The sequence below is a fragment of the Arthrobacter sp. K41 genome, from assembly GCF_059089645.1.
The window spans coordinates 1-111,271 of record NZ_JBNHEW010000008.1 but is presented as its reverse complement, the minus strand read 5'-3'; the positions used below and the strand labels follow the sequence as shown (position 1 = coordinate 111,271).

The window sequence follows — 111,271 nt, the reverse complement described above, 5'->3', positions numbered from 1 at the left end:
TGGCGGCGTCCTCAGCCCGCTGACCGCCATGACCGGCCTTTGGTACTTCCCGGCCGCTGCCGTCCCGCTGCCGTCCCGCCGCCGGATGCCTGCGCACTCAAGGTGCCAGCCGGTCGCCTTTCCGGTGGACCCGGAACCAGCGGTAACCGTACCGTCCCAGCTCAACCGTGAAGCCGCCGTCGGGCTCCAGAGGCACGTTGTCGCCGTCGAACAGGTCCAGCAGGATGGCATCCTGGAATGCCTGCTCCGGCCCGTCTTCCGGCCCGGCCTTGGCAGTGACTTTTACCGGTTCCTCGCCGAGGTTATGCAGGAGGACCAGGGTGCCGCCGTCGGAGCTGCAGGTGTGTGCGAAAACCGCGGGCTCCGGCTGGTCGATGATGGCGAATTTGCCCCAGCCCAGCTCAGGGGATTCGCGGTAGCGCAGGATCAGGGTGGCCATGAAGTTGAACAGGGAGCCGGGGTCGCGCTTTGCGTCGGCGGCGTTAACCCGTTCCGGGCCGTACTCCCCGCGGGCCAGCGGTGCCACCAGGTCTGATGCTTTGGCCGTGGAGAAACCGCCGTTGTCCGCGTCGCTCCACTGCATGGGGGTGCGCACCGCGGCGCGGCTCTTTTGCTGGAGGTCCTCGCCCATGCCGATCTCCTCGCCGTAGAACAGCACCGGGGTGCCGGGGAGGGAAAACATCAGTGAGTACACCATCCGAAGGCGCTCCGGGTCACCGCCCAGCATCGGGGGGAGGCGCCGGCGCAGCCCGCGGCCGTAGATCTGCATGTCCTCCTCCGGGCCGAAGGCGGCGAAAACCTCACCGCGTTCGCCGTCGCTGAGCTTGTCCAGGGTGAGTTCGTCATGGTTGCGCACGAACATGGCCCACTGGTTGTCGGGATGGAGCGCCGGGCGGCTGGTGAGCGTTTCTGCCAGTGGCCGGGCATCCTGCCGGGCCAGGGACAGGTAGAGGTGCTGCATGGTCATAAAGTCGAACTGCATATTCAGTTCGTTACCTTCCGGGCCGCCGAAGTACTCCAGCTGCTCTTTGTACGGCAGGTTCACCTCGCCCAGCAGCACCGCGCTCCCGTTCCGGCGGCTGACGAAACTCCGCAGCGCGGTGAGGTAGCCGTGGGGATCCAGGTTGGCCGCCTCCTCCTTGGGCTGGCCGCGGGTTTCCAGGAAGAACGGCACGGCGTCCAGCCGGAAGCCGTCCAGCCCAAGTTCGAGCCACAGGCCCATGGCCTTCGCGATCTGATTCCGCACCGCGGGGTTGGTGACATTCAGGTCCGGCTGGTGCTTGGCGAACATGTGCAGGTACCACTCCCCGGTGGCGTCATCCTGGGTCCACAGCGAGGTTTCCTCTCCAGGGAACACCACCTCGGCGGACGTGTCCGGGGGAGTGTCGCTGCGCCACACGTAGAAGTTCCGGTACGGGTTGTCGGTGGACTGCCGGGCCTGAACGAACCAGGGGTGCTGGTCCGAGGTGTGGTTGACCACGAAGTCCGCGATGACCCGCATGCCCCGGTCCTTGGCCGCGCGGATGAACTCCACCAGGTCCCCCATGGTGCCCAGCCGGGGGTCGACGCCGAAGAAATCGGTGACGTCGTAGCCGTCGTCCCGGTCCGGGGAGGGGTAGAACGGCATCAGCCAGATGCAGGTGACGCCCAGCGCAGCGAGGTAGTCCACGCGCTGGGTGAGGCCGGCGAAATCACCGGTGCCGTCGCCGTCATCGTCGAAGAACGTCTCCACGTCCAGGCAATAGACCACTGCGTTCTTCCACCAGAGGTCTGAGGTTTCGGCGATCCTCACGCCGGAGCGCCCGACGCCGGTTCGGCAGCGGAGGCGACCAGCTGGGGTTCGGCGGGGGTACCGGCAGTGATGCTGCCGGGAGTGCGGAGCTGCGGCAGGACCTCCCCGGCAAAGGCATCGATGAACCGTTCCTGTTCCTGTCCCACGAAGTGCAGGTAGAGCTCGTCGAACCCCAGGTCCGCGTAACCGGCCAACAGGTCCACGTGCCGGTCCAGGCTGGCTGAGATGTTGACCGTCTTGCGGACCTGTTCCTCTGTCACGTGTTCGCCCACGAGGTCGAAGTGTCCGGCCGTGGGCAGGTCCCAGGGGATGGGAGGATCGTAGGTGTTGGTGCGCCACTGATCGAGGGCAATGGCCGTTGCCTCGTCCTCGTTCGCGGCCCAGGACAGGTGGACCTGCAGGACAGCCTTGCCCTGTCCGCCGTTGTCCCGGTAGGCGGCGAGCACTTCCCGAAGCTTGTCAGCAGGCTGGTTCACGGTGACCAGCCCATCGGCCCAGCTGGCAGCCCGCCGGGCGGTGTCCGCGCTGACAGCGGGAGCAATGAGCGGCGGCGTATTTTCGGGAACATCCCAGATCCGCGCCTGCTCCACGGTAACCAGGCCGCGGTGGGTGACCTCCTCGCCGCGGTGCAGCCGCCGAATCACCTCAACACACTCCTCCAGCCGGCGCTGGCGGATGTCCTTTGCCGGCCATCCGTCACCGGTAATGTGTTCGTTCATGTTCTCGCCGCTGCCTGGTGCAAGCCAAAAGCGGTCCGGGAACATGCTGGCGAGGGTGGCCGAAGCATGCGCGGTGATGGCCGGGTGGTACCGCTGTCCGGGCGCCGTCACCACCCCAAAGCGGAGCTGTGTGGTGGCCAGCGCCGCACCCAGCCATGACCAGGCGAACCCCGAGTGTCCCTGCCGGGCGGACCACGGCTCAATGTGGTCCGAGCACATGGCGGCGTCAAAGCCCGCCCGTTCGGCGTGCTGGACGTCCTTAAGCAGCTGGCCGGGACTGATCTGTTCGTGGGAGGCATGGAAGCCGACAGTAACCATCCGTTAACCTCTACCGTCACGGACGGTGCTGTGTCGAGGATTTTCTTGGCGGCGCCGCCGGGGACCGGGGGCGTGCCAGGTGCACGTTACTTGTCGGATAAGTTTGTAACTTGTAGTACTGCGCTCCCCGAAACTCCTGCGCAGGCGGCGGAACTGGAAGGAAGTACCACTCGTGGGCGGTGTGCTGATCGGGTTGGCGGTGATCGGCGTCGTCATCGCGGTGGGATACATCGCCGCACGGTGCGGGCTGGGCGGTGAGCCGACCGTTTCGGCGCTGACCAAAACCGCGTTCTTCATCACCAACCCCGTGCTGCTGTTCACAGTGGTACTGGAATCCGATGTCACCACCATCTTTTCCGCGTACGTTCCGCTGGCGCTGGTCACTGCCCTCTTCACCGCACTGCTGTACATCCTGGCCAGCCGGCTGTGGTTCCGCCGCCCGCTCGCGGAAACGGCCATCGGCGCCATGGCCAGCTCTTACGTCAACGCCAACAACATCGGCATCCCCATCACCCTGTACGCCTTGGGCGACGCAACGCCGGTGGCCCCGGTCCTGCTGGTCCAACTGCTCCTGCTGGCACCGCTGGTCCTCACCCTCCTGGACCTGTCGGCGGCGGGCCGGTTTTCCCCGAAGCTGATGCTCACGCAACCCTTCCGGAATCCCATGATCATCGCGACCCTCCTGGGTGTGGTCCTGGCAGCGTTCGACGTCGAACTGCCCGAACCCGTGATGGCGCCATTGACACTCCTGGGCGGTGCCGCCGTTCCGGTGGTGCTGCTGGCTTTCGGCATGTCCCTGCACGGCAGCCGGATGCTGGGCAGCGGCGGGCACACGGCGGAGATCCTTACTGCCACCGCGCTGAAGTCCGCGGTGATGCCCGCAGTAGCCTTCGTCGTCGGGCGCTTCCTGTTCAATCTGGACCAGCACATGCTCCTGGGTGTGGTGCTGATGGCGGCCCTGCCGCCGGCCCAAAATGTCTTCCTGTTCGCCAGCAAGTACGGGAGGGGAGTTGCGGTGGCCCGGGAAAGCATCCTCATTTCGACGGCCGCGGCCGCCCCGGTGCTGGTCCTGATCGTGTGGTTGCTCGCGGGATAAGCAACCCCTGCAACCCGGGCTCCGTGACCCCTGCAACCCGCCTGGGGTTCCACGAGCGGCTGTCTCCGGGCAAGAATGGGCACATGGAACTTCCCGTGATGCCGCCCGTCCCGCCCATGCTCGCCAAGGCCGTCAGCGGCGTCCCGGAAGGGGACCTCAGCTATGAGCCAAAGTGGGACGGCTTCCGGTCCATCATCTTCCGTGACGGCGACGAGGTGGAGATCGGCAGCCGCAATGAAAAGCCCATGACCCGCTACTTTCCCGAACTCGCGGAGGCGCTGAAGGAGAACCTCCCTGAGCGCTGCGTGGTGGATGGCGAGATCATCCTGATTGGCTCCTCCGGTGACCGCCTCGATTTCGATGCTCTCCAGCAGCGCATCCACCCGGCGGCCAGCCGGGTGAAGCTGCTCGCTGCGCAGACGCCCGCCTCGTTCGTTGCCTTTGATCTGCTGTCCCTGGGTGATGACGATTACACGGGCAAACCTTTCACCGAGCGGCGGGCGGCGCTTGAAAAGGCGCTGGCGGCCAGCAGGGCCCCGGTGCATCTCACCGCCGCCACCACGGACAAGGCCACGGCGGAACAGTGGTTCGAACAGTTCGAGGGCGCGGGCCTGGACGGCATTGTTGCCAAGCGCCTGGACGGGCGGTATGAGCCGGACAAGCGGGTGATGTTCAAAATTAAGCACGAGCGCACCGCCGACTGCGTGGTTGCAGGGTACCGGCTGCACAAGAGCGGACCGGACGCCATCGGCTCGCTGCTGCTCGGCCTGTACAAGGACGACGGCGCCCTGGCCAGCGTGGGCGTGATCGGCGCCCTCCCCATGAAGCGCCGGCAGGAGCTGTACGAACAGCTCCAGCCGCTGGTCACCGGCTTCGACGGCCACCCCTGGGCCTGGGGAAAGCAGGAGGAAGGGGAGCGGACCCCGCGGAACGCCGAAGGGAGCCGCTGGAGCGCCGGGAAGGACCTCTCCTTTGTGCCGCTGCGCCCGGAACTGGTGGTGGAGGTCCGGTACGACCACATGGAGGGGGACCGTTTCCGGCACACCGCCCAGTTCAACCGCTGGCGGCCGGACCGGGACCCGGATTCGTGCACCTACGCGCAGCTGGAGGAGCCTGTCAGCTTTGACCTGGCGTCTGTGTTGGAGACCGGCCGGCCTTAGTTGGGCTTCGCACCGTCCAGGACACTCCACAGCCCGTCCGCGCGGCAGGGGATCGAGGCCTCCACCAGCGCCTGGCTGTGCTGGTGCTGCGGCGCGGCGAAGAAGTCCTTGGTTTCCGCCACCTCAACCACCCGGCCCTCAAGCAGAACAGCTACGCGGTCGCACATGTACCGCACCACGTCCATATCGTGCGAGATGACGATCAGGGACAGGTTGCGCTCACGCTGGAGCCGCAGCAGCAGGTTGAGGATGGTGCGCTGTGTGAGGGCGTCAAGTGCCGAGGTGGCTTCATCACAGATCAGGACCTGCGGCTCCAGCAGCAGGGCCCTTGCGATGGTGGCACGCTGCAGTTGGCCGCCTGAGCACTGGCCGGGGCGCTTGTCCAGCAAGGCCGCATCCAGCTCCACCTCAGCCATCACGGCGGTTATCCGCTGGTCCTGCTGTTCCGGCGACAAGCCGTGGCGTGTGTGCAGCGGGGCCTGGAGGCTGGTGCGGAGCGTCATCCGCGGGTCAAACGCGCCGTGCGGTTCCTGGAACACCAGCTGCACGGCCGTGGCCTCGTGAGGTCCGGCAGCATCGAGCTGCCGGGTGATGGTTCCCGTGCTGGCGGTCTCGAGGCCCACAATGGCCTTGGCCAGGGTGCTCTTGCCGGAGCCTGACTGGCCCAGCACGCCCAGGATTTCCCCGCGCCGAAGGGTCAGTGACACGTCCTGCAGCGCCGCGTGGCCCAGCTTCCGCCGCGACCCGAAGTGCTTGCCCACGCCGCTGAGCACCAGGACTTCACGTTCCCTGGACGGCGGACGACGGCGGGACTCCGGCGCAAGGCGTGCGGCGGCCAGCAGCTCACGGGTATAGGCGGTTTCGGGCCGGGTGAGGAGGGCGCCGGCGGGGCCGGCTTCCACAATGCTGCCCGAGTTCATCACGAGCACGCGGTCGGCAAATGCGGCAACGGAGGCGATGTTGTGGGTGATGTAGAGGATGCCCAAACCGCGTTCCCGGCGTTCCCTGTCCAGCAGCTGCAGGATCTGGCGCTCCAGCACCTTGTCCAGCGCCGACGTCGGCTCATCCGCCAGCAGCATGCCGGGCTGCCCGGCCAGCGCCAGTGCGGTCATGGCCCGCTGTGCCATGCCTCCGGAGAGCTGGTGCGGATAGGCCCGAATGCCCTTGCCGGGATCGGCAAAGCCCACCTCCTCGAGCAGTTCCAGCGCCTTGCTGCGCGCCTTCGCTCCCCGCAGCTTGGCATGCAGGCGCAGCGGTTCCTTGAGGTGCTGCTCAATGGTCCGGTTCGGGTTGAACATGCGCTTGGGCTGCTGGAACAGCATCCCCAACCGTCCGCCGCGCACCGAGTTGAGTTCCTGTTCGGACGCACGGGTCAGGTCCAGGTCGCCGAGCCTGATGGAACCATCGGCAATGCCAAGGCTGGGTGGCAGCAGCTGGAGGCAGGACATCGCGGTCAGCGTCTTTCCGGATCCGGAACTGCCCACGAGCGCCACGAACTCACCGGGATGAACGGACAGCGAGACACCGGACAGCAGGAGCTTGCCGGACGTCCCGCCGTCGGACTCCTTGTGGCCCACCGCCAGGTTCTCCAGGACCAGGCGGGTGTTCATGAAGCTGCCTTTTCCAAAGTTTGCGGCATCAGCAGCGGCGCCGCGGCCATGTGGGCGGCCCGCTGGCCGAGCAGTGTCACGCACAGGGCCACAGTGAAGATGACCAGGCCGGGGGCGAGGATACCCAGCGGTGCACGGTCCGCGAATGGCTGTGCCGCAGCCAGCATGGAACCCCAGTCCGACTGCGGCGGCTGCACGCCCAGGCCCAGGTAGGACAGCGCCCCCACGCTGATGAGCAGGTGCCCGAACCGCAGCGTCGCCTGCCCGAGGATCGGCGCCGCAAGGTGGGGCAGGACGTGCCGGAAGATAATAAACCGCGGCGTGCAGCCCACCACGCGCGCGGCGTCCACGAAACCCCGGGCCGAGACGTCGTACGCCAGGGTGCGGGCAAGCCGGGCGAAGGGAGTCCACCCGGTGACCACAAGCGCGAGCAGCAGCGGCCCGAAGCCTGTGCCAAGCGCCGCCACGATGAACAGCGCCACCACCATTTCCGGCAGGGCGAGCAGGACGTCGTTGGTGCGGGTCAGGAACTCATCCACCCAGCCGCGCCGCCTGGCGCTGATGATGCCGATGGCCACACCCAGCAGGCACGTCAGCAGCGTAGCCAGAGCCGCCACGGACATGGAGAAGCGGCCACCCTCCAGGATCCGGCTGAGGGTGTCACGGCCCAGGTTGTCCGTCCCCAGCCAGTGCCCGGGAGAGGGCGGCGCCAGGCGTTCGGCCAGGTTCTGTTCCGCCGGCGGGTAGGGCGAGATCCACGGTGCCAGGAGCACCGCCAGCACGATCAGGGCCAGCACGGCCGCGGCCAGGGTGGTCACGTTCAGCCATTTACGCAAGGGAGGCCCCCACGGTGCGGCTGAGGAAGCGGTGCACGAAGTCCGCCAGTGTGGTCACGCCAACGGCAAGGGCCACCACTACCACCACGCCGCCCTGGGCAAGCGGGATGTCGCTGTTGACCACGGCGTCAAAGAGCAGCCTGCCCATGCCGGGCACGGCGAAAATGACCTCCACGATGACCGATCCGCCCAACAGGCCCGCGAACCATACGGCGAACAGGGTGGACAGCGGTACCAGTCCGTTCGGCACCACGTGGCGGAGGATGGCCTGGCCCTGGCTCAGGCCGCGTGCCCGGGCTGCTGGCACGTGCTCGGCGGCAGCGGCGTCAATGATGCCGGCCCGGACAGCCGAAGTGAAAAAACTGATGGGCCGCAGGGCCAGGGTCAGGGCGGGCAGGACAGCGGACGAAAGATCGTTCCAGCCCGCCGTGGGCAGCACGGCCAACTTCAGGGCGAAGACCAGCACCAGCACGGGCGCCACCCAGTACTCCGGCATGGCGATCAGGGCCTGGGTGACCGCGGTAATGGCCTTGTCCGCGGCGCTTCCCGGCCGCAGCCCGGCAATGATTCCCAGCGGCAGCGATACCGCCACGGCCAGGACCAGCGCCATGGTGACCAGGCTGAGCGTGACCGAAAGCGCCGGAAGCACCTGCTCCGCCACAGGGGTGCGGCTGACAAAAGACAGCCCCATATCCCCGCTGAAGAAGTCCCCCAGCCAACGGAAGTACTGGACGGCCAGGGGATCGTTCAGGCCGAGGCTCTCGCTGAGGCCCTGCACCGCTGACTCGTCCACGGCGTCCCCCGCCACCCTGGAGCGGATGATCTTCCGCACGGGGTCACCGGGGGTGAAGTACGGGATCAGGAAGACCGCGAAAGAGGACACCACAACGGCGGCCACCAGCGTGGCCGTCCGTTTAGTGATGAACTGCAGCATTCGCGGGGGATTCGGGGAGTTGGACTAGGACGCGGCCTTGGCCGTTTTCGCCGTCAGGACGTAGCGGGACAGCGGGTCCTGGACGTAGGAGAGGACGTTGGTGCGGATCGCGTCGGTTGCCTGTTCGTTCACGAGCCAGGCGTTGACGGCTTTGTCCTGGAGAATCCGGCCTGCCTCCGCGTACAGCTTGTAGCGCTCGTTCGTGTCAATGGTGGTGGCGGCTTCGGCGATGATCCGGTCGTACTCGGGATCGCAGAAGTGGCTCAGGTTGTAGGTGCCCTTGCAGGTGTAGTCCGCGGTGAGGAAGCCGATGGGATCGGCGATGTCGATCAGCCGGTTCCGCTGGCTGAGCAGCATGTCGTAGTTGCCGGCCAGGACATCCGGCTCCGCCGAGGCGTATTCCTTGGACGTAATGGTCACCGGGATGCCGATGTTCTTCAGGTTTTCCTGCACGACGGCGGCAACGTCCGCGAACTCCGCGCGCTCCACGATGGCGATGATCTCCAACGGGCGGTCCGCGGTGTAGCCGGCGCCGGCCAGCAGGCTGCGGGCTTCCTCAACGTTCTGCTGCTGCTTGTCCTGTTTCTCGCCGGCCCAGGGTTCGGACGGGGCAAAGGGTCCGGTGGCCGGGAGGGCGGCACCTTCGTAGACGCTGGCAGCCAGGGCATCAAGGTCCAGCGCGTCGCGGATCGCCTTGCGGACGTCAACCTTGTCCAGCGGTGCACGGCCGTTGTTCATGTAGAGCGTGGCAGTGCGGGGGGAATCGGCACCCAGCACGGAGACGCCGTCGTCTGCCTTCAGCGCCGCCAGGCTGGCGACGGGGATGGACAGCGAGATGTCTGCCTCGCCGGTCTGCACCTGGGCGGCGCGGGTGGCGCCGTTGGTGATGAAGCGGATTTCTGCGCCGGCGAGCTGTACGTCGCCGCCCCAGTAGTTCTCGTTGCGGTCCAGGGTCAGGGACTGCTTGGCTTTCTCGGACACGGGGGTGAAGGGGCCGGTGCAGTGGCCGAACGGGTCCAGGCCTTCAGGCTTGTAGGCAGCCGGCGCGAGGATTCCTGTGTTGACGCTGGCCAGCCGGTACGGCACAAGCGGGTTCTCCGCGGGCGTGCTGACGCGGACGATCTGCGCATCCACCGCCGTGACACTGCTGATCATGGTGCGGTTGAAGGCGCGGGCGGGGACCTTTGCATCGAGCACGTGGTTGAGTGCCGACACCACCGACTCGGCGGTGAGATCGGTGCCGTCCTGGAACTTGACGCCCTGGCGGATGCTGAAGTCCCAGTCCAGGGGCGAGCTCTGCTTCCACTCCGTTGCCAGCGAGGGGAGGACCTTGCCCTCGGCCTGGTTGAAGGTGGTCAGCGTCTCCAGGCAGCCTGACAGGGACAGGATGTAGGCGGCGTCGGATTCGACGGCCCAGTTCGCTACCGGCGCGCGGAAGTTGTCGACGACGATCCGCTGGCTGGTGTCCGCCGCTGCCGAGGGCTGTGGGGCCTGAGTCTGGGTGCCGCTGAACCCGCAGCCGGTGAGGGCGAGGGCAGCCGCCGCGGCCATCAGGACGCGGGGACGGAGGTAGGAACGCACAGAAAACCGCCTTGAAAGGTTGCCGTGGGGAAGGCAGAAATAAAAAAGGGGACGACTTAGGGTAGCCTTCCCTTCCGGTAAAGCGTGAATTCATGAAGCGGCTGCTCAGTGCCGGACGCGATTGGTGGAGCTGCCCCCGCCCTCCCCGGGATCCACTGGGGCTGCGCTGGGGCCAGGCCGCCGGGTAACTGTTTGCCATCCAAGCCCGCGGACCTACTCCCGCGACAGCGCGTGCGGGCCATAGACTCTAGCCAACTACGTGCAGCAGCGCCGCTCCGCGAAGCCGACTGGATCCAGAACCAGGGAGTACAGCAGGGCAGGGCGGCGCTCCCGTACTCGTGCAGCGAGGGGAGTCGGCGGGTGAAACTGGGCATACCGCGGGAACGCCGTGAAGGTGAACGGCGGGTGGCCGCCACACCGGAAACGGTGAAGCAACTGACCGCGTTGGGCGTGGAGGTACTCCTTGAGGCAGGCGCGGGTGCAGCTGCCGGTCATCCCGACGCCGACTACGACCATGCTGGAGCACGCATCGTCCCGGCACTCGACGGAACCCAGTTGGATGTCCTCACACACGTACGCCCGCTCGATCCGCAAACGGCGGGGTCCCTGAAAAGGGGCGCCGTGACAGTGGGGCTGGCATCGCCGTCGTCCGAACTGCCTACCGTCGAGGCACTCGCACAAGCCGGCGTCACGTCCTTCGCCCTTGAACTGGTGCCCCGCATCTCCAGGGCCCAGTCCATGGACGCCCTCAGCTCGCAGGCACTGGTGGCCGGCTACCGCTGCGTTCTGGAGGCGGCCATCAGGCTGCCCCGGTTCTTTCCGCTGTACATGACCGCCGCCGGCACCGTCCCACCCGCCCGCGTGCTGGTTTTGGGGGCGGGCGTCGCCGGACTTCAGGCCATCGGCACCGCGAAACGGCTCGGCGCCCGGGTCTTCGCCAACGACATCCGGCCAGCCTCCGCAGACGAGGTTGCCTCCATGGGCGGCACGTTCATCCGGCTGGACCTTGAGACAGCTGAGGCGGCAGGAGGATACGCGCGCCAGCTCAGTTCCGACGCCGGCACCCGCCAACGGCAGCTGCTCGCCCCGCATGTGGCGCAGGCTGACGTTTTGATTACCACCGCGGCCGTCCCCGGAAGGCGGGCCCCGCTTCTGGTCACCACCGAGATGGTGCAGGGAATGCGGCCGGGGTCGGTCGTCGTCGACCTCGCTGCCGAGTCCGGCGGCAACGTGGAGGCGGTGGTGCCGGGCCAGGACATTCCCGTCCCGACGGCCGACGGTTCCGGCCATGTGACCCTGGTGGGCCTGAAGGACGCGCCCTCCGCAATGGCGTCCGACGCCTCACGCCTGTATGCGAAAAACGTGGCCAACCTGCTGGCCCTCATCATCCGGGACGGCTCCCTGGCCCCCGATTTCGACGACGAAGTGCTCGCCGGAGCCTGCCTCACCCACGACGGCGCGGTGCGGCACCAGCCCACGGCGGAATTGCTCGCTGCCAGGGCCGGCACACGGCGGGAAGAGGTGCTCTGATGGACGGGATGAGCCTGCTGACCATCACGGTCCTGGCGGTATTTGTGGGCTTCGAGGTGGTATCGAAGGTCTCCAGCACCTTGCACACGCCGCTGATGTCCGGCGCCAACGCCATCCACGGAATCATCCTCGTGGGCGCCATCATTGTGGCCGGGCAGGCAACGGACCCCTGGATGCTCGCGGTGGCGCTCCTCGCCGTCGTCCTGGCCACCGCGAACCTGGTGGGCGGATTTGTGGTGACCGACCGCATGCTGCACATGTTCCACGCGAGGAAAGAGGTGGGGCGCAAGGACTCCGGCGCCGCGGCAATCAGGAAGGACGGCAGATGACCCTCCTCGACCCGGTCTCGACCTCGCTCCTGTACCTGGCCGCCGCCGTCTTCTTCATCCTGGCCCTGCGCGGCCTCAGTTCCCCGAGGACCGCCCGCCGGGGCAACCTGATCGGAGCGCTGGGAGCCCTGATCGCCGTCGTCACCGTGTTCCTGTCCTCGCGGCTGGAGAACATCCCGTGGATCCTCGCCGCAATTGCCGTTGGCTCGGCCGTAGCCGCCCCGGTGGCGCGCCGGGTCAAAATGACCCAAATGCCTCAGCTGGTGGCGCTCTTCAACGGCGTGGGCGGCGGCGCCGCGGCGTTGGTGGCACTCCTGGAACTCAGACATGCGGACAACCCCTGGGTCCGCCTGGCCATCGTGTTCACTCTCCTGGTGGGGGCCGTTTCCTTCGCCGGATCCGGAGTTACCTTCGCAAAGCTGCAGGAGTTGATGACCACCCGGCCCGTGGTGTTCCGGGGCCTTCCGGTAGTGATGGCTGCCGTGCTGCTCGCAGCAGTGGCAGCCGGCGTGGGCGTCATCTTTACCGGCTCCGCTGCGCTCGCGGTGCTGCTCCTGGTCCTGGGACTCGCCGCGGGGATCCTCCTGGTGCTGCCTGTGGGCGGCGCCGACGTCCCGATCGTCATCTCGCTGCTGAACGCCTTCACCGGCCTGGCCGTGGCCGCCTCCGGCGTGGTCCTCGGCAACGTGCTGCTTGTGGTGGCAGGCACCCTGGTGGGAGCGTCCGGCACAATCCTTACCCGGGCCATGGCAGCGGCAATGGGCCGCAGCGTCGCCGGCATCCTCTTCGGCGCCTTCAAGGGGCGTTCGACGGCGGGATCCACCGCCGTGAGTGAGCGTCCGGTGCGCTCCTCCAGCCCCGAGGACGTGGCCGTGCTGCTGGGCTACGCGCAGCGGGTGATCATCGTGCCCGGTTACGGCCTGGCAGTGGCGCAGGGCCAGCACACCGCTGCCGAGCTGGCACAGGCGCTGGAAGCCCGCGGCATCGATGTCGACTTTGCCATCCACCCGGTTGCCGGCCGGATGCCGGGGCATATGAACGTCCTTCTGGCGGAAGCCAACGTGCCCTACGAATCGCTCAAGGAAATGGGTGAAATCAACCCGCAGTTCAAAACCGCGGACGTGGCACTGGTGGTGGGCGCCAACGACGTGGTTAATCCTGCTGCCAAGACGTCCTCCGGGTCACCGATCTACGGCATGCCCATCCTGGAGGTGGCGGACGCACGTCAGGTGGTGTTCCTGAAACGGTCCATGCGGCCGGGTTTTGCCGGGATCGAAAACGACCTGCTTTACGAGCCCCAGACATCCCTGCTCTTCGGCGACGCCAAGGACTCCCTGGCCCAGGTTCTCGGAGCAGTAAAAACGCTTTAGCCGCCTTACTGCTGACCCGCCCTCGGCGGGCAGGCTACTCTTCTTTCAGGAGCAACCTTTCCATTCGCCACCAGAGGACGCCATGACTGCCACCCCCACTGCCCCCCAGCGCGCAGCCATCATCATCAATCCCGCCAAGACGGTGGATATCGACGTGCGTGAACTGGCAGCCAAGCACAGCGCCGAGAACGGCTGGGGCGAAACACTGTGGTTCGAGACCACCAAGGAGGACCCCGGCGTCGGCCAGGCCAAGGAAGCCCTCGCGCAGGGGGCAGACATCGTTATCGCCGGCGGCGGCGACGGCACAGTCCGCTGCGTGGCCGAAGTCCTCTCCGGGGGCAACATTCCCATGGGCCTGCTTCCCCTGGGTACGGGCAACCTCCTGGCCCGCAACCTTGGCATGGATGTAACTGACTACGACGGCGCCATGGCCGGCGCGTTCGCCGGGACTGAGCGTAAGATCGATGTGGTCCGCGCCCGCCGCAGCGATCCCGAGAAGGAGCAGCTCTTCCTGGTGATGGCGGGCGTTGGCTACGACGCCACCATCATGGCTGACACCGACGAGGAGCTTAAGCACAAAGTGGGCTGGTTGGCCTACGTGGACGCCGGCATCCGCAACCTGCCGGGCAAACCGGTCAAAGCAACCATCGTGATTGATGGAAAGACCGCTGTCCGCCGCGGCGTCCGCAGCGTGATGGTGGGCAACTGCGGCAAGGTCCAGGGCGGCCTGGAGATTTTCCCCGAGGCCAAGATGGATGATGGCCTGTTGGACGTTGCGGTGCTCGCCCCCCACCATGGCCGGCTGGGCTGGCTCTCCGTTCTCGTGGGAATGATCGGCAAGGGCCGGGGCAAAGACACCGCCGTGGAGTATTACCAGGGCAAGACCGTGGAAATCACCCTTGAACACAAGGACGATTACCAGCTCGACGGCGACCACGAGGGCGAGGGCAAGCACGTCCTGATGACCATGGACCCGGGCGCCCTGACTATCCGGATGTAACTCCCCAACTGACTCGCATTTATTGTCGTTTTGGAGCTTCAAAACGACAATAAATGCGAGTCAGTTGAGTGCGGTGCTCTGTTCCAGGCACGGCCTGGCCTACCTTGCCGAGGCCTGCACCGGCTGGCGGGCACTGTTTCCCAGCACGCCGCGTCCTGGACATACGACGGCGGGTGAGTGCCGCTGCGGCGGCAGGCCGCCGTCGGGCGGGTAAGGAAAGCAGTGGCAAAAGGCGCCTTAGGGCACCAGCAGCCGCCGGATGGCCGCGGCGATGGCGGCCGGGTCAGGCTGTTCGTCCCGCCTGACGGTCAGCAGGTGGAGCAGCACGCCGTCACCGTAGTCGGCCACATCCCGCGCCCGTGCGCGCGCATCCGGCACTCCCAGGGCGGCAAGGGCCTGCTCGAGGCCCCCCACCAGCCTGAAGTGCCCCGGGGTCACCGCCTCGGGCCTGTCCAGGGAGACGGCCAACCGGACGCGGGTCAGGCCCGCTTGCTGTCCGGCAAGCGCCAGCACCAGGGCGGCCAGCTGATCGGCCAGCTCCTCAATGTTCTGCGGGGGACCGGCTGGCCCCTGGTCCTGCAGGAGTGCGGCGTCCCGTTGTTCCAGGCGGTCCAGCACTGCTTCGACGAGGGCGCTGCGGTTCCGGTAATAGTTGGACGTCGTTCCTTCGGGGAGCTGCGCCGCGCCGTCGACAGCCCGGTGGGTCAGGCCCTTCATGCCTTTGTCCGCCACGACGGCCAGGGCAGCGTCCATCAGTTCGGTGCGGCGGTCGGGCATGGGGCCAGTGTATTGCCCCTTTCCTGCCACTACAAAAGTAGTAAAATTGACGCATGGAAAAGATCTCGATCATGGGCGGAGGAATTGCCGGGCTTGCACTGGCCGCCTGCCTGGATCAAACCAAGTTCCAGGTGAGCGTCTACGAGAAGCGGCCGGAACTGCCCACTGTTGGCACCGCCCTGGGAATGTGGCCAGACGCCCAACGCGCCCTGGCGCGGATCGGGGTGCTGGAGGAGGCGCGGGCCGCCAGTCCGGTGATCGGCAGCGGATCTGTACGCAATGCCGCAGGTGAACCCTGGATTACCGTGAACGGCGGGGAGATGTTTGCGATCGCCCGGCTAGACCTGGTGCGGCTGCTTGATGCTGCCGTGCCCGGAACTGTCCGAAGGATTACCGCCAATGTCAAGGGGCCCCCGGGTGAAGGCGGCCTGGTTGTAGGCGCTGACGGCGTGCACAGCATGGTCCGCCGCGAGGTTTGGGGCGCAGGCACCGCTGCGAGGCTCACCCCGTACCTTGCGCTGCGCGGGACTCTTCCCTTCCCGGTTGCTCCGGATGAGGTGGGCGAGTACTGGGGCCGCGGAGACCTTTTCGGGATGGCGGCCGCGCGCGCCGGCATGTTCTGGTACGCCAGTTACCGGTCCGGACTTGGTCCCTACGGCATCGAGGTGGAACCGGTTTTGGCGGGGGCACGTGAACGCTACGCCGGTCACGCGCCGGCCATCAGGCGGGTGCTGGGCGCGGCCACTCCGGAAGCCTGTCTGGTGCAGCGGATTTGGACTGCTCCGCGTCTTCCGTCCTTCGCCCGTGGCCGGACCGTGCTCATCGGCGACGCCGCCCATGCCATGCTGCCCACCCTCGGCCGTGGTGCCTGCGAATCGCTGGTGGACGCCGTGACACTGGCCAACCTCCTCAATACGCTCCACGAGGACCAGGCGCTTCGAGCCTACGACCGGCAGCGGCGGCTGAGGACACGTGGCCTGAGTGTGGCCTCCGCCGCGCTCGGGCGCGTTGCGCTTGCCGAAGGGGCCCAGCCCCTGCGTGACCGCCTGCTCAACCTGGCCCGGCTGCGGCAGGCCGGCACCGCCGTCGCCAGTCGTTCCGGCAGCTGATCAGACCTACGCCTGCAGCAGAAGGGTGACCGCCCCGGCCCCCGCACTGCTAGGCCATGGCGGTGTGGGCCGCACTGCGGGCATCAATGCTTTTGGCGTAGCAGTAGGAGTGCGCCACCCCCACGTAGGCGCCGAAATTGGGCACGGGCTCAAAGCCGGAATTTTCGTAGAAGTTCCGTCCGTCGGGCTGGGCGGATCCCGCCTCCGCCTTGATGCGCGTGATCCCCTGTTTGTGCGCTTCGGCTTCCAGGGCGGCGAGGATGGAGCTGGCCACTCCTGATCCCCGGGTATAGGGGAGAACGTACAGGCGTTTGATTTCGGCTGTCCTGTCATCCAGGAGCCGCAAGCCGCCGCACCCTACTGGCTGGCCGGACCCTTTGTCATACGCCACGAGGAACACGGCGCAATCAGCGTCCGACGGCGGAGTGCCGGGTTCGTGGTCAGGGGAACCAAAGCGGGCGTCAAGTTCAGCCTGCTGTGCCCGGCGCAGATCAGCGCCCACGGGATGGGCCCAGGCAACCTGCCGGATGTTCAGGCGCGGGTTGGTTTGCATGTCTGCCTCGTTTCGCCGAAGGGATATGCGAAACAAGACTAGAAGTGTGCAGTTACGCTGATGTTTCTTCTGCGTAAGCGCCGGGATAACCCCGCGCATGCATTCTGCTTGGTTGCCTAGATACATGCTGGTCTAGAATGTTTCCATGCGTTCAATGGGAAATGAGGGCTCTGGCTATTGGTACGGGCCGGACGGCCAGTTGGATTACAGTGCCGCCGTGTTGAAGTCCCTGCGGGATTACCGGGCTGCTGAAACCAACGTCCGGCGGACTACCCGCGATTCCATGGGAATGGGTGAAACAGACATCCTCGCCCTGCGGTACCTCCTGCGCATGCAGGCCTCCGGCAAGGCCACGGCCCCCAAGGACTTGAGCCAGTTCCTCCGTATCACCAGCGCTTCCACCACTTCGTTGATCGACCGCCTGGTGGCAAGCGGACATGTGCGGCGTGAAGCCCACCCAACCGACCGCCGCTCGGTGGTGGTGGTCCCAACAGCGGAATCGGACAAGGAGGTCCGGGTCACCCTGGGGGCTATGCACCGGCGGATGATGGCCGTTGCGGAAGGGCTAAGTGCTGACGAGGCGCAGGTTGTGATCGGATTCCTGCAACGCATGACCGACGCCTTGGCGGACCTCGGTGAAGAAAGTGAACAAAGTAGTTAGCTGGACTAGCTAGCTTGGCTAGTAATATGTATGCTTACGATCAGTCCTGAAAATCCCCTGGCTGGAGTCGTGAGTGTGTTGGTAATTTTCACTGGGCTAGGTGCCCTGGTCGCCCCGGCCAAGATGGCTGTGCAGCACGAAGAGTATGAGGAAGGCGGCTGGGACGGCGCCGCCGTTCATTGCGGCTCCGCGATGGACCTTGTGACGCCGGCTGTAGGTCCTGCCGACGTCGGCTACTCCTTCGAGCCGGACGCTGCCGGCCCCGTTCAGCTTCCTCCGGTGTGGCGGTGCGGCTGCGGGTTTCAGCTCGACGCCTGGTTCTACTCGCCGTACGCTTCGCAGGGCCAGGTTGCGGGTCCGGGAGCAGTGCACAGCCCGGTTCTCTCGGCGTGACGTGCGTCGCTGCAGCGCGGCAGCAGAACGCTGCCCCCATGCTTTCCGTGGAAACCGTGAGTGGGCGCTACGAGCTCAAAGAGCGTTTGGGACGGGGTTCACTAGCGGAGGTGTACCGCGCCGTCGACCGTGACAATGGCCCGGATGTGGCGGTCAAGGTTGCTGTTGGCACCTCGGAAAAGCACTTCGAGCGGATCCGCAATGAAGCCCAGTTTCTGGCAGCACTGGACCACCCCTCCATCATCAGGTTCATCGCCAAGTCCGTCATGCCCGGTACCACGCCCCTCGCGGGCCGTCCTTTCCTGGTTGAAGAGCTGGCCCTCGGTGCGAGCCTTGCCGAGGCATCCCGCGCCGGCTTGCCGGACGCCGTCAACGTAGCCGCCTGGGCACGCGGCCTCTTCGGAGCGTTGGCCCACCTGCATGAGCAGGGGCTCGTCCACCGGGACATCAAACCCGCGAACCTCATGCTCAGCGGTCTGCGGAGAAGTCCGGTCCGCATCATCGACTTCGGCATAGTGGCCGCTGCCGGAGCGGCTCCCGAGCCAGGCATCTCCTCGGGAACAGTTCACTACATGAGCCCGGAGCAGGCTGCAGGCGGACCTGCGCGTACCTCCTGGGACGTTTACGCCATGGGCCTTGTCCTGCTGGAACTCCTCACGGGCACCAAAGCCTTTCCCGGAACGGCCATTGAATCCCTGGTAGCCAGGACCCTTAGGAGCCCGGAAATACCCGACTCGCTCGGGCCCGTATGGTGCTCCTTCCTTCGCGCGCTTACCGCAATGGACGGTGACGCACGGCCGACGGCGGCTGATGCGGCCGTTATGGCGGCGGGGCTTATCCCCCCGGCCGCCGCCGGCCAGTCCAACGGCACGTGCCGAAGTATGGCGGTGTTCCCGGCACGCCGGATCAGGCAGCTGGTTTAGGGCTCCGCCAGGTTCCGTCCCATGGGGTCCTCCGCAGTGGGATCGGCAAGGGCAAGTCCGCCCACCGGGCTGCCGTCCCAGTGGATCAACCGCCAACCGCTGTCCGGGTCACCATTCAGCGCCACAATTCCGGTGTTGGCCAGCACATGCTTGGCCGCGAACTCGTGGTCCGCGTCCTGAGCCCTGCGGCCGGCCCAGGTGCGGATCGCGGCGCCGTGGCTGACGACTGCTGCCGTGGCCTGCTCCCCGGATGTGCGTTCAAGGACGCGGGCGATGGCGGCATCAAAGCGCTCAAAGAATGCATGGCCGTCGGGCCCGGCGGGCATGCGCCGGTCCAGGTCGCCCGCGGCCCAGGAGATTACCGTCCCCATGTACCGCTTGTGCGACTCGTGGTCCGTCAGTTTCTCCAGCGAGCCGGCTTCTATCTCGTGGAGTCCATCCAGCACCTGGACGTCGAGGCTGTGCAGCCGGCCCAGCGGTGCTGCGGTGATCTGCGTCCGAACCAGGGTGGAGGCATATAGCGCGTCGATCGGCTCGTTGGCCAGCGAACGGGCCAAGGCTTCCGCCTGCCGCTCACCCAGTTCGGTTAAGCCGGGACCCGGGTGGGCGGTGTCCAGTTGGCCGAGCACATTCCCCGGGGTTTGTCCGTGGCGGATCAAGAGCAACCTCATGCTTCCAGTTTCGCACTAGGAAGCATGCCGCCCCGCCCGCCCCGTCCCAGGGAAGGCGGGCCGAAAGGCGCCGGGCATGTAGCAGCCCGGCGCCGCCGTCGAGCGTTACTTCAGGTGGTCCACCAGCTGGTCCGCGATGCCGGTGTACTTGCCCGGGGTCAGCGCCAGGAGGCGTGCTTCGGCTTCGGGTGAAAGGCCCAGGCTTTGAACGAATTCCTGCATGCGGGCAGCGTCCACCCGCTGTCCGCGGGTGAGGTCCTTGAGTCGCTCGTAAGGGTTCTCCATGCCTTCGACGCCGGCAATCGCCTCGGCGCGCATGACCATCTGGATCGCTTCGCCCAGAACTTCCCAGTTGGTGTCCAGGTCCCCAGCGAGAACATCCTCGGCAACATCCAGGCGCTCGAGGCCCTTGGCCACGTTGGAAATCGCCAGCAGGGAGTGGCCGAACGCCACCCCGATGTTCCGCTGGCTCGAGGAGTCGGTGAGGTCGCGCTGCCACCGGGAGGTAACCAGGGTGGAACCCAGGACGTCCAGCAGCCCGGACGAAATCTCAAGGTTGGCTTCGGCATTTTCGAAACGGATGGGGTTGACCTTGTGCGGCATGGTGGACGATCCCGTGGCCCCGGCCACCGGGATCTGGGCGAAGTAGCCGATGGAGATGTAGCTCCAGATGTCCGTGCAGACGTTGTGCAGGATGCGGTTGAAGCGCGCGACGTCGGCGTACAGTTCGGCCTGCCAGTCGTGGCTTTCGATCTGCGTGGTCAGCGGATTCCAGGTCAGTCTCAGGGCCTCCACGAAGGATTTGGACACCTGCTGCCAGTCAGCGCCGGGGACGGAGGCAACGTGGGCGGCGTAAGTGCCGGTGGCGCCGTTGATTTTCCCCAGGTACTCGGTCTTTTCGATCCGGTCCAGCTGCCGGGTCAGGCGGTGCGCAATGACCGCAAGTTCCTTGCCGAGCGTCGTAGGGGTGGCGGGCTGGCCGTGGGTGCGGGACAGCATGGGGACGGCCCGGTTGTCCTGCGCCATCCTGCTGATCTGGGCCACCAGCGCACGCGCTGCCGGGAGCCACACGTCTTCCACAGCGCCCTTGACACCGAGCGCGTAGGAAAGGTTGTTGATGTCCTCGGAGGTGCAGCCGAAGTGCACCATGGCCGTGAGGTGCCCGATGCCGATGGCCGGGAGGCGGCGGCCGATGTAGTACTCCACAGCCTTCACGTCGTGGACTGTTACCGCTTCGATGTCAGCCAGTTCCGTCACTGAGTTGGCGTCGAACCCGGTGACAATGGCCCGGAGCTGCTCCTGCTGCTGGGCTGTCAGTGGTCCCGCGCCGGGAAGGACATTGTTGCTGGTCAGGTGGATGAGCCATTCAACTTCCACTGCCACCCGGTCGCGGTTGAGCGCAGCTTCCGACAGGTAGTCCACCAGCGGGGCGACGGCGGACTGGTAGCGGCCGTCCAGCGGGCCGAGCGCGATTTTTTCCGGGGACGCGGCGAGGGCCAGGCGTCCTGAGGGCGTACGGGTGTCAGCTGTGGCGGCAGTTTCAGGCATGTGCTGATTCTTTCATGAACTCCCGCGGCGGCTTTAGCCCTTCGCGGGACGTTACTTGTCCACATACACGACGGCGGTGGTTGGGCAGGCCGGTTGCCCTCCGTAGCGTTCATTCCAGGCAGGGCCTGCCGCGGGAGCCGCGGTGTTGCAGGCGGGAGAGGTAAGAGCCATGGGCGGTCAATTGGCAGGGGCGGAGCTGCAGCAGGACATGCTCCGTGCTGCACAGGTGGAGCAGTTGGCTGTCCGCGTCGCCTCCTGCATCGGCCGCGCAGAAGAGGTGCTTGCCGGGTTCAGGGAGATCCAGCTGCTGGAATGGGAGTCTCCGGCCGGCCGTGCTTACCGCGATACCGTGTCGCTGCAGTCCACTGCCCTGCGGCGTGCGCTTGAAGCGCTGGTTGAGGCAAAGGCTGCTGTGGAGCGGCACGCCCGCGAGACATTTACCGCTGGCTGCACCTATTTGGGCAGCCCCTGATGGCCGAGGCAACACCGTCCAGCACTGGGTCCATCAAGGTTTTCAGCCCGCCCGATGACGGAGCCCTTTCCATTCGCGGCGGCGTGAGCGGAATAACTTTCCAGCTGGAGGAACTGGCGGCGGGCGCGAAGAAGCTGGATGAACTGGCGTGCACACTCTCCGATTTGGAGATTGAAGTCCGCCGGATATGGGAGGAACTCGTGCCTTTCCAGGACTTGCCGCGGTGGTCCGGCACGCAGGCTCTTAGCGTGGTGGGTGAGTCCGGGCGGACTATCCAGGCAGTGCGCGCCGGGCTGCAGCACATCAGCGGCGAGGTCCGGGCGTGCAAACAGGAGTACGAAGTGGCGGAGTGGCTTGCCGGCACTGCAAGATACCTCGGCATAGTCAGCCCGCAGGACGTCCACGCGTCCCTGGCGCATATGGCCTCCACCCGGGCCGTTGACAGCAAGACGGCAGAAACCATGGTGGCCGGCCTTGGTCTCGAGGCCGCCGATGTGAAGCGGCGGGTCAAGGAGGATCCCGGGGTCTGGGGTGGCTTGGAGCAGGGAGGCATCTTCGGCCGCCCTTTGGCCATGCACCAGGAGGAGACAGTTCAGGTGGACCTGGACCCGTCCCCGGCCGGCCTGCTGGAGCGTATCCGGCTTATAGATGCTCGTGGTGCGGGGTTTATCGAGGTCATCGAAGTCCCCAGCGGAGGGGAGAAGGCTTACGTGCTCGTTGTTCCCGGCACCCAGCCTGCTGGTTCCGGTGCCGGTGGTAAGAACCCGTTTGATGAAGCTGGAATAGTGGAAGCCTTGGTTTACAGCTCCGATGATTTGAGCGCTGCGGCGGTTGCAGCTCTGCAGGCGGCGGGCGCCGAGCAGGGAGCCGCCGTGGTGGCCGTTGGATACAGCCAAGGCGGTATCCATGCCATGAACATGGCCGCCGATCCGCATTTCCTCCGAAACTACGACCTCCGGTATGTGCTCACGGCCGGTTCCCCGGTCGCCGGCATCAACGCCGCGGAGGGAGTGCAGTCGCTGCACCTGGAGCATCGCACAGATTGGGTGCCGGGATCAGACGGGTCACCAAATCCGGACTCAAGGGACCAGGTGACGGTTTCCTTGGGGAACGCGCCGAGGGCCGCAGAAGGAGAAGGGGGCCTCGGGCCGGGCCACACCCTCAGTACCTACCAGGACGGCGCCCGGCTGGTGTCCGCCAGCAACGACCCCTCACTGGTGGGATCCACTGCCGCGTTGGGCGCTGTGCTCGGAGCGGGTGGCGCGGCCACCGCTACCCGCTTTTCCCTGACCCGGACCAAGGCCCCCGCTCCAAAATCCCACGCGACAGACAACCGCACCGAGGGGCGCGGGTATGGCGGACGGTAGCCATGGCCGCCGGCGAAGTCTCTCAGGCAGCAGGTTTGCGAGCGGGAGCAGCACTACTATTGCCCAGCTACCGCCGTGCTCCGGTAATCCGGCCGGCAACCAGGGACGTCAGCGTGATGATGATCGCCGCCAGGATGGCAGTCCAAAAGAAGGAATCAATCGTGAAGCGCACCGGCGTATAGGTGCTGATCCATGATGTCAGGTAGAGCATCGCGGCATTGATGACGATAGTAAACAGGCCAAGGGTCAGGATGGTTATTGGCAGGGCGAGGAGGCTCACCAGCGGGCGGACCAAGGCGTTGACCAGACCGAAGATGACACCGATGAACAAGTAGCCGAGGACGGTGCCGATCGTGTCACTTCCCTGCGTAACCCCGGTTTCGGCCACTGCATCAGCGGCTGCGGAGCTGGAGATCTCCAGCCCTGGCAGTATCCAACCCGCCACCCAAAGGGCAAGGGCGTTAATCAGTACCCGGGCAATCAGTCGCATGGGCTAATGGTTGCATATGCCCCTGATGGTCTGCCGTTCAACCGCTGCATTTGTTGGCCGGGCTCCTGCATCGGAGCCCGTCCGCCGAAAGTGGCTCCTCGAAAAGTGCGTGCCGGAAAATCAGCCGATCGCAAACCCACCTCCAGCAGGCCGCAGCTCGATCCGGGGCTGGCAAAAGAGTTCACACCGGAGGCGTACCTCCATGGTGCCGCCAGCGTGGGAACACCGCCTACTTCCCCTGGCTGGAGAAGTAGGCTGGTCTGCATGACGTCATCAGAGACCCTTGCAGGGGGCATCCAGCCGCGCCCTGTGGTGGCAAAGCTGCCCCGCTATGCGGCCGGCAAGCCGCCCGCCGCAGTTGACGGACTGGCCAGTTACAAGCTGTCCTCAAACGAAAACCCCTTGCCCCCGCTGCCCGCGGTGGTTGAGGCAGTCGCCGGGCAGACAGACTTCAACCGCTACCCAGATCCGCTGAGCAGCCGGCTTCGCACCGAACTCGCCGCTTTCCTCGATGTTCCTGCTGAGGATATCGTCACGGGAGCCGGCAGTCTGGGCGCACTGAACCAGCTGCTGGCGGCATTCGCGGGGCGGAACGACGACGGCAAACCCGATGAAGTCATTTACGCGTGGCGTTCCTTTGAGGCATACCCCATCAGTGTTGGCCTCTCAGGAGCCGAAGGTGTCCCTGTTCCCCTGGCTGCCGGGGGCCGGCACGACCTCGCGGCCATGGCAGCGGCAGTAACAGCCCGCACCAAACTGATCCTCCTCTGCACACCGAACAATCCCACCGGCCCCGCCCTTCGAGCTGCCGAGACCGAGGCCTTCATCCGTTCCGTCCCGTCAGGCGTGGTGGTAGTGATTGACGAGGCCTACCAGGAATTCGTGCGGGACCCGGAGGCGGTGGATGGGATCGCGCTCTACCGCAAATACCCCAATGTTGTAGTGCTGCGCACATTCTCAAAGGCCCACGGACTGGCCGGCCTGCGGGTTGGCTACAGCATTTCCAATTCCGGGCTGACCCAACACCTGCGGGTGGCTGCCACACCCTTTGCGGTGTCGCAAATAGCCGAAACTGCTGCAATTGTGTCCCTGCAAAATTATCCCCAGATTGTAGAAAGGGTACAAAGGCTTGTGGACGAACGGGAGCGCGTCACGGCCGGACTGAGGAATCTGGGCTGGGCCGTACCCGACGCTCAGGGCAACTTCGTGTGGTTGGATCTGGGCGCAGACAGTGCCGGGTTTGCGGAACTGGCGGGGGCGCGGGCCCTGTCCGTCAGGGCGTTCCCCGGGGAAGGGGTCCGGGTAAGCATTGGCGAGGCCGAAGCGAATACGCGTTTCCTCGAGCTGTGTGCGAACTATACAAAGGCCCCACACCGTTCCTAGCACTTAACAAGTAGGCCCGCACTTACCTACTGAAGATAAAGTTAGGATCAATAAGCCATTGTATATGCCTTAGCAGGAATCTATTCCTTTTGCGGCATATATCCCAGCGACATTGCATTGCATCCGCATGCGGCAAGCAAGGAGACGGTATGGGCGCACATCTGCCTGCCACCGAGTTCGACGGAACAGCTGTAGACGACCAACGCGAAGCTGATGCCGAAGCCGTTATGGGCGAACCTCCGGCACAGATGGTCCAGCTCCTGGCGCCGGATGGAAAGCTCGGTTTCGATCCCGTTTTCTCCGGTTACGCAGAAAAGATCACGCCGGAGAAGCTTCGCGGGCTCTACGCGGACATGGCCGCAATTCGCCGGTTCGACGTCGAAGCCACCGCCCTGCAGCGCCAGGGACAGCTCGCGCTGTGGGTCCCACTGACCGGCCAGGAAGCTGCCCAAATCGGATCGGGCCGCGCCAGCCAGCCGCAGGACTACATCTTTCCCACTTACAGGGAGCACGGCGTCGCGCTGACACGCAATGTGGACCTGGCCGAACTCCTGCGCCAGTTCCGCGGCGTGTCCAACGGTGGCTGGAACCCGAAGGACACCAACTTCCACCTCTACACACTGGTCCTGGCGGCCCAGACGCTCCATGCCGTGGGCTACGCCATGGGCATCCAGCGGGACCAGAAGTTGGCCGCTTCCAGTACTGCCGGCTCCCCGACCGCCGGCTCGGGCGCCGCAGCGGCCGCGCCGGATGCTGCAGTGATCGCCTACTTCGGGGACGGCGCCAGCTCCGAGGGCGACGTCCATGAATCCATGGTCTTCGCCTCCTCCTACAGCGCCCCCGTGGTGTTTTTCTGCCAGAACAACCACTGGGCCATCTCCGTCCCCACCAACGTGCAGACGCGGGTGCCGCTGTCCAACCGGGCCAAGGGCTACGGCTTCCCTGGTATCCGGGTGGACGGCAACGACGTCATCGCCGTGCACGCGGTTACGGAGTGGGCATTGGAGCACGCCCGCCAGGGCAAGGGCCCCGTCCTGATCGAAGCCTTCACCTACAGGGTGGGTGCGCACACGACGGCCGATGATCCCACCAAGTACCGCGAGTCGGCGGAGGAGGATGCCTGGCGGGCGAAGGATCCGCTGGCCCGGCTGGAGAAATACTTGCGCTCGGAAGGCCTGGCTGACGAAGCATTCTTCGCCAAGGTCAAGGCCGACGGCGACGAACTCGCAGCCTACGTCCGGCGCACGACCCATGACCTTGAAACTCCCGATATCCGGTCCGCTTTCGCCAACACCTACGTGGAAGCCCACCCCCTGGTGGCAGAAGAACTGGCCTGGTTCGAGGAGTACTCGGCGGGCTTTGCGGGCGAAGAGCCGGCAGAAGAACTGCAGGCAGCAACGCCGGCGTCCCAAAAGGCAGGCCACTGATGACCACCATGACCATCGCCAAGGCGATCAACGAGGGCCTCCGGGCAGCACTGTCAGACAACCCCAAGTCGCTGCTCATGGGCGAAGACATCGGCGCCCTGGGCGGTGTCTACCGGGTGACGGACGGGCTCATCGCCGAGTTCGGCCCGGACCGCGTGGTGGACACCCCGCTCGCCGAATCAGGCATCATCGGCACCGCGATCGGCTTGGCCTTGCGCGGCTACACCCCGGTCTGTGAAATCCAGTTCGACGGGTTCGTCTTCCCCGGCTTCAACCAGATCACCACCCAGCTGGCCAAGATGCACGCGCGCAGCAACGGCAACCTCACGGTGCCGGTGGTCATCCGGATCCCCTACGGCGGCGGCATCGGCTCCGTAGAGCACCATTCCGAGTCTCCCGAAGCGCTCTTCGCCCACACGGCAGGCCTCCGGATCATCACCCCGTCCAACCCGCACGACGCCTACTGGATGATCCAGCAGGCCGTGGACTGCCAGGACCCGGTGATCGTCTTCGAGCCCAAGCGCCGCTACTGGCTCAAGGGCGAAGTGGACACCGAAGCGCCGGGCCACGCCGCGGACCCGTTCAAGGCCCACGTCCTCCGTGAAGGCGCCGACGCCACCGTCGTCGCCTACGGGCCACTGGTACCGGTGGCCCTGGCCGCCGCCAACGCCGCGGAGGAGGACGGACGCAGCGTCGAGGTCATTGACCTGCGCTCCATCTCACCCTTGGACTTCGACACCGTCACCGCCTCGGTACAGAAGACCGGGCGCCTGATCGTCGCCCACGAGGCACCCACGTTCGGCGGCATTGGCGGCGAAATCGCCGCCCGGATCAGCGAGCGGGCCTTCCATTCCCTGGAGGCGCCGGTGATCCGTGTGGGAGGCTTCCACATGCCCTATCCCGTGGCCAAGGTGGAGGAAGACTACCTTCCGGACATCGACCGCATCCTCGAGGCGCTGGACCGCGCCCTCTCCTACTGAGGACACTATGACTCTGAACAAGTTCAACCTGCCCGACGTCGGCGAAGGCCTCACCGAGGCCGAAATCGTCTCCTGGAAGGTCAAGGCCGGCGACGCCGTCGCCATCAATGACGTCCTGTGTGAGATCGAAACCGCCAAGTCCATCGTGGAACTGCCTTCCCCCTTTGCCGGGACCGTCACGGAACTGCTGGTGCCTGAAGGGGTGACCATCGACGTCGGCACGGCCATCATCAGCGTCAGTGATGACGTCGCGGGCGACCCCACACCGGCCGACGCGCGGGCACCCGAGACACCCGTGCAGCCGCTGTACGGCAAGCTCCCCGCTGAGGACGCAACGTCCGACGCCGGCACAACAGACAGTGCCCCGGCTGGAGAAAGTGCCCTAACCGGCGGCCCGCTGGTGGGCTCGGGTCCCAAGGCCGACGCCGTCAAACGCCGCCCGCGGAAGGCCGCAGCTGCCTCGGGCTCTCAGGTGAGCGGGCCCGCCGCCGCCCGCGCCGCGGCTTCCACCCTGGAGCCTGTGCAGCCGCATTCTGCGGCCGAGGTGGTGGAGGCTGCCGGGACCCAGTCCGCCGAGCCGGTGGACAGCCGGCCGACTTTCGGCGGCGCCATCACCGGGCTGGTCAACAAGGTCCTGGCCAAGCCGCCGGTCCGCAAGATCGCACGGGACCTGGGCATCGATCTGGCTGACGTGGTGGCCACCGGCCTGCGCGGCGAGGTGACGCGCGAGGACCTGGTCAGCTACCAGGCCCAGCGGGACGCCGAGCTGGACAAGGCGGACGGCTTCTGGGGCAAGGCAGGAAAACCGCAGGACCAGCGGGTTGAGCGGATTCCGGTCAAGGGGGTCCGCAAGGCCACGGCAAAGGCGATGGTGGACTCGGCTTTTTCGGCACCCCATGTCAGCATCTTCGTGGATGTGGACGCCAGCCGCACCATGGAGTTCGTTAAACGGCTCAAGTCCTCACGCGACTTTGAGGGGATCCGTGTATCGCCGCTGCTTATCCTCGCCAAGGCCGTGATCTGGGCGGCCGCCCGCAACCCGAGCGTCAACGCCACGTGGGTGGACAACGGCGAGGGCGCTGCGGAGATCCAGGTCAAGCACTACATGAATCTGGGAATTGCGGCGGCAACCCCCCGCGGCTTGATGGTCCCGAACATCAAGAACGCCCAGGACCTGTCCCTGAAGGAACTGGCGCTGGCCCTGAACAACCTCGCCACCACTGCCAGGGCCGGAAAGACGCAGCCTGCCGAGATGCAGGGCGGAACCTTGACCATCACCAACATCGGGGCCTTGGGCATCGACACGGGTACCCCCATCATCAACCCCGGCGAGGTGGCAATTGTTGCCTTTGGAACGATCAAGCAGAAGCCTTGGGTCTTGGACGGCGAGGTGATCCCCCGATGGATCACTACGCTGGGCGGTTCCTTTGACCACCGCGTGGTGGACGGTGACCTGTCGGCCCGTTTCATGGCCGACGTCGCCGCCATCCTGGAGGAACCCGCGCTGCTGCTGGACTAGGAAAACTGACAGCAGTGGTAATGGGTGCAGGGGCTGTCCGTGCCAAAAACAGGACAGCCAGGTGGATCACTGAGGTGTTCCAGCCGCCAGTGGTGGTGAGCGTGCAGCTGTTGTTCAGCCCGATGGCCCAGGCCGGCTTTCCCGGAACCATGGCCTATGGGGCGCTGGCAGCCTTGTTCGTCTGCGTGATCCCGCTGTTGCTGCTGCTTGTCCTGGTGAAGCGCGGTAAAGTCACCGACCATCACGTCAGCGACCGCAAACAGCGCGCACCCGTCCTGCTGATGGCGCTGGCTTCCATTGTGGCCGGCCTGCTGGTGCTGGCGGCGGTGGGGGCGCCGCAGAGCGTGGTCGCCATGGTCCTGGCGGTGGTGGGGGGAGTTGTGGTCCTGGCGGGGGTCAGCCCGTTCTGGAAGATCAGCGGGCACGCTGCGGCCATATCCTCGTCAGCGGTGATTGGCGTCCTGATGCTCGGCGCGGCGTGGCTTCCGTTGCTGCTGCTCATCCCCGCTGTCGGCTGGTCGCGGGTGGTGCTGCGCGCCCACACGGTGGCCCAGGTGGTTGCCGGCTCATTGTTCGGCGGTGTGGTGATGGCCGGTATCTGGTGGCTTCTGCAGGGTTGGATGGTGCCTTGGCCGGGAGCCCTCCTTTAGTGGACCGTGTAGGCCGAGAGCATCTCAACGGTGGATGGATCCGCCATGGTGCCCAGGGCAACGGCCGCTGAGATCATCAATGCGCCCATCCCGGCAGCCACGGCCCCGCACACGGTCAGGATCTTCCAGTCCTCACGCAGCACGCTGCCCACCGAAGCGGGAAGTTCGAGGCCTGGAGCAATGAGGTTCGGTGCGCTGTCCACGGTTCCATCGTCCAGCAGCGCTACAACCCTGCCGCTGCTGCGGTCTATGCGCATGGAACAGATGTGGTTTCCGTGGCGGGCCAGGAGGATGTCGTGCCCTACGAGCTGGCGGCGCTGGAGAGTTATCAATGAAGCCCCTTGAAGATGGTGAATGGCGGATGACCGCACCATTGAGGGCTTAACCAATTTTATCCGGGGCTTCAGCTTCAAAACCCTGTTTTCAGGGTGAGAACGGACACCACGGGGCGGGATGCTGCCGCACCGTGGTGTCCAGCCGCTAGTCGGCGTCGTAGGTGTTGGCGATGTACACGTCGCAGGGAGCGTTGTGGGCCACGCTGTTGGCAACGCTGCCCAGGACCCGCCCAATGCCCTGCATCCTGCGGTTCCCCACCACGATGATTCTGGCCTCCATCCGGATGGCCTCCTTGATGAGGGCATCTGCGGGGCGGCCGCGGGCTGCTGAGTAGGTCACTTTGATGTCCCGGCCGAGGGAGTCGGCGACGGTGCGGGCCACATGCTCGGCAGCATCGGCGTCGGAGACAATCCACTGGTCGCTGCCACTGCCGAAGACCTCGGTGCGGTCGCTGTCGAAAGCTGACACCACGTGCAGCGAGGCGCCGAGTGCTGCGGCGAGGTCCCGGGCGGACTCTGCTGCCTTCTTGGCCGTACCGCTGCCGTCAACGCCTACAACGATGATTCCGCTCATGTGCTGCTCCTTTGCTTGGTGATGAGGGCTTAAGCCAGTGAGCCCAAGGCTACCGTCCTGCAATGGCTTCCCGCAGTACCGGCGCCAGGCGCCGCACGCCTTCGGTGATGGATTCCGGCGGCACGGCGCTGTACGCCAGGCGCAGCTTGTTGGACGGCTCGTCCGACGGCGTGAAGGCGGCACCGGGGATGAACACCACTCCGGCGTCGATCGCCTTTTGCAGCAGCGGGTAGGTGTCCACGCCCTCCGGCAGCGTCACCCAAACAAAAAATCCGCCTTCCGGACTGGTCCAGCTGGTTCCGGCGGGCATGTACATCTCGAGCGATGCCAGCATTGCCCGGCACCGCGCCGCATACAGGCCGCGGTAGGTTTCGATCTGGCCGCGCCAGTCGAAGTCGCGCAGGTAGGCGGACACCAGCATCTGGTTAAGCGCCGGCGGGCAGAGGGTGACAGCTTCTGCGGCCAGGTAGTACCGGCGCTGCAGGTGCTCGGGCACGAGGGCCCAGCCGATGCGAAGGCCGGGGGCGAAGATCTTTGAAAAGGAGCCCATGTAAATGACGTCGGCGGCATTGCCGGCGCGCAGCGGGGCCAGCGGCTCGCCGTCGAACCTCAGGAGTCCGTATGGGTTGTCCTCAAGGACCAGTATATTCGCCTTACGGCATATGTCTACGACCTGCTGCCGCCGCTCCCGGGCCAAAGTGATGCCGGAGGGGTTGTTGAAGTTCGGAATGGTGTAGAGGAATTTCACGCTTTTGCCCGCGAGCTGCAGGGCGGCGATTTTTGCCTCAAGAAGATCCGGAACGAGGCCGTCTCCGTCCATCTCCACAGTTTCCACCTGAACCTGGTATGCCTCGAACGTGTTGAGCGCGCCCACGTAGGTGGGGTCCTCAACCAGCACCACGTCCCCCGGATTGCAGAAAACCTTGGTAGCGACGTCCTGGGCCGACTGTGACCCTGCGGTGATAACAACATTCCGCGGCAGGGCGTCCAGGATGCCCTCCGCCGCCATCACCTCACAGATCTGAGCGCGAAGTTCCTCTGTTCCCTGGCCGCTGCCATACTGCAGGGCCGTGAGGCCGTCTTCCGCAATGATCGCCGCCGCTGTGGCCGCGAGCCGTTCGAGAGGGAGGGACTGAAGGTAGGGGCTTCCGCCGGCAAGGGAAACCAGTCCGGGGCGCAGTGAGATGTCGAAGACATCCCTGACTGCTGACTGGCGGATGTTTGCTGCACGCTCTGAGAAGAGTTCCTCGTGGCGGTGGGCGGACGTTGCCGCCCGTTCGATGGCATCAATGGCTTCGGCAGGCAGCGTCTGCGCTGCGGCGTCGAGTGTCTCGTGGCTCACACAGACAGGATACAGCCGGATGTTGCTGAGGAGGCAACATCTGTTGAGGCAGAACCCGCACGAGGTGTAAGCGCCGGGCTGGTCAGTCCAGGCGGAGAGCCTCGGCCAGGCTGCGCCCGTTGACGTAGATTTCCGCCCGGATCGCCCCCACTGCCGCTACCGCAGTCTGTGTCAGCTGTGCTTCCACACGCGGAAGATCACAGGCACCTCCCATGCTGAGCGTGCCGGCAAGATAGACGGTCACGGTGGTGCCGTCAAAGCTTCCCGACAGAAACTTCAGGTCCGAATTAAGGAGTGCGTTATAGACCTCCGGCGGTACTCCGGGCTGTTCCGCGGCCTCCTGTACGTCCAGCAGCGCGCCCACTGCAGCAGCAAGGGTGTCTTCGCCGCCGGAACTGGAGTGGGATAACCCCACCAGGCTGTCATTGCAGCCGAACCGCACGCCATTGCTGCCGCCGTCGTCCAGGAGCACGTAGTAGGCAGTCACCGTCTGCAGCCCTCCCGCCTTGCCGGACGGAGGTGGTGCGGAAGGAAGGGGGTCCTCAGGGGCGGTTTCTTCGGGCGCGGGTGATGCTGGGGACGTGACGGCCGGCGGCGTTCCTGCAGGGGCTGCCGGGGCTCCGCCCTGGGTTTCCGGGGCGGGGGAAGGAACAGCTGTTTCCACGGGCGGCGGAACCTGTGGCTGGGGAACGGGGACAGCGGGTGTGGTTGCCGGAGCGGGGGTGACAGCGGCATCAATCGGGGGCAGCGGGGAGGGCGCCGCTCCCGGAGGGGGCACCGGGACGCAGGCGGCGGCCCACAGCGGAACCGCCAGGGCAACTGCCGCCATCACAGCGCGCACCCCCGCCGTCCGCGTTCGAGCAATCGGCCCTTTTGCCATCCCTGCACCGCAATCCCGTTCGGGTTCGTCCGTGGGTTAACGTTACGGCCGGCCCGTCAGGCAGGAAATGTCCCTGAGGTACCGGTTGGGATAAGAGTTGGTCACGGCATATCAGGCAGGACGCCTGATATGCGAGTCATGATCCGGGGCGGCCCGGCCACTCCTTGCCTGCCCAGGGGTCGTAGTCCGCTATGAGTTCCTCCTGTCCAGGGCGTTCAGTCTCGGGGACATGCTGCAGGTTCACCCGCACGCGGTACCAGAGCGAGCTCGATCCGCGCATGCCGTCCACTAGCACATCGGCGGGGTGCAGGGCTGGGATGACGTCTGCATGCCGGGACTTCCATTCATCGAGGGCCGCGAGTGCTTCGGGTTTGGTCTTAGTGCGGGCTACTTCGATGAGCGGCATTGCTGACAGCCGCCGCCCGGAGCCGTCACCACTGCGCGGCGCCTTCTCCGCGGGGCCCAGCTCTGCTGCCAGTGCGAGGAGGCCATCGAGTCGGCCCACCGCCTGGTCGATGCCGGAATGCGGGTCACCCAGGTCAGCGAAGCGCGCCGGCACCGTGCGTACCGTGAACTGGTCGGGACGGGCCGAGCGCACCTCGTCCCACACAAGCGGCGTCGAGACCCGGGCATCGGGCAGCGCGCGGACCGAATAGGCCGAGGCCACGGTTCTGTCCTTGGCGTTTTGGTTGAAGTCGACGAATACACTTTCGCCGCGCTCCTCCTTCCACCACCGCGCAGTGGCAAGGCCGGGGGCCCGGTTCTCCACTTCACGCGCGAGAGTCTCGGCGGCCAGCCGCACGTCACGGTAGGACCATCGCGGAGCGATGCGCACCAGGATGTGAAGCCCACGTGAGCCGCTTGTCTTCGGCCAGCCAACCAGCCCGACGTCGTCGAGCACCTCCCGCGCTATGTAGGCAACATCCACAATCTTGGACCAGTCCACCCCGGGCATCGGATCGAGGTCAACCCGCAGCTCATCAGGGTGCTCCAGGTCCTCTGCCCGCACCGGATGGGGGTTGAGGTCCAGGCAGCCAAGGTTCACCACCCATGCCAGGCCCGCGGCATCCCTGATGACGGCCTCCTCTGCTGAGGTGCCGGAGGCGTAGTGCAGTATGGCGGTATCTATAAAATCAGGATGGTTCTCAGGCACCCGCTTCTGGAAGAACGGCCCGGCGTCAATGCCCTTCGGGAAACGCTTGAGCACCATGGGCCGCCCGCCCGCGCCCCGCAACGCACCATCCGCCACCGTGAGGTAGTAGCGCACCAGGTCCAGCTTCGTCAGCCCGGGCTCGGGGAACACGATTTTGTCCGGGCTTGAGATGCGCACGTCTTCGCCGTTGATGTCGAGGATCTCGGCCGGGGTCTTCGAGGGCGTCATTCCGTCACGCTAGCAACGATCGAAAGCCGCAGCCAGAGCAGGCGCAGTCCTGGCGGAAGGGACGACGCTGCTTGATAAAGCAGCATGCCCGGTACGAAGTTCCGTACCGGGCCCGCGGCAGCTTGATTATGCGGCAGGCTGGGCAGCTGCGAGGGCATCGAATACGCCCTTGATCTGCTCAACGACCTCGGCGTCGTCCTTCGGGTGGAGTTCAGCGAAGCGGACCATGGATCCGGGCACTGCGAGCTTGACGTCCTCGAGGATTTGGGCGCCGGCGATTCCTGCTGCCTTCCGCGCCTCGTCCTGGGCCCAGACACCGCCGTACTGACCGAAGGCAGTGCCGACGACGGCGGTGGGCTTGCCGGCGAGGGCGCCCGCGCCGAAGGGGCGGGACAGCCAGTCGATGGCATTCTTCAGGGCTGCAGGAACGGTGCCGTTGTGCTCGGGCGTGACCAGGAGGAGTGTGTCGGCGTCGTTGGCTGCAGCGCGCAGGGCGGCAGCGGCTGCGGGAACCTGGCCTTCGACGTCGATGTCCTCGTTGTAGAAGGGAATGTTTCCCAGGTTTTCGTGGATGACAACGTCCATCTGCTCCGGCGCATTCAGCTGGATTGCTTCGGCCAGCTTCTGGTTGGTGGATTCAGCGCGGAGGCTGCCGACGAGGGTAAGTACAGTGCTCTTGGTCATGGGAACTCCTGGGTAGGGGAGGCGGGAGGGGACCGCCAACCGGTGACAACTGAGGCTCTTTACGCCTTCACCCAATCTAAACGGACTACGGTCCGTTTCTTATTCCCGGGGTCTAGAATATTGACTGTGACCTTCATCCCAATGCATCCCCCCGCATCCACCGGCGAGGCGGTGGAACGCAGCGATGCCGCGCGGAACCGGGAGCGCTTGCTGAAGGCGGCCCGCGACCTGATTGGGCAGTGCGGGGCAGAGGGGCTCACCATGGACCGGCTCGCCGAGCACGCCGGGGTGGGCAAAGGTACTGTTTTTCGCCGTTTTGGCAGCAGGGCCGGACTCATGCTCACCCTTTTAAGCGAGTCCGAGGCTGCCTTCCAGGCGCGCTTTATGTTCGGCCCTCCACCTCTGGGCCCGGGCGCCCCGGGACTGGAACGCCTCGTTGCCTTCGGCACTGAACGCATTGCCTACATCATGGAGTTTGGTGATCTGGCCCTTGCCGCAGAGAACGCCTCGCGGGGCCGCAGTGAAGTTCCCGCTGCTGTCCTTTGGTACCGCCACATCGAACTGCTCCTCGCCCAGGAGGGCTTCACGGCTGACCCTTGGCTAATGGCGCGTGCCCTCGGGGCCACGTTGGCTCCAGAGCGGCTATTGAACCTGGTCCGGGTGCATGGAGTGGCAGAAAGCCGGCTTAGTGACTCTTGGAAGGAGCTTGTTACACGCGTTGTCACCGCCGCGTAGGTTACGTCGATCGGTTTCCTGGCTTACGGTCAAACTGATTTTACAAAAATATTCATAACGATCTGATACGCGTGGGTGGGTTTAGCCATCAGGCGTCCATTTCGGGCGCCGCCTTGTGATAGTTTCCTCTGGAATGTGACCCGCGACATAGTCCACAAGGGCAGGGCCTGCAAGGCTGCGGGAGTCAGTTATCCGCTGGCAGAGGACCCGGTGAAGCGGCACAACCCCCGCCGACCCGGGGAGAACGGAAGGATCCAGCACGTGATTGTTGAATTGCCTAACAGCCTGGCCAGCCTGCCCACACCGCGGGCCCTTATCGTCCAGCTGCCGGCGGCGAAGCAAAACTAGGCCATGCTCAGGTACCTCGCGAAGCGCGGCATCACGTACGTTTTTATGATCTTCCTGACCACCTCGGCCGGTTACTTCCTGGCGGTCAGTTCCCTCAAGCCCGCGCTGCTTGAACAGGAACGCATTCCCCGCCCCACCCCGGAACAGGTGGCGAACTCGATGCGGCTCAAGGGCCTGGACCCGGACCTGAGCCCGTGGGAACGCTACGTGGAATGGCTCACGGCCATTGTCACCCGATGGGACTGGGGCCGCAGCCCCAACGGGGCCTTCATCAACGCCGAGTTCGGGGACCGGGTGTGGATTTCCACCCGGCTCTTCCTGGCCTCCATCATCCTGACGCTCGTCATCGGTGTGGCACTCGGGGTTTATTCGGCAGCGCGGCAGTACAAGTTCCAGGACCGAGCCATCACGTCCTACAGCTACCTCGCCTATATTGTGCCTGCCCCGATTGCGTACTTCCTGGTGCAGCTTGGTGCCATCAGCATCAATGAGACGGTGGGGGAGCGCATCTTCTTTGTCACCGGAATTTCCACGCCCGGAGTGGAGCCCGGCTGGGCGCAGTTTGTGGACATGCTGGCGCACTACGCTGTTCCAACCGTTGCCATCACGCTGGTGGGCTGGGGTTCCTACCAGATCGCACAGCGGCAGTACCTCCTGGACAACGTCAACGCGGACTTTGTCCGAACCGCGCGGGCCAAGGGGCTCACCCGCAACCAGGCGATTTCCCGGCACGCACTGCGGGTCTCGTTCATTCCGGTGGCCCAGAGCATTGCCTTCACCATCCCGGCCATTTTTGCCGGCGGCTTCTTCGCGGAGAAGATCTTTGCCTGGCCCGGTGTGGGTTCGTGGAGCATCGACGCCATTTCGCTGCAGGACGTCAATGCCGCCACTGCCACGCTGGCCTACGGTTCCGTAATTTTCGCCCTGGGGGCCATTTTGGCTGATTTCGCCACCACCCTCGTTGACCCGAGAGTGCGGGTGCAGTAGCCATGACCAACCTCAATGCCGTCGATCCGGCGGCCGTTGCGCAGGACGCGCACCTGGAAAACGCCGACGCCATCATCGGCAAGAACACCATTATTTTCCGCCGCTTCATGCGCAATAGGACAGCCGTCGCGGGCCTGGCCATCTTCCTGGCCCTCACCGTCTTCTCCTTCGTCGGTGGCTTCTTAACCCAGTGGGACAAGGAAACCATCGACCCGTTCAACATCGGCATGCCTCCCTCCGCCGAGCACTACCTGGGAACGTCCCAGGCGGGCATCGACCTTTACGCCATGACAGTGGAAGGCACCAGGATCTCCATCCTGATCGGCCTGATCGTGGGTCTGGTCTCCGTCCTCATTGCCGCGGTCTACGGCTGCACCATGGCTTACTTCGGCGGCAAGGTGGACAAGGTGATGCTCTTCATCCTTGAAGCGCTCATCATGATGCCGGCGCTGCTGGTGGTGGCGGTGGCCACCAGCGGCGGAGGTGAGGGCTTGAAGCGGGACCTGCCCTCATGGCTGTTGCTGATCATCGTGCTGCTGGTCTTCAGCTGGATGGGCACGGCCAGGCTGATCCGGTCGCTGTCTATGTCCCTCATGCAGCGGGACTACGTCAAGGCCGCCCAGTACATGGGCGTTCCGCCGCGCCGGATCGTCTGGCGGCACCTGGTGCCCAACATCGGGTCCCTGCTGGTCCTGGACATCACCCGCGGCGTTACCGGGGCCATCCTTGCGGAAGTCGCGTTCTCCTTCATCGGCATCGGCATCAAGGTTCCGGACGTCAGCCTGGGTGTCCTCATTGGCGGCGCCACCTCGCAGGTGCAGACCTTCCCCTGGATGTTCTGGGTGCCGTTGACCGTGATGTTCCTGCTCACGGGGTCGCTCGCCATGATGAATGACGGCCTGCGTGACGCCTTCGACCCCAGCTCCAGCTCCAGTGGAAGCGCCAAAAGACAGCGTGCCCTGAAAACCCGAGTCAAGGGGAAGTCCTCATGAGCAGCGAAATTGCCGCCGGGCCCGCCGGGCAGCCCCAGCCAACAGCGGAGCGGCTGCACGTCCAAGGCCTGCACGCCCCCACGGACGCAATCCTGTCCGTGCGGGACCTGAACGTCCGCTTCAACACCGAGAACGGCGTAGTCCACGCCGTCCGGGGAGTCGACTTCGACCTCCTGCCCGGGAAGACACTGGGCATTGTGGGTGAATCCGGCTCGGGCAAGTCCGTCACGTCACTGGCCATCATGGGCCTCCTTCCCGCCACGGCCGATATCTCCGGATCCGTCCGGCTCAAGGGCAAGGAATTGCTGGGCCTTAGCGACAAAGCCATGTGCGCGTACCGCGGCAACGAACTGGCCATGGTCTTCCAGGATCCTCTGTCATCCCTGACACCGGTCTATACCGTGGGTACCCAAATCGTGGAAGCACTCTCCATCCACAACCCCGCCATGAGCAAGCAGGCAAAAGAAGCCCGCGCCGTCGAGCTTTTGGCCATGGTCGGCATCCCCAGCCCCAAGGACAGGCTGAAGGCCTTCCCGCATGAATTCTCCGGCGGCATGCGCCAGCGCGTCATGATCGCCATCGCGATCGCCAACAACCCGCGGGTACTCATCGCTGACGAGCCGACGACGGCACTGGACGTTACCATCCAGGCCCAGGTGCTGGAGGTGCTGCATACCGCGCAGGAGGAGACCGGTGCCGCCGTCGTCATGATCACCCACGACCTGGGCGTGGTGGCCGGCATGGCAGACGACATCATGGTGATGTACGCCGGCAAGCCTGTGGAGACAGGGGCGGTGGATGACATCTACTACAATCCGCGGATGCCCTACACCATGGGCCTGCTCGGCGCCGTGCCGCGCGTTGACGTTGCGGAGAAGTCATCGCTGGTTCCCATCGAGGGCATGCCGCCCAACCTGATCCACACGCCCACCGGCTGTTCGTTTGCGCCCCGCTGCCCGCTGGCCTCCGAGGCCTGCCTGGACGGCGAACCTGCGCTGGCACAAGTACCGGGAAGCGCCCTTCACCGCGCCGCCTGCATCAAATCCGGGGCCCTGGGCGGTGACGTGGACGTCCGCGACGTCTTTTCCGCTCCGCCGGTGCCGGTGTCCCGCTTTGATGCCATTCCCCGCGGGGAGCGCACAGCTGTCCTGGAGCTCAAGGACGTGCGCAAACACTTCCCGTTGACTAGAGGCGCACTGCTCAAGCGCAGGATCGGCACCGTCAAGGCCGTGGACGGGGTCAGCTTCGACATCCGCGAGGGTGAGTGCTTTTCGATCGTGGGAGAGTCCGGTTCCGGAAAAACCACCACCCTGCTGGAAATCATGGAGTTCCACAAGGACCAGGACGGCGAGGTGGTGATCGGCGGCATCAGCAACAAGAAAGCAGCCGATGCCAGGGCCAAAACGGCAATGCGCCGCGAACTCCAGATGGTCTTCCAGGACCCCACCGGTGCACTGGATCCGCGGTTCACGGTGTATGAGGTGCTCGCTGAGCCGCTGCAGAACGCCGGCATGGACAAGCAGGCCATCAAGAAGCGCATTATGGAACTCATGCAGCTGGTGGGCCTGCAGCCGGACCACGTCAACCGCTTCCCCAACCAGTTTTCGGGCGGACAGCGCCAGCGCGTGGGCATTGCCCGCGCCCTTGCCGTAAACCCGAGACTCGTGGTTTTGGACGAACCCGTCTCCGCCCTTGACGTTTCCGTTCAGGCAGGGGTCATCAACCTCCTGGACAAGCTCCGTGCTGAGCTGGGCCTTAGCTACCTGATGGTGGCGCACGACCTCTCCGTGGTCCGGCATATCTCCAACCGTGTGGCGGTGATGTACCTGGGCAAGATCGTGGAGATCGGGGAAGTGGACCGCGTGTTCGATAACCCCCGCCACCCCTACACCCGTGCCCTGCTCTCGGCTATCCCGGTGCCGGACCCGCAGGTGGAGCGGACGCGGGAGCGCATCATCCTGCGGGGCGACCTGCCCTCACCGCTGGATGCTCCCAAAGGCTGCAACTTCGCCACCCGGTGCCCCGTGTTCGCGGCCCTGCCGCCGGCCAAGCAGGAAAAGTGCCTCACCCTGGAGCCTTCGCTGGAACCCGTGGTTCACTCAGCAGCGGCCCAGGCCCTGTCCGCGCATCCGCTGCCGGATCTTGATCAGCGCTTCGCCTGCTTCTTCCCGGACGGGGAACTGGACGAGGACATGCTGGTAGTCCATGACTCGGCGGACCACCATGCACCCTAAGTTTTTTCGACCCATCACCAGCATCACACTCGCATCAATGAAGGGGAACACCATGAGGAATCTGAACAAGATCGGCGGGGCGGCGGCTATCGCCGCTGCGCTGGCGCTGACTGCCTGCGGCGGCGGCGGCGGTGGCGGCGGGGCTACCGGGCCGGAAACGGCAAAGGGCCAGGAGGCAGGCAGCGACCTGTCCAAGCTCATCAGCATCAACGAAAAGCCCGCTGCAGATCTTGAACAGGGCGGCAAGGTCACCCTTCCGCTGGGCAACATCGGCCCGGACTTCAATGGCTTCTCCAACAACGGCAACAGCGCGGACACCTCCGCGCTGATGGCCCCCATCAATCCTGTTGGCGTCTCTGGCGGCGGCATCGGTGGCTGCTGGAAGGTGAACTTCGAAGGCAAGGCAACGCCCAACAAGGACTTCTGCGAGGAGGTTAAGAACGAAGTCAAGGATGGCAAACAGACCATCACCATCAAGGTCAACGAAAAGGCCACCTACAACGACGGCACCCCCATCGATGTCAAGGCTTTCCAGAACACCTGGAACATCCTGAAGAGCCCGGATGCCGGTTACGACATCGTCACGTCTGGCTCGTACGAATTTGTGGAATCTGTCGAGGCAGGAAGCAGCGACAAGGAAGTCATCGTCAAGACCAGCCAGCCGGTGTATCCGCTGGAGGACCTGTTCTTTGGCCTGATCCACCCCGCCGTGAACAGCCCCCAAATCTTCAATGAGGGCTTCAACGGTGAAATGCACTCGGAGTGGATGGCCGGCCCGTTCAAGGTGGACCAGTACGACACAGCAGCCAAGACGGTAAGCCTGGTGCCCAACGAAAAGTGGTGGGGCAACAAGCCGGTCCTGGAAACCGTCGTCTTCCGCCAGCTGGAAACCAGCGCGCAGATCGCCGCTTTCAAGAACGGCGAGATCGACGGCGTGTCCGCCAACACGGTGTCCCTGTACAAGCAGTTGGAAGGCACCAAGGACTCTGAGGTCCGCCGTGGCCAGCGCCTGTTTGCGGGCGGCCTGAACCTGAACGCCCAGCGCATCACCGACGTAGCTGTCCGCAAGGCAATTTTCGCCGCCGTCGATCGTGAGGCCCTCCGCAAGGTGCGGTTCAACGGCCTGAATTGGGAGGAGCCCAGCTCAGGGTCCATGATGCTGTTGCCCTTCTCCGAGTACTACCAGGACAACTACCCCGTCAAGGAAACCGGTCCGGACGCTGCCAAGAAGGTACTGACGGACGCCGGTTACACGGCGAACGCCAACGGCATTATGGAAAAGGACGGCAAGCCGGCTGCCTTCAAGATCAGCAACTTCGGTGACGACCCGACCACCCTGGCGGTTGCCCAGACCCTGCAGAAGCAGCTCCAGGCCGGCGGCATGGATGTCGGCATCGACCAGCGCGCGTCGGCCGACTTCGGCAAGGTCCTTGGCTCGCGTGAGTTCGACTTGAGCATCTCTGGCTACACCGTCGGCGCGGACGCCACGTCCGCAGTCAAGCAGTACTACGATTCAGCGGTCAACGAGAACGGCCTTGGTGACGCCGAGCTGGACAAGAAGATCGCCGACCTCGCCTCCATCGAGGACAACACCGAGCGGAACAAGGCTGCCATGGAAGTTGAAAAGGAGCACATGGAGAAGTACTACTCCATGGGCGTGGTATTCAATGGCCCGCAGATCTCGTTCGTCCGCACCGGCCTGGCCAACTACGGCCCGTCCCTTTTCCAGAGCCTGTCCCAGGTTCCGGACTGGACCACCCTCGGCTGGGAAAAGAAGTAACAACCCGCGGCTGGAAGACAAATCCACTATAGGCAGTACGGCAAGGCCGGCACCTCCTGAAACATCAGGGATGCCGGCCTTCGCCGTTTCTCATACGCTCTCCCACTTAACGCGGGTTTTCCTGCGGCGCTCTCCCACTTAACGCGGCTTTTCCTCCCACGCTCTCCCACTTAACGCAAGTTTCCCTGCGGCGCTCTCTCACCTTTGACGCGCGAGGTCCTGCCGACGGTGCGCGGGGGTACCGTAGCCCTATGACTGACTCCGCCGCTCCACGCACCATTCGCACCGCCGTCGTCGGCTACGGCCTGTCCGGAAGCGTCTTCCATGCGCCCTTGATCGCGGCGGACCGCAGCTACTCGCTGGATGTCATCGCCACGTCCAACCCGGACCGGCAGAAGGCAGCCACGGCCCGCTACCCCGGCGTGAGGACAGTGCACGACGGCGCCGCTGTCCTCGCGCGCGCGGCTGACCTTGACCTGGTGGTGCTTGGCACCCCGCCGGCTACGCATTACCCGCTGGCGAAGGCGGCACTTGAGGCCGGGCTGGACGTGGTGGTGGACAAACCCTTCACGGTAACCAGCGGCGAAGGGCAGGAGCTTATTGCCCTCGCCCAGGAACTGGGCCGGGCGCTGACGGTGTTCCAAAACCGGCGGTGGGACGGAGACTTCCTGACGCTCCAAAAACTTCTGGCAGTGCAGGCACTTGGAAAGGTGAGCCGCTTCGAATCGCGGTTCGAGCGCTGGTCCCCCGCCATAACCAAGACCTGGAAGGCCCACGCAACCGCTGCGGATGGCGGGGGAGTCCTGTTCGATCTCGGCAGCCACCTGATTGATCAGGCGCTCCTGCTGTTCGGCCCCGCCACTGTGGTCCATGCCGAGCTGAAAGCCCGGCGCGCGGATGAACGGGCCGACGACGACGTGTTCCTGGTGCTGCGGCACCACTCGGGGGTTCTGAGCCACCTCACCATGAACATGCTCTGTGCCCAGCAGGGACCCAGGTTCCGCGTCCTCGGCTCTGTAGGTGCCTTCACCAAGAACGGGGTGGACCCGCAGGAACCTTACATCGCCGCGGGCGGCAGTCCCCTCGACGCAGAGTACGGCGAGGAAGCGCCCGAGTGGGCGGGCCTCCTGGGCCGTGACGGCCACCTGGATGCCCTGCCCACCGAACGCGGCGCCTACCCGGAGTTCTACCGGCTGCTGGCGGACAAAATCCTGGACGGAGGAGCAAAGTCGCCCCTGCCCCTGCCAGTCGACCCAGCAGGACCAGTAGAGGTCCTCAAGTTAATAGAACAAGCAAGGGAACTGTCTGCGGCCCGAAGCTAACCACCAGCACGCAGAGGATGTGTGCCATTCCGCACAGCGGAACTTGAACTTACGCCGAGACCAGTTCGTGCCAATCCGCTACGAGCGGCAGGTCGTGTGCCTCGGAGACGGAGTGGTGGGCGACGTGGCCGGCGGCGATGTTCAGGCCGGCTGCGAGGGCGGGGTCGCGGTCGAACGCGGCCTTGACGCCGAGGTTGGCCAGCGAGACGGCGTAGCGCAGGGTCACGTTGGTCAGTGCGTAGGTGGATGTGTTGGGCACAGCGCCAGGCATGTTGGCCACGCAGTAGAAGATCGTGTTGTGGACCTTATAGGTGGGCTCCTGGTGCGTGGTGGGGCGGGTGTCCTCGAAGCAGCCGCCCTGGTCCACGGCGATGTCCACGAGAACCGAGCCGGGCTTCATGCGGGCAACGAGGTCGTTGGTTACCAGCTTGGGGGCCTTGGCGCCCGGGATCAGGACGGAGCCGATCACCAGGTCCGCGTCCACTACGGACTTTTCAATTTCGTACTTGTTGGACGCAACGGTCTTCAGCCGCCCCTGGTACTGGGCGTCCAGTTCGCGCAGGCGGTTGATGTTGATGTCGAGGATGGTGACGTCGGCGCCGAGGCCCAGCCCCATGGCGGCGGCGTTGGTTCCCGCAACTCCGGCACCCAGGACAACCACCTTGGCGGGCCGGACGCCCGGGACTCCGCCGAGCAGCACGCCTTTGCCACCGGCGGGGGCCATAAGGGAAGCGGCACCCACTTGCACTGAGAGCCGGCCGGCTACCTCGGACATCGGGGCCAGCAACGGAAGGGTGCGGCCTTCCTGAACGGTTTCGTAGGCGATGGCGGTGACGCCCGAGTTGATGAGTTCGCGGGTGAGCTCGGGCTCGGCGGCGAGGTGGAGGTAGGTGAAGAGGATCAGGCCCTTGCGGAAGCGGGAGTATTCGGCCTTGATCGGTTCTTTGACCTTCATAACCATGTCCGCGCGGGCCCAGACGTCATTGGCGTCGTTGACGATTTCGGCGCCGGCAATGGCGTACTCCTCGTCGGTGATGCCCGAGCCGAGTCCTGCCCCGCGCTCCACCAGCACCGTGTGGCCGTGGGTGCGGAACTCGTGGACACCGGCAGCAGTGATGGCCACCCGGAATTCGTTGTTCTTGATTTCTTTGGGGACACCGATGATCATCGTGGGCTCCAGGTTCTCGGCCGGTAGGCCGGAAAGTGCGGAAGGATTCTGTGCTTCCACGATAAGTCCGCTTTGTGAGCCAACCGACATAGTTTTCTCCGAGGGCTGGCAGAAAAACCCTGCCATTCTGCGGAATCTTGCTTGCTGCGCTCGACATTTGTCCAACTGCGAAGCGTCAAGTGTCGCCTCTTGTCCGTTCAGTCACCGCGCCCCAAAAGCAGTAATGTTGGCGCATGCAGCAGGGCGTGGAGCAACTGGTTGAACAAGTGGCGCAGAAGCTGGGCCGCGGCCTGTCCCTGGAGGACCTCGACGGCGTACTGCTGGCTTACAGCTCCAACCAGTCCCATGCCGACCGCGTGCGCGTGAACTTCCTGCTCAGCAAGAAGGTGCCGGCGGACGTCAGCGCCTGGCAGCTGTCCCACGGCATTGCCACGGCAGTGCGGCCGGTGGTGGTTCCCGCGAACCCGCACTTGGGCATGCTGGGCCGCGTTTGCGTTCCTCTGATGGTCCGGGGGTTCCGCGTGGGCTACCTCTGGGTGCAGCAGGACTCGGCGGAGGAAAATCCGACGGCGATCCTCACCCAGCTGCCTGCAGTCGCCCACGAGCTGGAAACCCTGTCAGGGCTGCTGCTTGACTCGAACACAGCCGAGTCCGAGTTCCGGCGGGGCCGTGAGCGTGAGTTCCTGGCTGCGTGTGCCGGGGAAGCGAACGCGGTGGCGGCAGTGGCAGGGTGGAAGGAGGTCCAGGGCCGCGGACCGTGGCAGATGGTCACAGTACTCGACGCCGACGGATGGGCGGGCGGACCAGACCCCATCGCCTCGACCCTGATTCACCGTTCAGCTGCGCTGCAGGCCACCATCGGCGTGGATGCAGCCCTCTTCAGCGCCGGAACGGAAACCCACTCGGTGGTGCTGTTCCGTGAGTCGTTGGGCCGGGCCAACCATGCGCAGGTCCTGGTGCACTACCAGCTGGAGCTGGCCAAGCGCTCCGGCCGGCCCGTGCACCGCGTCATCCTGGGGCTCAGCGAAGGGTTTGCGAGGCCGCGGGAACTTGCCGAGGCCTACCGGCAATCAATAGTGGCTGCCCAGGCCGCTGCCGTGGATCCGCAGCTTGGGGAACTGGTGGACTGCAGGTCTACCGGCGTTTATCAGTTGCTGGCGTCTGCCGGGGGAGGGGCAAGTGCTTGGGCTGACTCCGGTTCCGTGTACTTCCGCCTGCTCGAGGACCACGACCGCAACGGCGAGCTGATTCCGGTCCTGGAACTGCTGTACGACAACGACGGCTCCGTCCAGGACGTGGCCGAAAAACTCCACCTGCACCGCAGCAGCATCTACAACCGGCTGGGCCGGATCCGGCAACTGCTGGGCGTGGATCCGCTGAAGGGACTGCCACGACTGGAACTGCACGCAGCCCTAAAGATGCGCCGCTGGGTTCTCCGGCCCCGGATCTAGCTGGAATCAGCCGTTGCCGGCTGCCTGTTCCGCAGCGGCCTTTTTCTGCCTGTCCTTCTTCTGCCCCTCCAGCCACGCCATGATGGCCGCCAGAGGAATCCGCCGGTGACTGCCGCGGTACTCCACGGGGATCTCTCCGCGGTCCGTCATGTTGCGGAGATAGGTGTGCGAGATTCCCGCCAGTTCTGCAGCCTTGGAGGTGGTCAACATTTCCTCTACGCTGCTCACGGTCACCGCTTCACCCCGGCTGAACCGCTGCAGGAGGTCGACGACGGCGTCCCTCGCCAGGGGCGGCAGGCGGTGGACAGTGCCGTCCACGAAAACGGTGATGTCGTCGCTGCCTGCCAAAGCCTGCTGGAGCTTCACAGCCTCCTCCGGCGGAAGGGCGCCGGCCATTCTCGGAGCAATCAGTGCCATGGACCCAGCCTACCGGTGCGCTCCGGCCTCCCGGTGGGCCGGGCGCTCCGGCTGTATGCTCGCTGGATGGCATTATCTGGTGGCCGGGACGTTGAATCCGGCGGTTTGCAGGGAAGGCTTTACTCCTCCGTCCATGAGGCGGGGAATGGAGCGCGGCCAACCTTCGTGTTGCTGCACGGCATCGGCGTCTCACACCGCTACCTCGCCCGGCTGCATCAGGAGCTGGCAGAGGAAGCCGACGTCTACTCCTTTGATCTTCCCGGCTTCGGAAAGTCCTCGAACCCAGGTCGCCAGCTCCAGGTTGAGGAGTACGCGGCGTTCGTGAGCGCCGTCCTGGCGGAAGCTGGAGTTCACACGTACGTGCCGGTGGGGCATTCCATGGGCACGCAGTTCGCAGTGCAACTGGCGCGGCAGGAACCTGAGCGCGTGGCCGGCATTGTGCTGATGGGTCCGGTGGTGGAAACCAGCAGGAAGTCGGTTGCCCGGCAGGCAATGGCGCTGACCCGCGACGCGATGTTCAGGGAGTCCCTGACCTCCAACGCCATTGTATTTGGCGACTACCTTCGGGCCGGCCTTCGCTGGTACCTCACGGAGCTGGCGGTGATGATGGCGTACCCAATGGAGGAACGGGTGGCCGGGGTGACCCAACCGGTGTTGGTGCTCCGCGGCACCAAGGACCCCATAGCCCGCCGGCCCTGGTGCGCACACCTGGCAGAGGTTGCACCCCAGGGAACGATGGCCGAAATCCTCGGCCAGGGCCACGTCTTCCAGCACACGGCACCGGAAACCGCGGCCCAGGCCATCAGCGGTTGGGTCCGGGCGGTGGACGGGTTCGGCGTAACGGCTTGACGGAAAACCCCCGCGGCCGCCGCAGGAGCAGGCGCGCGGGGGGCAGGCGTCAGAGGCCCAGTTCCTCCAGGACCGGCAGCTTTTCGCGCACCCACGCCCGCGCCTCGGTGGCGCTGGGGGCGGACAGTGCAAGCTTGGCCAGCTGCTGCGCTTCCTCCAGGGTGACGGTCTTGAGCACCGCGGCGACGGCGGCAATGGACCGGGCCGTCATGGACAGGGTGCTCACGCCCAGGCCGGTGAGGACGACGGCGAGGGCCGGGTCCGCGGCTGCCTCGCCGCACACGCCTACAGGTTTGTTGTTGCCCTCGGCACGTGATCCCTCCACAGTCAGCCCCACCAGCCGCAGGACAGCCGGCTGCCACGGGTTGTTGAGGTTCGCGAGCGGTCCGAGCTGGCGGTCCGCGGCCATGGCGTACTGGGTGAGGTCGTTGGTGCCCAGGCTGGCGAAGCCGACTTCGCGAAGGATTGCTTCGGCCGTCAGGGCTGCCGAGGGAACCTCAACCATCACGCCCGGGGTCTTGATGCCGGCGGAGACGCACATCGAGGCAAAGCGGGCAGCTTCTTCCGCCGTCGAAATCATGGGGGCCATGACCCACACATCCGCGTCGGACTGCTGTTCGGCCAGTGCGATGGCTTCCAACTGCCGGTCCAGGACGCCGGGCGTGGTGAAGTCTGTGCGGTAACCCCGTACGCCCAAGGCTGGATTGGGCTCAGTGGAGTCGGTCAGGAAGGGGAGCGGTTTGTCGGCGCCGGCGTCGAGCGTGCGCAGGACCACCTTGTTGCCCGGGAAGGCGTCGAAAACACTCTTGTAGGCAGCGGCCTGCTCTTCCACGGAGGGTTCGGTGTCCCGCTCCAGGAAGCAGAACTCCGTGCGGAAGAGGCCTACACCCTGGGCGCCGAGTTTTGCCGCGGCCTGGGCATCCTTGCCGCCGCCCACGTTCGCGAGCAGCGGCACCAGGTGGCCGTCCGCCGTCGCGCCCGTTCCGCTGAACTCGGCCAGCAGGGAGGCCGTTGCCGCCCACGCCTCCGCTGATGCCCGCAGGGACTCATCGGGCTCGGTGGTGATGCTGCCGGCGGCGCCGTCCACGTACACTTCGGTGCCGTCCGGAAGTTCATCGACGCCGACGGCGGCAACGACGGCCGGAAGGCCCAGGGAGCGGGCGATGATGGCGGTGTGGGACTGGGGGCCGCCGCCCGAGGTGACGAGGGCCAGGACCTTGTTGGGGTCCAGGGTGGCGGTGTCGGCCGGTGCCAGGTCCTCCGCGACCAGGACAAAGGGGGTGCCGGACGCAGGGATGCCGGGGGCAGGAACACCGCGAAGTTCGGCGACGATGCGGGCGCGGACGTCCAGGACGTCGGTGGCACGCTCGGCCATGTAGCCGCCGAGGTTGAGCAGCATTTCCGAGACGGAGGAACCGGACTCCCAGATGGCACGCTCGCCGGAGACGCCCCGGGCGATGAGCTTGGCGGCACCTTTGATGAGCATCGTGTCCTTGGCCATCAACGCCGTGGCTTCAAGGACGGCCTTGCCGTCACCGGTGGCGTGGGCGGCCCGTGCCTTGAGTTCGTCGTGCACGGCCTGGGACGCCGCCTTCAGGGCTGCTGTGGCTTCCTCCGCAGTGGTATCCGGCGCCAGTTGCTCACCGGCCGGAGGTTCGCTGATGGGCTTAGGCATCTGCCGTACGGTGCCGATAACGCGGCCTGGACTGACGCCTACTCCTGGGAAGTTCTGCACTGAAGGTCCTCATTCTCTGCCGGTTTGCCAGGCCCCGCCGATACGTCCGGCGCCATGCCGTTCCGCCGGAGGACTGCTACGTCCGGAAGCGGTAAACGTGCCTGAAAAAATTGTATGTGATTCAGTTCATATAGCAATGCTATAGGTGCTAGGGTAGCGGTTATGAGTTTGGATGGCCAGCTTCCCCCCAAAATGCGGCTGCTCCGTGCCGCGGCGGAATTGCTGGCAAACTCTGCGGGAGCCCCGGTCTCCACTCGCCAGATCACCCAGCTGGCAGGGGTAAGCGCTCCCACGCTGTACCACCACTTCGGTGACAAGGAAGGTCTGTTCGACGCCGTCGTCGCCGCAGGGTTTGAAGAGTATGTTGCAGGCGAAAGGGATTTCGCCCCCTCCGGACATCCGCTCGAGGACATCCGGAGAATGTGGGACAACCATGTCCAGTTCGGGCTGAACCAGCCGGAGCTGTACCTGGTGATGTTCGGCAACATCCGACCGGAGAGCCGCCCCGTCATCGTTGCCGATGCCGAGGCGCTGATGGAGGAGATGCTGAACAAGGCAGCGGTGGCGGGCCAGCTGAACGTCCAGCCCCGGGAAGCGGCCAGGTCCATCCTGGCGGCCAACGTGGGCGTGACGCTGATGCTGATTGCGGAACCCGCCGCTGACCGGAACCTCGAACTGTCCACCATGACCCGGGACGCCATGATTTTTGCGGTGTCCGCCGAGCCCTCCGGCGCGGCTCCGGGCGATACCGGGAAATCCTCGGTGGTGGTGGCAGCGATTGCCCTGAATGCCGCACTTCAGGCCTCGCACTCGGACCAGCTCTCCAGCTCGGAACTCAAGCTCTTCCTGGAATGGCTGCACCGCATCTCCACCGGCCCTGCCGGCTGAGAAGCGCCACCCAGTTCCACCAGCACGTCGTCGTAATCATCGGACCATCCTGCGAAGCAGCGGGAATGACGGTTAGGAAATCACATGGCAACAGAGACAGTTGCAAAACCCCGCACCAGTGCGCGGGTACACGTCCAGAAGTTCGGGACGTTCCTGTCCGGAATGATCATGCCCAACATCGGCGCCTTCATCGCCTGGGGCATCATCACAGCCCTCTTCATTGAAAAGGGCTGGCTGCCTGTTCCGGAGCTCGGTGGGTGGGGAAACAACGCCGAGGGCGTGAAAAACCTCGGCCTCGTGGGCCCAATGATCACGTACCTGCTGCCACTCCTGATCGCCTACACCGGCGGCAGGATGGTCTACGACGTCCGCGGCGGCGTCGTGGGCGCTATTGGAGCCATGGGCGTGATTGTGGGTGCCGGCATCCCCATGTTCATCGGCGCCATGATCATGGGCCCGCTGGGCGGCTGGACCATGAAAAAGATCGATTCGATCTGGGACGGCAAGATCCGCCCTGGCTTCGAAATGCTGGTCAACAACTTCTCCGCCGGGATTTGGGGCGCGCTGCTGGCCCTGGTCGGCTTCTACGCGGTTGCGCCGGTGGTCCAGGCCTTCAGCACCGGAGCCGGAAATGTGGTCCAGTTCCTGGTGGACAACGGCCTGCTGCCGCTCACCAGCATCTTCATCGAGCCGGCCAAGGTCCTCTTCCTTAACAACGCCATCAACCACGGCGTTCTGACCCCGCTGGGCGTCCAGCAGTCGCTGGAGCAGGGCAAGTCCATCCTGTTCCTGCTGGAGGCAAACCCCGGCCCCGGCCTGGGCATCCTGCTGGCCTACATGTTCTTCGGCCGCGGCGCCGCCAAGGCCTCCGCTCCCGGTGCCGCCATCATCCATTTCCTCGGCGGCATCCACGAGATCTACTTCCCGTACGTCCTGATGCGTCCGCTGCTTATCCTCGCCGCCATCGCCGGCGGCATGACGGGCATTGCCACGCTGGCCATCACGGGCTCCGGCTTGGTTGCCCCCGCAGCACCCGGTTCCATCTTCGCGGTGCTCGCCCAAACCTCCCGCGACAGCTACCTGGGCGTCATCCTGGCGGTCCTGCTGGCCACGGCGGCGTCCTTCCTGGTGGCCTCGGTGATCATGAAGACCACCAAGCACAGCGACGAAGGCGACCTGAACGCCGCCACCTCCAGGATGGAGCAGATGAAGGGCAAGAAGAGCTCGGTTGCCTCCACTCTGGCGGGCGCCGGCGCAAGTGCTGCCACAGGCGGCGGGGTTGGCGTCCTGGCAGGTCCGGTCCAGAACATCGTGTTCGCGTGCGACGCCGGCATGGGCTCGAGTGCCATGGGCGCCTCGGTGCTGCGCAACAAGATAAAGGCTGCCGGCTTCCCGGACGTCAAGGTCACCAACGCCTCCATCGCCAACCTCAAGGATGACTATGACGTTGTGATCACCCACCAGGACCTGACGGAGCGCGCCAAACCGGCGACGTCCAGCGCAGTCCACTTTTCCGTGGACAACTTCATGAGCAGCCCGCGTTACGACGAAATCGTTGAGCTGGTCAGGGAGAGCAACACTGAGGGGTCCGTGGCAACGGAAGGTCCGGACGCCGGTGCGGGAACGCCCGGCGGGGCCTCCGCAACGGGACCGGCAAGCGGATCAGCAGCGGGTGCAGCAACCGGAGCGGCCGCCGCCGGGACCGCCGCCGGAGCATCCGCTACCAAAGTCCCAGCCCACGGAACGTCCGAAATCCTGGCCCGCGAGAGCGTAGTGCTCCGCGGATCAGCCACCACCCGTGACGCCGCCATTGACGAAGCCGGCCGGCTCCTGCTGGCCCGCGGTGCGGTGGATGAGGACTATGTGCGGGCCATGCACGAGCGCGAGCAGTCCGTGTCCACCTACATGGGCAGCTTCCTGGCCATCCCGCACGGCACCAACGCCGCGAAGGACCACATCCGGAAGTCTGCGGTGTCCGTGATCCGGTATCCCGAAGGCATTGACTGGAACGGCAAGCAGGTCAAGTTCGTGGTGGGCGTCGCCGGTATCAACAACGAGCACCTGCACATCCTGTCCTCCATCGCGAAGGTCTTTACCAACAAGGAACAGGTGGCCCGGCTGGAGGCCGCCACGTCCGAGGACGAGGTCCTGGAGCTCTTCGGAAAGGTCAACGCATAGTGAAGGCTGTACATTTCGGGGCCGGAAACATCGGGCGCGGCTTTGTGGGACTCCTCCTGCATGACGCAGGTTACGAGGTGGTGTTCGCCGACGTCGCCGAGGAACTCATCAACCAGCTCGCCAAGGCGGACAGCTACGCCGTCCACGAGGTGGGGGAGGAGCCCACCAAGCGGCTGGTGAGCAACTTCCGGGCATTGAATTCCAACACCCAGGAAGCGGAGCTCATCGCCGAAATCGCGACGGCGGACATCGTCACTACGGCAGTGGGGCCGCACGTCCTGAAGTTCGTGGCACCGGTCATCGCCAGGGGCATCGCCGCGAGGGATGCCGGGCTGGCCCCCCTGCAGGTCATGGCCTGCGAGAACGCCATTAACGCCACCGATATCCTGGCCGAGGAGGTGGCCTCCCGTCCGGAGGCCGCCGCCGGCGCCCTGGAAGGACGTGCGGTCTTCGCCAACACGGCCGTGGACCGCATCGTCCCCAACCAGGAGGCCGGGCAGGGCCTGGACGTCACCGTGGAGACGTTCTATGAATGGGTCATTGACCGGACTGCTTTTGCCGGTGCCGCCCCGGCGATTCCGGGCGCCACGTTCGTGGATGAGCTCGCGCCCTACATCGAGCGGAAGCTGTTTACGGTGAACACCGGCCACGCGTCGGCCGCCTACTTCGGTTTCGAGGCCGGCCTGGAGAAAATCTCAGACGCCATGGCGGACCAGGACGTGGCCGAGGACGTCCGGGCGGTCCTGGAAGAAACCAAGCAACTCCTGGTGGCAAAGCACGGCTTCAACAACAACGAACAGGAGGCCTATGTCCAGAAAATCCTGGGGCGGTTCTCCAATCCGCACCTGCCGGACACGGTAAACCGGGTAGGCCGGGCCCCGCTGCGGAAGCTGAGCCGGCACGAACGCTTCATCGGCCCTGCCGCCGAACTGGCTGAGCGGGGTGTGGTGCCGGAAGCATTACTTGGCGCCATTGCCGCTGCGCTCCGCTTCAACGATCCCGCAGATTCCGAAGCAACAGAGCTGGCCGGCATTCTTGCCTCGGCCAGCCCGGCAGAGGCAACCGGGCGGATCACCGGACTGGAACCCGGGCACCCGCTGTTCAATGCCGTCTCCACCCTGGTGGAGGAACGGCAGGCGGAGGTCGCCCGGACCCCCGCCTGACCCTCTCTCACTTCCTGCGGCTTTTTCGGAAACCCTAGCGCAGGTTCTGCCGCTTTCCGGCGGTCCTTCTGCAGTCACGACGCCGGCACTCACCCGAGTGCCGGCGTCGTTCGTGTGATCTCGCTCACTTATAACCCGCAGCGGCGGCCGTCGTTTTGAAGTTAGCCTTCCCTTACTTATAGGCTCTGGGATTATTAGGCAACGAAGTTGTGACGTATTAGCCGAGCGGAGAAGATCGTGAAGAAGAAGCTGTCGAGCTACCTGGGGGCACTGGCGGCGGGAGCGGCACTTTTGACCGTCACCGCTTGCGGAGGAAGCGCGACGGCGACCCCCGCGAAGGAAGCGGCCACCATCACGGTGGAGCACGCCCAGGGCAGCACCGCCAACGTGCCCGTGAACCCGGAGAAGGTCTTCACCTTCGACCTTGGCATCCTGGACACCCTGGACGCGCTGGGCGTTGAACCGGCAGGCGTACCTGAGGCCGCTTACCCCGAAGCATTGTCCAAGTACTCGGATGCGAAGTACACCAAGATCGGGTCCCTGAAGGAGCCCGACTTCGAGGCCGTCAGCGCCGGGGACCCGGACCTCATCATCATCTCCGGCCGGACCGCCGGGGCCTATGAGGAACTGAGCAAGATCGCTCCCACCATCGACCTGTCCGTTGATGCGGCCCAGCCGCTGGAGAGCTTCAAGGGTCAGGCGCAAAAACTCGGGACCATCTTCGACAAATCCTCGGAAGTGGAAGAAAAGCTGGCCGCAGTGGACGCCACCATTACCGAGACCAAAGCAAAGGCCTCCAATGCCGGCAAGGGCCTGATCGTCCTGACCTCCGGCGGTGAGGTGACGGCCTATGGCGCAGGTTCGCGGTTCGGCATCATCCACGACGTCCTGGGCGTGCCCACCGCCGCTGACGTGAAGGTTGAGGGCAGCCACGGCGAGGCCATCTCCTTCGAGTACATCAAGCAGGCAAACCCGGACATCCTTTACGTGATCAACCGCGACACCGCGGTAGGCACCGAAGGCGCCACAGCCAACCCCATCCTGGACAACGAACTGGTCCAGTCAACGAATGCCGCCAAGAACAACAAGGTCGTCAGCCTTGACCCCGCCGGCTGGTACATCGTGGGCTACGGGCTGAACAACGTCAAGGCCATGGTGGATGCCGTCGCCGACTCTGTTGCTTAGCGCCCGCTTCCGAAGCTTGAACCGCCAATGACCGCCACCGCCGTGCGCCCCCTGGCGCCGGCACGCCACAGCCAGGCCCGCCACAGTGCAGGCCTGGCTGCGGCTGTTGTTGCCGTCCTTGCGCTCGCCGTTGCCAGCATGTTCGTGGGCGTCAGCGACGTTTCGCTTCCCGCCTTGCTGGCCGGGGACGCAGCCACGGTCGAAATCTTCTGGATATCCCGGGTTCCACGCACTCTCGCAGTGCTGCTCGCCGGGATGGCGGTGGCTGTCGCCGGGCTAATCATGCAGCTCATGGCCCGGAACCGTTTTGTGGAGCCCTCCACGGTGGGAACGGTTGAGTCTGCCACCCTGGGGATCCTGGTGGTCACCGTCTTCGCCCCCCAGGCCCCGGTGCTGGTGAAGATGCTGGTAGCCAGTGCCTTCGCGTTGCTGGGGACCGCGCTCTTCCTGGCCATCCTGCGGCGGCTGCCCGCCCGCAACACCCTGCTCATCCCGCTGGTGGGCATCATGCTGGGCGGTGTCATCGCCGCCGTCACCACATTTTTCGCCTACCGTTACGATCTGCTGCAGACCCTGAGCAACTGGATGATCGGCGACTTCTCCGGCGTCCTTCGGGGCCGGTACGAGCTGCTGTGGATCGTCGCCGTCCTGATGCTGCTGGGCCTGCTCGCCGCTGACCGCTTCACCGTGGCCGGCATGGGCCAGGACTTCACCACCAACCTCGGCCTGAACTACGGCCGGACCATGCGGCTGGGGCTGATCATCGTTTCGCTGATCTCCGCGGTTGTGGTGACCACCGTAGGCGCCGTTCCTTTCCTGGGCCTGGTAGTGCCGAATATGGTGTCCCTCATCTTCGGCGACAACCTTCGCCGCGCCGTGCCGTGGACTGCCCTGTTCGGGGCCGCGTTCGTGCTGGTCTGCGACATTATCGGCCGGACCATCCGTTACCCCTACGAGGTTCCCGTGGGAATGGTGATGTCCGTGCTGGGCGCTGTTCTCTTCCTCGCCCTGATTTTGAGGAAACGCAATGCCTGAGAGCACAACACTGCTGCCGCCGGACAAGGGGACGGGCGTCACGAGTCCGACGGCGGGAGGGCCGCGCGGGCTCCTGGCCGGCGTCCGCAGGGCCTCACCGCGTGTGGTCCTGGGCGTCCTGCTAGTGGCCGCTGCCGCCGTCGTCTGCCTGTTCCTGTTCTTCGAACTCAAGGGCAACGTGGGCTACATCCTGCCCCGCCGCGCCACCAAGGTTGCCGCCATGCTGCTGGTGGCCGTCGCAGTGGGCGTGTCAACGCTGCTATTCCAGACCGTCACCGCCAACCGTATCCTGACGCCGTCCATCATGGGCTTCGATGCGCTGTACATCCTGGTGCAGACGGCGTTGGCGTTCACCCTGGGGGCCGCGGCGGTGGTGGCCGCCCCGCCCACGATGCAGTTCGGCGCCGAAGTGCTGCTGATGGTGGCGTTCAGTGCGCTGCTGTACCGCTGGATGTTCACCGGCGCCACCCGCTCCCTCCACCTGCTCCTGCTGGTTGGCGTCATTCTCGGCAGCCTGTTCCGCGGCCTGTCCTCGCTATTGCAGCGGCTGATGGAGCCCAGCGAGTTCATCATCCTCCAGGACCTGTTCTTCGCAAATTTCAACAACGTCGATCCCGCGCTGCTGGGCGTCTCGGCGGTCATCGTTGCCGCTGTTTGCACCTTTGTTTGGCGTGCCCGCCACACCCTGGACGTCCTGGCGCTGGGCCGGGACGTTGCCATCAACGTGGGGGTGAACCACCGGAAGGTGGTGATGCGGGTCCTGCTGGGCTGCTCGCTGCTGGTGGCAGTGTCTACCGCGCTGGTGGGGCCCGTGACGTTCTTCGGGCTGCTGGTGGTGAGCCTGGGCTACCAGCTGTGCCGCGGTTTCAGCCATGCCTGGCTGCTGCCCATTGTGGTGCTGATCGGGGCCGTCGCCCTGGTAGGCGGGCAACTGCTCCTGGAGCAGGTCTTTGGCTTCAGCACCGCCCTGAGCGTGGTTATCGAGTTCGCCGGCGGCATCCTGTTCCTCTACCTCCTCCTGAAAGGGGCCCTTCGATGACCATCGCGGTCAGCAACGTCTCCAAGAGCTACGGCGGCCAGGCTGTCCTGGATGACGTCAGCTGCGTGATCCCGCAGGGCGGCATCACCTCCATCATCGGTCCCAACGGGGCTGGGAAATCCACCCTGCTCTCGCTGATCAGCAGGCTGCAGCCGCTCGAGGCAGGTGCTGTTTCGGTGGCCGGGCTGGACGTCGCCTCCACGGACAGCCGGGAACTGGCCAGGACCATGGCCATTCTGCGCCAGGAAAACCATCTGACCATGCGGCTCACGGTCCGGGACCTCGTGGCTTTTGGCCGGTTCCCCCACTCAGGGGGACGGCCCACAGTAAAGGACCTTGCCAAGGTGGAGGAGGCCATTGCGCACCTGGACCTGACCCCCATGGCGGACAAGTTCGTGGACGAACTTTCCGGCGGCCAGCGCCAGCGGGCCTTTATCGCCATGGTGCTGGCCCAGGACACCCAGTACCTGCTCCTGGATGAGCCGCTGAACAACCTGGACATGAAGCACTCTGTAGAGATGATGCGGCTGCTGCGCCGGCTGGCTGACGAGTTCGGGAAGACCATCGTCCTGGTGGTCCATGACATCAACTTCGCGTCCTGCTACTCGGACACCATCCTGGCCATGAAGAACGGCCGCCTGGTCCATCAGGGCAGCCCCCGGCAGATCATGCAGCAGGCCATGCTCCGCGACGTGTACGACATCGACATCCGCATCGAGGACATTGACGGCAACCGGATCGGCGTCTACTTCGCCTGACCGGGAGCGCACAAACCCTCCTTCACAGGCTGTGAAGGAGGGTTTGCTGTTTAGCGACGGTAAGTGAGAGAGCGTCCGAGGAAAACGCCCGTTAACTGATAGAGCGTTGCTAGCCCTTCCTGGAGCCCTTCGCCACAAACAGCGTCTCAGCCTGCTCCAGGGACATGCCGTTGGTCTCCGGCACCTTGAACATCACAAAGAAGAACGACGCCGCGGCGAACAGCGCATAAATGGCGTACGTCAGCGGCAACGAACCAGCGGCCATGACCGGGAAGCTGAGCGTGATCGCAAAGTTGGCCACCCACTGTGCGGCGGCAGCCAGGCCAAGGGCGCGGGCGCGGATCCGGGACGGGAAGATTTCGCCAAGGAGGACCCACACCAGCGGACCCCAGGATGCCCCGAAGCTGACCACAAAAACGTTCGCGGCCACCAGGGCCACGGGGCCCCAGGCGCCGGGGAGGGAAATGTCAGACCCGGAACCAACCGCCGAGGAAAACGCCAGGGCCATAGCGCCGAGGGACACGGCCATACCCACTGAGCCTGTCAGCAGGATGGGGCGCCGGCCGATGCGGTCCACCAGCGCAATGGCCACAAGGGTAACCAGGATATTGGTGATGGAGGTGGCCACCGAGATGGTGAGCGAGTCCTTTTCCTGGAATCCCACCGCCTTCCACAAGGTGGTGGAGTAGTAAAAGATCACGTTGATGCCCACGAACTGCTGCAGGACGGACAGGATGATGCCCACCCACACAACCGCCTGCAGGCCGAAGGTCCTGCCGCGCAGCGAACCCTTCTGGCCGGCCAGCTTGTCCTCTTCAATGGCTTCGCGGATCTCGCGGATGTGCCGGTCGGTGTCCTCCGACGGAGCGATGGAATCAAAGACTTTGCGCGCTTCATCTTCCTTGCCCAGGAACACCAGGAACCGGGGCGATTCGGGTAGGGTGTAGGCCACCCAGCCGTAGACCACTGCGGGCAGCGCGGCGGCCAGGAACATCCAGCGCCACGCCTCGATGCCCAGCCAGAAGGCCTGGTCGGCGCCGCCGGCGCTGGTGGCGAAGAGCGCGTCGGACAACAGGGCGGCGAAGATGCCCGTAGTGATGGCAAGCTGCTGCAGGGAGGCGAGCCGGCCGCGGACCTTGCGGGGGGAGATCTCGGAGATGTACGCGGGGGCAATCACCGAGGCCAGTCCAATCCCCAGCCCGCCCACCAGGCGCCAAAAGATCAGGTCCCAAACACTGAAGGCAAAGCCGGTGCCGATCGCGCTGACCAGGAAGAGCAGCGCGCCCAGCTTCATGGCGGGCATTCTGCCGTAGCGGTCGGCCACTTTCCCCGCCAGGTACGCGCCGGCTGCACAGCCCAGCAGGGCGATGGCCACGGCAAAGCCCGTCACAGCTTCGGACAGCGCGAACTCGTCCTTCATGGCATCAACAGCGCCGTTAACCACCGACGAGTCGAAGCCGAACAGGAATCCGCCCACCGCACCTGCAAGCGCCAGCCAGATCACCCGCCGCGGTATCTGGGCGGTTGTCTGCTCCTGGGCAGTGGGCATGGTTCTCCCTTGGTTCTGGGGTTTGGTGGCTGCGGTGCGGACGTCGTCGGCTGCGGAACCGGCCCCTGGCCGGCGCACACGCGATTCACAGTGTTCCACGCGGCCGCGGACTGTTCCAATTGAGGTGGTGACGGACCCCCGGCTGCCCTGGGGACAGAAAGGGACGACGACGGCGGGAAGGGCCCGCCGTCGTCGTCCCAGGTGAGGGAGACGGAAAGGTCAGTGCACCACGGCCTGCTCCTGCGGAGCCGCCTTGGGGTCCGTCAGTTTCTTGTTGGGGAGGGCGAAGCTGATCAGGAACGCGATTCCGGTGAGCACGGCTGCGGTGAGCATGACGGCATCAATTGCGTAGGCAAAACCCTCCGTAATGGGCCGGGTCAGCGTGCTGTCTGCCGTGTGGAGCCAGCTGGTGTCGTTGAGGGAATCATTGGAGGCCCCGTTGCGGAAGAACTCGTACAGCTTGGCGTTGGCGGGGTCCGCGGCCACTGCGGGGTCCTGAAGGACGGCCTGGTAGTCGGCATTTCCCATGGCGGTTTTCATGGTGTCCGCGATCCGTCCGGCGGCCAGGCTGAACAGCATGGAGATGAACACCGCCGTGCCCACCGCGCCTCCCATGGAGCGGAAGAAGGCGGCGGAAGAGGTGCCAACGCCCATGTCCCGGCGCGGCACGGACACCTGCATGGCCAGGGTGAGCGGCTGCATGCAGAAGCCCAGGCCCATGCCGAAGAACACCGCGATCAGTCCGGGAACCCACAAGCCGGTGTCCACGCCCAGGGACAGGCCCATCACCACGGCAGCGGCAGTGAGGATCGCGGTGCCCATAATCGGAAAGATCCGGTAGGTGCCGGAGGAGGAGATGGTGCGGCCGGCCGTGATGGAGCCGCTCAGGATGCCGACGGTGAAGGTGATCATCATCAGGCCGGCTTCCGTGGGAGTAAGGCCCTTAACCAGCTGCAGGTACATCGGGAGCATGGCGATGGCACCGAACATGCCGATGCCGATGATGAAGTTCAGCAGCGAGGACAGCCCGAAGGTGGCGTTCCGGAAGAGCCGGAGCGGGATCAGCGCGTAGTCCCCGGCGCGCTTTTCGGCGAGCAGGAACCAGACGATTCCTACTGCTCCCAGCCCGTAGCAAAGGAAGGAGTTCAGGGATGCCCAGCCCCAGCTGCGGCCTTGTTCCGCCACCAGCAGCAGCGGCACGATGGCCAGGGTGATGGCTGCCGCGCCCCAATAGTCGATCTTCTGCTTTACGTGCTTGGCCGGCAGGTGCAGGAACAGGAACACCACAGCCAGCGCGGCCAGGCCAATGGGCAGGTTGATGAGGAACACCCAGCGCCAGCCGTCGAAGCCGAGGATGGTGGCGGATCCTGCGAACGCGCCGCCCACTACCGGTCCCAGCACCGACGAGACGCCGAACACGGACATGAAGTAGCCCTGGTACTTGGCCCGGTCCTTGAGGGACACGATGTCGCCGATGATGGTCAGCGCCAGCGCCAGCAAACCGCCCGCGCCCAGGCCCTGGACACCCCGGGCCAGGGCAAGTTCGGTCATGGAGTGGACCGAGCCGGCATACAGGCTGCCCGCCAGGAAGATCACGATGGCGGCCAGGTACAGCGGCCGGCGGCCGAAGATGTCACTCAGCTTGCCGTACAGCGGTGTGCTGACCGTAGACGTGATGAGGTAGGCCGTGGTGGCCCAGGCCTGAAGCGACAGCCCGCCAAGGTCATTGGCGATGGTGTAGATGGACGTGGAGACGATGGTCTGGTCCAGCGATGCCAGGAACATGCCCAGCATCAGGCCCACCATTACGGTGACAATCTGGCGCTGCGTCAGGGTTTCTCCTGCGGCGCGGTTGGCATTGGGTGTGGACATGGATGCTCCAGGGAAGGGAAAAAACGATAGTTGCTTTCAGTAACTATCGCACGCCCCGGCGTATTCCCCGCGGCGGTACGCTTTCCTTCCCCTCCCTGGCATGCGGCTCAACGCTCCACGAGGATCCCGTCCGGGTCGCACCAGATCCTTGCCCCGGTACGGATGGTCACGCCGTCGATCTCCACATCCACGTCGACTTCGCCGGCGCCGGCCTTGGCGCTCTTGCGCGGGTTGCTGCCCAGTGCCTTCACGCCCAGGTCAAGCCGGCCGATAGCCTCGCGGTCCCGGATCGCACCATTGATGACGACGCCGGCCCAGCCGTTCGCCACGGCGCTTTCGGCAATCATGTCCCCCATCAGGGCAGTCGCCAGCGAACCGCCACCGTCCACCACCAGCACGCTGCCGTTGCCCGGGGTGGCCAAGGTGGACTTCACCAGGGCGTTGTCCTGGAAGCAGCGGATGGTCCGTGCCTTTCCGCTGAAGTGGGAACGGCCACCCAGGGACTGGAACTGCAGCGACACCGAGGCGAGATCGTCGCCGCGTTCGTCGTAGAGGTCTGCAGTGTTGACGGCGGGAGCCGCCTCGTTAGGGCTGGTCGCTGCGCTCATGTAGTTCTCCTCGGTGTTTCGGCTGCCGCCATATGTGCCCGTGCTGTCCGTGGGCGCAGCGGCGCGGTAACGCCCACGATAGTCTGATTCCGTCGTCAATCAGCCGTAGCCCGGGGAGCGAATCATGAGCCTGTCCGATACTCCCGCCCCCTTGGACCGGGGAGCCGTTCCGGAAGGTCCGGCGGCAGCCCTCGCCGAACCGACACGACGCGTCACTGCCCGGTGGGTCACCGGGCTTGTCCTGGTCAACGTGGGCATTAACGCGGCCTTTTTTGGCCCCATCAACGTGTTCCTTGGGCAGCAGGCCATCGGGATTGACGAGGACAGCAAGGAAGCGATCCTGTCCCTCGTGTTGGGTTGCGGCGCTGCAGTGTCCCTGGTGGCCAACCCTTTGTTTGGCGCTTTCTCGGACCGGACAACCTCCCGATTTGGCCGCCGGTCTCCCTGGGTGCTCGCCGGCGCAATCCTGGCTACGGCTGCACTCCTGGCGCTCTCGGGCGCCACGACCGTTGCCCTTATGGTGCTGTTCTGGTGCCTGGTGCAGCTGGGGGCCAACGCGGCCTACGCGGCGATCACTGCCGCAGTCCCGGACCGCGTACCGGTGCTGCAGCGCGGTGGAGTGGGTGGGTTGGCCGCTATGGGCCAAACGCTGGGGATCCTGATCGGCGCAGTTTTTGGCGCCGTCGTCAGCGGCAACTACATGGTGGGCTACGCATTGTGCGCCGGGGCGCTGATGGTCTCCGTGCTGCCTTATCTCTTCCACCCCAACGATCCCCAGCTGCCGCTGGACCACCGCCCGCCTTTCGCCTGGGTCAGCTTTGTCCGGAGCTTCTGGATCAGCCCCGTCCGCTACCCGGACTTCGCCTGGGCCTGGCTCACCCGCTTCCTTGTTAACGTGTGCAACCAATTGACCATTGTGTACCTGCTCTTTTTCCTTCGGGACGTCCTCAAACATGAGGACCCGGCCCTGGGAGTCCTGACCCTGACCGGCATTTACGCGCTGATGGTCATGATCTCCGCGGTGGTGGCGGGGCGGTGGAGCGACCGGGTGGGCCGGCGGAAGCCTTTCGTGATCGGGTCCTCTGCAGTCATTGCCGCGGCGGGGCTGACACTGGCCTTCTTCCCCGTTTGGACGGGCGCACTTGTTGGAGCCGCCATCCTGGGCGTGGGGTTCGGAGCCTATCTTGCTGTTGACCTCGCGCTGCTGACCCAGGTCCTGCCCATGGCTGCGGACCGGGGCAAGGATATGGGCATCATCAACGTGGCGAGCTCGCTTCCCCAGGTGTTCGCGTCCCTGCTCGCGTTCCTCGCTGTGACGTACTTCGGCGGGTACCTCACGTTGTTCATCACGGCAGCAGTCATTGGCCTGCTGGGTGCGGTGTTCGTGGTGAAGATCAAGGGCGTCCGGTGACCCTGCCGAGGGGCCGGAACTAAGCCACCTGACGAATTCCGCCACATGGCGGTGCCGTATAGTTGAACCGGATTTGCAGGCGGTCCGGGATGAAGACGCTCCCGGCTGCAGCACCGTCGAACACAACCCGGAAAACAGATGCCTGAGACCTTTCCAGACCATCCGCCAATGGCCGCCATACCCTCCGCTCCCCGCCAGCGGCTCCGTTATGCGCGCATCCTCGAGGCCGCCGGCGGCTATGCCAGGAAGGGCCTGGACGCAGTGGAGCTGCCCGAGGTGGCGGCCAAGGCTGATGTGCCCCTGGGGACGCTGTACCGCTACTTCCCCACCAGCACGCACCTGATGCTCGCGCTCTACCGCCAGCAGCTCGGGGAATTGCAGATTGCCGGGCGCACCACCGCGTCGCGCTTCCGGGGCAGGGCGCTGGGCGGGTTGCTGATGGAGATGTTCCATATGCGCGTTATGCAGCCCGCCGTCGAGCAGTGCCTGAGCCGCGGGATCTATCTTCCCGACGGAGACACTACCGCGCTCCTGCGCGACATCGATGCGCTGAGCGAGAAGCTGGTAGCCAATGCCTCCGGAGACGCAACCGCTGCCCGGGTGCTCCTGCTGACCGTCACTGGTCTGGTCCAGTCCGTCCGCAACCGCCGCCTTTCCCTCTTCGAGGCGGAGGAAGACCTTAAAAAGGCCTGCGCACGGCTCGCGCCAGCCACCGAAGGCAGCTACACACTTCACCGAAGCGCGTAACCGGTCTAGACCATCAAGCGCATAAATCGCACTTATTTCCGCGACGCGGATCACGAGGGGAGGTGGAAAACCGTTTTGGCAGGCTGCATGTTTGTCAAAACGGGCAGCAGGCGTCCGCTTCGCTGCCTACCATGGTCCACAACGGAGCGGCTGGGCCACCACCGAAGCTCCCAAGGACCCGCCACCCCAGGGTTTTCCGCCGCACCACCTTCGACTCGTGCCTGTTCGGGTATGAGCCCCTTGTGCCGTGTGCCCACGGCGAGTACCAGGAGACAACGACGTGTCCATTGACGCAATTGCAGCCACTGATATTTCCGCAGCCACCGCGCTGAGCGAAGCCGAGATCTTCGACGCCCACCAGGGCGGCAAGCTCTCCATCGCCAGCACGGTGCCGCTGTCCAACAAGCGCGACCTGTCCATCGCCTACACCCCTGGCGTGGCTGAAGTCAGCCGCGCCATCCACAAGCAGCCTGAGCTTGCCCGCACCCTGACCTGGGCCGAGCGTCTGGTGGTCGTGGTCAGCGACGGCACTGCGGTCCTGGGCCTGGGCAACATCGGGGCCAGCGCCTCCCTGCCCGTGATGGAGGGCAAGTCGGCCCTGTTCAAGACCTTCGGCGACCTTGACTCCATTCCGTTGGTGCTCAACACCACGGACGTGGATGAAATCGTTGAGACCCTGGTGCGCCTGCGCCCCAGCTTCGGCGCCGTCAACCTCGAGGACATCGCCGCTCCACGCTGCTTCGAGCTTGAGGAAAAGCTTATTGAAGCCCTGGACTGCCCCGTTATGCACGATGACCAGCACGGCACCGCCGTGGTTGCCCTTGCAGCGCTGACCAACGCAGCAAAGGTGACCGGCCGCCAGCTGGAGAGCCTGCGCGTGGTGGTTTCCGGTGCCGGTGCCGCCGGCATCGCCGTCGCCGAAATCCTGCTCGCCGCCGGCATCACCGACGTGGTCCTCCTCGACTCCCGCGGCATCATCGACAGCGCCCGTACCGACCTTGCTGCGGACCAGGCCAGCAAAAAGGCCGACATCGCCGGCCGCAGCAACCCCCGCGCCCTGGCAGGCGGCCCTGCCGAGGCGCTGGCCGGTGCCGACGTCTTTATCGGTGTCTCCTCCTCGAAACTGGACGAGGAACACCTGGCCCTGATGAACCAGGACGCCATCGTGTTCGCCCTCTCCAACCCGGACCCCGAGGTCCTGCCCGAGGTTGCAGTGAAGTATGCCGCCGTGGTGGCCACCGGCCGCAGTGACTTCCCGAACCAGATCAACAACGTGCTGGCCTTCCCGGGCATCTTCCGCGGCGCCTTGGACGCAGGTGCCCGGCGGATCACCCCCGCGATGAAGCTTGCCGCCGCCAACGCCATCGCTGACCTCGCGGCGGAGGACCTCGCGGCCGACTACATTGTGCCCAGTCCGCTGGACCATCGGGTTGCTCCGGCTGTCACCGCGGCCGTTGCCGCAGCGGTGGAAGCAAAGTAGCAGCACACCGCTTTCCTGAAATTACGACGGCGGTGCCTCCCCTGCGCGGGTGGCACCGCCGTCGGGGGTTATCCGGGCCGAACCATAGACTGGGGACCATGAACTCGGAAACCGTGGTGACCGTCCTGTGCGGCCTGGCAATTCTTGTAGGCGTGGCAGGCACCGTGATCCCGGTGCTTCCGGGCAGCATCCTGATCGGCGCCAGTCTGTTGGCGTGGGCCATCTGGGGCGGAGCCGGCACCGCAGGGTGGGTGGTGTTCGCGATTGCCATGCTGTTTGTGGTTGCGGGCATGGCCGCCGGCGCCGTCCTCACGGGCAGGAAGCTCAAGGAACACGCCATCCCCAGCAGAAGCATTGCGGCCGCCCTGGTTACGGGCGTAGTGGGCATGTTCATTATTCCCGTGGTGGGGCTCTTCGTCGGATTTGCGGCCGGCCTGCTGCTGAGCGAATTCCTCCGCACCCGCAACATCGGTACAGCGACGACTTCGAGCTGGGCAGCCCTCAAAGCCACCGGGCTGGGCATGCTCGCCGAGTTCGGCCTGGCATGCCTCGCGGCCAGCACCTGGGTGATCGGTGTGTGGGTCGCGGCCGCGAACGGCTGAGCCCTTGCGGCCTCAAACGGCAGGGCGTAGAACGGCACCATGACTGAGCAACGTTCGGCGCAGGAGCAGGTGTCCGCCTGGATGGAGAAGTACCAAACCGCATGGACCAGCAACAGGCCCGAGGACATCCGTGCGCTCTTCACCGCGGACGCAAGGTATGAGACGCGGCCCCATGACCCCGCGGCATGGCAGGGGCTGGACAGAATCATTGAAGGGTGGCTCGCCGCCCGCGATGAGCCCGGGGACTGGAGCTTCAGCTGGGAGCTGCTGGGCGCGGACGGCGACACCGTTTTTATCCAGGGCGTTACCACCTATTCCGGCGGCCGACCTACCTATGACAACCTCTGGGTACTCCAGCTGGACGGCTCCGGCAGGGCATCGGCCTTCACGGAATGGTTTATGGAACGGCCATGAGCTAGAGGCCCAGCCCTCCCAGCTTGTCCCCGAGGCCGCCAGGGAGTTTCCCCAGCAGATCTGCGGGGTTGATGCCCAGCTTGGACAGGATTCCGGCATGCTGGTCCGTGTCCACCTGGTCCGGCAGCTCCGAGTCGGCCTGGGCGGCCTTGTCATGGTCCCCCTGGTTTCGAAGGAGCTCGAGGATCTGGGATTTGTCGATTTGCACTGTGCTCTCCTTATTGACGGCGGAACTGCTAAGGGTGCTTACCAGCCTTGCGGAAATTCCCAGCCGGAACAAGTACCGGCCGCCGCGCGGCCCGGCCACGGGCCACCCGGGAGCAACCGCTCCGCACTGCTGGAAGTCGCGGCTAGCATGGAAAGATGATGCCCGGGGACCCTCCACCGATCTATTGGGACAGCAGAGACCTCACACCGTTCGGCCAGCCCCAGCTGCGGACGCCAGTCCATGAGCTCGCCGGGGGAGTGGGCGGCCTGCTCACCGGTGTGCTCGGCGGACGCCACCCGGCCCTGCTGTCAGTGGACGGTGAAATCCCACGGCTCAAACGGATGCTGCCAAAGCCCGCCAAGGCCGTACACGAGGCAGTCTTCGCCAGCCGCCATCCCGAACAGCTGATCACCCTGGCACGGGCTTATCCCGGATGGGCCGGGCTCTGCTACCTCATGGCCGGACTGCTGGTCTACAAGCAGGGCGGCTACCTTCGAGCGTCGGAACTTCTCCAGCGCGGGCTTACCACCAGGAATGAAGACGAAGCCAACCGTTATTCCTCCACCTACCTCACCAGGATCGTCACCCAAATCGAACTGGCCGAACGGGTGGAAATCCCCATCCTGTTCAGCGAGGAGTCGGTGTTCCTCGCACTGGCACATTCGTTGCGGGAGACGGGGCGCACGGAGGCAGCGTTGGACGCCCTAAGCGGGCTGCCGCCGTCGCTCCCCATGGCCTTGGCGCGCTGTTCGCTGGCGCTGACCCTCGGCCGGAGCCGCACAGTGATCGACTGGACCGATGGCCTGCTCAACGCGGACGATCTTTCTGCCGCCCTGTTGCTCGTGCGGGCGCGGGCGCTGCGGCGGGAGGGCCGGCTGGAGGCGGCGAACCAGGCCCTGGCCGAGGTCCTGCGGCGGCGGAAGACGCACCTGACCCTGCGGAACGACGCCCTGACGGACCGTGCGCTCCTGCTTCTTGACTCCAGCCGGAGATCGCTCAACCCCCGGGACTGGGGGCGGCGGCGCGAGGACCCGGTGCCGCAGCGGGAAATCGCCGGACCGGTTCCCATCCGCAAAGACGAGGAAATGCGCCGCATCTGGGAACAGGACTGGAAACAGCTCAGCGACGACTAGTTAGGCACCGTCACCCAGGGCCCCGCCAAGGAGCGGCAGGAGCTGTTCTCCGAGCAGTACCGCCGCCAGCACCACCATGATCACACCGCTGGCCAGGGTCACCGTCCGGGCAGCACCCGGCCGGCTTTGCAGCAGGGTGCGGGACAACAGGGCGACGGCGGTGTATACGAGCCCCGCAAGCAGTACGAACGTCATGCCGAGCAGGCCCGACTGGACCGGGATGGGCAGGGGCGCCTCTGCGCTGACAAACTGCGGAACGAGGGCCACATAGAAAAGCAGGCCCTTGGGGTTGATGCCGCTGGTTCCCATGCCCTGGAGGAAGGAGCGAAGCCGCGTATGTCCGTCGCTGCCGGTGCCGGCCGAAAAGCTGGCCCCGCGCCAGGAGCGAAGGGTGCTCACCCCGAGCCACAGCAGGTAGCCGGCGCCGGCAAGGGTGATCCAGCCAAGGACCCCGGGCATCCCCGTGAGCAGGGCAGCAAGGCCGGCCACCAGCAGGACCGTGTGGAGGACATATCCGCCGCACAGCCCTGCCACCGCCGGCACGAAGCTGCGCTGCCTCAGACCTGCGGCGATGGAGTACGCCCAGTCCACCCCTGGCGTGCAGGCCAACGCTGCAGCCACCAGCACAAAAGCCAAGAACAGCTCCGGATTCATCGTTTCTCCTGCCAGGTGGGGTGTCAGGAGAAACCCTAGATACTTTCCGTCCGGAAGTGCTGTCCTTTCTCGCCCGAGCTGCTGCTCCAGCGGTAAGATTCTTGCGTGATTGACCATATTGACAGAAATATTTTGCGCCACCTTAAAGAGGATGGCAGGATGACTGCCACGGCGCTCGCCGGGAAGGTTGGCTTGACCGTCGCTCCCTGCCATCGGCGGCTGCGGGATCTGGAACGTTCGGGCGTGATTCGGGGCTACCGGGCGGACATTGATCCATCGGCTGTTGGCTTGGGATTCGAGGCGATTGTGTTCGTCACCCTTCGGCAGGTGGACCGTTCCACCATGGAGGTTTTCGAAAACCGTGTCGCGGACAATCCCAATGTCGTGGAGGCCCAGCGGCTCTTCGGATCGCCCGACTACCTGCTGAAGGTTATCGCCGAGGATCTGCCCGCCTACCAGCGCTTCTATGATGCCGAACTGACGTCCCTGCCCGGGGTTGAGCGGCTGACGTCCACCCTTGTCATGAAAAACCTCAAGTCCAACGCGGGGCCCCCGGTTTAGCTGTCAATCGTTGAGCAGGCCGGTGGTGCGGTAGGGGATGACTTCACGGAGGAACATGCTGGTGGAAGTCCGTACGATGCCCGGGCACAACCTGATTTCCTCCGAAACGCGGTAGAGGTCGTCTGGGCTGGCGGCTACTACGCGAATCAGCAGGTCCGTGTCCCCGGCCGGCGCGTGGCACTCAAGTACCTCTGGGATTTTGCGGAGCGCGGCAATGGCCTCGTTGAGGTGGCTCTGGTCCAGTTCCGCGCTGACCGAAGCAGCGACTCCTCGGCCCAGTGCGGCGGGAAGAACCCTGCTGCTGTTCGGGCGCAGCGCTCCGGACGCCGTCATCCGTTCCAGCCTGGTCTGCACGGTTCCGCGGGCCAGGCCCAGCCGCTGGGCCAGCACCATAACGGGAACACGCGGGTCTTCGTCCAGGCCCTTCAGGATGCGCTTGTCCGTGGCGTCCAGTTCCTGCAATTTGATCAGTTCCTGCCGGTTCGGGCCTGACGCATTGATCAGACTGACCAAGTGGCGCGTTGCTTGTTGTTCCAACTGTAGGTTGTCTGCTCAAATGATGGCAATAAAGGCAAGAGCTACCGCTTGACCCCCACCGGCTTACAGGCTCCCGGCACACCACCCGGGTTCTGGACACCGCCTCCCGCAAGGAGGCCGCCGCTGATTGACACTTGTTCACACCATAGTCATTCTGCAAACACGGCAAGAGCCCCTGGGCTACCGGCGTCGGATTCCCGAAGTCACCGGTAGCTGAGGGGCTCTTGTGTTGTCCCGCGCATCGTTGCGGCGAATAGGGTTGACCCATGACCTCCGCAGGCCGCTTTGCCCCCAGCCCTTCCGGGGAACTTCACGTGGGGAATCTCCGGACAGCCGTACTCGCCTGGCTTTTTGCCCGTTCCACCGGCCGGAAGTTCCTGCTCCGCGTCGAGGACCTGGACCGCGCACGCGCCGGCGCGGAAGCGGAGCAGCTGCGGGACCTGGAGGCCATCGGCATCACCTGGGATGGCGATGTGGTGCGACAGACTGCCCGGAGCTCCCTTTACGCCCAGGCGATCGCGCGCCTGGAGTCGGCCGGCCTGACCTACGAGTGCTTCTGCACCCGGCGCGAAATCCAGGAGGCACCGTCCGCCCCGCACGCCCCGCAGGGTGCCTATCCGGGGACCTGCCGCAACCTTGACCCCGCCGAGCTGGAGTTCAAGCGCTCCACGCGGCCGGCCGCTGTCCGGCTGCGCGCCGATACATCCCGGTACACCGTGCACGACCTGCTCCACGGCACGTACACAGGCCTGGTGGACGACTTTGTGCTCCGCCGCAACGACGGCGTGACCGCCTACAACCTTGCCGTGGTGGTGGACGACGCCGAACAGGGTATCGACCAGGTGGTCCGTGGCGACGACCTGCTGCCGTCGACGCCACGGCAGGCCTTTCTCGCGTCGCTCCTGAATATTCCAGTTCCGGAATATGCGCATGTTCCGCTGGTGGTGAATGCCGACGGCGCCCGCCTGGCGAAGCGCGACGGTGCAGTGACATTGCTGGATCTGTCGGTGGCGGGATGCCCTGCCGCTGTAGTACGCGACCGGTTACTGGAATCGCTGGGACTGCCGGCCGGGCCTCTGGAGAAGGCCCTGGCAGCATTCGATCCCGCTGACGTCCCGAGGGAGCCCTGGGTATACAACGGCATCAAGCCTGCCGCGCACTGATTTCCGCCATCAGGGAGCCCGGTTGAGCCAACGGAGCCCGCTCAGCCTAGGCTTAGAACATGTCAGACCAGCAGGCCGCGGAGCAGAGCCCGGCGCCCAAATTCACGGTAGAGACTGCAAAGGTCCTTGCCGAGGTGGCCCACAACCGGCAAAAGGACAAACTGAAGCGTCCGTACCGTGAGCATGTCCTCGCCGTTGGTGACGCCCTCGCCGATTTCGACGAAGACATCAGGATCGCCGGATACCTGCACGATATCGCGGAGGACACTCCCATCACCCGCCAGGCGCTGCTGGATATGGGGGTCTCGGAGCGGGCCGTGGAGATCATTGAACGCGTTACCAACCGGCTCCACAGCAACCCGGACGATTATCAGGCCGGTATTCGGGAAATCGCCGAGGACCACGACGCAGCCTTGGTCAAGATTGCGGACAACGCGCACAACTCACTGCCTGAGAGGGTCAAGGCGCTGGCTGAGAAATGGCCGGACAAACCGCCCGTCACCAAGTACCGCGAGGCACGTCCTGTGCTGTATGCCGCCGTCGAGGTGGAGGAAGTACGGAAGATCCTGGCCCGGGTGAACCCGTGGCTGCTGCAGGAGTTGGACGACCAGCTGGATGAGGAAGACACCACCGATTACGAAAACCTGTCCTACGGGGAGCCGGATGGCGCGGGCGGGACGGCATTGGACGCTAGGACGGGCGGGGAACGGTAGTCTCCGCCTCCAGCTTCTCCAGGGCGTGATGCAGGCGGTCCGAGCCGCGTCGCTCGTCAACGACAATGGAAGCGCCAAGTGCAAGCACAATCACCAGCAGGCACACCGGGACCGACACTCCGGCCGCTGCCAGTCCCACCGCGGCCGCCAGCGCCATCAGGACCACGCCGGCCACGGTAATAACAGTCCTGTCCCGGCCAACCATGACGCTGTACAGCCAGGTCAGGGAGCCCTTGAACAGTCCCACCGGAACCGCAATGCTGGCTACGGCCACTGCGGCACTGACGTGTGCCTCATGGTCGATGTAGTAGGCGGCCACGTGCAGGCCTGCTCCCGTGGCCGCAATGGCGGCGAAGATGGGGATATGGCCGTAGCCGAAGAGGAACGACCGGTGCTGGCGCACGTGCAGCGCCCGGCCGGAGGGCAGCATGAAGTAGATCCACCACATGGCGAATGCCAGGGCTGTTCCGCCGAAGCCCACCAACGCCGCGTCCAGGCTCCAGCCGTGGTTGGCAACGATGGCGCGCAGGGTTTCGATGGCACCGATGAGGCATTCCCCCAAGGCGATGATGGCCAGCAACCCGTACCGCTCGGCAATATGGTGTGCGTGCCACGGCGTCCTGGCTTTCCGCTCGGCGGCATAGGGTGTCGCCATTTCCAGCGCCATCAAGGGCACAATCATGGCGAACGTGGTGGGAACATCGGCTTCGATGATCAGTACCGCAATCCATCCGAGCTGCACGAGCGCGAGGTACCGGGCGTAGCGCAGGCACGTCCCGCGGCGCGCGGGATCCTGCCGGGCTGCCCGCAGCCACTGGGAGACCAGGGCCAACCGCATGAGCACGTAGCCGCCCACAATCACCGCGTTATCAACGTGGTCCCCCTCCACCAGTGAATGGAACATCGGTTCAATTCCCATGGCGAGGATCAGGACTCCCACGATCTGGATCATGGTAACTACCCGGAAGATCCAGTCGTCGGTGTCGTAGGCGCTGGCGAACCAGGTGAAGTTGATCCAGGCCCAGTTCACGGCGAACATCGCGAAGAAGAAGCCCAGCAGGCCGGGGATGAAGTGCGCCTCCGCGATCTCATGCGCGAACTGGCTTCCCGCCACGCTGAAGGCAATGACGAAGGTCAGGTCGAAGAAGAGTTCAAGCGGCGTGGCGGCACGGTGCTTTTCATGCGGATCGCGGCCGCCCATCCGCGCCATGGCATGCCGAAGGGGATTGGAGGACATGAGTCAAAGATTACTGGCTTACACGCGGCCCAGTGCGTCGATGTCCTCCAGGAACTCCTGGTGCACTTCGGTGCTGACTGTGGTGCGGGTTTCGGAAATTGCGTCCAGGTAGTCCTGCGTGGAGGGCCCCTTCCGTACGGCATCACGGAGCGACGTGGTGCCGCCGGAAGCGGGACCGCCGTCGCCGTCCCTGCCGTAAACAACGTTTTCCAGCGCGCGCTGGGAGGCGCTGCGGGCGGCATACTCAATGTCGGCGGGGGAGAAGCCCGCGGTGCGCTCCACGAGCAGGTCCACGTCCACGGCGTCCACCACAAGTGCGGGGATGAAGCGTTGCCACATGGCTTCGCGGGCCTGCCGGTCGGGCAGCCCGATGGGGATGACGTAGTCAAAGCGGCCGTGCCGCAGGAAGGCGGAGTCCAGGGCGCGGATGAAGTTCGTGGCGCAGACCAGCAGCCGGCCGGGCTGTTCGCGGAAGGCCGGGATGATCTTGAGCAGCTCGTTTGTGACGCCCTGCAGGGGAGACGGCGGCTCCCCGGATCGCTGGGAAGCGATCTCCTCCACCTCGTCGATGAACACCACTGCATGCTCCAGCTCGGCGATTTCAAGGAAGGTTTCGCGGAGCGCGCCTGCCAGGCCCTGCGGGTCCGCGGCCAGCCGGGACGGGAACACTTCGACGAAGGGCCACTCGAGGCGGGAGGCGATGGCTTTGGCGAAGGTGGTTTTGCCGGTGCCGGGCGGGCCGAAGAGGACGACGGCGCGCGGTGGGACGACACCGAACTCGTCGGCGAGGTCGGCCTCGGCCAACGGAAGCACCAGGCGGCGCTCCAGCAGTTCCTTTTCCTTCCGCATGCCGGCCACGTTCTCCCACAGGTCCCGGGCCAGGACGCGGCCGCCCAGCTGGCCCAGCGCGCCGAGTTCCTGGCGCTGGACGGGGATGGTCCGCTCGAAGTAGCGCAGGTTTTTCTTCAACGCGAAGCCGCGGCTCAGGAAGGCCTCCACGCGGGTTTCGGATTCCGGCATCAGCGCGGAGAGCTTGTTAAGTCCGTGCGGTGCCATGCGGTTCTCGACGGCGGCGAGCAGCGAGGTGCCGATGCCGCGGCCGCGGTATTCGGGGAGGGTGGCGAGGAAAACGATCCAGCCCTGGTCGTGCGCGGCGCGTCCGACGGCGGCGCCCACCACCTGGTCACCCTGCACCGCCACCACGGCGTGGTCCTTCTCGCACGAGGCCAGGACTTCGGAGAGTGCGTACACCGGTTCGACATTGTGGGACTTGAGGGTTTCCCAGAGGTGCAGGATCCCGTCGAGGTCCGCTGAGTGGAAGTCCCTGATCCGCCAGTTGGTCATACCGTCTCCCGGTGTGGTTCGTCGTTGAACTGCTGAGTGCACGCACGCCACCCTTACCCGGCGCGGGCACCAAGTGGCACTCAGCTGAGCATAGGAGATCGGCTTCCAACCGGGAGATGCGGGAGCGTTGCGTTACGCCGCGGGCTCGGGTCCTACAGCTTCGCAGCCTTCTTGTCCTTGGAGCCACGCCAGAGATGGTGGGGGCGATGGCTGCCGTCGGCGTGCACTACCAGGACCGGGCAGGCAGCGTGTGAGACGCACGCGGAGCTGACAGAGCCAAGGTGCATGCCAATGAAGCCGCCGTGCCCGCGGCGGCCCACCACCAGCATGGCGGCGTCCGTGCCGGCTTCGACGAGTTGGGCCGGCGCGGAGCCGCGGACCACTTCCTGGCTGATGTTCGTTGGGAGTTCCGGCCCGAACGCTTTTCCGAGCGCCTCGGTCAAGGTGTGCGCCGCGGCTGCCTGAAAGGCCTCAAAGTCCGGCGGCACGTAGCCGGCGTAGATCTGGGGGAAATCCCAGCAGGCCATGGCGTGGATCCGTGCGTTCAGCGCCGGAGCCAGCCGGGCCGCCAAACGCAGGGCCTGCACCGAGGAATCTGAGCCGTCCACCCCCACAACTATTTTTGCTTCAGGGTCGTTCATCACGGTCCTCCTCGACGGATGGCCGCCAAAGGCGGCGCCCGAAGTCCCGCCGCTTAAACGGCGGGATGCGGCTGAGGGTAGACCTGACCCGGGTGGCCGTCAAGGGGGTATTGCAGCCGGGGTGCGTGCAGGTAATTGAACGCCAAACAGGGGGTAGCAGCAGCCGTTGAGTGTCCCCTGCCCTAGGAGTAGCGTGACCCACATCACTTCCAACCCCTTCAGGAGCAACCATGCCACATCTGGGACGCCGGCTTGCAGCCATGACGGCGGCACTGGCAATGAGCGTGACCACAGGAGCGTTGGCCAGCCCCGCTGCTGCCCACCCGCAGCAGGCTGGTGACATCCAAAAGACCCCGACGGCCACGGGGTACGGCGGCGCGGTCAGCACCGTTGATCCTGACGCCTCCGCCGCGGCCATAGAAGTCCTCCGGAAGGGTGGCAACGCCGTCGACGCCGCCGTGGCCGCAGCCGCCACCCTGGGCGTCACCGAGCCCTACAGCGCCGGCATCGGCGGTGGTGGCTACTTCGTGTTCTACGATGCGAAGAGGGGCAAGGTCCGCACCATTGACGGCCGCGAGACGGCGCCGGCCGCCATGCCCGCAGATGCCTTCCTCAAACCTGGCAGCACCGAGCCGTACCCATTCGCCAAGCAGGCAACCAGCGGGATCTCGGTGGGGGTACCGGGCACTCCGGCAACCTGGGAGCGGGCTTTGGACCGTTGGGGGAGCCTGAGCCTGAGGGAAGTGCTGAAGCCTGCAATTCATGTGGCGCAGCGGGGCTTTGTCGTGGACGAGACCTTCCGGCAGCAGACGCTTGAAAACAGGGACCGCTTCCTGCCCTTTGCAGCCACCCGGGAGCTTTTCCTTCCGGGGCCTAACAACGATGCGCCTGCCGTGGGGAGCATCCTGAAGAACCACGGTCTGGCGGAGTCGTACCGGCTTTTGGCCCGGGAGGGCATGGATGCGTTCTACGAGGGAGCCATCGCCGAGGAGATCGTTTCCACCGTCCGGAACGCACCGACAAACCCGGATCCGAATACCTTGCCCGGACCTGCCGGCGTCATGACCACCGAAGACCTGGATGACTACGAGGCCCTGGACCAGGACCCCACCCACGTGAACTACCGCGGCTATGACGTTTACGGCATGGCACCTTCCAGCAGTGGCGGCACCACGGTCGGGGAGGCGTTGAACATTTTGGAGGTGTTCGACCTTCCCGCTCTTGCCAATGACAAGCCAAAGGTCCTGCACCATTACCTTGAAGCCAGCGCCCTCGCTTTTGCCGATCGCGGCAAGTATGTTGGCGATCCTGCTTTCGTGGTCGTTCCTACGGAAGAACTCCTCAACCCGGTCTTCGGCAAGGAACGGGCCTGCGAGATTGATCCGCTGAAGGCGGCGCCGAAGCCAGTGCCGGCCGGTGACGTATCTTCCTACAATGGTGTGTGCGATCTGCCGGCCGCTGCACAGAGCAACCCAACTGATACTGAGAGGCTGTCAACCACCAACCTCACCGTCTCGGACAAGTGGGGCAACGTGGTGGAGTACACCCTGACCATCGAGCAGACCGGCGGCTCCGGCATCGTAGTCCCCGGTCGCGGCTTCATCCTGAACAATGAACTGACGGACTTTAACGTCCCCGCCGGCCCCACGGATGCGAACCGTATCGAGCCGGGCAAGCGGCCCCGCTCGTCCATGTCGCCAACCATCGTGCTGAAGGACGGCAAGCCGTTCGTGGCGCTCGGCTCGCCGGGCGGCGCAACGATTATCACCACCGTGCTGCAGACGCTCATCAACCGGATCGACCTCGGCATGAGCATCTCTGACGCGCTCGCCGCACCCCGTGCCTCCCAGCGGAATTCGGCAACGCCGCAGGCGGAACCGGCGTTCATTGCAGCCTACGAGGTCCAGCTCAAAGAGTACGGACATCCCGCCTTCAGCTCAGTTGCTGAGCTCGGCGCTGCCACCGCCATTGAATTCCTGCCGGACGGGCGTACTGTCGCGGCCGCTGAGCCGGTACGGCGCGGAGGCGGATCAGCGATGGTGGTGAAACCGTCGCGCTAGCCCCGCCACTGAACAGTTAACGACGGCGGCACCCGGGTTCTGTAGCTCCAGAACCCGGGTGCCGCCGTCGTGCGCTGAATGCGGGGCTATTTCTTGAAGGTGTCCGCCGGCGGGTTGGCGACCACGGGGGAGATCCCGGTGAAGCCTTGGCGGGTTTCAGCGATTTCGTGGATGCGTTTGCGGCAGGCGTACCAGCCGAAGACCATCAGAACCGAGGCGATGGCCGTGACGAGCATGGTCAGCGGGGAATCGATGAACACCATGACCAGCACACCTGCCAGGAAGAGCAGCGAGAGGTAGCCGGTGTACGGGGCGCCGAACATCCGGAACGAGGGGCGCTTGAGCCAACCCTTGTTCGCCCAGCGCTGGAGCTGGATCTGGCACAGCACGATGGTTGCCCAGGTCATGATGATGCCTACAGAGGCCACGTTGAGGACGATTTCGAAGGCGTCGGCGGGCACGAGGTAGTTCAGGGGGACACCCAGCAGGGACACGCCTGCGGTAATGGCGATGCCGCCATACGGTACGCCTGCCTTGTTCATGCGGGAGGCGAACTTGGGGGCGGAGCCGTTGACGGACATGGAGCGCAGGATGCGGCCGGTGGAGTACAGGCCGGCGTTGAGGGAAGACAAGGCAGCGGTGAGGACCACGAGGTTCATGATGACGTCCACGCCCTGGATGCCGATGGAGCCGAAGAACGTCACGAACGGGCTGACGCCCTTTTCGTAGGAGGTGTAGGGCAGGAGCAGGGCCAGCAGGATGACGGAGCCGACGTAAAACACGGCGATGCGGAAGACCACGGAGTTGATGGCCTTGGGCATGATCTTTTCCGGGTTTTCGGTTTCGCCGGCCGCGGTGCCCACGAGCTCAATGGAGGCGTAGGCGAACAGCACGCCCTGCATGAGGATGATCATGGGGAGCAGGCCGTTGGGGAAGACGCCGCCGTTGTCCGAGATGAGGCTGAGGCCCACCTGCTGGCCGTCCACGGGGGTGCCGAAGATGACGAAGTAGGTGCCGACGATGAGGAAGACCACCAGGGCGGCGACCTTGATCAGGGCGAACCAGAATTCCATTTCGCCGAAGACCTTCACCGAGACCAGGTTCAGTGCCAGGACCACCACGAGGGCGATCAGGGCCCAGGCCCACTGCGGGACTGCTGCCATCCAGGGGATGTAGTTGCCGAAGAAGTTCATGTACAGCGCGGCGGCGGTGATGTCCACGATGGTGGTGGTGGCCCAGTTGATCCAGTAGAACCAGCCGGAAACAAACGCGGCCTTTTCGCCGAAGAATTCGCGGGCGTAGGAGACGAAGGAGCCCGAGGACGGCCGGTGCAGCACCAGTTCGCCCAGGGCCCGAAGGATCAGGAACGCGAAGAAGCCGCACACGGCGTAGGCGATGACCAGGGAGGGGCCCGCGGCGTTGAGGCGGCCGCCGGCGCCGAGGAAGAGCCCGGTGCCGATCGCGCCGCCGATGGCGATCATCTGGATCTGCCGCGGCTTGAGGTTCTTGTGGTAGCCCTTGTCCTCGGCGTGCAGTGCAGCCTCGGTGGCATGCGCCTGGGGCGGGACCGTGTGGTCCGTAATGGGGGAGTTTGTCATGGGGAGTCCTTTTGGGGGTCCGGGGAGGTGGGGACTATTTGCTGAGGTTGGCGAGGCGTTCGGGGCTGAGGAGTTCCTGGAGTTGGGTGCTCGTGAGGAGTCCATGCTCGAGGACAAGCTCGGCGACGCCCTTGCCGGTGGCCAGTGCTTCCTGCGCGATGGCGGTGGCGGTGGCGTAGCCCAGATGGGGATTGAGGGCCGTGACCAGGCCGATGGACTGCTCCACCGTGCGGCGGAGGTGTTCGGTGTTGGCGGTGATACCCCGGATGCAGCGCGCCGTGAGGGTGCGGCAAGCCGCTTCCAGGTGGGAAATGCTTTTGTGGAGGCTGTGGACAATGACCGGTTCGAAGGCGTTGAGCTGGAGCTGCCCGGCTTCGGCGGCCATGGTGATGGTGACGTCATTGCCAATCACCTCATAGGCCACCTGGGAGACCACTTCCGGGATCACCGGGTTGATCTTACCGGGCATGATGGAGGAGCCGGACTGGACAGCCGGCAGGTTGATCTCGCCGAAGCCGGCGCGCGGACCAGACGAGAGCAGCCGGAGATCGTTGCAGATTTTGGAGAGCTTCACGGCGACGCGCTTCAACACCCCTGAGAGGTGGACGAAGGCGCCCACGTCCTGGGTGGCTTCAATGAGGTCCGGGGCGGTGACCAGTGGCAGGCCGGTGATTTCTGCCAGGTGCCGGCAGGCCGCTGCGGTGTAGCCGGCCGGGGCGTTGAGGCTTGTGCCGATGGCCGTGGCACCGAGGTTGATTTCGTGGATCAGCAGGTCGGCCTCGGCAAGGCGGAGCCTGTCCTCCCCGATGGTGATGGCGTAGGTTCCGAATTCCTGGCCCAGTGTCATGGGGACGGCATCCTGCAGCTGCGTGCGCCCCATCTTGACCACCGCGCGGAACTCCAGCGCCTTTGCCGCGCACGCTTCCTCCAGTTCAGCCAGGGCGTCCAGCAGTTCCCGGGCGGCGAAGATGGTGCCCAGCTTGACGGCGGTGGGGTACACGTCGTTGGTGGACTGAGACAGGTTTACGTGGTCGTTGGGGTGCAAACGCTTGTAGTCGCCCTTGGGGTGCCCCAGGATTTCCAGGGCACGGTTGGCGATCACCTCGTTGGCATTCATGTTCGACGACGTTCCGGCGCCGCCCTGGATGACGTCCACGACGAACTGGTCGGCAAGCCGGCCGGCCAGGATGTCCTTGCAGGCCTGCTCGATGGCGTCCGAGCGTTCGGCGTCCAGCAGTCCGAGTTCTCGGTTGGTCCTGGCCGCGGCCAGTTTTACTGCTGCCAGGCCACGGACCAGGTGCATGTTGGAGGAGAGCTTCTGGCCGGTGATGGGGAAGTTTTCCACTGCCCGCAGGGTGTGGACACCCCAATAGGCGTTGGCGGGGACGTCCCGGTCTCCGAGCAGGTCATGTTCAGAGCGGACTGCTGAGGTGGTGTCGGCGATTGTCATGGGGTCCTTACAGGGCTTCGTTGGCGGGTACGGACAGGGCAGTTTGGGGAAGGAAGTCGGTAGCCTGCAGCAGGCCTACCTGCTGGCCGCCGCCCAGTACCGGGGCGGTTGCGATGCCGGCGAGCGGTGCGGTGTCAACACCCAGGGCCTCGAGAAGCCTGACGGTGGCCGGCATCCGGGCACGGTCGCCGCCGTCGGAAATCTTGACAGCCACGGCACTCCCATCGGCCAGGCCTACCAGCTGCACGCCTTCGAAGCCGTCCTTGGCTACGGAGCCCGGGAGCAGGCGCATCAAGCCGGTCACGTCGCGGCCTTCACCGGCCACCATGTCCGGGTGCTGCTGCATGGCGAGTCCGACGGCGGCTTCCGCACTTCGCGGAGCCTGCCCGCCGACGTCGTGCGCACCACTGCCCGCGGCCGCGCGGGCAAGGAGGCCGAAGGCGCGGGCCATGCCCGGCAGGGTGAGGGCAAACAGCGGGGTGCCGCAGCCGTCGGTGCTTACAGTGACCGGTTCCTCATCCGTCAGCTCCTTCACCGTTGTGGCGACCAGCTGCTGCAACGGGTGCGAGGGATCAAGGTAACCCTGGACGGGCCAGCCGTTGATCACACAGGTGGCGGCCATGGCGGCGTGCTTGCCGGAGCAGTTCTGCGTCAGTTGCGTGGCCGCACCCCCGCTGCGCAGCCATTCCTCGCGCTCGCCGGCGCCATAGGGGAGGTCGGTGCTGTTTTCGAAGGCCGTAACGGTCAGCCCGTGCAGGTCGAGGATGCGCAGTGTTCCCTCGCGGTGCTTTGCAGCGCCGGAGTGGCTTGCCGCTGCCAGGGCAAGGAGATCGGCGGGCAACTCCAGGCCGGCGCGGACCATAGCCACGGCCTGCAGCGGCTTAAGGGAGGATCGGGGGTAGAACGGGGCCAACAGGTCACCTGCTGACGCCACAATTGCGCCGTCTGCTGCAACGGCGATGGCTGACCCGTAGTGCACGCTCTCCACCAGGCCGTCGCGGATGGCGGTGACCAGGGGGGCGTGCTGCGGGAGCATTGCAGCAGTGTGGGCAGCAGAAAGTGCAGGGGATGGCATGGGGTCCTTGTGTGTGGTGTGGCGTGTTCGGTTTGCGGACGTTAGTTGTTCAGGATGGAGTCGAGGGCGAGGCCGACGGCGTGCAGGTGCTGGGCCATGGCTTTACTCGCGGCTTCCGGTGAGCCTGCCTCGATGGCGGCCAGAATTTCCTGGTGTTCGAGGTCTGAGGCGTGCTGCCGGTCCGCCACCATGTTCAGGGTTTCGGACTGGTGGGCCAGGGCGCCGCGAATGTCAGCCACAACACTGGCGAACACCTTGTTGCCGCTTGCGCGGGCGATGGTGGCATGGAAGTTCGAGTCCAGCATTACCCACGATTCCGGATCGGTTTCGGTGGTCATGGCGGCGATAATGCTGCGGAGTGTCTCCAGCTCTTCGTCGCTGCGGCGTTCCGCGGCCAGACCGGCTGCGGGTACCTCGATGTGCGGGCGGGCTTCGGTCAGGTCCCGGGCTGAGTACTGGCCCAACGTGAGGTCGTTGGCTACTTTGTTGGCGACGACGAAGGTCCCCTTGCCCGTTTTGGTAACCGTCAGGCCAAGGGCAGTGCAGGAGCGGAGCGCTTCGCGGATGACGGAGCGGCTGACCCCGTACTGCTGGGAGAGGGTTGCTTCGGAGCTGAGTTTGCTGCCGACCGCCAGCTGCTCCGACTCGATGTCCTTGCGGATGGTGCTGAAGACGGCTTCGGCGGCACTAAGCCGTGCGAGGGGAGCGGGCTGTCCTGCTGTCCGGCTGTCTGACAGGTTCACGCCTTAAATATGGCAGGCGTCACAAGCGGCTGTCAATGCGGGGCTTCAGCTGACGCGTGCCCGGTCCTCTATCGAGCGCAGGATGCCGAACAGCTTGACTACCCGGTCATCACCAGCAAAAACGGGTCCGAGAGCGGAGCGCTCCCGGACCCGTTGCCGACAATTGGTTAGCAGGGGGTCCAGCTCTTCCCGCCAGGTGCGTAACATCTTGGACCTGTGTACTTGGAAGGTGCCGGTGGTACATACGGGGCAGGAGCCGGCGGAACATACGGCTGGGGAACCGGGGCCACGTACGGCGCCGGTGCCGGCAGCCTACGGAGCCGCTCTGCTTCCGCGGCGGCCTGGCGGGCGGCTTCCTCCGCAGCTGCCTTGGCCGCGGCAGCCGCTTCGTCGGCAGCCTTCTTTTCCGCCGCTGCACGTTCTTCTGCAGCCTTCTTTTCTGCGGCAACGCGGGCTTCGGCCGCCAGGCGTTCCTCTTCGGCCTTCTTTTCGGAAGCTGCCAGCGTCGACTGCTGTGCCTTGAACTCGTCCCTTTTCTTCTCTCCCGCAGCGATCTTACTGTCCAGGGCGGAAAGGGCTGTGGCTGTAGCAGCGGCTGAAAGCCCGGCCCAGTAGACGGCCCTGTTGGCGTCCTTGGTTGCAGCAAAAACCGCCCTGAGTGATTTCGCCGCGGCCACCTCAGTGACGAGTACAGCCGCAGCAGCACCGGCCGCCGCTGAAGTTGCTGCTGATTCGGTTTCAGCCGCCCCTTGCAGGGCCTGGGTCGTCGCAGCCAGCTGCGCAGGGAGTGTGCAGTCGATGTCCTCCGAGAAAAGGCCGGCCCCCGCAGTCCTTGCTTCCTCATAGGCTGCCTCGACTGGAGGCAGGAACTTCCGGTTGTTGCCGAATTGCACCGGTATCCCCAAACCTTCCCGTGCAATTTCTGCATTCACCAGTGACCCGTCCGGAGTGAAGACGCCGGCAAGGGTCCGGCCAAATTTGTCGTGCCTTTCAACATCGAACTCCAGCCGTACCTGGGTGCCTTCGGGAAGCACCTCTTCAAGGTATTTCGAGGCCTGCGGCCCGAGGCATTCCACCGGCTGATTCGGATCCTTGGTCTCAGGAGTGTCCACGTTGAGAAGCCGGATAGTGTGGTCCCCGTTGTTGATGGAGACAACCAAAGTGTCACCGTCAACCACTCTCACCACCGTTCCCGAGTCTTCATTTGCCGCTGCTCCAACTGCAACAGAGCCGGCCACTAAAGCTGTGGTGGCCAATGTGGTGATTATCAGTTTCTTCATCTACTGCTTTCGATAGGACCTTGCGCCAGGTCTTCGTAGCTGAAGGGACTAATCCTCGGGCGAACCTGAATGCTTTCTATAAATGCTGGCCATCCAAACTCAAGATGTACTCAAGAGAAAGTCAAGATCGAAGCAGTTCTGTTCCTCCTGCAACTAATAAGAGGGCCAGCAGTGCCTGAGGGATGGTCAGGGCCCCGGAGCGGGTTCCCGGGCCACTCCACGGGCGGCAGTTACGTGCCCTCGTACCACCGCAGTACCCGCAGGGCACGGAGGGTGTTCCATCGGCTTGGTTGTCCGTCACCGTCCTCCAGATCGAAGTGGACCTCGCCCTGGTGGGTGTTTTCCAACAACCAGCTCCCATCTGGCTGCTTCTTCGACTGAACAATCTGAACTGCCTCTTCGAGGCGTTCATCAGGGGTGCCGCCGGCTGCGCGGAAGTAGTCGAGCCCGCGAAGGAGGTCGTAGTACCAGCGGGTGGGGTAGGAGAACTGCAGCCATGTGCTGTTGATGAGCTCACCGGTTGAAATCCGCCTGAGTAACTTGCGCTCCAGGAAGTACTCCTCGCCGCGGCGCCGGGCCTCCCGGGATTCCGGTGTTCCCCCGGTGGCCCGCTCATGCTCCAGGAGCCCTTCCAGAACGCAGATGGTGGTGTGAAAGGAAGAGCGCGTGGACCCTCTCTCGGCCTCACAATTCCAGCCGCCGTCAGCCAACTGTTCGCGGGTCAGCCGCTGTACCACCGAGTCAACTTTTTCCCCGAAGTATGCCCCGAGGGCGACAGTCATCCCATTGATGCAGGGCTCCACTTCGCCCTCAAAAAAGGGCTGGTTGCCTTCCTCCCAGCGGCTGTTGTCACGGACAAGCGCAATCGCTTGCCGTGCCGCAGGGCTGGCGGGGTCCAGGCCGAAGTCGCGCAGGAGCAGCAGGCTGTAGGTGGTGGCCGTCCAGGGCTGGTTGTCAAGGTCGTCGTCGTGAGCTGGCCAATAGGTGCCCCCGGCCCATTGTCCGTCCGTGCCCTGCAGGGCGAGCAGTCTGGCACCCCAACCGTGGTTCGCAACCCGGTCGCGTTCGGCTTGAAAATCTTCGGCTGGAGCGTCTGCGAGGTCGCGCAGGACCTGCCAGCGGATTGCGGGATCAGAATCGAGCAGCCAAGCCAGCACATCCATTGGCATTACCAGTCAGAGGTGTTGAATGCCGGCCCTCTGCATGGCGTCCTTGTAGATTGCGACGCTCTTGGCAAGCAGTTCTTCCTGCTTGGCTTCGGAGACGGCAAACGCCCGCCCGCCCAGGGCGGTGGCTTTGTACACCTTGATGCCGCTGTTCTTCAGCGACGAGTGGTAGGTCTTCTCGAACAGGGTGAGGAATGTTGACGCGTCCGTGCCGTGGGCAATGATCGCGGAAACCCGGGAGTTGATTTTGAGGAACTGGCGGAAGGGCCGCAAACCGTCCGTCTTTTCCTGCACGCTCAAGGCCGACGGCATGCCGGGATCACGGACCCAGGGGTAGGCGTTCCACGGCATCACGTAGCGGGGGTCAAGCTCGGCGAGCTCGTAAATCTGGGTGGCCCGTCGTGCTGCTTCGTCGTCGTTGTAGTGCGAGACAAATCCTGACTCGGTGCCCTTTCCGGGGCTGACCTGCAGGCTGACGATCCGGCATTCATCTTCGTCGTGCACCGGGTCGATGTAGGGGACGGTGGAGCCTGGCTTCTTTTCCATCAGTTCGTCGCAAAGCTGGGTTACCTTCGCGATGTTCGGTTCCTGTAGCAGGGCTTTCTTTTCGTCCCAGTCAATCGTCACGATTTCTCCCTCAGCAGCAAGGCGTCCAGAATCAGGCGTCTTAGGCAACTCTACGCTTTTGGGCGGAGGGGTGGGCAGGGAAACTTCTCAGTCAGGGAACCTCAGCCTGGTTGGCTCGTTCTTTGTGAAGAGGTTCGACTGGCATCGGGGTCTGCTGACGGTGCCTAAATCAGGACCTGACGCAGTTGCACCACTCACTTCAGAGGGAACACGTCGTGAGGTCAGACCAGCAGATTGTCGAAGCGGACGGCTTCACCGGTCACTTCATTGGGTTCGGGAAGCCGCTGTTTGAATGGCCTTGGCCAGGTCGCGGGGGCGGCTCCACATAGGCCAATGCCCCGTCGGAAGGTCAACGACGTCGAGGTGCTCGATGTTAGCAACTTCGGCAAACATGGCATGGCCTGTGCGGGCCAGCTCCAGCACCTGCGCGCTCCGCATAGAGCAGCACACCAGGGTGGTCCGGACTTTGTGGCGGGCATCGTTCGTGAGCTCCACGGGCTGACGAAGTACGGGGCCGGGCTCGGGGACGGCCCGGGCCTGAAAACGCTCGAGGACTTCTGTGCTCAGGCCTTCGAGGCTCGCCTGCTGCGCGAGGATGTCGAGGGACGGCAGTGGAAGCTCCTCCAACTCCTCCGGGAGGTGTGGGGCGAAAGTGCTTCCCGTCGCCACAGGGCCGGAGTCGACCCACACCACTCGATGGACAAGTTCGGGGTGTCGGTCAAGGACGAGGCTGATGGGGGCGTTCGCCCCGCTGTGAGCGACGAGAGTTGCGGGCTGATCCGCCGAGGCCCCGAGTTGGGTGATGACGTCCAGGATTGCTGCGGCTTGATCGTCGAGGGTCTTCGCCGCACGCCCGGGATCGTCCGCGTCGAGACCGGGCAGTGTCATCGCGATTGCACGAGCGTGGTCGGTTGTCAGGTGTTCAAGGACTTCATCCCATGCCCATGCGCCCAGCCAGTGGCCTGCGATGAGAATTATGGTCGGACTGTCGGTAGTAGTTGTCATGCCATTACCCTCGCAGGCACTGCGGACAAGGGTGTGTCACTATTTAGGTCATGCATTTGTCGGGGACTGAATTGTGAAGCGCGCCGAACGGCTGCATGCTCTGACAGAGTTGTTGGGCCGCAGCGGGGCGCGGGGGGTTTCCGCCGAACGGATGGCACGAGAGTTCGAGGTGTCAGTGCGCACCATTAAGAGGGACCTCGATGCGCTGGAGAGCAGCGGTGCACCTCTATGGTCCCGCCCTGGTCCGGGCGGTGGCTACGGATTATTTGCAGGCGCGTCCCTGCCGCCTGTCAGCTTGTCCCCGGCGCAGGCCGTGGCGCTCATGGCAGCCGTATCCGCTGCACGCGATGCCCCGTACGCCGATCTGGCAGCTGCAGGAATCAAGAAGATCCTGGACGTACTCGATCCCAAGACTCGAGCACGGGCCGATGAGCTGGCCCTCCGTGTCTGGGTCAACGCGCCGCCCTCGTCTTCGCGCGCAACGAAGTCGGCACTGGAGGAGGCGATGGCCGAGCAGCGAGTGCTTCGCATCCGCTACACATCAGGAGACGAAAGGACGACCACCCGCGACGTTGAGCCAGTACTGTTCGCCTCCAGGAACGGCCAGTGGTACCTGGTGGGGTGGTGCCGGCTGCGCAACGCAATGCGATGGTTTACAGTGTCACGCATCGAGCGGGCAAGCGTAACCAAAACTGCTTGCAGCGGCCATACCATCCACGAGGTCGGAGAACCGCCAGCTAACGCCAGGCCGGTGCACGGTCGGGGCGCGTGAGTCACTCAATCAACGCTGCCGAAGCGATGCTGTTCAATGTAGGGATGCAGTTCACCAGAAAGGGCCTGAGAGACGACGGCTTTGCAGGCTTCAGGCCCTTCAACGACCTGGAGGTTATGCGGATTCCGCAGGGAACCGGCGTCTTCGCTGTCCTGCAGCCCGAAGAGTTCCAGCCGGAATTCCTGACGAAAAGCACAGCCGGGGTCTTCAAGAAGAAGGACCCTTCCCTGCCCCAGCCGGCCCTTGCGGCGGAGTGGGTGGATGCCGCCGTCGTGCTTTACCTGGGTAAAGCAGGCCCGGGCAGCAAAGGCAACCGAGGCCTGCGGCGGCAGGTCCAGGAGTTCCTGGACTTCGGGCAGGGAAAGCCGCCCGGGCATTGGGACGGGCGGCTGGTCTGGCAACTCAGGGACGCCGGGCAGTTGCTGATCGCATGGAAGGAACTGCCCGCCGCAGCCCTGGCCCAGGCTGAAGCGGACTACCACACAGCCTTTATTGAGGAGTACGGGCAGCTGCCTTTTGCGAACCTCGTCCGGGCCCGGGCCCGGGCCCGGGGCGGGAATTAAGCAGCGTCACAAGGGCCGGACTCGGTCAAGCGCCGCGAAGACGTTCCATCTCGCGGCGGTCCTTCTTGGTGGGCCGGCCAGTACCACGATCGCGCTGCGGCAGGCCCAGAGCAGGAGCAACAGGCCGCGGCGGAGTGTGGTCCGTGAAGCAGTGCGATGCAGCTTCAGCACCCACGCGCTTGTTGATCAGCCGGCGGACTTCGAGGATGCGTTCATAGCCCGGCATCCTGACCGTCACCGTGTCACCGCTGACCAGTGTGGCTGACGCCTTCGCTGGGCTGCCGTTCAGCCTCACGTGGCCGGCACGGCACGCGGCCGTAGCCGCAGAGCGCGTCTTATAGGCCCGGATGGCCCACAGCCACGCATCGATGCGGACACTGGCGGGGGAGGAAGGAAGGCTGGTCATGGCTGGCACCGAGTATAGCCCGGCGCCTGTACGCAAGCCGCTACTCCACCCGGACGTTGATGCGCTGCACCATGTTGTTGCCGAGTCCCTGGTAGTTCCAGTTCTGCGACAGGGGCTGGATGGCACCGCTGGCGTCGGTGGCGCGGCAGGCCAGTTCATGCTCGCCCGGGTCAGCCACCCACGGCAGCGTCCATCGCCGCCAGGTGAATCCACCCGCAGATTCCTCCAGGTGGGCCGGCAGCCACTTCCCGTCGATGCCCACTTCCACCGCAGTCACCGCAGCATGCCCGGACCACGCCCGGCCCTGCAGCATTACAGGACCTGGCGGTACTACCCGTCGGCGTGTGAAGAAGTCCGGGATGCCCGGCGGGACCATCAACGAACGCACCCTCATACGCGTTACCGGCGTCCCGGCGTCGTCCGCTGACTCCTGGTAACGGTAGGCCACCGCCTGCTGGTATCCCACAAAGGGGGCCGTGACCACCTCGATGGATTCCAGCCACTTCACGCTCGTCATGCCGTACCAACCTGGAACCACCAGCCGGAGCGGGTAGCCATGCTGCGGCGGCAACTCAGTGCCGTTCATCTTGTATGCGAGTACGACGTCGGCACGCATCGCTTCATGGACCGGCAGGCTCCGCGCGTACCGCTGCGTAACGCCGCCCTGGATGCCGGCATCGGCCCCGGTGAACACCACCTCGACGGCGCTCGGAAGGATCCCGGCTTTCCCCAGAAGGTACGCGAGCGGAACCCCGGTCCAGGCTGCTGTGCCTACTCCTTCCAGGAGCCACGGCTGGCTGAGCGGCCTGGGTTCCAGGAGTGAGCGGCCATTGCCCGCGCACTCCAAAGTGACCGGGACGGTGATGGCGGGGTCCTTCCGCAGCGCCGCCATGCTCAATTCCAGTGCACGTTCAACAGCCCCGCTGATCCGCAGGTGCCAGGCAGCGGTGTCGATGAACGGGATGTCGAAATGCGTGAGGACGTAGTGAAGTCCCGGCGGAGTGATGTCGCGGCGGAGCGCCTCGAGGGGCATGGAGTGGTTGCGGGCGCCCAGCTGGAGTTCCTCGCGGGTAAGCGGGACTGTGGTGGGCGCAGTTGTCAAGGAACCAGGCGGTCCCTGCTGTTCAGCTGGACGGGCGGGCTGGGGGTTCCTGAAGATCTGCTTCATGGCGCTGCGTCCTTGCGGCTGGTTCGGCTTGGCGGGCTGAAGGGGTCCCTGCCTCAGGTTTACGCCCGCCCCGCCAGCCCGTCAACGTCAAAAGCGTGCCCTTTTCCGCTACAGCTGCGGCCGCTTCAGGAACTCCGCCAGGCTGATCGGATCCTGGCCTGTCAGTCCGTGGACATCAGGTGAAATCCCTGCCAGTTCACCTGCCCGCATCGCCGTGTAGGTGCTGACCCACGCGTCCACCTGCCAGGGCGGCGCGCCGTAGGAGGCGCGGGAGGCGTAGGCTTCCTCCACTGTCTCCGGGTGATAGGTGATGGTGCGGCCGGTTCCCTCGGTAAGGATCCGGGCAGCGTCGGCCAGTGTGAGGTCTTCAGGCCCTGTCAGGTTGTACGTCTGTCCCTTATGGATGGCGGGGTCGCGCAGCACCGCTACGGCACTGCGCGCTAAATCTTCCCGCGCAACCCCGGAGAACACTCCCTCGCCGGCGGGCCCCCGCACCACGCCGTCCCCGTCCGCCAGAAGGGGCAGGAAATCAAGGTAGAAATTGTTGCGCAGGAAGGTATAGTCCATCCCCGAATCACGGATGTGCTGCTCGGTGCCGTAGTGGTCCCGGGCCAGCGTGAAGGTGGCATCCGGCGCCGCGCCGTAAAACGACGTGTACACGATGTGCTGCACCCCGGCGTCCGCCGCGGAGTCCACAAAACTGCGGTGCTGCTGCAACCGGTCCGCTGTTTCTGCGGCGGACACCATGAACAGGACCCTGGCCCCTCCCAGGGCCGCGCGGGCAGCAGATGAATCCGAGTAGCTGCAGACCAGTGCCGGAGCGTTTTCCAGCTCAGGTGCACGTCCGGCGTCGCGGACCAGGAGGCGCTGGGCGGATCCGGCGGCGGCAAGCTGCCGCGATACCATTCCGCCCAGGCCGCCTGTGGAACCGGTGACGGCCAGATCCGGCAGTTCCGGAAGGGACCCCACCACCTAGTGTTCCCGCTTGGCCGGGGACTTGGTCTGCTCCGGATCACGTTCGGCCAGGGAGCCGATGGCGTCGTCAATCTTCTTCATGACTTCCGGTTCCAGTTTCACCCCAGCCGCCGCAACACTGTCAGCGATCTGCTCCGGCCGGGAAGCACCAATGATGGCCGAAGCCACGTTGGGGTTCTGCAGCACCCAGGCCACGGCCAGCTGGGGCATGGAAAGCCCTGCTTCCTCCGCTACGGGCTTGAGCTCCTGGACCCCGGCAAGGACGTCATCCCGCATCCAGCGCTCGATCATCTTTGCGCCGCCCTTCTGGTCCGTGGCCCGGCTGCCTTCCGGTGCGGGCTGGCCGGGCAGGTACTTGCCGCTGAGGACGCCCTGGGCCATGGGGGACCAGACAATCTGGGACACGCCCAGTTCCTCCGATGCGGGGACAACCTCGGCCTCGATCACGCGCCACAGCATGGAGTACTGCGGCTGGTTGGAGATGAGCTGGAAACCGAGTTCCTTGGAAAGCGCATGTCCGGCACGCAGCTGGTCAGCGGACCATTCGCTGACGCCGATGTACAGGGCTTTGCCCTGCCGAACGATGTCCGCAAACGCCTGCATGGTTTCTTCCAGCGGGGTTTCAAAGTCGTAGCGGTGGGCCTGGTACAGGTCCACGTAGTCCGTCTGCAGCCTGCGCAGGGACGCGTTGATGGATTCCATGATGTGCTTGCGGGACAGGCCCAGATCATTCTTTCCCTTGGGGCCGGTGGCGCCGTAGACCTTGGTGAAGACCTCTATGGACTCACGGCGCTCGCCCTTCAGGGCTCCACCCAGAACGGTCTCCGCGGCCGTGTTGGCGTAGACGTCCGCCGTGTCGAAGGTGCTGATACCGGCATCCAGGGCGGCCCTCACGCACTGGGAGGCGACGTCATTCTCCACCTGGGACCCGTGGGTCAGCCAGTTGCCGAAGGTAATTTCCGAGACTTTGAAGCCGCTGTTTCCGAGGTATCTGAATTCCATGGGTTTCACGCTAACCCAGATGGTTGCTCAGGGTAAGGGCTGTTTACCCCTATGTGGGCCGGCTTTGGCAGAAGAGCCCTTGGCAGCGGTTCCCGGGGCTCCGTCATTGGAAGAGGTTGCTGTGAGGGCCTGTGCCTGGGCCTTCCCGGAAAGCGACACCAGCGATCCGGTGTCCAGCGGGGCCGCCGGACGCAAAGCCTGCGCCTTCTCAAACGACCGCGGCACCCGGCCGGGCCGGTGGTCCTCCAGCGCCGACTCCACCAGCGGCGCAACCTCCGCCACCAGGTCGGCAGGTACATGGGGATCGGGCAGGTCGCGGACTGAGAGCTTGATTTCCGGTGCTGCCGCCCGCGCCCTGGCCATTGCCCTCGCGTCCGCCTCCGCAACAGCGGAAGCCCAGTCCTCGGCAAGGACGGGGGAGTCGGGGCGTGCGGCTGCCGCCCCCGGGTGGCGTACGACGGCGGTGCGCAGCGCCGGGCGAAGGTTCGCGGGCTTGAGCGCGCTACGCCAATCCCGGGCCGGGCGCTTGCTTTCCCCGCTGCTGCGCCAGCCGAACAACGCCATCAGCATGACGGCGGCGAGTCTGCCTATTCCCGCAAGCACCAGCGTGATGACGCCCAGCAGAAAGAGGATCAGGAACATCAGGAAAGCTACTCCCACCGTGCCTAAAAAGGTCAGGTTGAGGATGAGCGTATCCGGATTATCCACGTCAACTCTCCTCTCTGCCGGCCCCAAAGCCCGCACCTGCGCCCCTCTGCCAAGGCAACAGCTCCTTCTCCACCATACGGATTTTTACTGCACTGTGCCGCCGGGCGGAGGGGCGCGTCCGGGTTGTTTTAAACCTGTTACCTGATATGACACCATCGGGTCATGGCTGAAGACCGGAGACTGGAAAGCTGCATGTGCCTGTCCGGCGAGCCGTACGGCGCGTGCTGCGGCCGGTTCCATAGCGGGGAGGCGGAAGCAGCCACGGCGGAGCAGCTGATGCGCTCCCGGTACAGTGCCTTCGCGCTTCATGACAGGGCCTACCTGCTGCGGACCTGGCACCCGGCGGAGGCTCCTGCCAACCTGGACTTTGATCCGGACCTGCAATGGCGCCGCCTGGATATCGTCTCCACCAGCCGCGGCGGCCCGCTCGACGTGCAGGGGACGGTGGAGTTCAAGGCCTGGTTCCGGCACGGTGCCGAACGCGGCACGCATCATGAAGTCAGCCGGTTTGCCCGCGAAAACGGCCGCTGGTTCTATGTGGACGGCAAGATCCTGGCCTGACTACGCGTTGTCGTAGTCCTCGTCCGGGGTGAAGCCGGCCTTGTCCACCTTGCGGTGGAACCGCATGCCTGCCAGGCCGCCCAGCATCGCTCCTGCCAGTGCCACAAGGGCCACCACGACAGCGGCAATGATGCTGGTGGTGGTCAACTGGCCCTCATTGACAGGTATCCGGGGGAAGCTGTTGAGGTTGGCCAGCACGTTGAACTGCTGTCCCGCCACGAGGCCCAGGATGGAGACGAGGACCGCCACGATCAGCGCCCAGATCCACACCATGAGGCCCTGCTTGGCGCCGTTGAAGCGCGCCATGCGCCCTGCCACATAGCCGCCGCAGTAATAGGACAGGAACAGGATCACCAGCAGGACGATGATGCCCACCAGGCCAACGGTGCCCGTGTTCGAGGCTGCCTGGTTTACTGCCTCATTCACGTCCGTGTTGGTGGCAAGGCCAACGGCCGTTCCCGCCGCTGCCACGAGGGCCGTCAGGAGCACCGCCATGCCGGTGGCCGTGAGCCAGCCGAAGAAGGCCGACCCCACCTTGATGCCGCCGAACCGTTCCTTCTCCCTGGCGACGGCGGTGTGCCGGTCCGTAAGGCCGGGATCAACAGCAGGTGCCGAAGCCGCGGGGACGTAGTCCCGCTCTGCGTAGGCGGCAGTTGACCCGGAGTCCGGTACCCGCTCGTAGCTGGCGGTCGGCGTGGCATCGGCTGCCGGCGCCCGATCATAGGTGCGGGTGGCATCCTCGTCCGCCGCGGCGGCACGGTAGCTTCCGCTCCGTTCGCCGTCTTCGCGGGCGCGTCGTGGGGGCAGGTTCTCTGGATCGGTTGAGCTGCTCATGGCTCAACTCAACCATCGGGAAACAGAGATAGCAAGGATGCTTACTATTTTGTGACCAGTGGCGTCAGCGGTAGTTGCGGTGCAGGTTTTCCCTTTGCGAGGGCCCGGGCGAGGCGTCCGCAATCCACGGCCCGGTGCCTTCCGACTGGTCCACCACGCCCACCTCCAGCCACGTGTAATCGCCGGCCAGGACCTTCCGCGCCAGCCGGTGGTCGCCGTCGTCCGTGTTCCGCCACAGCTGGTCGAAGTACTCATCCACGCGCACACGGGCCTGCTCGCAGTACGCCTCCGCGAGTTCGTAGGCACTGGCTGCCTTTTCCGGGGCGGTGTGAAGCAGCATCTCCGCGCGCGAGCAGCACGCCGTCATGGCGAACAGTTCCGCACCGATGTCCACCACCCTGCCCAGGAAAGCCTGCTTGCGTTCCAGCTTCGCCTGCCACCGGCCCATGCCGTAGAAGGTCTGCCGGGCCAGGCGCCGGGACGAGCGCTCCACGAACCGCAGGTGCTTGGCCAGCCGCCCGAACTCGCTGTACGAGCGCGGATCCATACCGGCGCCGGCCACCAGCTTGGGCAGCCACCGGGCATAAAAGCCGGAAGCGCCGACGGCGGCCCTCGCCTTGTCGGACAGGCTCGCGTCCAGGGACGCGAGGTCGCCGGCGGCGGCCAGGTGCGCATCCACCGCTTCCCGGGCGATAAGCAGGCGCATGATCTCAGAGGAACCCTCAAAAATCCTGTTGATCCGCAGGTCCCTCAGCTGCTGCTCGGCCGGTACCGCCCGCTCACCGCGCGCCGCCAGGGACTCAGCCGTCTCAAAACCACGGCCGCCGCGAATCTGGACCAGCTCGTCCGCTATCCGGCAGCTGATCTCCGTAGACCAGAGCTTCGCAAGGGCAGCCTCAATCCGCACGTCCTTCTGGCCGGCGTCGGCCAACTCGGCAGAAAGCTCAAAGACTGCGTCCAGCGCGAAGGCCGACGCGGCAATGAAAGCAATCTTCTTGCCCACGGCCTCGTGCTCACCCACAGGCCTGCCCCACTGCGTGCGGGCGTTGGACCACTCCCGTGCGATCTTGAGGCTCCAGCGGCCCGAGCCCACGCAGAGGCCCGGAATGGAGAGCCGGCCCGTATTCAGGGTGGTGAGGGCAATTTTCAGGCCCTGGCCCTCCCGCCCCAGCCTGTTGGCAGCCGGGACGCGCACCTGGTGGAACCGGGTGACGCCGTTCTCGATGCCCCGCAGGCCCATAAACGCATTGCGGTTTTCCACCGTGATGCCCGGTGAGTCCATCTCCACCACAAACGCGCTGATGCCGCCCTTGTGCTTGGTGCCGTCCGGGTCCGTGCGGGCGGGCACCATGGCCATCACCACCACCAGTTCCGCGATCACCCCGTTCGTGGTCCAGAGCTTGACGCCGTCCAAAAGGTAGGCCTCGCCATCGTCTGTCGGGGTTGCCGTGCTGCCCATGCGGGCAGGATCGCTTCCCACATCCGGTTCCGTAAGGAGGAACGCCGTGACCGCGCCGGCGGCGCAGCGCGGCAGGTACTCCCGCTTCTGCTCCGGTGTGCCAAAGACCTTGACCGGCTCGGGAACGCCAATGGACTGATGGGCGGAAAGAAGGGCGCCAAGGCTCGGGTGGACACTGCCCAACAGGGCCAAGGCCCTGCCGTAGTACACCAGCGACAGCCCCAGGCCGCCGTACTCCTCGGGAATCTTCATCCCGAAAACCCCAAGGTCTGCCAGCCCCCGAAGATATTCGTCAGGAATCCTGGCCTCGCGTTCAATGATCCGCCCGTCCATGGTCCGCACGTATTCCACCAGGCGAGCCATGAAGGCCTCGCCCCGTTGCACGTCCGCAGGGTCCGGGGAGGGCCAGGGGTGGACAAGGCTGAGGTCGAAACTGCCAAGGTAGAGACCTTTAGCGAAGCTCGGGCGATCCCAACCGGTTTCCCGTGCGGCCTCGGCAACCGCCCTGGCCTCGTCCGCGGTGACGCCGGCACCGATCTTGCCGGCCGGAACCGGGGTTTCCTCCGCCGGGGCTTCTGTTGCCGGGCTGGTGGTGGTTTTGGAGGGGCTGTCAGTGGCGGAGCTCATGGGGTATCTCCTTGGCCGGATAGCTTTCTTAGCCAGGTCCGCCGGGTTGGAGAACCCTTCAGCTGTCTCCCAATATTACCCGCGGGTAGGATCCCGTGCTAGGGGAAGGCTGCCCCTGAAAGTCGCCGCCGGCGTCCATCGCAGCAGCGCGCCCCACCAGCCGGTACCAGGCAGCGTTGATGCCGTGGACCACGGCGAGGAGTGACTTGGAAACCACGGTCCAGCCAAGCTTTCCCGCTCCCAAAAGCACCAGCGCCACCAGTCCTGCCGTAAGAACAAAGGCGGCCAGGATGAACGCGAACAGCAATGTGCCCACGAATACCAAGGTAGCGGTTTCCACTGAGCTTAAATCGAACTGCATAAGTCCCCCTGCTGCGACGTTGCTCTGGTTGAAATCAGTAGCACGAGCGTAGGGGCAGCAGCCTTGCCCAGCCAGAGCCGCGGCAGGCTTAACGGGTTCTTGATATGGGATCGAAACACTACGCCGAAGTAGGTCACGGAGCGGTCGCGGCCGGCTGCGTTAACCTTGTTGTTGGCAGTTTTCCGTTTGGAGCCCCTGCCCCAGCCCCCCAACAGACCAAGGAGAGTGTGTGCCCCGCTCCGCCAGGTCATCGGCTGATGCCATCAGCGCCCGGCTCCGGGACCTCGAACTTCTCACAAAAGGGCCCGCCTGGGCCCTGACCCGCTCCGCCCCCTGGGTGATTGCGGTTCTGCAGGCATCCTTCACCCGCACCCGGCCGCAGCTGCCGCTGGAGGAGTTCCACGCCGACGTCGACTCCTTCCTTGAGGAGCTCCGCCGGCGTGAGCCCGGGCTCGGAGGCGGTGCCAACGGGAAAGCCTTCGGCGACGAGTGGACCCGGCGCCAGTTCCTGACGCGGCGGAACCAATCGGGCCAGATCGTCTACGAAGTCACTGAGCCGGCGGCCCGTGTGCTCGCCTTCCTCGACAGCCTCTCCAGCGAAAGGTCCACGCTCAACGGATCGCGCCTTGGCACGCTGCTGGGCGACGTCGAGAAGCTCGCCAACGAAACGAACCCGGACCAGAGCGCCCGCCTGGAGTCCCTGGCGGACGAGATCGAGGAGCGCCGGCAGCTGATCCAGGACATCAGCTCCGGCGGGTTCGACGGCCTCCTGGATGACGACGAGGCGGTGGAAGCTGCCGGAAACATCCTGGACCTCGCCGCCAGCCTGCCTGCCGACTACAAGAAGATGCGTGACCGGATCGAGGAACTGGTGGGCGGGCTGCGCAACCAGATCATCGAGGAGTCGCTGACCAAGGGCGCCACGATGGCGCAGGTGCTGGAGGCCGACAAGCGGCTCCGCCAGAGCCCTGAAGGCAGGACTTTCCGTTCCTTCGCGGCGTTCCTGGAGGACCCGCAGCAGCAGCTGAGGTTCCGCACGGCGATCGGAGAAGTCCTCAGCCGGCAGTTCGCGGACGACCTGTCACCGGAGGACCGGGAAACCCTGAAGAACCTGGTGGCGGAACTCCGCCAGCAGCACAGCCAGATCCAGCGGATTTACGGCAAGCTCAGCGAAAGCCTCAACACTTACGTCCAGAGCGACGATTTCCGCCAGTCCGTCCGGCTCCGGAAGGTCCTGCGGGAAGCCGAACAGGCCATCCGATCCCTTCCGTACGAGCGGGAACGCCCCGGGCTGGTCCCCGGGCCCGTCCTCTTCAACGCGGGGTTCGAGTCGCTGTCCATGGTGAAACTCTTCGACCCGGACGAGTTCGCGGCGCCGCCCAAACTTGCCGACCCCATCGCCTTCAGCGACTCCGACCGCGTGCGCTCGCCGAGGACCGGAAAGGCAAAGCCGGAGGTCATCAGGTCCGCCATGGCCGGCGCGTCCACCCTTTCCGAGGCCTGGCAGCAGCTGCCGCCCGAGGAACAGCACATCAACACCATCCGGGCGCTCCTCTCGCACGCCCTGCACGCCGGGGCAGGCTTCGACAAGGACGGACTCGAGGCCCTGGACTTCGAACAGATAGACGGCACCACGCGCAGGGCCTACCTGCCGCTGGTCACGCTTCCAAAGGATTGACGATGACTGAAGAGACAACGACGACGGCGGCATCGGGCGGGGAGCGGTCACTCACCGGAGTAACCCCCCGCGACACCTTTATCGACGGCGCTGCACTCTTCCCCGGCGATACCGGGGTGCTCTCCATGAAAGTGCGGCAGGCGCTGGTGAAGCTGCTCAAAGGCCCCTACGTGGACGGGGGCCGGGACGAGAAGCTCTGGACCGTCCTGCTGGACAACCAGATCATCCTGCGCAGCCGCCTGTCCGAGCTGTTCCTGACGATGCAACTGGACCACGACCGGAAAATCGCCGTCCTGCGCCCAGTGGACCCGGACGCGATCGGAGGCAGCACCCGCTCCAGTGTCCTCCGACAGCAGCGTGCGCTCAGCCGGGTTGAGACCATCGTGCTTTTGAGGATGCGTTTGCTGCTCGACCGCCATGTCACGGCGCAGACAGATCCCACCGTCACCCGCGAGGAAATCGCCGACCTGGTGACGCACTACCAGCCCGCCGGCCAGCAGGACGCGCTGCGGGATTCGGACGTGGTCAACAGGGCCATCACGAAACTGCTGGCCCGCCAACTCCTCCTGCCCACCGGCCTGGACGACATCTACACCATTTCAAACGCCCTGCCCCTTGCCCTCCCCTTCGATAACATCGGCGATATTCCGTCCCAAATAGAAGCACTGGCGGCTGCCACCACGGACGCCGCGGGCACCGAGGCCCTGATTGAGCTCGATCCGGATCCAGTGGCCGGGGCCACCGAAACTGAAGCGGAGGCAGCGGAGTGAGCATCGCAACCATGCTGCCGATGGGCGAGCTGACCAACCCCGGCCAAATGCGCCTGGCCCTGGTGCAGGTAGTCAACTGGGGCACCTTCCACGGGGCGCACACCATGCACGTGGACCGCAACGGCACGCTGCTCACAGGAAACTCGGGCGTCGGCAAGTCGACGTTGTTCGACGCCATGCTGCGGGTCTTCGACGCCAGGCCGAGGTCCAATGAAGCCGCTGCCCAGCGGGCGGGCGGTGCCGTTGAGGACAAGCGGACCACCTTCACCTACATGCGCGGCAAAGTGGGCGACAAGGCGGTGGGGGAGGGTTCAGCCAGTGCCTTCCAGCGCCCCGGTGCCACGTGGTCCGCCGTCGCGCTGACGTTTGATAACGCCGCGGGCACCCGCGTGACCGTTTCGGCGCTCTTCGACCTGCCGAAGAACGGCACGGAGTCGAGCGTGGGCCGGTTCTACCTTCTGGACCACCAGCCGCTGGACCTTGAAGCGCTCGAGGGCATCGCGGACAAGCGGTTCACGAAGGCTGCCCTTGAGACGATCTTTCCTGAGGCGCAGGTCTTCGACGTCCACAAGACTTTCGCGGAACGGTTCCGCCGGCTGCTCGGCATCAGCTCGGACCAGGCCCTTCCCCTCTTGCGCGTCATCCAGGCGGGCAAGGGGCTTGGCGGCAGCGTCAATACCTTCTTCCGCGACCAGGTCCTGGACGCCCCGGCCACGCTCGCCGCAGCGGACGACGTCGTCGAGGAGTTCAGTAACCTGATGTCCATCCGGCAGCGGCTGGAGGACGTCCGGCAGCAGCGCGACCAGTTGGCCCCGGTTCCCGGGCTGAACAAGGAGTATGCCCAGGCACTCCTGGACGCGAACCGGCTGAGGGACCTCGCAGGCGGGGAATTCGAATCCTACAAGCAGCAGCTGGCGGTCACGGTCCACCAGAAGATGCTGGCCCGCTTCAAGGAGCTCGCGCAGGCGAAAGCCAAGGAGCTTGGGGCCGAGCGCACGGTACGGGACGGGCTGGCCAAAGAGTTGCGCCAGCTCGAGACCGAGTACAACAACCAGGGCGGCAACGCCATTTCCGCCATCGAGCAGTCCCTGGAAAACGCCCGGGTAGGTTTGAGGCTCCGCCAGCAGGTGGAGGAGGCGGCACGCCAGGCGCTGACCGACGCCGGCCTCGAGCTTGAGTGGACAGCGAAAGGGTGGGAGCAGGCGCACGAACAGGCCGCCGCCCGGTCTGCCGAGCTCAAGGATGATTCCGAGGCCCTGCAGGAACTCCGCTTTGAGGCCTTCGACGCCCATGCAGCGAAGAAGCGTGAGCTGGCCACAGCTGAGCAGGAGCTCGTGTCGCTGAAGACGCGCAAGTCGCTGCTGCCGCCGGCGAGCATTGAAAACCGGGCAGCGATCGCCGCCTCCACCGGCGTTCCGGAGGACCGGATGCCCTTCGCCGGCGAACTGATGGACCTTGCTGAGGGGGAGGAGAAGTGGCGGCCTGCGGCCGAACGCGCGCTCCGGAGCCTCGCAACCACCCTGCTGGTATCCGGCGATCATTTCGCGGCGGTGACCCGGTACCTTAACGAGCACAACATACGCGGCGCGCTGCGGGCGGTGGACGTTTCCAAGCCGCTCCCGGGCGGCGCGCTGGCGTTGGAGGACGTGCACGACGGCGACCTGCTCACCAAGCTGGACATCCTCGCCTCGGGCGTCGCCTCCGAAGCCGGGGCGTGGGTCCGCGAGCGCATAGCACTGGACTTCGCCTACCCCTGCGTGGAGGACCCGGATGAGCTGGCACGGCTGGACCGGGGCCTCAGCCTGGGTGGCGTGGTAAAGCGCAACCGGCACACTGTGGAAAAGGACGACCGGTTCACCAGCCGGCAGGATTACGTCCTCGGTTTCGATAACGCCGCCAAATTGGAACTCGTTGCCGGCCAGGTGGCGGACCTGCGGCAGGAGGTGGCCGAAGCGGCGGAGTTGGCACAGGCCCGTGAGGATTCGCACCAGGGCATGAGCCGACAGCTCGACGCCCTCCGCCGCATCGCCGAAGACGAGCGTTCCTGGGAACAGGTCTCGGCGGCAGTTGCGGCCGAGGAGCTGGCTCGAATCGAGCAGCGGTTGGAGGATGCCCTGGCCGCGCAGGCAGACCTGGAGCCCCTCCGCGCAACCATTGACGAGGCACGGCTAAAGCACCAGCACAGCACCGAGGCCGCTGCTGTGCTGCAGAGCGAGTACAAGGCCTTGGACCGGCAACTCACAGCTGCCGATTCCCTGCTGGAGGCCGCACGCGGGCGCCTTGCCCAGGAGCCGCCGTCGAAAGCGACCATTACTGCACTGGAACCGTACTTCGCCGACTTCGGCGAAGTGACGGAGATGCATGAGCTGGACAACCTCGCCAACCGGGTACGGACTGCACTGCTGGGTGAACTGCACACGGCGGAGTCCCGGGGCCAAACCACGGCCGAGCGCCTGACGAGGATCTTCGAGGGCTTCGTGCGCGACTGGGGGAGCGCCATCTCCGCCGACCACGGCACCACCATCGGGGCTGCCGGTGAGTTTGCGACCCGGTACCACGCCATCGTCAGCGACGGCCTTCCTGCCCAGGAGGCGGAATTCCGGCAGTTCTTCAACCAGCGCACACATGAGTCCTTCAGTACTCTGCTGCACCTGCTCGATGAGGAGCGCCGCTCCATCACCAGCCGCATCCTTCCGCTGAACGGGATACTCTCGCAGGTGAACTTCCACGAGGGCAGCTTCCTGGAACTGGACATCAAACAGACCCTGCCCCCCACCGCGAAGCAGTTCAAGGACGCCATCCAAAACGCTTTGAAGGCCCGGCACACCCGGCCGGCCCGTGCAGACTCGTCCAAGGCGGAAGTGGCCGGCAGCGAGAGGGACGACGACGCCGAGCTCACCGCCCGCTATAAGTCCCTGGAAACCCTGGTCAAGCGGCTGGGCTCGCAGGCGCCGGAGGACAGGCGGTGGCGTGCCGAAGTGCTGGACGTGCGCGGGCACCTGTTCATCCAGTGCAAGGAGCACCGGGAAGTTGCCGGGTCAGCCTCAGGAAAAAAGGCTGGAGCCCAAAGGACCGAGGTCTTTATGCACGCGGACACGGGATCCATGTCCGGCGGCGAGCGGCAGCGCTTCACCGCGTTCATCATGGCCGCAGCATTGAGCTACCAGTTGGGCATCGCGGAGCAGGGCTTCACCACCTACGGCACGGTGATGATGGACGAGGCCTTTGTGCTGGCTTCCGAGGAATTTGCGGGGGCCGGAATCAAGGCGCTGCACGAATTTGGGTTCCAGCTCCTGCTCGCCGCCCCCGAAAACGTCATTGACCTGTCCCGGCATCTCGGCTCGGTCACCGAGATACTCCGGGACAAACGCACCAACCGGTCAGGGGTGCTGACGGCTCCGGTCATCCGGCCGCGGCCCGGTGACGAAGGTGCCTGGCGGTCGGAGGCTAACCCGGTGGATATCGTCCTGCGCTGATCTGAGACCGAAAATAACAAATTGATGGATTTATTCTTCGGGCCCTAGTGGGCGCTATTTCTGCTGTGCCACTCTGGGCATACCAACTCACCCCGCCTGAGTAGATCCCATAGGTACTGCGGCTTGCTGGGTCCGCATTGTTCCCCAAGAGAATGATGGCGTCCTCTTGAAAGGCACCCCCATGCGTCCAACACAACGCGCGATATTCCTCCTGACCGCACTGACCGCAGGGGTGTTGTCCCTTGCAGGTTGTGCTGCCGGCGCCCCGGCCGGCAGCAGCGGTTCCACCGGGCCCGCCACCCAGGCGGCCACGCAGAGCGTGGGCGCGCCCACAGAGTCCCCGGCCCCGACGCCCACGCCGAGCCCGGATCCATCCATTGCTCCCGCCGCCACTTCCTCCCCCGTACCTCAGGGGCCGGAAACCTTCACGTTCGCAGACAACCGCCTCTCGTTCGCTTACCCCGCAGGCTGGCGCGTGAAGCACGAGCAGGTGTCCACGTCCCCCGCCGTGGAGACGGCAACCGTCTACGATGCCGCCGGCGCCGAGCAGATCAACATCTACTACGGCCAGGTTGGTGACGCCACGGCCGGCCACGTCTCCAGGAACGTCATTGAGACGGATCCGGTACGGGGACTGATCGGTGCTTCTGTTCCTACACCCCATTCGTCGTTCTATGTCGACCGCACCGACGGCACCGCCAATTATCGAATGGGGCTTACCCCGGGGCTGCCCGTCTCACCCGACGGGAAGGTGCAATACGGGCTCGTTCGGCTCGGCGACCGTATTTTGTCTGCGGACGTGCTGTTTACTGAACCACGGTTTGAAGGGGATGAGGCAGCGCAGGACTGGTATTGGAGCGATGAGGGCCGTGAACTGAAGTCCGTGCTTATGAGCTTCTCCTACCGCTGACCGTAATTAAGGAAGCCCTCCGGCTGGGGGAGGGCTTCCTTCTGCCCACGGGCTGAACCAGCCCAGGCTACTTGGCCTGCACGCGGCCCATAAACTGTGCGGTCCGGTCCCACAGGCCTTCGATTTGGCGGAGGACGACGGCGGCCGGGTCCGGGTTGATCTCGTTGGCCGGCGGTTCTTTGCGGACGTTGCCGCAGCACAAAAAGTCGGCGCAAATGAGCGTGCCCACGGTGTTGCCATTACGGCCCGCCTGGCCTGCGCGCCGTGCCACCCACAGAAGGACGTCCTCTTTGGAAAATACGTCGCGGCACAGCTCGCAGAGTACCGAGCGGTTTTTTCGGGCCCCGCCTTCCGGAGCCCGGAGCATAACGCCGGTAAGGCCCTTCGGTCCGGGCACGACGAGGTAACCCCGCAGCGGCATCTTTTCGTCCCGCCATCCCAGGAAGTCCAGGCTGTCCCAGTCAAGGGAGTCCCAGTTCTTGGGGAGGTTAAGCTTCGCGGCCTCGGAACGGCTGGCATTGACGAAAGATGATCTGATTTGTTGGGGCGTGACTGATTGCATGGCTAGCTTTCGTTAGAGATGAGTGGTGGTCCGAACGCGGGCGAGGAATAGTGGGGCTAGTCATTCCCCGCGGAGCAGGCCGGAGCGGCCGCCCCGCTTTCTATGGCAGCGGGGGCTGTATCAGCCATGCGCATGCTCACTTATCCTCGTGTCCCATCTCATTAGCTGCTGAACGTCAACGTCCTGCCAGCAGTGACATCCTGCCAAAGCCGGCGGCGCCTGTCCAAGGCGCGCCGTAGGCGCAAAGGCAGCAGCGCGGGAACGGGATGTGCCCTTGGTCACCCTGGGGAATAAGCCACAGAAACGTTGCGTAATACGATTGAGGGTAGGTTAGCCTTACTTAAGTTCGCATAATTCACTTAAGGAGTTCCGTGACTTCCCTCCTCTCCCCAGTCCTCAGTGCCACGCGCCGCACGCTGTTCAAATCAGCCGGCAAGGCGACGGCGGTTCTGGCCGCTGCGGCGCTGACCCTCTCCGCCTGCTCCACGGGCCCCGCGTCCTCCAACACGGACGCCAGCGCTTCAGGTTCCACCAGCTCGCAGTTCCCTGTGACCATCGAGCACGTTTACGGCAAGACCACCATCGAAAAGCGCCCCACCCGCGTTGCTACCGTTTCCTGGGTCAACGACGATGTCGCCATTGCCCTCGGCGTTGTCCCGGTGGGCGTCCCCAAGGTCGAGTGGGGCGGCAACGACCAGGGCTCCACGCCCTGGAAGGACGCAGCCCTCGAAGAACTCGGCGCCGGCTCCGGCTCCGGTAAGGCCCCCGTGCAGTACTCCGAGGCGGACGGCATCAACTTCACCGAGATCGCCAAGCTCACCCCGGACGTCATCCTCGCGGCATACTCGGGCCTCATTGAAGAGGACTACAAGAAGCTCACCGAGATTGCTCCCGTTGTTGCCCACCCGGAACTGGCCTACGGCACCCCGTGGCAGGAGTCCACGTCCATTATCGGCAAGGCCCTGGGCAAGGACGCCGAAGCCACAAAGCTGATTTCGGACACCGAGGCCACCATCAAGGAAAAGGTCGCAAAGTACCCGCAGATCCAGGGCAAGAGCTTTATCTACGGCAACCTTGAGCCTGCCTCCGCTGACGGCCTCAACATGTACACCGCGAACGACAACCGTCCCCGCTTCCTCTCCGGAATCGGCATGAAGCTGGCCCCGGTGGTGGAGGAGAACTCCAAGGGTTCAAAGGAATTCTTCATTCCCTGGTCAGCCGAGAAGGCCAACGAGCTCGAATCGGACATCTTCGTTTCCTGGGTGCCAGATGCAGCCACCACTGATTCCATTAAGGCCGATCCCCTCCTGGGACAGATCCCTGCCGTCAAGAACGGCGCCCTTGTAGCCGACTCGGACAACACCCTGACGCTGTCCATCTCGGCCGCCTCTCCGCTGAGTTTGCCGTGGTCACTGAACAAGTTCCTGCCGCAGCTGGCCGCGGCAGCGGACGCAGTGAAGTAGCACCTGCTCCATGACGCACAGTACGACGACGGCGGCCTCCCGGGAACGGAACGCCGGCACCACAGTGCCGGCGAAAGGACCAGGCGGTCCCTCCCGTGGCCTCGCCTCCGGGGGGAGGCGGGCCGCCTGGCTGCTGGCCGCCGTCGTTGTGCTTGCACTCCTGGCCGGGGCCTCCCTGGCCATCGGCGCCCGGGGCCTTTCCCTCAACGTCGTTTGGGAGGCCCTGACGCAGTTCGATCCCGCGAACGGTGACCACGCCGTGGTCCACGCCCGTATTCCGCGCACTGTCCTTGGACTGCTCGCCGGCGGTGCCCTCGGCCTGGCGGGCGCAGCCATGCAGGGTGTGGCGCGCAACCCGTTGGCTGATCCCGGCATCCTGGGCGTCAACGCCGGCGCCGCGCTGGCCGTGGTCACCGGCATCTATGTCTTCGGTATCGCCACGTTCTCCGGCTATGTCTGGTTCGCTTTTGTGGGGGCAGCAGTTGCCGCCGTCGTGGTGTACCTCATCGCCTCCCTGGGCCGGGACGGCGCTACGCCCGTGAAGCTCGCTCTGGCCGGTGCCGCGCTCAACGCGGGCCTGTACTCCCTGATGAATGTCATCCTGGTTTCCAGCCAGGACACTCTTGACCGGTTCCGCTTTTGGCAGGTGGGCGGGATTGCCGGGCGTGACTGGTCCGTGGTGCTGTCCGGTCTTCCATTCCTGGCCGCCGGCGCCCTTATCGTCTTGTTGACCGGCCGCATCCTCAACGGCCTGGCACTGGGGGATGACATCGCCCGCGGTCTCGGCCAGCGCGTGGGACTGGTCCGCGGCATCACCGCGCTCGGCATCGTGCTGCTGTGCGGTTCGGCCACGTCCCTGGCCGGCCCCATTGGCTTTGTTGGCCTGGTCATTCCCCATGCTGTCCGTTTCCTCACTGGGCCTGACTACCGCTGGATTTTGCCGTTCTCGCTGGTCCTCGCGCCGGTCCTGCTCCTCGGCGCCGACATCATCGGCCGTGTGGTACTCCTTCCCGGGGAAGTTCCGGCCGGCATTATGACCGCCCTCGTCGGTGCCCCCGTCTTCGTTTGGCTGATCCGCCGGGGCAAAGGGGCCGGACTGTGACGCTCGCCCACGAGAGGAAAGCTGCGGAAACTCCGGTTCCGCTGTCAGCTATCGCTGTCCAAACGGGACCTGAAGGACCAAAACTCACAGGGCAACGCCTCAGCATGGCCCGGGTGAACCGGACCGCCCTTCTGGCCGCCGCCGTCGTGATCCTGTTCGCCGTTTCCGTCCTGCTGGGCAGCTACACCGTCACCATCCCCGACTTTTTAAAGATCCTCCTTGCGCACCTGACCGGCGGCGAGAAGATTCCAGGCGCCGGCTTCATCGTGATGGAGAACAAGCTGCCGCGGGCGGTTATTGGCACCATGATCGGACTGGCGTTCGGCCTGGCAGGCGCCCTGTTCCAGACCATGCTGCGCAACCCGCTGGCCAGTCCCGACGTCATCGGCATCAGCTACGGCGCCAGTGCTGCCGCCGTTGTGGCCATCGTGGTCTTTGGCGCCTCCGGCGCGGCCGTCTCCGGTGCTGCACTTTTCGGCGCCCTGGGCGTGGCCGCCATCATCTATGCCATCTCCAGTGGGGCCATGCGCGGAACCAGCCGCGGCGATGCCGCCGGCAACCGGCTCATCCTGGCAGGCGTAGGAATCGCGGCGGCGCTGCACGCGGTGGTTAACTTCCTGATGACCCGGGCGGACATCCGCACCGCCGCTGATGCCCTGGTCTGGCTCAACGGGTCCCTGAACTCCGCCAGCTGGGACCGGGCAGGCGTCCTTGCCCTCGCCCTTGCGGTCCTGATCCCCGCCGTGATGGCCATCGCCGGCCCCCTGCGCATCCTCGAACTCGGCCCCGACGCTGCCGCCGGGCTGGGCATCCGGGTAGGCGCCACCCGCCTGGCACTGGTGATCACCGCGGTGTCGCTGGCAGCAGTCGCGACGGCGGCAGCCGGCCCGGTCTCATTCGTCGCTTTCCTCGCCGGCCCCATCGCCCGTCGCTTCACCGGCAAGGCAAGTCTCCCGGCGTCGGCTCTTGTTGGTGCCGTTATTGTCCTTGCAGCCGACTATGTGGCCGCCAACCTTGCACCCCTGCTGCTGGACGGTACGGTCCTGCCGGTGGGCGTGATCACCGGCGCGCTGGGTGCCCCCTTCCTGCTGTGGCTCCTGGTCACGGCCAACCGAAAGGATGCCTGACATGGCAGTTTTAAAGGCTGAGGACCTGACGCTGAAATACGATCAGCGCTGCGTGGTGGACGGGCTTACCGCCGAGATTCCCGAGGGCAAAGTGACCATGATCGTCGGTGCCAATGCCTGCGGGAAATCCACCCTCCTCCGCGGACTGTCCCGGCTCCTTAAGCCCGCGGCCGGCACGGTGACCCTGGACGGCAAGGACATCCACCAGCGCCCCGCACGGGAACTGGCGCGCACCCTTGGCCTGCTCCCGCAGCACCCCACCGCCCCTGACGGCATCGTTGTCCGCGACCTTGTGGGCCGCGGCCGCTACCCCCACCAGGGCTTCTTCCGCAGCTGGAGGGAGGGGGACTTGTCCCCACATGATCTCGCCGTGCAGCGCGCGCTGGAAGCCACCGGGACGATGGCCCTCGCCGAGAGGAACGTGGACGAACTCTCCGGCGGGCAGCGGCAGCGGGTCTGGATCGCCATGGCACTTGCCCAGGAAACCGACGTCCTGCTACTGGATGAGCCCACCACTTACCTTGACCTTGCCCACCAGGTGGAAGTCCTGGACCTGGTGACCGACCTGAACCGCCAGCGCGGAACCACCGTGGCCATCGTCCTGCACGACCTGAACCTCGCTGCCCGCTACGCGGACAACGTGATTGCCATGAAGGGCGGCGCCGTGGTGGCAGTAGGGGCGCCCCAAAAGGTGGTGACGGAAGGCCTGGTCCGCAGCGTCTTCGGGCTGGAATCGCGCGTCATTCCGGATCCCGTCTCCGGAACCCCCCTGATCATTCCCATCGGCCGGCACCACGTCCCCGCCAACGAACTGGAGCTCGTTTCATGAAGACCCGCGACCTGCCCGCCGCCTCCACCGAGCCGATGACCCTGGCTTTTGAGGTCACCGTTTCCTCAGTGCAGGAACTCAGCCCCAACTTCCGCAGGATTACCTTCGGCGGATACTCGCTGCGGGACTTCGGCGTCAACGGCGATACCCTCGACCTCAGGATCAAACTCATGATCCCGTCCCTGGCCGCCGACGGGACGCCGCTGCCTTTGCCCGTCTTTGAAATGAGCCATGCCGGCTGGTACCGCGAATGGCTTGCCATGGACCCGGCGGTGCGCGGCTCCATGCGCACCTACACCGTCCGCCAGGCCCGCCTGGACACCGTGTATCCCGAGATCGATGTCGACTTCGTCATGCACTTCGACAGCCACGGCAACGGCGGACCTGCCGCCAACTGGGCCCTGAACGCCAAGCCCGGAGGTGCCCTTACCCTCATCGGCCCCAACAACCGGGCCGCCCAATGCGCTACTGCCGAAGCTTATGGCGGTGTCGAGTGGCGGCCCGGCCTTGCGCAGCGCGTCCTGCTCGCCGGCGATGAAACAGCCATCCCCGCCATCTCCGCCATCCTGGAAAGCCTGCCCGAATACATGACCGGCCACGCCTTCCTCGAAGTCCCCGAAGCGGGTGACTTCCTTGAACTCTCCTCGCCCGCCGACATCGAAATCACCTGGCTGGCGCGCGGCGCCGCGATTGGCCGGTCCCGGCCGCACGGCGAACTGCTTCAGCACGCCGTCCGCAAGGCAGTCCCGGTGCCCGGCTGGGTGGGAATCAAAGCAGCCGACAGCGGTGCCGGACCTGAGCCCGAAGACGTCAATGTGGACGTCGACATCCTCTGGGAAACACCCCAGCGGATGGAGACGGCCGAAATCCAGGCCACTAAAAACCCCGGCATGCCCGCAGGCGCCATGCCCTTCTACGCCTGGATCGCCGGCGAAGCAGCCGTCATCAAGGACATGCGGCGGTACCTTGTCCGGGACGTCGGCATTGACCGGAAGCAGGTTGCTTTCATGGGGTACTGGCGTCAGGGCAAAGCCGAGGGGTAAGCCTCTCTCGTCGCTGGGTGCGCGGTGCTGGCTGCGCCGGCGCCGCGGCGGGAGGCCCACCCTCTGCGTGCTCGCTCGTTCCTCGCTTAGACGCACGCTGCCGGATGTCCCTCCCGCCGCTTCAAAACTTCCCTGCGACCTCCTGACGTTCGCTCACCTTTGCCCGTAAACCTAAACGCTCGCTCAGCTCTTGCGGTCAAAACCCAAACGCTCTTTCAGATAACGCTGGTTTTTTCTGCACGCTCGCTCAGCTTCTGCGGTTAAACCAACACGCTCTGGCACTTACTGTTCATCCCGGCGTCGTACTCGCTTTTCTTTGGGTGATTACTTTGAGCAGGTGATGCCTGATCCTTTGCTTCCTGCGTCCGGGCGGCGGGTGTTTGTGGCTTTGGGGGATTCTTTCACCGAGGGGGTCGGGGACCGGGACGAGCGGTTGCCCAACGGCGTGCGGGGCTGGGCCGACCGGGTAGCGGAAAAGCTCGCCCAGGCACAGCCAGGATGGCGGTACGCAAACCTGGCAATCAGGAGCAAACGGCTCCGGCACGTCATCGGCGAGCAACTGGAACCGGCGCTGGGCATGCGGCCCGCCCTGGTCACCCTCTACGCCGGCGGCAACGACATCTTGGACCTGAAGACGGACATGGGCGCGCTCATGGCCGAATATGAAAACCTCGTGGCGCAGCTCGCGGAAACGGGTGCCACGCTGGTGCTCTTCACCGGCTTCGATGTGAAAGTCTCGGCACTGTTGGAGCCATTAAAGAAGCGCAACAACTTCTACAACGAGCAGGTCCGGGCAATTGCAGCCAAGTACGGCGCGGTGCTGGTGGACTACTGGTGCCTGGACGCTTTCCACGACCGCCGGATGTGGGATTCGGACCGCCTCCACATGTCCAAGGCCGGACACAAGTACCTCGCAGGACAAGTACTGGACCAGCTGGGCGTGCCGCACAAGATCCGGCTCAAGGACTGGGAACCGCCGGAAAAGCTAAGCCTGCGGGAATGGGAACAAAGCCAGCGCCGCTGGGTCCACGACTGGGTCCTGCCGCTGTTCGGCCGGAAACTCCGCGGGGTCACACTAGGTGACCAGCTCACCGCGCGCTGGCCGGAACCGGTAAAAGTGCCGCGAAAAGGCGGCTTGAAAAGGGTAGCGTCAACGGCCCCCGGAGCCGGCGCGGGGGCCTAGCTGTCCAGCAGGTTCTCAAAACCCGCGGCAACCCTCGCAGCGTGGAACTCGACCACCTCGAAGTCGGCAACACCATTCGAGTAGAACGGGTCCTGCGCCAAGGCGGCGTCGAGGGTGGCGCGGTCAGTTCGCGAGAGCAACATACCGCCCGTCCGGGGAACCTTGCGCCCGGCAGCGATGAACACCCCGTCGTCAAAGGCCTTCTTCAGCCATGCGATATGTGCGTCGTTATGGAAGTCCACAATGTCCTGGGGAACCCGGTAGCTCAATGAGACAACATACATGCCCCCAGCCTACGGGGGCATTGCTGCTACTTGAAGGATCAACCGCCCCCTTCTCGTAGAATGGGCAGATGACCGAACCTCGCTGGCTGTCCGCCGACGAACGCCGTGCCTGGCTTGCCCTGGTGAGCATCAACACGCTCCTGCCGGCGGCCCTCGACACCAAGCTTCATGCCGCGGGGAAGCTGTCCCTCTTCGACTACACAGTCCTTGCCATGTTGTCGGAGGCGGAGGGCCGGTTCCTGCCTATGAGCGAGCTGGCTGCCCGAAGCAGCGCATCGTTGTCGCGGCTTTCGCATGTGGTGACCAAGCTTCAGAAGCGGGGGTGGGTGGAACGCCGTCCGCATCCGCACGATGCCCGCGTTACCACGGCACACCTCACGGAAGAAGGCATGGCTACCATCGTGGGCCTGGCACCCGGCCATGTTGAAACTGTCCGGGACCTGTTCCTGGACGCCCTGACCGAGCAGGACGTGCTGGACCTGGCACGGATCGGTGAAAAGGTGGTGGGCCGGCTGGACTCCGACCACTGGATCCTTAGGGAAAGCTAGGCACCAAACCGGTTGGTTGCTCCCAGCAACTGCTGGCAAACTGGCCAGATGGAATTTACTACCCGGTTCGTGGCCCTTGGCGACTCTTTCACCGAAGGGGTAGGCGACGACGATTCCGCCCGCCCCAATGGAGTTCGCGGTTGGGCTGACCGTGTGGCGGAGCAGCTTGGCGCCGCCGACCCCGGCTTCGGCTACGCCAACCTCGCCATCCGCGGAAGGAAACTCCGCCAGATCCTTGCCGAACAGGTGGACGCCGCCGTCGAACTCAAACCCACCCTGGTAAGCATTTACGCGGGCGCCAACGATATCCTCCGCCCGAGGATCGACATTGACGAGCTCCTGGTGGAGTACGACGGCGCCATCGCCAAACTGCGCGCCACCGGCGCCATTGTGGTCATGTTCACCGGCTTCGACTCCAGGGGATCGAAGGTCTTCAGCACCACCCGAGGTCGCACGGCCATTTACAACGAACTGGTGCGCGGCATCGCCGGAGACCATGGAGCGTTGCTGGTGGACTACTGGCGCTTCAGCGAGTACTACGACTGGGGCATGTGGGCCCAGGACAGGATGCACATGTCCGCCGCGGGGCATGCCAACATGGCCAAACGCGTGCTGGACGTCCTGGAGCACGACCACTCCCTTGAGGTTCCCCCCATGACACCTGTGCCGGAGCTCAGCCGGGTGGAGGCACTCCGCGCAAATGCCCGCTGGGTGCGGGAGTTCGCCGCCCCATGGGTTGTCCGCCGGGTCACCGGAAAGTCATCCGGTGACAACCTGCAGCCGAGGTACCCCCAGCTCACCAGGCTCTAGCGGCCGGGCCTCCTTATACACCCTTTAGGGCCTGATTGGTCTTTAATTGCACGAACTCGTAGACTTGGTAGGCGCTAAGTGCGCGGAGCGTGCGCAATTGCTCCGGCAGCCCGGTAATTTTTCCAGGGCGGCCGGTAGTTAGGGGCTCAAGTTGCGTGACTAACCGTTGCCCTTCTTCAATTTTGGGTCGCCCTTAGCAGCATGGTCCAGCAGCAGATATGCGGATCATTACTTTCAATTCTTGAGGAGAAGTCATGGCAGCACACTGCCAAGTGACCGGAGCCGAGCCGGGCTTTGGGCACAGCATTTCGCACTCGCACCGCCGCAACAAGCGTCGGTTCGATCCGAACATTCAGAAGAAGCGCTACTGGGTTCCGTCCCTGCGCCGTAATGTCACGCTGCAGGTTTCTGCAAAGGGCATCAAGACCATCGACGTACGCGGCATCGACGTTGTCGTCGCCGACATTCTCGCTCGTGGGGTGAAGCTCTAGTGGCTAAGGACAAGGACGTACGTCCGATCATCAAGCTCAAGTCGACCGCGGGCACGGGTTACACCTACGTAACCCGCAAGAACCGTCGTAACGATCCGGACCGTATGGTCCTGAAGAAGTACGACCCCAAGATCCGCCAGCACGTCGAATTCCGAGAGGAGCGCTAAACATGGCTAAGAAGTCCAAGATTGCTCGCAACGAGCAGCGCAAGGTCATCGTTGAGCGTTACGCTGCGAAGCGCCTCGAGCTGAAGAAGACCCTGGTTGACGAAAACGCAACCGACGAAGCACGCGAAGCAGCCCGCCTGGGCCTGCAGAAGCTGCCCCGCAACGCGTCCCCGATCCGTGTCCGCAACCGCGACATCATCGACGGCCGCCCCCGCGGTACCTTCCAGAAGTTCGGCATCTCCCGTGTCCGCCTGCGCGACATGGCCCACAGGGGCGAACTTCCGGGCATCACCAAGTCCTCCTGGTAATTCAGCCACGCTGATACCAGCTGCTTGAGAAAGGGCCGGCAACCTCACGGTTGCCGGCCCTTTCTGCGTTAAAGCTTGTTGACCGTACCCGCCGGATCCATCATCTGGGTGTGGTGCAGCACAGCAGGGAAAGTCCGACGGCGTGCTGCCGGTATGGGCGGTCATGCCCGCTTCAGCCGCACAATGGTACGGAACAGGCCCCTCTGAAGGGGGATTTGCGGAGCGGCCGAAGGGGGTGTATTGTTTTCTAAGTCGCCGCGAGGGAGACAGCGAAGAGCTGGATGCCCCGGGCGGCCAAAAACCCCCAAAATCAATACCAATTCTGGTAGGGCTTTCGAGCGCTCCCTGAAGAGGTGGGGACGAACCTCCCACCGATGAAAATCCTGAAACACGGATTTGATTCGGCGCCGGGGTTCGGGTAAGTTTGAAAAGTTGCTCCGGAGCGATCCACGGCGTGTTGTTGTGGTGGTGGTGCCGGGTGTGTCTGTTGTTTGAGAACTCAATAGTGTGCCAAGTTTGTTGATACCGATTGTTTTTTGATTGGTTGA

General features: G+C 65.1%; 109 protein-coding genes (1 of these 109 cut by a window edge). 62 read left to right on the top strand and 47 right to left on the bottom strand.

Annotation, left to right across the window (positions count from 1 at the left end):
* Positions 1-23, top strand: the end of a protein-coding gene (locus AC5RTE_RS16180) for a hypothetical protein (RefSeq protein WP_494042396.1). It extends 373 nt beyond the left edge of the window; the window shows 23 of its 396 coding nt (coding positions 374-396); its start codon lies off the left edge, out of view; the stop codon is at positions 21-23.
* 74 nt (positions 24-97) lie between these two features.
* Here AC5RTE_RS16180 and AC5RTE_RS16175 read toward each other — a convergent pair whose 3' ends face one another.
* Positions 98-1,792, bottom strand: a complete 1,695-nt coding sequence (locus tag AC5RTE_RS16175) for an alpha-amylase family protein (protein ID WP_494042395.1) — start codon at positions 1,790-1,792, stop codon at positions 98-100.
* Positions 1,789-2,829: a TIGR03885 family FMN-dependent LLM class oxidoreductase gene (locus tag AC5RTE_RS16170; protein WP_494042394.1), complete on the bottom strand. Its 1,041-nt coding sequence runs from the start codon at positions 2,827-2,829 to the stop codon at positions 1,789-1,791. Before AC5RTE_RS16170 ends, AC5RTE_RS16175 begins: the two co-directional genes overlap by 4 nt.
* 172 nt (positions 2,830-3,001) lie before the next feature.
* Between AC5RTE_RS16170 and AC5RTE_RS16165 the strand changes: the two genes are divergently transcribed.
* Positions 3,002-3,925, top strand: a complete 924-nt coding sequence (locus tag AC5RTE_RS16165) for an AEC family transporter (RefSeq protein WP_494042393.1) — start codon at positions 3,002-3,004, stop codon at positions 3,923-3,925.
* An 83-nt stretch (positions 3,926-4,008) separates the two neighbouring features.
* On the top strand, positions 4,009-5,085 hold the full coding sequence (locus AC5RTE_RS16160; protein WP_494042392.1) for an ATP-dependent DNA ligase: 1,077 nt from the start codon (positions 4,009-4,011) through the stop codon (positions 5,083-5,085).
* On the opposite strand, the gene AC5RTE_RS16155 is transcribed toward AC5RTE_RS16160, so the two are convergent.
* Genes AC5RTE_RS16155 through AC5RTE_RS16140 form a run of 4 tightly spaced genes read right to left on the bottom strand, consistent with a single transcriptional unit; the run spans position 5,082 to position 10,016 of the window.
* The gene (locus AC5RTE_RS16155) at positions 5,082-6,695 is read right to left on the bottom strand and encodes an ATP-binding cassette domain-containing protein (RefSeq protein ID WP_494042391.1); all 1,614 of its coding nucleotides are present in this window, start codon (positions 6,693-6,695) and stop codon (positions 5,082-5,084) included. The genes AC5RTE_RS16160 and AC5RTE_RS16155 overlap by 4 nt on opposite strands.
* Positions 6,692-7,531, bottom strand: a complete 840-nt coding sequence (locus tag AC5RTE_RS16150; RefSeq protein ID WP_494042390.1) for an ABC transporter permease — start codon at positions 7,529-7,531, stop codon at positions 6,692-6,694. The genes AC5RTE_RS16155 and AC5RTE_RS16150 overlap by 4 nt, the downstream gene beginning before the upstream one ends.
* Positions 7,524-8,465, bottom strand: coding sequence for an ABC transporter permease (locus AC5RTE_RS16145; RefSeq protein ID WP_494042389.1), 942 nt, complete (start codon positions 8,463-8,465; stop codon positions 7,524-7,526). Before AC5RTE_RS16145 ends, AC5RTE_RS16150 begins: the two co-directional genes overlap by 8 nt.
* 24 nt (positions 8,466-8,489) lie before the next feature.
* Positions 8,490-10,016, bottom strand: a complete 1,527-nt coding sequence (locus AC5RTE_RS16140) for an ABC transporter substrate-binding protein (protein ID WP_494042403.1) — start codon at positions 10,014-10,016, stop codon at positions 8,490-8,492.
* A 390-nt stretch (positions 10,017-10,406) separates the two neighbouring features.
* Here AC5RTE_RS16140 and AC5RTE_RS16135 point away from each other — a divergent pair, with 390 nt between their 5' ends.
* The 4 genes from AC5RTE_RS16135 (at position 10,407) to AC5RTE_RS16120 (ending at position 14,275) form a co-directional block, all read left to right on the top strand.
* On the top strand, positions 10,407-11,576 hold the full coding sequence (locus AC5RTE_RS16135; RefSeq protein WP_494042388.1) for a Re/Si-specific NAD(P)(+) transhydrogenase subunit alpha: 1,170 nt from the start codon (positions 10,407-10,409) through the stop codon (positions 11,574-11,576).
* On the top strand, positions 11,576-11,905 hold the full coding sequence (locus tag AC5RTE_RS16130; RefSeq protein ID WP_494042387.1) for an NAD(P) transhydrogenase subunit alpha part 2: 330 nt from the start codon (positions 11,576-11,578) through the stop codon (positions 11,903-11,905). Before AC5RTE_RS16135 ends, AC5RTE_RS16130 begins: the two co-directional genes overlap by 1 nt.
* The gene (locus AC5RTE_RS16125; RefSeq protein WP_494042386.1) at positions 11,902-13,275 is read left to right on the top strand and encodes an NAD(P)(+) transhydrogenase (Re/Si-specific) subunit beta; all 1,374 of its coding nucleotides are present in this window, start codon (positions 11,902-11,904) and stop codon (positions 13,273-13,275) included. Before AC5RTE_RS16130 ends, AC5RTE_RS16125 begins: the two co-directional genes overlap by 4 nt.
* A gap of 82 nt (positions 13,276-13,357) precedes the next feature.
* A complete protein-coding gene (locus AC5RTE_RS16120) occupies positions 13,358-14,275 on the top strand; it encodes a diacylglycerol/lipid kinase family protein (RefSeq protein WP_494042385.1) in 918 nt (305 codons plus the stop codon).
* 237 nt (positions 14,276-14,512) lie between these two features.
* Here the strand turns inward: AC5RTE_RS16120 and AC5RTE_RS16115 are convergent, their stop codons facing one another.
* Entirely contained in the window at positions 14,513-15,052 is a 540-nt protein-coding gene (locus AC5RTE_RS16115) for a TetR/AcrR family transcriptional regulator (protein WP_494042384.1), read from the bottom strand.
* 53 nt (positions 15,053-15,105) lie between these two features.
* On the opposite strand from AC5RTE_RS16115, the gene AC5RTE_RS16110 reads away from it, so the two are divergent.
* Positions 15,106-16,161, top strand: a complete 1,056-nt coding sequence (locus tag AC5RTE_RS16110) for an FAD-dependent monooxygenase (protein ID WP_494042383.1) — start codon at positions 15,106-15,108, stop codon at positions 16,159-16,161.
* A gap of 49 nt (positions 16,162-16,210) precedes the next feature.
* On the opposite strand, the gene AC5RTE_RS16105 is transcribed toward AC5RTE_RS16110, so the two are convergent.
* Positions 16,211-16,714, bottom strand: coding sequence for a GNAT family N-acetyltransferase (locus tag AC5RTE_RS16105; RefSeq protein WP_494042382.1), 504 nt, complete (start codon positions 16,712-16,714; stop codon positions 16,211-16,213).
* Between the two features lie 145 nt (positions 16,715-16,859).
* Here AC5RTE_RS16105 and AC5RTE_RS16100 point away from each other — a divergent pair, with 145 nt between their 5' ends.
* From AC5RTE_RS16100 to AC5RTE_RS16090, 3 genes are all read left to right on the top strand, one after another.
* Positions 16,860-17,375, top strand: a complete 516-nt coding sequence (locus AC5RTE_RS16100) for a MarR family winged helix-turn-helix transcriptional regulator (protein ID WP_494042381.1) — start codon at positions 16,860-16,862, stop codon at positions 17,373-17,375.
* A gap of 69 nt (positions 17,376-17,444) precedes the next feature.
* The gene (locus AC5RTE_RS16095) at positions 17,445-17,768 is read left to right on the top strand and encodes a hypothetical protein (RefSeq protein WP_494042380.1); all 324 of its coding nucleotides are present in this window, start codon (positions 17,445-17,447) and stop codon (positions 17,766-17,768) included.
* Positions 17,769-17,806: 38 nt separating this feature from the next.
* Positions 17,807-18,691 (top strand): serine/threonine-protein kinase, encoded by an 885-nt coding sequence (locus tag AC5RTE_RS16090; protein ID WP_494042379.1) that lies wholly within the window; start codon positions 17,807-17,809, stop codon positions 18,689-18,691.
* On the opposite strand, the gene AC5RTE_RS16085 is transcribed toward AC5RTE_RS16090, so the two are convergent.
* Together AC5RTE_RS16085 and purB are read right to left on the bottom strand one after the other, a co-directional pair.
* Complete coding sequence (locus tag AC5RTE_RS16085; protein ID WP_494042378.1) at positions 18,688-19,362, bottom strand: histidine phosphatase family protein; 675 nt, start codon at positions 19,360-19,362, stop codon at positions 18,688-18,690. The two genes, AC5RTE_RS16090 and AC5RTE_RS16085, sit on opposite strands and share 4 nt — an antisense overlap.
* A 105-nt stretch (positions 19,363-19,467) precedes the next feature.
* Complete coding sequence (gene purB, locus AC5RTE_RS16080) at positions 19,468-20,910, bottom strand: adenylosuccinate lyase (protein ID WP_494042377.1); 1,443 nt, start codon at positions 20,908-20,910, stop codon at positions 19,468-19,470.
* 169 nt (positions 20,911-21,079) lie between these two features.
* On the opposite strand from purB, the gene AC5RTE_RS16075 reads away from it, so the two are divergent.
* Together AC5RTE_RS16075 and AC5RTE_RS16070 are read left to right on the top strand one after the other, a co-directional pair.
* Positions 21,080-21,382, top strand: coding sequence for a hypothetical protein (locus AC5RTE_RS16075; protein WP_494042376.1), 303 nt, complete (start codon positions 21,080-21,082; stop codon positions 21,380-21,382).
* A gap of 83 nt (positions 21,383-21,465) precedes the next feature.
* The gene (locus AC5RTE_RS16070; RefSeq protein ID WP_494042375.1) at positions 21,466-22,749 is read left to right on the top strand and encodes a hypothetical protein; all 1,284 of its coding nucleotides are present in this window, start codon (positions 21,466-21,468) and stop codon (positions 22,747-22,749) included.
* Between the two features lie 67 nt (positions 22,750-22,816).
* Here the strand turns inward: AC5RTE_RS16070 and AC5RTE_RS16065 are convergent, their stop codons facing one another.
* The gene (locus tag AC5RTE_RS16065) at positions 22,817-23,239 is read right to left on the bottom strand and encodes a phage holin family protein (protein ID WP_494042374.1); all 423 of its coding nucleotides are present in this window, start codon (positions 23,237-23,239) and stop codon (positions 22,817-22,819) included.
* Between the two features lie 264 nt (positions 23,240-23,503).
* On the opposite strand from AC5RTE_RS16065, the gene AC5RTE_RS16060 reads away from it, so the two are divergent.
* The 5 genes from AC5RTE_RS16060 (at position 23,504) to AC5RTE_RS16040 (ending at position 29,198) form a co-directional block, all read left to right on the top strand.
* On the top strand, positions 23,504-24,622 hold the full coding sequence (locus tag AC5RTE_RS16060; RefSeq protein ID WP_494042373.1) for a histidinol-phosphate transaminase: 1,119 nt from the start codon (positions 23,504-23,506) through the stop codon (positions 24,620-24,622).
* 149 nt (positions 24,623-24,771) lie between these two features.
* Positions 24,772-26,049 carry a pyruvate dehydrogenase (acetyl-transferring) E1 component subunit alpha gene (pdhA, locus tag AC5RTE_RS16055; protein WP_494042372.1) on the top strand — a complete coding sequence of 426 codons (1,278 nt, stop codon included), beginning with the start codon at positions 24,772-24,774 and terminating at the stop codon, positions 26,047-26,049.
* Positions 26,049-27,029 (top strand): alpha-ketoacid dehydrogenase subunit beta, encoded by a 981-nt coding sequence (locus AC5RTE_RS16050; RefSeq protein ID WP_494042371.1) that lies wholly within the window; start codon positions 26,049-26,051, stop codon positions 27,027-27,029. Before pdhA ends, AC5RTE_RS16050 begins: the two co-directional genes overlap by 1 nt.
* A 7-nt stretch (positions 27,030-27,036) precedes the next feature.
* Positions 27,037-28,548, top strand: a complete 1,512-nt coding sequence (locus tag AC5RTE_RS16045; RefSeq protein ID WP_494042370.1) for a dihydrolipoamide acetyltransferase family protein — start codon at positions 27,037-27,039, stop codon at positions 28,546-28,548.
* Between the two features lie 20 nt (positions 28,549-28,568).
* Complete coding sequence (locus AC5RTE_RS16040) at positions 28,569-29,198, top strand: phosphatase PAP2 family protein (RefSeq protein ID WP_494042369.1); 630 nt, start codon at positions 28,569-28,571, stop codon at positions 29,196-29,198.
* Here AC5RTE_RS16040 and AC5RTE_RS16035 read toward each other — a convergent pair.
* The 6 genes from AC5RTE_RS16035 to AC5RTE_RS16010 form a co-directional block, all read right to left on the bottom strand.
* The gene (locus AC5RTE_RS16035; RefSeq protein ID WP_494042368.1) at positions 29,195-29,530 is read right to left on the bottom strand and encodes a hypothetical protein; all 336 of its coding nucleotides are present in this window, start codon (positions 29,528-29,530) and stop codon (positions 29,195-29,197) included. The genes AC5RTE_RS16040 and AC5RTE_RS16035 overlap by 4 nt on opposite strands.
* Positions 29,531-29,678: 148 nt before the next feature.
* Positions 29,679-30,107, bottom strand: a complete 429-nt coding sequence (locus AC5RTE_RS16030) for a universal stress protein (RefSeq protein ID WP_494042367.1) — start codon at positions 30,105-30,107, stop codon at positions 29,679-29,681.
* A gap of 49 nt (positions 30,108-30,156) precedes the next feature.
* Positions 30,157-31,449: an aminotransferase-like domain-containing protein gene (locus AC5RTE_RS16025; protein WP_494042366.1), complete on the bottom strand. Its 1,293-nt coding sequence runs from the start codon at positions 31,447-31,449 to the stop codon at positions 30,157-30,159.
* Between the two features lie 82 nt (positions 31,450-31,531).
* Positions 31,532-32,278 carry a GerMN domain-containing protein gene (locus tag AC5RTE_RS16020; protein ID WP_494042365.1) on the bottom strand — a complete coding sequence of 249 codons (747 nt, stop codon included), beginning with the start codon at positions 32,276-32,278 and terminating at the stop codon, positions 31,532-31,534.
* Positions 32,279-32,465: 187 nt separating this feature from the next.
* Complete coding sequence (gene ligD, locus AC5RTE_RS16015) at positions 32,466-33,710, bottom strand: non-homologous end-joining DNA ligase (protein WP_494042364.1); 1,245 nt, start codon at positions 33,708-33,710, stop codon at positions 32,466-32,468.
* Between the two features lie 126 nt (positions 33,711-33,836).
* Entirely contained in the window at positions 33,837-34,394 is a 558-nt protein-coding gene (locus AC5RTE_RS16010; RefSeq protein ID WP_494042363.1) for an NAD(P)H-dependent oxidoreductase, read from the bottom strand.
* A 126-nt stretch (positions 34,395-34,520) separates the two neighbouring features.
* Between AC5RTE_RS16010 and AC5RTE_RS16005 the strand changes: the two genes are divergently transcribed.
* The 7 genes from AC5RTE_RS16005 (at position 34,521) to AC5RTE_RS15975 (ending at position 42,792) form a co-directional block, all read left to right on the top strand.
* A complete protein-coding gene (locus tag AC5RTE_RS16005; RefSeq protein ID WP_494042362.1) occupies positions 34,521-35,129 on the top strand; it encodes a TetR/AcrR family transcriptional regulator in 609 nt (202 codons plus the stop codon).
* Positions 35,130-35,264: 135 nt separating this feature from the next.
* Positions 35,265-35,477 (top strand): hypothetical protein, encoded by a 213-nt coding sequence (locus AC5RTE_RS16000; protein ID WP_494042361.1) that lies wholly within the window; start codon positions 35,265-35,267, stop codon positions 35,475-35,477.
* A 3-nt stretch (positions 35,478-35,480) separates the two neighbouring features.
* Positions 35,481-36,464 (top strand): ABC transporter permease, encoded by a 984-nt coding sequence (locus AC5RTE_RS15995; RefSeq protein ID WP_494042360.1) that lies wholly within the window; start codon positions 35,481-35,483, stop codon positions 36,462-36,464.
* Positions 36,465-36,466: 2 nt separating this feature from the next.
* Complete coding sequence (locus tag AC5RTE_RS15990) at positions 36,467-37,456, top strand: ABC transporter permease (protein WP_494042359.1); 990 nt, start codon at positions 36,467-36,469, stop codon at positions 37,454-37,456.
* Positions 37,453-39,690 carry an ABC transporter ATP-binding protein gene (locus tag AC5RTE_RS15985; RefSeq protein ID WP_494042358.1) on the top strand — a complete coding sequence of 746 codons (2,238 nt, stop codon included), beginning with the start codon at positions 37,453-37,455 and terminating at the stop codon, positions 39,688-39,690. The genes AC5RTE_RS15990 and AC5RTE_RS15985 overlap by 4 nt, the downstream gene beginning before the upstream one ends.
* 52 nt (positions 39,691-39,742) lie before the next feature.
* A complete protein-coding gene (locus AC5RTE_RS15980) occupies positions 39,743-41,470 on the top strand; it encodes an ABC transporter family substrate-binding protein (RefSeq protein WP_494042357.1) in 1,728 nt (575 codons plus the stop codon).
* A gap of 251 nt (positions 41,471-41,721) precedes the next feature.
* Positions 41,722-42,792 (top strand): Gfo/Idh/MocA family protein, encoded by a 1,071-nt coding sequence (locus AC5RTE_RS15975; RefSeq protein WP_494042356.1) that lies wholly within the window; start codon positions 41,722-41,724, stop codon positions 42,790-42,792.
* Between the two features lie 49 nt (positions 42,793-42,841).
* Here AC5RTE_RS15975 and ald read toward each other — a convergent pair whose 3' ends face one another.
* Positions 42,842-43,960, bottom strand: coding sequence for an alanine dehydrogenase (ald, locus tag AC5RTE_RS15970; RefSeq protein ID WP_494042402.1), 1,119 nt, complete (start codon positions 43,958-43,960; stop codon positions 42,842-42,844).
* A 233-nt stretch (positions 43,961-44,193) separates the two neighbouring features.
* Between ald and AC5RTE_RS15965 the strand changes: the two genes are divergently transcribed.
* Complete coding sequence (locus tag AC5RTE_RS15965; protein WP_494042355.1) at positions 44,194-45,411, top strand: PucR family transcriptional regulator; 1,218 nt, start codon at positions 44,194-44,196, stop codon at positions 45,409-45,411.
* 6 nt (positions 45,412-45,417) lie between these two features.
* Here AC5RTE_RS15965 and AC5RTE_RS15960 read toward each other — a convergent pair whose 3' ends face one another.
* Positions 45,418-45,828: a helix-turn-helix domain-containing protein gene (locus AC5RTE_RS15960; protein ID WP_494042354.1), complete on the bottom strand. Its 411-nt coding sequence runs from the start codon at positions 45,826-45,828 to the stop codon at positions 45,418-45,420.
* A gap of 66 nt (positions 45,829-45,894) precedes the next feature.
* On the opposite strand from AC5RTE_RS15960, the gene AC5RTE_RS15955 reads away from it, so the two are divergent.
* Positions 45,895-46,677 carry an alpha/beta fold hydrolase gene (locus tag AC5RTE_RS15955; RefSeq protein ID WP_494042353.1) on the top strand — a complete coding sequence of 261 codons (783 nt, stop codon included), beginning with the start codon at positions 45,895-45,897 and terminating at the stop codon, positions 46,675-46,677.
* Between the two features lie 49 nt (positions 46,678-46,726).
* On the opposite strand, the gene ptsP is transcribed toward AC5RTE_RS15955, so the two are convergent.
* A complete protein-coding gene (gene ptsP / locus AC5RTE_RS15950) occupies positions 46,727-48,412 on the bottom strand; it encodes a phosphoenolpyruvate--protein phosphotransferase (RefSeq protein WP_494042352.1) in 1,686 nt (561 codons plus the stop codon).
* Positions 48,413-48,574: 162 nt separating this feature from the next.
* On the opposite strand from ptsP, the gene AC5RTE_RS15945 reads away from it, so the two are divergent.
* The 7 genes from AC5RTE_RS15945 to AC5RTE_RS15915 all read left to right on the top strand — a co-directional run bounded on the left by AC5RTE_RS15945 (position 48,575) and on the right by AC5RTE_RS15915 (position 56,658).
* The gene (locus tag AC5RTE_RS15945) at positions 48,575-49,300 is read left to right on the top strand and encodes a TetR/AcrR family transcriptional regulator (RefSeq protein ID WP_494042351.1); all 726 of its coding nucleotides are present in this window, start codon (positions 48,575-48,577) and stop codon (positions 49,298-49,300) included.
* A gap of 84 nt (positions 49,301-49,384) precedes the next feature.
* Complete coding sequence (locus AC5RTE_RS15940; RefSeq protein WP_494042350.1) at positions 49,385-51,478, top strand: PTS mannitol transporter subunit IICBA; 2,094 nt, start codon at positions 49,385-49,387, stop codon at positions 51,476-51,478.
* The gene (locus AC5RTE_RS15935; RefSeq protein WP_494042349.1) at positions 51,478-52,641 is read left to right on the top strand and encodes a mannitol-1-phosphate 5-dehydrogenase; all 1,164 of its coding nucleotides are present in this window, start codon (positions 51,478-51,480) and stop codon (positions 52,639-52,641) included. The genes AC5RTE_RS15940 and AC5RTE_RS15935 overlap by 1 nt, the downstream gene beginning before the upstream one ends.
* Before the next feature lie 237 nt (positions 52,642-52,878).
* Positions 52,879-53,826 (top strand): siderophore ABC transporter substrate-binding protein, encoded by a 948-nt coding sequence (locus AC5RTE_RS15930; RefSeq protein WP_494042348.1) that lies wholly within the window; start codon positions 52,879-52,881, stop codon positions 53,824-53,826.
* 27 nt (positions 53,827-53,853) lie between these two features.
* The gene (locus tag AC5RTE_RS15925; RefSeq protein ID WP_494042347.1) at positions 53,854-54,861 is read left to right on the top strand and encodes an ABC transporter permease; all 1,008 of its coding nucleotides are present in this window, start codon (positions 53,854-53,856) and stop codon (positions 54,859-54,861) included.
* On the top strand, positions 54,854-55,900 hold the full coding sequence (locus tag AC5RTE_RS15920) for an iron chelate uptake ABC transporter family permease subunit (RefSeq protein WP_494042346.1): 1,047 nt from the start codon (positions 54,854-54,856) through the stop codon (positions 55,898-55,900). Before AC5RTE_RS15925 ends, AC5RTE_RS15920 begins: the two co-directional genes overlap by 8 nt.
* The gene (locus tag AC5RTE_RS15915) at positions 55,897-56,658 is read left to right on the top strand and encodes an iron ABC transporter ATP-binding protein (protein ID WP_494042345.1); all 762 of its coding nucleotides are present in this window, start codon (positions 55,897-55,899) and stop codon (positions 56,656-56,658) included. The genes AC5RTE_RS15920 and AC5RTE_RS15915 overlap by 4 nt, the downstream gene beginning before the upstream one ends.
* 109 nt (positions 56,659-56,767) lie before the next feature.
* Here AC5RTE_RS15915 and AC5RTE_RS15910 read toward each other — a convergent pair whose 3' ends face one another.
* The 3 genes from AC5RTE_RS15910 to rraA all read right to left on the bottom strand — a co-directional run bounded on the left by AC5RTE_RS15910 (position 56,768) and on the right by rraA (position 60,687).
* On the bottom strand, positions 56,768-58,207 hold the full coding sequence (locus AC5RTE_RS15910) for a sugar porter family MFS transporter (RefSeq protein WP_494042344.1): 1,440 nt from the start codon (positions 58,205-58,207) through the stop codon (positions 56,768-56,770).
* A 219-nt stretch (positions 58,208-58,426) separates the two neighbouring features.
* Complete coding sequence (locus AC5RTE_RS15905) at positions 58,427-60,079, bottom strand: MDR family MFS transporter (protein WP_494042343.1); 1,653 nt, start codon at positions 60,077-60,079, stop codon at positions 58,427-58,429.
* A gap of 107 nt (positions 60,080-60,186) precedes the next feature.
* Positions 60,187-60,687, bottom strand: coding sequence for a ribonuclease E activity regulator RraA (rraA, locus tag AC5RTE_RS15900; RefSeq protein ID WP_494042342.1), 501 nt, complete (start codon positions 60,685-60,687; stop codon positions 60,187-60,189).
* 124 nt (positions 60,688-60,811) lie between these two features.
* On the opposite strand from rraA, the gene AC5RTE_RS15895 reads away from it, so the two are divergent.
* The 5 genes from AC5RTE_RS15895 (at position 60,812) to AC5RTE_RS15875 (ending at position 65,341) form a co-directional block, all read left to right on the top strand.
* Positions 60,812-62,098, top strand: coding sequence for an MFS transporter (locus AC5RTE_RS15895; protein ID WP_494042341.1), 1,287 nt, complete (start codon positions 60,812-60,814; stop codon positions 62,096-62,098).
* Between the two features lie 138 nt (positions 62,099-62,236).
* Complete coding sequence (locus AC5RTE_RS15890) at positions 62,237-62,845, top strand: TetR/AcrR family transcriptional regulator (protein ID WP_494042340.1); 609 nt, start codon at positions 62,237-62,239, stop codon at positions 62,843-62,845.
* Positions 62,846-63,125: 280 nt separating this feature from the next.
* Positions 63,126-64,325, top strand: coding sequence for an NAD(P)-dependent malic enzyme (locus tag AC5RTE_RS15885; protein ID WP_494042339.1), 1,200 nt, complete (start codon positions 63,126-63,128; stop codon positions 64,323-64,325).
* Positions 64,326-64,423: 98 nt separating this feature from the next.
* Complete coding sequence (locus AC5RTE_RS15880; RefSeq protein WP_494042338.1) at positions 64,424-64,927, top strand: DUF456 domain-containing protein; 504 nt, start codon at positions 64,424-64,426, stop codon at positions 64,925-64,927.
* Between the two features lie 39 nt (positions 64,928-64,966).
* Positions 64,967-65,341 (top strand): nuclear transport factor 2 family protein, encoded by a 375-nt coding sequence (locus AC5RTE_RS15875; protein WP_494042337.1) that lies wholly within the window; start codon positions 64,967-64,969, stop codon positions 65,339-65,341.
* A gap of 1 nt (position 65,342) precedes the next feature.
* Here the strand turns inward: AC5RTE_RS15875 and AC5RTE_RS15870 are convergent, their stop codons facing one another.
* A complete protein-coding gene (locus tag AC5RTE_RS15870) occupies positions 65,343-65,549 on the bottom strand; it encodes a hypothetical protein (protein WP_494042336.1) in 207 nt (68 codons plus the stop codon).
* A 155-nt stretch (positions 65,550-65,704) separates the two neighbouring features.
* On the opposite strand from AC5RTE_RS15870, the gene AC5RTE_RS15865 reads away from it, so the two are divergent.
* On the top strand, positions 65,705-66,682 hold the full coding sequence (locus tag AC5RTE_RS15865) for a hypothetical protein (protein ID WP_494042335.1): 978 nt from the start codon (positions 65,705-65,707) through the stop codon (positions 66,680-66,682).
* Here AC5RTE_RS15865 and AC5RTE_RS15860 read toward each other — a convergent pair whose 3' ends face one another.
* A complete protein-coding gene (locus tag AC5RTE_RS15860) occupies positions 66,683-67,336 on the bottom strand; it encodes a LysE family translocator (protein WP_494042334.1) in 654 nt (217 codons plus the stop codon).
* 105 nt (positions 67,337-67,441) lie between these two features.
* On the opposite strand from AC5RTE_RS15860, the gene AC5RTE_RS15855 reads away from it, so the two are divergent.
* Positions 67,442-67,897 (top strand): Lrp/AsnC family transcriptional regulator, encoded by a 456-nt coding sequence (locus AC5RTE_RS15855; protein WP_494042333.1) that lies wholly within the window; start codon positions 67,442-67,444, stop codon positions 67,895-67,897.
* A gap of 3 nt (positions 67,898-67,900) precedes the next feature.
* On the opposite strand, the gene AC5RTE_RS15850 is transcribed toward AC5RTE_RS15855, so the two are convergent.
* Positions 67,901-68,359: an Lrp/AsnC family transcriptional regulator gene (locus AC5RTE_RS15850; protein WP_494042401.1), complete on the bottom strand. Its 459-nt coding sequence runs from the start codon at positions 68,357-68,359 to the stop codon at positions 67,901-67,903.
* 341 nt (positions 68,360-68,700) lie between these two features.
* On the opposite strand from AC5RTE_RS15850, the gene gluQRS reads away from it, so the two are divergent.
* Complete coding sequence (gluQRS, locus tag AC5RTE_RS15845; RefSeq protein WP_494042332.1) at positions 68,701-69,597, top strand: tRNA glutamyl-Q(34) synthetase GluQRS; 897 nt, start codon at positions 68,701-68,703, stop codon at positions 69,595-69,597.
* Between the two features lie 59 nt (positions 69,598-69,656).
* Complete coding sequence (locus AC5RTE_RS15840) at positions 69,657-70,310, top strand: HD domain-containing protein (protein ID WP_494042331.1); 654 nt, start codon at positions 69,657-69,659, stop codon at positions 70,308-70,310.
* Here AC5RTE_RS15840 and AC5RTE_RS15835 read toward each other — a convergent pair.
* The 3 genes from AC5RTE_RS15835 to AC5RTE_RS15825 form a co-directional block, all read right to left on the bottom strand.
* Positions 70,288-71,547 carry a low temperature requirement protein A gene (locus tag AC5RTE_RS15835; RefSeq protein ID WP_494042330.1) on the bottom strand — a complete coding sequence of 420 codons (1,260 nt, stop codon included), beginning with the start codon at positions 71,545-71,547 and terminating at the stop codon, positions 70,288-70,290. The two genes, AC5RTE_RS15840 and AC5RTE_RS15835, sit on opposite strands and share 23 nt — an antisense overlap.
* 18 nt (positions 71,548-71,565) lie before the next feature.
* Positions 71,566-72,891: an ATP-binding protein gene (locus AC5RTE_RS15830; protein ID WP_494042329.1), complete on the bottom strand. Its 1,326-nt coding sequence runs from the start codon at positions 72,889-72,891 to the stop codon at positions 71,566-71,568.
* Positions 72,892-73,043: 152 nt separating this feature from the next.
* Positions 73,044-73,532 carry a universal stress protein gene (locus AC5RTE_RS15825; protein WP_494042328.1) on the bottom strand — a complete coding sequence of 163 codons (489 nt, stop codon included), beginning with the start codon at positions 73,530-73,532 and terminating at the stop codon, positions 73,044-73,046.
* A 230-nt stretch (positions 73,533-73,762) separates the two neighbouring features.
* Between AC5RTE_RS15825 and ggt the strand changes: the two genes are divergently transcribed.
* Complete coding sequence (gene ggt, locus AC5RTE_RS15820) at positions 73,763-75,592, top strand: gamma-glutamyltransferase (RefSeq protein WP_494042327.1); 1,830 nt, start codon at positions 73,763-73,765, stop codon at positions 75,590-75,592.
* 86 nt (positions 75,593-75,678) lie between these two features.
* Here ggt and AC5RTE_RS15815 read toward each other — a convergent pair whose 3' ends face one another.
* From AC5RTE_RS15815 to AC5RTE_RS15780, 8 genes are all read right to left on the bottom strand, one after another.
* Positions 75,679-77,190: an amino acid permease gene (locus AC5RTE_RS15815; RefSeq protein ID WP_494042326.1), complete on the bottom strand. Its 1,512-nt coding sequence runs from the start codon at positions 77,188-77,190 to the stop codon at positions 75,679-75,681.
* 34 nt (positions 77,191-77,224) lie between these two features.
* Complete coding sequence (locus AC5RTE_RS15810) at positions 77,225-78,640, bottom strand: aspartate ammonia-lyase (RefSeq protein WP_494042325.1); 1,416 nt, start codon at positions 78,638-78,640, stop codon at positions 77,225-77,227.
* Positions 78,641-78,647: 7 nt separating this feature from the next.
* Positions 78,648-79,715, bottom strand: coding sequence for an asparaginase (locus tag AC5RTE_RS15805; RefSeq protein ID WP_494042324.1), 1,068 nt, complete (start codon positions 79,713-79,715; stop codon positions 78,648-78,650).
* A gap of 41 nt (positions 79,716-79,756) precedes the next feature.
* A complete protein-coding gene (locus AC5RTE_RS15800) occupies positions 79,757-80,458 on the bottom strand; it encodes a FadR/GntR family transcriptional regulator (RefSeq protein ID WP_494042323.1) in 702 nt (233 codons plus the stop codon).
* A gap of 167 nt (positions 80,459-80,625) precedes the next feature.
* Complete coding sequence (locus AC5RTE_RS15795) at positions 80,626-81,738, bottom strand: thermonuclease family protein (protein WP_494042322.1); 1,113 nt, start codon at positions 81,736-81,738, stop codon at positions 80,626-80,628.
* A 230-nt stretch (positions 81,739-81,968) separates the two neighbouring features.
* A complete protein-coding gene (locus AC5RTE_RS15790) occupies positions 81,969-82,901 on the bottom strand; it encodes a prenyltransferase/squalene oxidase repeat-containing protein (RefSeq protein WP_494042321.1) in 933 nt (310 codons plus the stop codon).
* Positions 82,902-82,913: 12 nt separating this feature from the next.
* Complete coding sequence (locus tag AC5RTE_RS15785) at positions 82,914-83,531, bottom strand: uracil-DNA glycosylase family protein (RefSeq protein WP_494042320.1); 618 nt, start codon at positions 83,529-83,531, stop codon at positions 82,914-82,916.
* A 264-nt stretch (positions 83,532-83,795) separates the two neighbouring features.
* Positions 83,796-84,536, bottom strand: coding sequence for an alpha/beta fold hydrolase (locus tag AC5RTE_RS15780; protein WP_494042319.1), 741 nt, complete (start codon positions 84,534-84,536; stop codon positions 83,796-83,798).
* Positions 84,537-84,609: 73 nt separating this feature from the next.
* Here AC5RTE_RS15780 and AC5RTE_RS15775 point away from each other — a divergent pair, with 73 nt between their 5' ends.
* Positions 84,610-85,308, top strand: coding sequence for a helix-turn-helix transcriptional regulator (locus tag AC5RTE_RS15775; RefSeq protein ID WP_494042318.1), 699 nt, complete (start codon positions 84,610-84,612; stop codon positions 85,306-85,308).
* A 44-nt stretch (positions 85,309-85,352) separates the two neighbouring features.
* Positions 85,353-85,871: a hypothetical protein gene (locus AC5RTE_RS15770; protein WP_494042317.1), complete on the top strand. Its 519-nt coding sequence runs from the start codon at positions 85,353-85,355 to the stop codon at positions 85,869-85,871.
* A 25-nt stretch (positions 85,872-85,896) separates the two neighbouring features.
* On the opposite strand, the gene AC5RTE_RS15765 is transcribed toward AC5RTE_RS15770, so the two are convergent.
* The 5 genes from AC5RTE_RS15765 to AC5RTE_RS15745 form a co-directional block, all read right to left on the bottom strand.
* Positions 85,897-86,277, bottom strand: coding sequence for an RNA-binding S4 domain-containing protein (locus tag AC5RTE_RS15765; RefSeq protein WP_494042316.1), 381 nt, complete (start codon positions 86,275-86,277; stop codon positions 85,897-85,899).
* A gap of 40 nt (positions 86,278-86,317) precedes the next feature.
* On the bottom strand, positions 86,318-87,445 hold the full coding sequence (locus tag AC5RTE_RS15760) for a sulfite oxidase (protein ID WP_494042315.1): 1,128 nt from the start codon (positions 87,443-87,445) through the stop codon (positions 86,318-86,320).
* A 108-nt stretch (positions 87,446-87,553) separates the two neighbouring features.
* Complete coding sequence (locus AC5RTE_RS15755) at positions 87,554-88,417, bottom strand: SDR family oxidoreductase (protein WP_494042314.1); 864 nt, start codon at positions 88,415-88,417, stop codon at positions 87,554-87,556.
* Positions 88,418-89,422: an aldo/keto reductase family protein gene (locus AC5RTE_RS15750; protein ID WP_494042313.1), complete on the bottom strand. Its 1,005-nt coding sequence runs from the start codon at positions 89,420-89,422 to the stop codon at positions 88,418-88,420.
* Positions 89,423-89,449: 27 nt separating this feature from the next.
* Positions 89,450-90,130, bottom strand: coding sequence for a hypothetical protein (locus tag AC5RTE_RS15745; protein ID WP_494042312.1), 681 nt, complete (start codon positions 90,128-90,130; stop codon positions 89,450-89,452).
* A gap of 162 nt (positions 90,131-90,292) precedes the next feature.
* Here AC5RTE_RS15745 and AC5RTE_RS15740 point away from each other — a divergent pair, with 162 nt between their 5' ends.
* On the top strand, positions 90,293-90,691 hold the full coding sequence (locus AC5RTE_RS15740; RefSeq protein ID WP_494042311.1) for a YchJ family protein: 399 nt from the start codon (positions 90,293-90,295) through the stop codon (positions 90,689-90,691).
* Here the strand turns inward: AC5RTE_RS15740 and AC5RTE_RS15735 are convergent, their stop codons facing one another.
* The 3 genes from AC5RTE_RS15735 to AC5RTE_RS15725 form a co-directional block, all read right to left on the bottom strand.
* Positions 90,692-91,525, bottom strand: a complete 834-nt coding sequence (locus AC5RTE_RS15735) for a YrzE family protein (RefSeq protein ID WP_494042310.1) — start codon at positions 91,523-91,525, stop codon at positions 90,692-90,694.
* Between the two features lie 64 nt (positions 91,526-91,589).
* The gene (locus AC5RTE_RS15730) at positions 91,590-93,611 is read right to left on the bottom strand and encodes an acyl-CoA dehydrogenase family protein (protein WP_494042309.1); all 2,022 of its coding nucleotides are present in this window, start codon (positions 93,609-93,611) and stop codon (positions 91,590-91,592) included.
* A 58-nt stretch (positions 93,612-93,669) separates the two neighbouring features.
* Complete coding sequence (locus AC5RTE_RS15725; RefSeq protein ID WP_494042308.1) at positions 93,670-93,927, bottom strand: hypothetical protein; 258 nt, start codon at positions 93,925-93,927, stop codon at positions 93,670-93,672.
* A 274-nt stretch (positions 93,928-94,201) separates the two neighbouring features.
* Between AC5RTE_RS15725 and AC5RTE_RS15720 the strand changes: the two genes are divergently transcribed.
* From AC5RTE_RS15720 to AC5RTE_RS15705, 4 genes are all read left to right on the top strand, one after another.
* Positions 94,202-95,650 carry a DUF3375 family protein gene (locus AC5RTE_RS15720; protein ID WP_494042307.1) on the top strand — a complete coding sequence of 483 codons (1,449 nt, stop codon included), beginning with the start codon at positions 94,202-94,204 and terminating at the stop codon, positions 95,648-95,650.
* Positions 95,651-95,652: 2 nt separating this feature from the next.
* Positions 95,653-96,420, top strand: a complete 768-nt coding sequence (locus tag AC5RTE_RS15715; RefSeq protein ID WP_494042306.1) for a DUF4194 domain-containing protein — start codon at positions 95,653-95,655, stop codon at positions 96,418-96,420.
* On the top strand, positions 96,417-99,896 hold the full coding sequence (locus tag AC5RTE_RS15710; RefSeq protein ID WP_494042305.1) for an ATP-binding protein: 3,480 nt from the start codon (positions 96,417-96,419) through the stop codon (positions 99,894-99,896). Before AC5RTE_RS15715 ends, AC5RTE_RS15710 begins: the two co-directional genes overlap by 4 nt.
* 181 nt (positions 99,897-100,077) lie before the next feature.
* Positions 100,078-100,806: a hypothetical protein gene (locus tag AC5RTE_RS15705; protein WP_494042304.1), complete on the top strand. Its 729-nt coding sequence runs from the start codon at positions 100,078-100,080 to the stop codon at positions 100,804-100,806.
* A gap of 67 nt (positions 100,807-100,873) precedes the next feature.
* On the opposite strand, the gene AC5RTE_RS15700 is transcribed toward AC5RTE_RS15705, so the two are convergent.
* A complete protein-coding gene (locus AC5RTE_RS15700) occupies positions 100,874-101,368 on the bottom strand; it encodes an FBP domain-containing protein (RefSeq protein ID WP_494042303.1) in 495 nt (164 codons plus the stop codon).
* 371 nt (positions 101,369-101,739) lie between these two features.
* Here AC5RTE_RS15700 and AC5RTE_RS15695 point away from each other — a divergent pair, with 371 nt between their 5' ends.
* From AC5RTE_RS15695 to AC5RTE_RS15670, 6 genes are all read left to right on the top strand, one after another.
* The gene (locus AC5RTE_RS15695) at positions 101,740-102,831 is read left to right on the top strand and encodes an ABC transporter substrate-binding protein (RefSeq protein ID WP_494042302.1); all 1,092 of its coding nucleotides are present in this window, start codon (positions 101,740-101,742) and stop codon (positions 102,829-102,831) included.
* A 10-nt stretch (positions 102,832-102,841) separates the two neighbouring features.
* Positions 102,842-103,933, top strand: a complete 1,092-nt coding sequence (locus AC5RTE_RS15690) for a FecCD family ABC transporter permease (RefSeq protein ID WP_494042301.1) — start codon at positions 102,842-102,844, stop codon at positions 103,931-103,933.
* Between the two features lie 104 nt (positions 103,934-104,037).
* Positions 104,038-105,060 carry a FecCD family ABC transporter permease gene (locus AC5RTE_RS15685; protein WP_494042400.1) on the top strand — a complete coding sequence of 341 codons (1,023 nt, stop codon included), beginning with the start codon at positions 104,038-104,040 and terminating at the stop codon, positions 105,058-105,060.
* A gap of 1 nt (position 105,061) precedes the next feature.
* Positions 105,062-105,889, top strand: a complete 828-nt coding sequence (locus AC5RTE_RS15680; RefSeq protein WP_494042300.1) for an ABC transporter ATP-binding protein — start codon at positions 105,062-105,064, stop codon at positions 105,887-105,889.
* Positions 105,886-106,932: a siderophore-interacting protein gene (locus tag AC5RTE_RS15675; RefSeq protein ID WP_494042299.1), complete on the top strand. Its 1,047-nt coding sequence runs from the start codon at positions 105,886-105,888 to the stop codon at positions 106,930-106,932. The genes AC5RTE_RS15680 and AC5RTE_RS15675 overlap by 4 nt, the downstream gene beginning before the upstream one ends.
* A gap of 340 nt (positions 106,933-107,272) precedes the next feature.
* On the top strand, positions 107,273-108,115 hold the full coding sequence (locus AC5RTE_RS15670; RefSeq protein WP_494042298.1) for an SGNH/GDSL hydrolase family protein: 843 nt from the start codon (positions 107,273-107,275) through the stop codon (positions 108,113-108,115).
* Here the strand turns inward: AC5RTE_RS15670 and AC5RTE_RS15665 are convergent.
* Positions 108,112-108,399, bottom strand: coding sequence for a YciI family protein (locus tag AC5RTE_RS15665; RefSeq protein ID WP_494042297.1), 288 nt, complete (start codon positions 108,397-108,399; stop codon positions 108,112-108,114). The genes AC5RTE_RS15670 and AC5RTE_RS15665 overlap by 4 nt on opposite strands.
* Positions 108,400-108,467: 68 nt before the next feature.
* Here AC5RTE_RS15665 and AC5RTE_RS15660 point away from each other — a divergent pair, with 68 nt between their 5' ends.
* The 5 genes from AC5RTE_RS15660 to rpsN all read left to right on the top strand — a co-directional run bounded on the left by AC5RTE_RS15660 (position 108,468) and on the right by rpsN (position 110,723).
* Positions 108,468-108,947, top strand: coding sequence for a MarR family winged helix-turn-helix transcriptional regulator (locus tag AC5RTE_RS15660; protein WP_494042296.1), 480 nt, complete (start codon positions 108,468-108,470; stop codon positions 108,945-108,947).
* A gap of 48 nt (positions 108,948-108,995) precedes the next feature.
* Positions 108,996-109,757 carry an SGNH/GDSL hydrolase family protein gene (locus AC5RTE_RS15655; RefSeq protein WP_494042295.1) on the top strand — a complete coding sequence of 254 codons (762 nt, stop codon included), beginning with the start codon at positions 108,996-108,998 and terminating at the stop codon, positions 109,755-109,757.
* Between the two features lie 254 nt (positions 109,758-110,011).
* On the top strand, positions 110,012-110,248 hold the full coding sequence (gene rpmB, locus AC5RTE_RS15650) for a 50S ribosomal protein L28 (RefSeq protein ID WP_003798559.1): 237 nt from the start codon (positions 110,012-110,014) through the stop codon (positions 110,246-110,248).
* Positions 110,248-110,415 carry a 50S ribosomal protein L33 gene (gene rpmG / locus AC5RTE_RS15645; protein ID WP_013602737.1) on the top strand — a complete coding sequence of 56 codons (168 nt, stop codon included), beginning with the start codon at positions 110,248-110,250 and terminating at the stop codon, positions 110,413-110,415. The genes rpmB and rpmG overlap by 1 nt, the downstream gene beginning before the upstream one ends.
* A 2-nt stretch (positions 110,416-110,417) precedes the next feature.
* Positions 110,418-110,723: a 30S ribosomal protein S14 gene (gene rpsN / locus AC5RTE_RS15640; protein ID WP_494042294.1), complete on the top strand. Its 306-nt coding sequence runs from the start codon at positions 110,418-110,420 to the stop codon at positions 110,721-110,723.
* Positions 110,724-111,271: the final 548 nt, after the last annotated feature.

Bases quoted from the DNA above. Each gene is read 5' to 3' on its own strand.
- AC5RTE_RS16170 (WP_494042394.1), bottom strand. From the start codon at position 2,829: ATGGTTACTGTCGGCTTCCATGCCTCCCACGAACAGATCAGTCCCGGC.
- AC5RTE_RS16160 (WP_494042392.1), top strand. From the start codon at position 4,009: ATGGAACTTCCCGTGATGCCGCCCGTCCCGCCCATGCTCGCCAAGGCC.
- AC5RTE_RS16155 (WP_494042391.1), bottom strand. From the start codon at position 6,695: ATGAACACCCGCCTGGTCCTGGAGAACCTGGCGGTGGGCCACAAGGAG.
- AC5RTE_RS16145 (WP_494042389.1), bottom strand. From the start codon at position 8,465: ATGCTGCAGTTCATCACTAAACGGACGGCCACGCTGGTGGCCGCCGTT.
- AC5RTE_RS16140 (WP_494042403.1), bottom strand. From the start codon at position 10,016: ATGGCCGCGGCGGCTGCCCTCGCCCTCACCGGCTGCGGGTTCAGCGGC.
- AC5RTE_RS16130 (WP_494042387.1), top strand. From the start codon at position 11,576: ATGGACGGGATGAGCCTGCTGACCATCACGGTCCTGGCGGTATTTGTG.
- AC5RTE_RS16125 (WP_494042386.1), top strand. From the start codon at position 11,902: ATGACCCTCCTCGACCCGGTCTCGACCTCGCTCCTGTACCTGGCCGCC.
- AC5RTE_RS16120 (WP_494042385.1), top strand. From the start codon at position 13,358: ATGACTGCCACCCCCACTGCCCCCCAGCGCGCAGCCATCATCATCAAT.
- AC5RTE_RS16115 (WP_494042384.1), bottom strand. From the start codon at position 15,052: ATGCCCGACCGCCGCACCGAACTGATGGACGCTGCCCTGGCCGTCGTG.
- AC5RTE_RS16110 (WP_494042383.1), top strand. From the start codon at position 15,106: ATGGAAAAGATCTCGATCATGGGCGGAGGAATTGCCGGGCTTGCACTG.
- AC5RTE_RS16105 (WP_494042382.1), bottom strand. From the start codon at position 16,714: ATGCAAACCAACCCGCGCCTGAACATCCGGCAGGTTGCCTGGGCCCAT.
- AC5RTE_RS16100 (WP_494042381.1), top strand. From the start codon at position 16,860: ATGCGTTCAATGGGAAATGAGGGCTCTGGCTATTGGTACGGGCCGGAC.
- AC5RTE_RS16090 (WP_494042379.1), top strand. From the start codon at position 17,807: ATGCTTTCCGTGGAAACCGTGAGTGGGCGCTACGAGCTCAAAGAGCGT.
- AC5RTE_RS16085 (WP_494042378.1), bottom strand. From the start codon at position 19,362: ATGAGGTTGCTCTTGATCCGCCACGGACAAACCCCGGGGAATGTGCTC.
- purB (WP_494042377.1), bottom strand. From the start codon at position 20,910: ATGCCTGAAACTGCCGCCACAGCTGACACCCGTACGCCCTCAGGACGC.
- AC5RTE_RS16075 (WP_494042376.1), top strand. From the start codon at position 21,080: ATGGGCGGTCAATTGGCAGGGGCGGAGCTGCAGCAGGACATGCTCCGT.
- AC5RTE_RS16065 (WP_494042374.1), bottom strand. From the start codon at position 23,239: ATGCGACTGATTGCCCGGGTACTGATTAACGCCCTTGCCCTTTGGGTG.
- AC5RTE_RS16060 (WP_494042373.1), top strand. From the start codon at position 23,504: ATGACGTCATCAGAGACCCTTGCAGGGGGCATCCAGCCGCGCCCTGTG.
- pdhA (WP_494042372.1), top strand. From the start codon at position 24,772: ATGGGCGCACATCTGCCTGCCACCGAGTTCGACGGAACAGCTGTAGAC.
- AC5RTE_RS16050 (WP_494042371.1), top strand. From the start codon at position 26,049: ATGACCACCATGACCATCGCCAAGGCGATCAACGAGGGCCTCCGGGCA.
- AC5RTE_RS16045 (WP_494042370.1), top strand. From the start codon at position 27,037: ATGACTCTGAACAAGTTCAACCTGCCCGACGTCGGCGAAGGCCTCACC.
- AC5RTE_RS16040 (WP_494042369.1), top strand. From the start codon at position 28,569: ATGGGTGCAGGGGCTGTCCGTGCCAAAAACAGGACAGCCAGGTGGATC.
- AC5RTE_RS16030 (WP_494042367.1), bottom strand. From the start codon at position 30,107: ATGAGCGGAATCATCGTTGTAGGCGTTGACGGCAGCGGTACGGCCAAG.
- AC5RTE_RS16020 (WP_494042365.1), bottom strand. From the start codon at position 32,278: ATGGCGGCAGTTGCCCTGGCGGTTCCGCTGTGGGCCGCCGCCTGCGTC.
- ligD (WP_494042364.1), bottom strand. From the start codon at position 33,710: ATGACGCCCTCGAAGACCCCGGCCGAGATCCTCGACATCAACGGCGAA.
- AC5RTE_RS16010 (WP_494042363.1), bottom strand. From the start codon at position 34,394: ATGACCAAGAGCACTGTACTTACCCTCGTCGGCAGCCTCCGCGCTGAA.
- AC5RTE_RS15995 (WP_494042360.1), top strand. From the start codon at position 35,481: ATGCTCAGGTACCTCGCGAAGCGCGGCATCACGTACGTTTTTATGATC.
- AC5RTE_RS15990 (WP_494042359.1), top strand. From the start codon at position 36,467: ATGACCAACCTCAATGCCGTCGATCCGGCGGCCGTTGCGCAGGACGCG.
- AC5RTE_RS15985 (WP_494042358.1), top strand. From the start codon at position 37,453: ATGAGCAGCGAAATTGCCGCCGGGCCCGCCGGGCAGCCCCAGCCAACA.
- AC5RTE_RS15980 (WP_494042357.1), top strand. From the start codon at position 39,743: ATGAGGAATCTGAACAAGATCGGCGGGGCGGCGGCTATCGCCGCTGCG.
- AC5RTE_RS15975 (WP_494042356.1), top strand. From the start codon at position 41,722: ATGACTGACTCCGCCGCTCCACGCACCATTCGCACCGCCGTCGTCGGC.
- ald (WP_494042402.1), bottom strand. From the start codon at position 43,960: ATGATCATCGGTGTCCCCAAAGAAATCAAGAACAACGAATTCCGGGTG.
- AC5RTE_RS15965 (WP_494042355.1), top strand. From the start codon at position 44,194: ATGCAGCAGGGCGTGGAGCAACTGGTTGAACAAGTGGCGCAGAAGCTG.
- AC5RTE_RS15960 (WP_494042354.1), bottom strand. From the start codon at position 45,828: ATGGCACTGATTGCTCCGAGAATGGCCGGCGCCCTTCCGCCGGAGGAG.
- AC5RTE_RS15955 (WP_494042353.1), top strand. From the start codon at position 45,895: ATGGCATTATCTGGTGGCCGGGACGTTGAATCCGGCGGTTTGCAGGGA.
- AC5RTE_RS15945 (WP_494042351.1), top strand. From the start codon at position 48,575: ATGAGTTTGGATGGCCAGCTTCCCCCCAAAATGCGGCTGCTCCGTGCC.
- AC5RTE_RS15940 (WP_494042350.1), top strand. From the start codon at position 49,385: ATGGCAACAGAGACAGTTGCAAAACCCCGCACCAGTGCGCGGGTACAC.
- AC5RTE_RS15925 (WP_494042347.1), top strand. From the start codon at position 53,854: ATGACCGCCACCGCCGTGCGCCCCCTGGCGCCGGCACGCCACAGCCAG.
- AC5RTE_RS15920 (WP_494042346.1), top strand. From the start codon at position 54,854: ATGCCTGAGAGCACAACACTGCTGCCGCCGGACAAGGGGACGGGCGTC.
- AC5RTE_RS15915 (WP_494042345.1), top strand. From the start codon at position 55,897: ATGACCATCGCGGTCAGCAACGTCTCCAAGAGCTACGGCGGCCAGGCT.
- AC5RTE_RS15910 (WP_494042344.1), bottom strand. From the start codon at position 58,207: ATGCCCACTGCCCAGGAGCAGACAACCGCCCAGATACCGCGGCGGGTG.
- AC5RTE_RS15905 (WP_494042343.1), bottom strand. From the start codon at position 60,079: ATGTCCACACCCAATGCCAACCGCGCCGCAGGAGAAACCCTGACGCAG.
- rraA (WP_494042342.1), bottom strand. From the start codon at position 60,687: ATGAGCGCAGCGACCAGCCCTAACGAGGCGGCTCCCGCCGTCAACACT.
- AC5RTE_RS15895 (WP_494042341.1), top strand. From the start codon at position 60,812: ATGAGCCTGTCCGATACTCCCGCCCCCTTGGACCGGGGAGCCGTTCCG.
- AC5RTE_RS15890 (WP_494042340.1), top strand. From the start codon at position 62,237: ATGCCTGAGACCTTTCCAGACCATCCGCCAATGGCCGCCATACCCTCC.
- AC5RTE_RS15880 (WP_494042338.1), top strand. From the start codon at position 64,424: ATGAACTCGGAAACCGTGGTGACCGTCCTGTGCGGCCTGGCAATTCTT.
- AC5RTE_RS15875 (WP_494042337.1), top strand. From the start codon at position 64,967: ATGACTGAGCAACGTTCGGCGCAGGAGCAGGTGTCCGCCTGGATGGAG.
- AC5RTE_RS15865 (WP_494042335.1), top strand. From the start codon at position 65,705: ATGATGCCCGGGGACCCTCCACCGATCTATTGGGACAGCAGAGACCTC.
- AC5RTE_RS15860 (WP_494042334.1), bottom strand. From the start codon at position 67,336: ATGAATCCGGAGCTGTTCTTGGCTTTTGTGCTGGTGGCTGCAGCGTTG.
- gluQRS (WP_494042332.1), top strand. From the start codon at position 68,701: ATGACCTCCGCAGGCCGCTTTGCCCCCAGCCCTTCCGGGGAACTTCAC.
- AC5RTE_RS15840 (WP_494042331.1), top strand. From the start codon at position 69,657: ATGTCAGACCAGCAGGCCGCGGAGCAGAGCCCGGCGCCCAAATTCACG.
- AC5RTE_RS15835 (WP_494042330.1), bottom strand. From the start codon at position 71,547: ATGTCCTCCAATCCCCTTCGGCATGCCATGGCGCGGATGGGCGGCCGC.
- AC5RTE_RS15830 (WP_494042329.1), bottom strand. From the start codon at position 72,891: ATGACCAACTGGCGGATCAGGGACTTCCACTCAGCGGACCTCGACGGG.
- AC5RTE_RS15825 (WP_494042328.1), bottom strand. From the start codon at position 73,532: ATGAACGACCCTGAAGCAAAAATAGTTGTGGGGGTGGACGGCTCAGAT.
- ggt (WP_494042327.1), top strand. From the start codon at position 73,763: ATGCCACATCTGGGACGCCGGCTTGCAGCCATGACGGCGGCACTGGCA.
- AC5RTE_RS15815 (WP_494042326.1), bottom strand. From the start codon at position 77,190: ATGACAAACTCCCCCATTACGGACCACACGGTCCCGCCCCAGGCGCAT.
- AC5RTE_RS15810 (WP_494042325.1), bottom strand. From the start codon at position 78,640: ATGACAATCGCCGACACCACCTCAGCAGTCCGCTCTGAACATGACCTG.
- AC5RTE_RS15805 (WP_494042324.1), bottom strand. From the start codon at position 79,715: ATGCCATCCCCTGCACTTTCTGCTGCCCACACTGCTGCAATGCTCCCG.
- AC5RTE_RS15795 (WP_494042322.1), bottom strand. From the start codon at position 81,738: ATGAAGAAACTGATAATCACCACATTGGCCACCACAGCTTTAGTGGCC.
- AC5RTE_RS15790 (WP_494042321.1), bottom strand. From the start codon at position 82,901: ATGGATGTGCTGGCTTGGCTGCTCGATTCTGATCCCGCAATCCGCTGG.
- AC5RTE_RS15780 (WP_494042319.1), bottom strand. From the start codon at position 84,536: ATGACAACTACTACCGACAGTCCGACCATAATTCTCATCGCAGGCCAC.
- AC5RTE_RS15770 (WP_494042317.1), top strand. From the start codon at position 85,353: ATGCAGTTCACCAGAAAGGGCCTGAGAGACGACGGCTTTGCAGGCTTC.
- AC5RTE_RS15765 (WP_494042316.1), bottom strand. From the start codon at position 86,277: ATGACCAGCCTTCCTTCCTCCCCCGCCAGTGTCCGCATCGATGCGTGG.
- AC5RTE_RS15760 (WP_494042315.1), bottom strand. From the start codon at position 87,445: ATGAAGCAGATCTTCAGGAACCCCCAGCCCGCCCGTCCAGCTGAACAG.
- AC5RTE_RS15750 (WP_494042313.1), bottom strand. From the start codon at position 89,422: ATGGAATTCAGATACCTCGGAAACAGCGGCTTCAAAGTCTCGGAAATT.
- AC5RTE_RS15740 (WP_494042311.1), top strand. From the start codon at position 90,293: ATGGCTGAAGACCGGAGACTGGAAAGCTGCATGTGCCTGTCCGGCGAG.
- AC5RTE_RS15735 (WP_494042310.1), bottom strand. From the start codon at position 91,525: ATGAGCAGCTCAACCGATCCAGAGAACCTGCCCCCACGACGCGCCCGC.
- AC5RTE_RS15730 (WP_494042309.1), bottom strand. From the start codon at position 93,611: ATGAGCTCCGCCACTGACAGCCCCTCCAAAACCACCACCAGCCCGGCA.
- AC5RTE_RS15715 (WP_494042306.1), top strand. From the start codon at position 95,653: ATGACTGAAGAGACAACGACGACGGCGGCATCGGGCGGGGAGCGGTCA.
- AC5RTE_RS15705 (WP_494042304.1), top strand. From the start codon at position 100,078: ATGCGTCCAACACAACGCGCGATATTCCTCCTGACCGCACTGACCGCA.
- AC5RTE_RS15700 (WP_494042303.1), bottom strand. From the start codon at position 101,368: ATGCAATCAGTCACGCCCCAACAAATCAGATCATCTTTCGTCAATGCC.
- AC5RTE_RS15690 (WP_494042301.1), top strand. From the start codon at position 102,842: ATGACGCACAGTACGACGACGGCGGCCTCCCGGGAACGGAACGCCGGC.
- AC5RTE_RS15685 (WP_494042400.1), top strand. From the start codon at position 104,038: ATGGCCCGGGTGAACCGGACCGCCCTTCTGGCCGCCGCCGTCGTGATC.
- AC5RTE_RS15680 (WP_494042300.1), top strand. From the start codon at position 105,062: ATGGCAGTTTTAAAGGCTGAGGACCTGACGCTGAAATACGATCAGCGC.
- AC5RTE_RS15675 (WP_494042299.1), top strand. From the start codon at position 105,886: ATGAAGACCCGCGACCTGCCCGCCGCCTCCACCGAGCCGATGACCCTG.
- AC5RTE_RS15670 (WP_494042298.1), top strand. From the start codon at position 107,273: ATGCCTGATCCTTTGCTTCCTGCGTCCGGGCGGCGGGTGTTTGTGGCT.
- AC5RTE_RS15665 (WP_494042297.1), bottom strand. From the start codon at position 108,399: ATGTATGTTGTCTCATTGAGCTACCGGGTTCCCCAGGACATTGTGGAC.
- AC5RTE_RS15660 (WP_494042296.1), top strand. From the start codon at position 108,468: ATGACCGAACCTCGCTGGCTGTCCGCCGACGAACGCCGTGCCTGGCTT.
- AC5RTE_RS15655 (WP_494042295.1), top strand. From the start codon at position 108,996: ATGGAATTTACTACCCGGTTCGTGGCCCTTGGCGACTCTTTCACCGAA.
- rpmB (WP_003798559.1), top strand. From the start codon at position 110,012: ATGGCAGCACACTGCCAAGTGACCGGAGCCGAGCCGGGCTTTGGGCAC.
- rpsN (WP_494042294.1), top strand. From the start codon at position 110,418: ATGGCTAAGAAGTCCAAGATTGCTCGCAACGAGCAGCGCAAGGTCATC.